Consider the following 115343-nt stretch of genomic DNA (forward strand, 5'->3'; position numbering starts at 1 on the left):
CCACATCTTCTGCGCCATCGAGCAATGGTAGCAGTCGTTGATGCTCGGCAGCGCATAAATGTTGCCGTCCGGCGCCGTGATCGCGGTGGCCAGCCCCTCATTGCTGTCCAGCACCTTCTTGAACTTGTCGCCGTACTGCTCGATCAGGTCATTGAGCGGCAGGAACACGCCTTGCTTGCCATAGATCATCTGCTGCGCCGGCGTGACGCCGAATCTCATGATGACGTCCGGATAGTCGCCTGAAGCGAGCATCAGATTCAACTTCTCGCTGGCGCTCTGCTGCGGCACGACGATCCATTCCACATGCACGTTCGTCTTCTCTTCATACCATTTCGTGAACTCGTTCGTCTCGAAATTTTCCACCAGCGCCTCCGATGGAACCATGACCTTCAGCGTCACCTTCTCTTCTACGATCGGGTACGTGCCCTTGGCCGTCACGATTGATTCGCCTGCCTGGCCGCCGTCATTCGTTCCGCTCGCATTATCGCCGCTCCCCGAGCAGGCGGTCAGCAGGAGCGATAGCGTCATCACCGCCGCCAGACATGCCGTACTCCAACGCTTCCATCTCATTACGAATTCCCCCTTTTGTCCTGTTCACAGCCATCTTGCCTTATATGCCTAATGAAGCGGTCGCTTCATGAAGCCGATGCCGAACCCTGCACCTTGGTTCATGCCTTATCCTTTGATCGAGCCAATCATCATGCCCTTCACGAAATATTTCTGCACGAACGGATAGATAGCCAACAGCGGCACGGAAGATACAACGATGAGAGAGTATTTGAGCAGCTCCCGCAACCCTTGGCGAGCGGCTGCCGTCTTCGCGTCCCCAAGCGTCTCCTGGCTGACTTGGTTCTGGACGAGAATATCCCGGAGAACGAGCTGCAGCGGGAACAATTTCTCAGATTTCAGGAAAATCAAGGCATTGAAATACTGATTCCACTGGTCCACCGCGTAGAACAAGGTTACTACGGCGATGATTGGCCCTGACAAAGGAAGCACAATGCGCAGCAGGAAGGTGAAGTCGTTGCAGCCGTCCATCTGCGCCGATTCCAGCAGCTCCAGCGGAATGCTGGTGCGGAAATACGTCATCATAATCATCACATTCCAGACGGACAAGGCCGCCGGGACAACCATGGCCCAGACCGTATCCAGCATGCCGAGCTCTTTCACGAGCAGATAGGTCGGAATCAGCCCGCCGTTGAACATCATCGTGAATACGAACAGCAGCGTGAAGCCTCGTCTCCCCTTGAAGTCGTTCCGGGACAGCGGGTAAGCCGCCAGCACGGTGACCAGCACGCTGATCAACGTGCCGGCGAATGTATAGAGGAGCGTGTTCTGCAGACCGGTCCATACCATCCGGTGCCGGAATACGGCTTCATAGCCGTCCAGCGAGAACTCGACCGGCCACAGCCATACTTTGCCGGAAATGACGGCGCTCGCCGAGCTGAAGGAAGCGCTTACGACATACAGCAGCGGATACAGCACGATAAGGAGAAATACGCCAAGCGCCGCATTGTTCACGAGATGAAAGATACGGTCGCTTTTATCATGAGCCAGTGAATCCATCTGTGTCCTCTCCTCCCGTCACCATAAGCTCTCCTGCCCGGTCTTGCGGGCGGTATAATTGACCATCACGATAAGCAAGAGCGATATTACCGACTTGAACAGGCCGATGGCCGTCGCGTAGGAGAAATTCATCGCTTGGGACAGCAATCCGATTTTGTACACGTAGGTGTCAATCACTTCCGATGTCTTCAGATTCAGCGGATTCTGCATCAAGTAAATCTTCTCGAATCCGGTCTCCAGCAGTTGCCCCGTGTTCAAGATGAGCAGAATCATCGCGATCGGGAGCACTGCCGGCATATCGATATGCCAGATTCGCTTCACCCGCCCGGCTCCATCCAGCACGGCGGCCTCATGCAGGGCCGGATCGACGGTGGACAGCGCAGCAAGATAGATAATGCAGGAGAATCCGATATGCTGCCAGATGCCGGACCAGACAAATATCGATTTGAAGAACTGCATTTCCCCCATAAAATGAATCGGATCTACCCCGAACAGCCCCAAAAACTGATTGATCATGCCTGAGCGGGGATCGAGGAACTGCAGCAGCAGGCCGACCATGACGACGGTAGAGATGAAATGGGGCGCGTAGCTGACCATTTGCACCGTATTTTTGAACCACCGTATCCGGACCGCATTCAGGCTCAGGGCGAGCAGCACAGGCAACGGCGTACTGACCGCAAGGGAATAAAGGCTGATAATCAGCGTGTTCTGCATAATGCGCCAGAAATCATAGGAGTTGAAGAAGCGCGCAAAATGCTTGAATCCGATCCAATCGCTTGCCCACATGCCCTTGACGACGTTGTAGTCCTTGAAGGCGATCTGGGCGCCGACCATCGGACCGTACTTGAAAAGAATGACATAGAGCAGCGGAAGGGCGAACAGCGCGTATAGCTGCCATGATCGCTTCAAATAGGATACGAACGCGGACTTGCGCACCGGTATCGCCGCCGCTGCCGGAATGGATGATCTTGCCTCTGGCTGCCATTGTTCCGACAAAAGCACACCTCCTGTTCCCGGTCGGGACCGTTATAATGGCGCAGCGATGATGACGCTTACATCCAACGCTGCGCTGATGGCTGGCGGGCTTGCCCTGGCCAGCCGTTCGCTGTGTGGTCACAGTGTATAACGGGACTCCGCAGCGGGAAAAGAAGCCGTTTTCAGCGATTGTGCGATTTTTACGAAGAGTCGTTATTCCTTTTTTGTTCACTTAACCATTTTCGATATTCGGTGGCGCTCATCCCGTGCGCGCGCTTGAATGCGCGGCTGAACGAGTTCAAGGAATTGTAGCCGACCCGCTCGGCAATCGAGGTCAAGGCGTCCCCTTCCCGCATTAATTGCTTGGCATGCTCCAGCCTCAGCTCCTCCACATAATCCGAGAAATTCCGGCCGGTCTGTTCCTTGAAAAACGCGGATACATACGCTTCCGACACCTGCAGCCGATCCGAGATGACGGTGAGAGACAGCGAGGAATCAACATAGCCTTCGCGAATGCAGGCCATCATATCCTCCAGCAGCGTCGCGTTGCGGCTGCGCTTCCGTTCATGCACAGTCCGGCTCAATTGAACGAATTCGTTCCGGACAAGCGGGAACAGCTTATGCAGCTCCGACCCTTTCTTTAATACTTTTTGCTGAAAGGTCGCGCTATCGGTCTGCAGCGGCAGATCGAGCGACTGCGCCAGCTTCATGGCCGCGGCATACATATCCATCAGCAGCCAGCGTTCCATCGGACAGGTAAGCGGCCGCTTCTCCCAGTTGTCCTGCCAGACGGTCTGGCATAACCTCGCCACCTCTTCCTCATCCCCGCCGCGGACGGCGTGCGTGAGCCGGTTCTCCATCTCGGCGTTGAACCGGTACATTCCCGCATCCGAGTGCTCCTCCTCGTTCCACCAGATCAGATCCTGGCTCCCGTCGGACATTCCGTACAGCTGCTGCGCCTGTTCCAGCGACCGCGGCACATCCATCCGATCGGTGACGATGCCGCCGATCGTATACATCGGCAATATATGGGCGCTCTTCAGGCGCTCGTTCAATTCCATCAAGGTCTGTGCCATCAAGGCCGCGAAGCGGGCAGGTCCATCACCGTCCGCTTCCGCCTCGGTGCCGTAGAACAGCAAGGCAACCTGATCCTGGCCTACCTCGTGAAGATCGAAGGGAATCCGATCCAAGCCGGACGCCGTCTCCTTCACGACAAGCATTTTCAGCCCCATCTCATCGAGGACCGGGGCGCTCCAATCGTCGCCATGCCAGCCGAGATGAAGCACCGCGACCGCATACATCGTAGCGCTGCGCTGCAATCCCGCATGCGCGAGCGAGGACTCCAGCTGCTGTTCGGTGGCGTATCCCCCGCGCAGCCAGCGATCGAAGACGGCCATGCGGGCATATTCCTGCCGCTCGCTCAGCTTCTGATCAAGCGTCTTCGTCGTCTCGAGCAGTTCTGTGAACGCATCGCGCAAATAGCCGAAGATGTCGGACTTGCGGCTTCGCTGCGCCATTCCCGGCTTCGCGTTCGTATGGACATAGGAGTACAGACCTTCCAAGGGCCGGCTGTTACGGCGGGACAGCCACAGCGCCAGCAGCACGATGACGACGAGCGACAACCCTACCAGCGTGAAGGTCGTCCTCTTCATCGCGTGGACGCTCTCCAGCACCTCGTCCGCCGGCTGCGCGGCGATATACGTCCAGCCCGTCTTCGGGGACGTCGTCTTCGAGACGAGCATGTCCCTCCCGTTCAGCTCGGTACGGTAATGGGGGTTCGACCGTTCCAGGATGGCGGCCAGATCAACCTCTCCTCCCGGCTGTCCGCTCCCGGCTTCGTCCATGGCCTGGCCGATGAGCTGTCCGCTTGTATCCATCACGCGCACCCAGCCCCCGGCCTGCACATTGATGCCGCTGAGCAGCTTTCCCACTTCCGCATGCGGGATGAGCGCCACGACCGCTCCCTGGTAATAACCGGGATACCCAAGCGAACGGATGTAAGTGATCATCTCCTCCTCGGTTGTTCCGTATTTAACGGTATGCAGGCCGATGAAATCTTTGGAATGATACGTCTCCAGCGTCTGCTCCCGCCATTCGGCCATATCCCAATCCCGATAGCGGAGCACATCCCCGTAGAATGAATCAAGCGACTCCACCCGGTGCGGAGAGATGACGAGCGAGCTGTTGCGGAATACGATAAAATAATCCTTCAAAAATCGGTTGCTGATGCTGTAATCATCAAGCGCCTTTTGCGTGCTCATCACTTTGTACGTGTTCGTGCCGGCAAAAGGCTTCTGTACGACTTGAAAGCCTCTCACCTTCGGGTGATCGGCTACCTGCTGAACGATGGATTCCACCTCCGCAATCCGGGTTTCCAGCAGTGTCTGGGCCTGGTGCAGCGCCTTGTCGTTCCTCTCCAGCACTTCCCGCTCCAGCACGTCGATCGTCTCCTGGTAAGCGATCCAGCCGGCGGTTAAGGTTAGGATCAGAAATAACAAATAAGGAAGGAGGAACCGGAACCAGAGCCTCCCCATCCATTTCCGGGTCCAAAAGGAAACCATCCGCTCTTTTATGAATTCGCTTACATAATGATTTGGCTTCGGCGACGGACTATTCATTCGAGCCCCCCCTTTTTTGTCTAATTTGTGATAATAAACATACCAGAAAATAAGGGCTTCGAACATCCTCTTGTCGGAATTTGTCGGTGGCATGATTTTCTCCTCAGCAACGCCAAAAAGCTCCTGTATTCAGAACGGACATGTTCCGGTTCAGGAGCTTTACATGCTTATTTTTATTTTCAATTGGACAGGATGGTGGCGACATCTTGAATCGACTGTCTGCCTGCCATACTGATGCCGGCAAGCTGAAAGAAGCCGTGGTTCACGCCAAGATACCTTTTACAGTGAGCCTCCACGCCTGCTTCCAACAAACGGCGGTATAACGCCTCGCCCTCGTCCACAAGCGGGTCAAATTCCGCAGTAATAATATGAGTTGGCGGGAGACCTTCCAAATCAGTGCGGGATAGCGGGCTCGCTTCCGGGTGATCAAGAGGCAGTTCGGATAAATAAGCCTCAAACCCGCTTAGCAAAGCGTCCCGCGTAACTACATAATCATCGCCGAACTTTTGGTAACTGTCGCTTGCGCCCGTGGCATCCAGCATCGGATAAATGAGAACTTGCCGCTGTGGCATCCAATGCCCTTGTTCTTTCAAGCGAAGACAGGTCACCAGCGCCAGATGCCCGCCTGCACTATCCCCGGCGATTGTGATGTTATCGGGGTTGCCGCCCCAGGATAAGGCATGTTGGCGAACAATAGTAGAGGCTGTCAACGCATCATCATGCGCAGCCGGATACAGATGCTCCGGCGCTAACCGGTAATCGACGGCAATGACCACAGCGCCTCCCAGATTAGATAACAAACGCATTTGACGATCATGGGTTTCGAAAACGCCGCTGACAAAACAGCCGCCATGATAAAAAATCAAAACCGGAAGATTGATTTGCTCCGATGGCTTGTAGATGCGAAGCCGTATGCCGTCAATCGTTTGTTCACAAATATGATGGACCGGGACTGCTTCTCCGGCTAAGTGGACTGTATCCAAGTATCCTTGCCTGCGCTCTTCCATGCTTTGCTTTCTTGCCGATGGACGCCCGCTCTCGATAAATTGGGCAACCAATTTTCGAATACCCGGCTCAAGACTGCTAAAATCTGTCATCGTTCACTCACTCTCCACAATTATCGCATTAGTATGATCCATCCCAACCGCAGCTTTCAGGTTTTCATAACTGCAAAATATTTTATCATATTTCGTCTCTCTCTGGCGGATTACCCGCAACGGAGATACGGATCATAAGGAGCGTGTAGGGGGAGAAGCTCAGGAGATCGCGGGCGAACAAAAAACGTGCAGTGCCCCCGTTCATTGGGTGACACTGCACGTTCCATGTCGCAATATGCGATTATTTTTGAGCTGCGGCTTCGGCCCGGCCCTGTTCAATGAGCCGCTGTGCCCGCTCCGCTTCTTCCGCCGTCGGCGACGGAATGCCTTCCAGCGGGTATTTCTCGCCGAGCTGCTCCCATTTATATACCCCCATCTGGTGGTATGGAAGCACATCCACCTTCTCGATGCCTTGCAGCGAGCCGATGAAGCGGCCGAGATTCAGCAGATCCTGCTCGTCGTCGTTAATCGTCGGCACGAGCACATGCCGGATCCACATCTTCTTGCCGTGGTCTGACAGCCAGCGCGCCGTCTCCAGGGTGCGCGTATTCGGCACGCCTGTCAAGGCCAAGTGCTTCTCATTGTCGATATGCTTGATATCGAGCAGCACCAGATCGGTCAGGTCGTACAGCCCGGTCAGCTTCGTCACGTCGTTGACGCCGTTCGTATCGAGCGCCGTCGGCAAGTTCCAACGCTCCTTCACCTGCTTGAACAGTTCCTTCACGAAGGGAGCCTGCAATGTTGGCTCCCCGCCCGATACGGTCAAGCCGCCGCCGGAGCTGCGATAATACGGAAGGTAGGACTCGATTTCCGAGAGCGCTTCTTCTACGGACATCTCGGTGCCGCCGTGCAGATCCCAGGTATCCCGGTTGTGGCAATATTTGCACTTCAGGGCGCAGCCCTGCATGAACAGAATGAATCGGATACCTGGCCCATCCACCGTGCCGAACGTTTCTACGGAGTGTATGCGTCCAATCATGTCGCTCACGGTCCCTTCTCTTCCGGCTCACATGTCTGATTACATGCTGCCGTGGAATGTGCGGTTGATGACATCGAGCTGCTGCTCACGCGTCAGCTTGATGAAGTTGACCGCATATCCGGATACGCGAATCGTCAATTGCGGATAATTTTCCGGATGTTCCATCGCGTCAAGCAGCTGCTCGCGGTCGAACACGTTGACGTTCAAGTGATGCCCCTTGCTGCTGAAATAGCCGTCCAGCATCGACGTCAAGTTCGATTTGCGCGAATCGAGCTCCTTGCCGAGCGCCTTCGGCACGATGGAGAACGTGTTCGAGATGCCGTCAAGGCTGTGCTCATATGGCAGCTTCGCGACGGAGCTCAGCGATGCCAAGGCTCCTTTGCGGTCGCGGCCGTGCATTGGGTTCGCCCCAGGAGCGAACGGTTCGCCCGCTTTGCGTCCATCCGGCGTCGTACCGGTCTTCTTACCATAGACGACGTTCGACGTAATCGTCAATACGGATTGGGTTGGGAGCGCATTGCGGTATGCATGATGCTTCCGAATCATATTCATGAACGATTCGACCAGGTCGATCGCGATGCTGTCTACGCGGTCGTCATTGTTGCCGTAGCAAGGATATTCGCCTTCTGTCTCGAAGTCCACCGCGATGCCTTGCTCGTTGCGAATTGGTCTGACTTTCGCGTACTTGATGGCGCTGAGCGAGTCGGCTGCGACCGACAGGCCCGCGATTCCGCATGCCATCGTCCGGAGAATTTCACGGTCATGCAATGCCATTTCAATCCGCTCGTAGCTGTATTTATCATGCATATAGTGGATGACATTCAGCGCGTTCATGTACAGCTTCGCCAGCCACTCCATCATCTGCTTGAATCGCTTGACGACTTCGTCGTAATCAAGCACTTCGCTTGTAATCGGAGGAAGCTCCGGTCCGACCTGCACGCCCAGCTTCTCGTCCTTGCCGCCGTTGATCGCGTACAGCAGACATTTCGCCAGGTTGGCGCGGGCGCCGAAGAACTGCATTTGCTTACCGATGCGCATCGCGGATACGCAGCAGGCGATACCGTAATCATCGCCATAAATCGGACGCATCAGATCATCATTCTCGTATTGAATCGAGCTCGTCTCGATCGATACTTTGGAGCAGTATTTTTTGAATGCTTCCGGAAGCTTCGTCGACCACAGGACAGTCAGGTTCGGTTCTGGAGCCGGTCCGAGATTGTACAGGGTATGCAGGAAGCGGAAGCTGTTCTTCGTGACGCGAGTCGTTCCGTCCACGGCCATGCCGCCGATCGATTCGGTTACCCATGTAGGGTCGCCGCTGAACAAATCATTGTAATCCGGCGTACGCAGGAATTTGACGATCCGGAGCTTCATGACGAAATGGTCAACCAGCTCTTGAGCTTCTTCTTCCGTCAGATTTCCTTCCTTCAGATCCCGTTCGATATAAATATCGAGGAAAGACGATACGCGTCCGAGCGACATTGCCGCACCGTTCTGTTCTTTGATCGCTGCCAAGTAACCGAAGTAGACCCATTGGAAAGCTTCCTTCGCATTCTGAGCCGGCTTGGAAATATCGAAGCCGTGCATCTCGGCCAACTGCTTCAACTCCGTCAGCGCCCGGATCTGCTCGGACAGCTCTTCGCGGTCGCGGATAACGTCATCCGTCATTACGTCAACTTCCAGGTCGTTCAGATCTTTCTGCTTCATCTTAATGAGGAAATCTACGCCGTACAATGCAACGCGGCGGTAGTCGCCGATAATGCGTCCGCGCCCGTACGCGTCCGGCAAGCCTGTAATGATGCCGGCTTTGCGGGCCATGCGCATTTCGGAAGTATATGCATCAAATACGCCTTGGTTATGCGTCTTGCGAATATCTGTGAACATCTTGATGATTTCATCCGGCATTTCGAAGCCATACGCTTTGCAAGCGTCAATCATCATCCGGATGCCGCCGAACGGCTGGATGGAACGGCGGAACGGAGCATCGGTCTGTACGCCGACTACTTTCTCCTTATCCTTGTCCAAATAGCCAGGCTTATGCGAAGTAATCGTCGATGGCGTATTGACATCGACATCCCACACGCCGCCGCGTTCGCGCTCTTCCTTCGACAATTGGCTTACGATATCCCATAGATCTTTTGTGTTCTGGGTCGGTCCGACCAAGAATGCTTCATCACCGTGATAAGGCTGGATGTTGCCTTCCAGGAAATTTGGGACATCCACATGATTTTGCCATTTTCCCGAATTGAATCCACGCCACGCTTGTTCTTTTACTTCTGTTTTACGTTCCATCACCGACATCGTAATCCCTCCATACCGTTTACTTTTCGTATGTGCTGACAACGAAGGCGCCACCCGACATGGTTCTCTCTATACCTTAACCTTACTTAGTTGTGATGAATTTCACGTTTAAGGGTATGCGGCCGTTATGTTCCGCCTTCTACTTCGATAACCGCCCGCTTTTTTCCTGCCTGAGTGGCTTACGCAGCGTCTATCCTTGCTGCATCTTAATTGTACCTCCTTTCACGTAGTTTCGGTGTGATGTACATCACAAAGAAGCATGTTTTTGTGAAAATAATCACATAAAATAGATAAAAGTCCGATTATTTCGGCCGGGCTTACCCGCAAACGCGAAAAGCAGCGAAGAGCCGCTGCTCTCCGCTGCCTGTTCATTATGATACTGATGCGCTGTTTATCTTATTCGAAGCGGCCATAGAAAGCGTCGCGGTATACTTCCGCCAGCTCGGTCACGAGCGGCAGCTTCGGATTGGCGGTCGTGCATTGGTCTTCGAAGGCGCGATCGGCCAGATAGTCGACGCGGGATTCGAAATCCTTCGGATCGAAGCCCAGCTCCTGGAACGACTCCGGAATGCCCAGCTCGCGGTTCAGGCCGCGGATGGCCTCGATAAGGCTCTTCACGCCTTCTTCCGTCGTGCGGGCCGGCAACCCGAGAATGCGGGCGATCTCGGCATAGCGCACATCTGCGACGAAATGGTCATATTTTGGGAAGGAAGCGAACTTCGTCGGCTTCTTCGCGTTGTAGCGGATGACATGCGGCATCAAAATTGCATTCGTGCGGCCGTGCGCCGTATGATACTGCGCCCCCCACTTATGCGCCAAGCTGTGGTTGATGCCAAGGAACGCATTCGCGAACGCCATTCCCGCCAAGGTCGAGGCGTTATGCATTTTTTCACGCGCTTTCGGGCATGCTTCCCGGTAAGACTTCACCAGGTTCTCGAAGACGAGCTGGATTGCTTTAATCGCCAGTCCGTCCGTATAATCGCTCGCCATGACGGAGACATAAGCTTCAATCGCATGCGTCAGCACGTCCATACCGGTGTCGGCTACGGCCGTTTTCGGCAAGCTGTAGACGAATTCAGGGTCGATGATAGCCACGTCCGGCGTCAGCTCATAGTCCGCCAGCGGATATTTCGTGTTGCCCTTCTCTTTGTCCGTGATGACCGCGAACGAGGTGACCTCGGAGCCGGTACCGGACGTTGTAGGAATGGCGACGAATTTGGCCTTTTGGCCAAGGCGCGGGTATTTGAACGTACGCTTGCGGATATCCAGGAACTTCTGCTTCAGATTGTCGAAGTCAGTATCCGGATATTCGTAGAACAGCCACATGCCCTTCGCCGCGTCCATCGGCGAGCCGCCGCCCAAGGCGATAATGCAGTCGGGCTCGAAGCTCCGCATCATTTCCGCCCCGCGCTCTACCGTCTTCGTGGACGGATCCGGCTCGACGTCGGAGAAGACTTCGATCGCAACCGGCGTCCGGCGCTGGCGCAGATAGTATTCCAGCTTCTCGACGTACCCGAGCTTCACCATCATAGCGTCGGTGACGATCATTACCCGGTGAATGTCCGGCATTTTGGCCAAATATTGCGTTGCGCCTTTTTCAAAATAAATCTTGTTCGGCACTTTAAACCATTGCATATTCACAGTTCGCTTCGCCACCCGTTTAATATTGAGCAGATTGACGGCCGTTACGTTGGAAGACGTCGAGTTGCGTCCATACGAGCCGCAGCCCAAGGTCAACGAAGGGAGATTCGTGTTGTAAATGTCCCCGATCGCGCCATGCGTCGACGGCGAGTTGACGAGAATCCGCCCGGTCTGCAGACGGTCCGCGAAGCGGCGAATGACGTCGTCGTCATGAGAATGAATGACGGAGGAGTGACCCATGCCGCCGAAGGCAACGATCTCGGCTGCCCGATCGATTCCTTCCTGCGCGTTCTTCACCTTGTAGCAGGCGAGAACGGGGCTCAGCTTCTCGGCAGACAGCGGGAACTTCGGTCCGACGCCGTCCAGCTCGGCCACCAGGATCTTCGTATCGTCCGGAACCGAGATGCCTGCCATCTCGGCAATCTGCTTCGCCGACTGGCCAACAATAGCCGGATTCACGGCGCAGGATTCGGCCTTCATCGCCATGCCCTGCAGCTTGCCGGTTTCTTCCTTCGTCAGGAAGCGGCAGCCTTTGGCCTGCATCAGCTTTTTCACTTCGGCGAAGACCGGTTCTTCGATAATAACCGCCTGCTCGGATGCGCAGATCATGCCGTTGTCGAACGTTTTGGACAGAATCAGGTCGGTAACCGCCTGCTCCAGCTCCGCCGTCTTGTCAATGAAGCAAGGCACGTTGCCCGGACCTACGCCGAGCGCCGGCTTCCCGCAGCTGTACGCCGCCCGGACCATGCCTGCCCCGCCTGTGGCGAGGATGAGCGCCACGTCCGGATGATTCATCAGCGCATTGGTCGCGTCCATGGACGGATATTCAATCCATTGGATACAATGCTCAGGAGCGCCGTATTTGACCGCTGCGTCGTGCAAAATGCGGGCAGCTTCCGCGCTGCATTTCTGTGCCGACGGATGGAATCCGAAAATGATCGGGTTGCGCGTCTTAATGGAAATGAGCGCCTTGAACATCGTCGTGGACGTCGGGTTCGTCACCGGGGTAATCCCCATTACGATGCCGACCGGCTCCGCAATTTTCATATACGCGCCATTCGGATTGTCCTCAATGACGCCGACGGTTTTCTCGTACTTAATCGAGTTGAAGATGTATTCCGTGGCAAAAATATTTTTCGTGATTTTGTCTTCATACACGCCGCGGCCTGTCTCTTCGACCGCCATTTTCGCCAAATGCATATGCTTGTCGAGACCGGCCAACGCCATTTGCTGCACAATCGTGTCAATCTGTTCCTGCGTCATGTCCATAAATGCGGCTTGAGCCTTCTTGGCGCGTGCCACCAATTGATCAATATGTTCTGCTGCATTCGGGACATTTTTCTTTTCCATTGCGGTTGCTTTCGGTTGTGCTGCCATCTTCTCCGCCTCCACTCCGTAGACCAAGTCAACCCGGGGTTCCGCTTTTCTGTCGGTCTTATTTCTATTTATCATGCTGCGGATTTGTCCGATGTTCCTCGGTTTTTATTTGTGAATCTTTTCACAATCTAAGTGTAGCTTATTGCGCCTGCTCTGTATGTGACCTACATCACATGATGATTCTTTTTTTCCGTCTATCTTTTACAGCCCGTCCAGACTTTGTGACACTCGTCACAATCTGTCGCTAATTTGTAAAAAATTTAAACATTTCTAAATTGACAATACTCGCAGGAACGTACATGATAGTAGTATCAAAGGATTTAGTGAAACATGTCACATGATATATCATAAAACCCAATAAATAACATTTGGAAATAGACAATTGGAGGCGAATGGAGTGGCCAACATGATGGAACAACTCGGCGAACACTGCAACTTATCGTGTTTTTCGGAGCAGAACCGACAGCGGCTGTTGGAGATTGCGAAGGATCGGACCTACCCCGAGAACTCGCATCTATTCTGGGAAGGCGACGTGTCCGATAAGCTCTTCATTCTCAAGAGCGGCCGCGTCAAAATAACGAAATCGACGGATGAAGGCAAGGAATTGATTCTCTATATGTATCAAGCCGGAGACATGATCGGGCAGGTGGACCCGTTCAACAGCACGAAGCACAGCTTCACGGCGGAAGTGATCGAGGAAGCCGAGCTCGGCCTGATCGATCAGAAGGATATTGAGATTTTAATCTGCCAATACTGCGATTTTTCGATCGACTTCATGAAATGGATGGGGATCCACCATCGTCTGACGCAGACAAAATTCCGCGATCTGATGATGTACGGCAAGCCGGGCGCGCTGTGCTCGACGCTGATCCGCCTGTCCAACACGTACGGAGAGGAGCTGGACGACGGCGGCGTGCTTATTAACAAGAAGATTACGCACACCGATTTGTCGAATATGATTGGGGCTACCCGCGAGAGCGTGAACCGGATGCTGAGCGATCTCCGCAAGAAGGGCGTGCTCGAATACGAGAGCGGCATGATTGTCATCCGCGAGCTGGATCATCTCCGGGACGTCTGCCGGTGTGAAATGTGTCCGAAGGAGATCTGCCGCATCTAGTCATTCGATTATGACGGCCCCTCCTTTCCCCCATCCAATATCGAAGCCAGCAGCTTGATGCCGCTGGCTTTTTTGCATGTTCTGTCTCGCCCCAGTTGTAATCCGCACTTGCCCAGTTGTAATCTGCATTTGCGCAGTTGGCACTTGCTCAGTTGCAATCCGTACTTGCCCAGTTGGCACTTGCTTAGTTGTAATCCGCATTTGCTAAGTCGCACCCAATTCCTGCAATTATACATCAATTTTCTCCACTTTAGCTTATTTTCGCAAAAATTCCTGCCCCAGTGCATCATTTTGTCCCAATTTATCTCTTACTCCTCGCGATATCATTAAATTGATGTACTTCTGCAGGAATTCCAGCCCGGGTTTGAAGCAACGATCCGAATACTGCATTTTTGCAGCATTTTAGAACAATTCCAGCGGAAAGAGGAGTCCGAAGGCAGAACAACACGTTCAAAGCAGGGGATAAAAGCTCGATGATATAGTAAAAAGCCCAAAGCTGGAGATTGCTCCCGCTTCAGGCTCTCTTGATTCATGTACTTTCATTATGTGCTCTTGATGTACTGCTGATGGACTGACACGATGCAGAGATGTGCCGCGCCGCACAGGGAATTATGACCGTTTCCGCACCGGGCTGATGAACCAATAAGCCATGCCTACGAAAATAGCGCCGCCGACGATATTGCCCAGCGTCACGGGAATCATGTTATGCAGCCATCCTGCCATCGTCACCGTCTCTGGATGCTGGGGCAGCAGCAATGCCGTCGTCAGCAGCGACATATTGGCCACGCTGTGCTCAAATCCGGTGGCGATGAAGGCATACAGCATCCACCAGATCAATACCAGCTTGGCGATCTCTTCCTTGGCGCGCATCGCCGTCCAGATCGCCAGACAGACGAGCCAGTTGCACAGAATGCCGCGGAAGAAGAGCTGATCGATCGGCAGCTTCATCTTCGTGGCCGCCGCCGTGAACAGCAGATGATCGGCCGGCGCGGCGCCGAACACGCCCGATCCTCGAATGAGCAGACTGAACAGAACCGCGCCGAGCAGATTGCCGAGGAAGACAATGCCCCAGTTCGCCCACGTCGTCCGCCAAGGCGTCCTTCCCGACAAGGAGCTTACGGTGAACAGCATATTGTTCCCCGTGAACAGCTCGGAGCCGGCGAATATGACCAGGGTGAGGGCAATGCCGAAAGACATGCCCATCACCAGCGGCACGGCAGGAGAGCCAGCCGCCTTGAAGCTCCCCCCGACCGTAAAAATAAGCATAATGCCGAAGCCGACATAGGCGCCTGCCAGCATCGCCGACACGATATAACGCAGCAGCCCTGATTGCATCAGCTTCTTCTTCGCCTCTACCGCTTCATTGACGGCTTCCAGGGATCCCTTGAACATCGCGTCTCCTCTCCTCTCTATCCTGCTAACGGATCTTTTGCCTATATGCTGCCGTCACGGCCTGCCCCGCCTGCCGCAATCATTACAATGCCGTTCTCCGCCTTGATCGGATAGGTCTTTACCTGCCCGGAGTCCGGGGCCTGCACGAGGCCGTCGCGAAGATCGATCTTCCAATCATACAGCGGATCGTACAAATAATGTCCCGATACGATTCCTTCGCTGAGCGGGCCTCCTTTCGGATGCGGGCTCCGATCCTCCAGCGCATACCATCCGTCTTCCGTCCGGAAGACTGCGACCGCGGCGCCGTTCATCCGCACGACGCGGCCCACTCGCGGCAAAAACTGCTCCATCTCCCCTACCGGCACAAACGCTCCATCCACTGATTTGGCCATGCTCGTCTCCTCCTCTCCGCTATTGCTCCAACGTAACGGCTTCGAACAGCTTGCTCCGCAAATCCGGCTGATCCAATACTTGCTTCCATGGATCTTCCGCCTGGGCGAGAGCGATGTCGATCCGTGCGACGAGCCGCTGGCGCTCTTCGCTGTCTTCCACCACGGTACGACGGATCGCATCCAGCCCGATTCGCTCTACCCATTCCGACGTCCGCTCCAAATAGTTGGCCGACTCGCGGTAATATTGAATGGCCGCCGCCGTCATCTCGACAAGCTCATCATCCGTCTTGACCTTGCACAGCAGATCCGCCAGCCGCGGCTTGATGCCGCCGTTGCCGCCGATATAGATCTCCCAGCCGCCGTCATTGCCGACGATGCCGATATCCTTCGTGCAGGATTCGGCGCAGTTGCGCGGACATCCGTTCACGGCCATTTTGAACTTGGCCGGGTAGTCGATCCGCTCGAACTTGCGCTCCAGCAGTGCGCCCATGGCCAGCGAATCCTGGGTGCCGAAGCGGCAGTATCTGGAGCCGACACAGGTTTTGACCGTGCGCAGCGATTTGGCGTAGGCATAGCCCGACGGCATATCGAGCGCCTCCCACACTTTCGGCACATCTTCTTTTTTGACGCCGATTAGATCGATCCGCTGTCCCCCCGTCATTTTGACGAGCTCCACATTATACTGAAGCGACACATCCGCAATTTTTTTCAATTCCTCCGGCGAGGTCATGCCGCCGTACATCCGCGGCACGACCGTGTAGGTGCCGTCCTTCTGAATATTGGCGTTCATCCGTTCGTTCACGAAGCGTGACGCTTTGTCGTCCCGGTAGCTCTCCGGCCAGATCATGCCGAGATAGTAGTTCAGCGCGGGACGGCATTTCGAACAGCCCTCCGGCTGCTTCCATTCCAGTGCCGCCATCACTTCGTGAACCGTATGGAGCCCCTGCTCCCGAATCGCGGCAACAATCTCGTCGCGCGAGTGCTCGGTGCAGCCGCAGATGCCTTGCTTGACGGCACCCGCTTCGAAGCCGTCGCCGAGAGCATGCTGGAGCAGCTGCTCCACCAGCGGCTTGCAGCCGCCGCAGGAGCGCGAAGCCCCGGTGCAGGCTTTGACTTCATCCAGCGTCGTGAGGCCGTTGTCCGCGATGGCGTCCAAAATCATCTTTTTGGTCACGCCATTGCAGCCGCAGACGATATCGTCATCCGCCAATTCGGCAGCCGCATTCGCCTTCGAGCCGCAGCAGCCTCCCGTACCCGTCAATTCCTGGTACAGCTCGTCGGTCATGGCCGCACCCTGCTTCACGAGGCGTTCCAGCTTGGCAGCATCATCCGTATCGCCGAACAGCACGGCGCCGACGATGATATTGTCCCGGAGCACGATTTTCCGGTACGTGCGCTTCCACCCGTCATGGAAGGTCAGGGTGGCGCATTCCGGCGTCTCCAGGAAGATGCCTGTCGAGAAGACGTCGACGCCGGACACTTTGAGCTTGGTCGAGCAGACCGAGCCTTCATACGGCTTCGTCTCCACGCCGGCGAGCGTCTTCGCCAGCACCGCGCCCTGCTCGAACAGCGGAGCGACGAGCCCGTAGCAGACGCGGCGATGCTCCGTGCACTCCCCGACGGCATAGACGTCTTCGGCGGAAGTCCGCAGCCAGTCGTCCACCACGATGCCCCGGTTCACGTCGAGGCCGCTCGCCTGACCGATCCCGACATTCGGGCGAATGCCGACCGCCATGACGACGAACTCCGCCTTCAATTCCGTCCCGTCGCTGAAGCGCAAGCCTTCCACGCGCTCGCCGCCCGTAATCTCCACCGTCTGCTTGCCGAGAGCGAACCGGATGCCCTGGCGCTCCAGCTCCTGCTCAAGCAGGCGCGCCGCGGTCAAATCCAGCTGGCGCTCCATCACATAGTCGGGCAGATGGACCACCGTCACGTCCATGCCCAGCTGAACCAGTCCCTTCGCCGCTTCCAGGCCGAGCAGGCCGCCGCCGATGACGGCTGCCGTCTTATACGTTCCCGCTGCGGCAATCATGCGATCGCAATCCTCGATGCTGCGGAAGCCGACGACGCCCTCCTTGTCCGCGCCGGGCACGGGCAGCCGGAACGGTGTCGATCCGGTCGCGATGATGACCCGATCATACGGCACCTCGCGGCCTTTATCGGTCAGGACGACGCGGCGTTCAGTGTCGATCCGCTCCCCCATCTCGCCCGCCAGCAGCGTAATGCCGGCCTCTTCATACCACGAATACGGATTCAATACGATGTCATCCAGCTTTTTGCTGCCCTCCAGCACGTAAGACAGCAGAATCCGGTTATAGTTGGGATGCGGTTCCTCCCCAATGACCGTAATGTCGTAACGGTCGGTCAGCTTCAACAGCTGCTCCACCGTATTGATGCCTGCCATGCCGTTGCCTACGACGACCAGCCGCCATTTTCGTTCCATGGTGGTCCCTCCTTCTCACAATCGAAAATCCTCACTCATCAATTGTTACTTTTTTCACATACATTTATATTTGTATTTTACCTCTAACTGGAAGCAAGGCGAGTGATTACGCGCACAGCAAATGTGTCGGTTTTTTGCGCGTTTGTTCACATTTGGCTTTGGCCGCTCCATACGCGTTCCGGGGCTTTTCCCGCTGCACTTGCCACAGTATTTCTGCCTTTATACTGTACTTGCCACTGCACTCACCACTACACTTCCTCTGAACCTGCCTCTCTCCCCCTCTCCCCGCCCGTTCACCATCTTTTGAACCTCCGCCCCAATCGTGAGACGGGAATTTCTTATAAAGACAGCCTTCCCGGCTTCCCCTATAATGAGAACAGCGTCAACTCAAGATGTTCAAGTGAAAAGATTGTTCAAAAAAATCAGCAGCGGCCTTTTGAACAGGCACTTAAAGGAGATACTGCAATGAAGACTTCTTATGTATGTCTATATGATCCAAGCTTCCCGTCCGCCAGCGATGCACTTCCTCCCGCCATGCGGGATCGCCTCGCCGCCGAATGGAAGATCGTACAAGCGGATCAGCTCGCCGAAGCGCTGGACGCGCAGCAGGGCGGCGTATTTATCAACCTGCACGCCCCATACTTTCCGAAGAACGCATGGGCGTCCATCGCCGCGTTCCTCGAACGGGGCGGACATCTGCTCAGCGCCGGCGGCTCCCCCTTCCGCATTCCCGTCTACCGCGACGGCAGCGGCTGGACGGCGGAGCCGGAACAGACGGCCTATCACCAGCGCCTTCGCATCCACGAGTGCATGCCGGTGCAGGCGGAACGGTTCGAACGCTTCGCCGCCAACGTGGAGCGCCCCTTGTTCGAGCAGGCGGCGCCGCTGTGGCCGGCCTCGCCGACCTGCAGCTTCGTGCTCTGGGTGACCCGGCACGACGACTGTCCCGGCGAGCACGGTTCCGCCGGCCCGATGGATGCCCACATCATTCCGCTCGTGACGGCGCTGGACCGCGATGGCCGGGAGGTCGGCGCGCCCGTCGTGCTGCTCGAGAACACGAAGGGCGAGTTCGCCGGCACCCGCTGGCTGTTCGTGAACCAGCCGCTGACAGCGGAGTTCCTGGAGCAGGCGGGAGCGGAGTCGCTCCTCGCCTGGGCCCGTTATTGCTCGTATGGCGTCAGCGATTGGTGGCTGAAGCCGGGCCTTGCCTGTTATGAGCCGGGCGAGCGCCCGAAGCTGACCCTGCAGACGCAGCTGCTGCCTGCGGCCCGGGCCAGCTACGGCGCTGGCGGACCGCTGGCCGCTTCGCGCCGAAGCGCGGCCGACGCCGCGGAAGTCGTCTGGCAGGCCAGCGTCGAGCTGACGGCGGACGACGGCGAAGTGCTGTGGCGCAGCGAGCTCGCCATCCGCTGCGGGCGGGAGCTGGAGCGGATGACCTTGAAGCCGGACACCGTGCTCGCTCCGGGCATGTACCGGGTGAATGCCCGGCTCGTGAGCGGCACGGGCGAGGTTCGCCTGCTGCGGCAGGGCTTCTGGTGCCGCGACGAAGAGCTGCTGCGGAGCGGCTCCTTCCTGAAGGCGGGCCGGGATTACTTCGAGCGCGACGGCGTTCCCGTTCCCATCGTCGGCATGACGTACATGTCGAGCGATGTGGCCCGCAAGTTCGTGTTCCTGCCAAATACGGCGGTATGGGATCGCGATATGGCCCAGATGAAGAAGGCCGGAATCAATCTGATCCGCACCGGCATCTGGACCGCCTACCGCCACATCATGTATGTGGACGGGCATCCGTCGGAGGATGTGCTGTGCGCCCTGGACGCCTTCTTCCTGACCGCGAAGAAGCACGGCATCGAAGTATGCTTCAACTTCTTCTCCTTCGCGCCGGAGCTGTGGGAAGGAACGAATCCGTACCTCGATCCGCGCAGCATCGAGGCGCAGAAGCGCTTTATCGGGGCAGTCGTCGAACGGCACCGCCACTCGTCGTTCGTCCACTGGGATCTGATCAACGAGCCGTCCCTCTTCGACCCGAAGCGGGTATTCGCCGGACCGCGCAGCGCGAAGGACAAGTATGAGATCGCGGCCTTCCGCGAATGGCTGCAGGAACGCTACGCCGGCGATATCCGCCTGCTGCAGGAGCGCTGGGGCATGACGCCGGAGCAGGTGCCGGGCTTCCACGCGATTGTGCCGCCGGAGCCGCAGGAGATTAACTTTGATGCCCAGGATATGATCAAGGAGAAAAAAGGAACGCGCTGGCTTGATTATTCACTGTTCACGATGGAGATGCTCAACCGGTGGGTGCAAGCGATGCGCGACACGATTTCGTTCCATCAGCCGGAGCAGCTCGTATGCGTCGGCCAGGATGAGGCGCTGGCGGCGCAGCGGCCAAGCCCGTTCTTCTATGAAGCGTCTGTGGACTATACGTCGAACCATTCGTGGTGGCTGTACGATCAGCTCATCTGGGACGGCGTGTTCACGAAAACGCCGTATAAGCCCAATCTCATTCAGGAGACGGGCATCATGTATGGCATGACGCCGGACGGCTTCGCCCTGCGGACGGAGGAGCAGCTGCGCAACATTTTGGAACGGAAATACGCCTATGCGTTTGCGACCGGCTGCGCCGGGGCGGTGCAATGGATCTGGAACACGAATTTCTATATGAACAATGTGAATGAATCCAATATCGGCGCGCTGCGCGCGGACGGCACGGAGAAGCCGGAGGCCGATGTCTCCTATGACTTCGGCGCATTCATGCAGGCGGCAGCCCCGCTCTTCCGGGATCGCGAGCTGGAGCCGATCGTCGTCATCTACCCGGAAGCGAACGATCTGTCTAACAGGCGAATGGCGGCCGAAGCGACGTCAACGGCGGCGCGCGTGCTGGCCTATGAGTTGAAGGTTCCGTTCCGGGCGATGGGAGAATACCAGCTGGAGGCGCTGGATGATATGCCGCCGCGTCTCATTATCGTGCCGTCTCCGCATCATATGACCGATGCGGCCCTCGATCGACTGCTCGCCTTCGTGGAGCGATCCGGCGCGACCCTGCTCATTACCGGCCCGATCGGCCGCAACGAATATTGGCAGGCGACCGCCCGGATGGACAGCCTGCTCGGTCCGCGGCGCCTCGGCAGCGTCGTGCGCGAGGAACGCTTCCTCCTCGCAGGACGGGAGATTCCGCTCTCGTTCGGCGGCCGCAAGATAAAGCAGGTGTTCAAAGAAACGAGTGCCGACGGCAGCCCGTCCGCGCTGGTGGAGCAGCCGATCGGACGCGGCAAGCTCCTCTGGGTCGGCCTCCCGGTCGAATGGAATGATCGGCATGCTGCCGTCGCGGAGGTGTACGCGCATGCCATGCAGATCGCATCCATTGAGCCTGATCTGCGCTGGGAGGAAGGCGGCAGCCGCCCGGGAGTGTACGGACGCTGCCTTACCTTCGCGCAGGGCCGTCTCTATCTGTTCGTATCCGAATCGGGGCAGGATGAGACTGTCCGCATCGTCCAGCCGGATAACGGAACAACATACGCTTTCAAGCTGGCCAGCGAACGCACCGTGATGTTCGCTGCCAATCGCCAGGGCGAGTTAATCGCCGTATACCGGCCTCGGGAAGTCGAGATCGAAGTCATCAAGTAACGGGAGCAGACAAGCTCCGGATTACGGCAACAAGCCCTTGCGGCGCAATCGTTGATTGCGTCGCAAGGGCTTGTCCCGTCTGTACCCCATTTATTTATGGTGTAATCTTGATTTCGATCTCATCATCAGGCTTCAGCTTGCGCTCGGTATCCTGATGATAATCCAGCTTCTTGTCGTTCAGCTTCAAGGTCAGAACCGCTTCAACCTCCGGTTCCTTCTCGCCGATGCGAAGGACATGTGTATGGTCCTCGTCCAGACTGATCTGCGCGAAGTTCTGAACCAGCTCCTGGAGCGTCAACTCCTCCGTCCAACGGACCAGATAGGAATTCGTAATATTCGGCGCGACCGTGCCTCCGTCGATGCGAAGCGTTACGCCGGGAGCCGCCACATGGTTCGTTCGGACCTCCAGCTTCTTGATGAAGACGCCGACGATATCGTCAGGCTTCAGCTTCTTATCCATCGCGAGCGGGAGCACGAATTCCTTCCCGTTCAGCAGCAGGCCCCATTCCATCTTCGGATCGAGGGCCACGTCGCCAACCGAGGCGATGGTGGAATTGTCCTCGGATACTTTGACGGTTCCGGATTGCTTCAGCGCGTCGACGAGCTTCATGGATGGCTGATAGCTGACAACGATGCGCTCCGACAAAGTTGGAACGAATGTGCCTCCGTCAATCGAGACGATGACTTCCTTCCCAGGAGGCTCCGCGTCTTCTTGCTCTCCCCTGTGGGAAACGCTTGATGCGCATGCTGAAGACACCAAAAAGAGAACGCCCAGCAGCAACAGTTCTAAGCCGAGCCAGCTGCCCCTCCTGAAGCTGAAATGATGTTTCCCCATTGCCGTCCACTCACTTTCCCGCCTTCAAGTTAAACGCATTCACTTGAGACACTCTGCCTCTATTATGCATGAAAGATGGCGAGAAAAAGTATCAATCCAGTAACAATAGCAACGAGGTTATCCATGATTCGACACGGATGGAAGATCGCGTCAAGCTAGACGACGGCCTCCTCCAAAATCTTGCCCATATAAGTGCGACGCGCCATCAAAAAATAGAGCGTCTGCATCAGAACGAACAAGCCAACCACCGTAACGCCGTATCCCATCACATTGATATTCATCAGATTGGTCAATGTCTTCATCGCGAACAGCGTATGGATGCTGCCAACGATGCATGGGGCGAAGAAGATGAGCCCCACCTGAAAGGTCACGACGCGGCGAATCTCCGCGACCGACAGACCGATGCGGGTCAGCGCCCGGAAATGAGCCTGGTCATCCTGCAGCTCCGTGAACAGCTTGAAGTAAATGACGCTGCCGCTCGCGATGAAGAACAGCAGACTGATGAACAAGCCGATGAACAGTCCGAGCGAGGAGGATTGCCGGGTATCGTTCCAATCCTCGGTCCGGCTGTAAATCTCGAATTCCGAAGCCGGATCCCGCATCTCCCGAATCCGTTCCATCAGGGGCATCGCATCCTCCCAATCGGTCCAGTTCATGACATACAACGTCTGCGCCTGATCCGCCGGCGCCTGCCGGTACACTCGTTCTAACAGGGCGTCAGGAACGACGAACAAACGGTAGCTGACGCTCCTCGTCAATACGATCTGGTTCGCATGCACCTCCTGAATCTCAAGCTGAAACGGCTTCGCTTGACCTTCGACTCGAACAGAAAGGCGCTCGCCTTCCCGCATATCCTCGGAGAAATTTGCATTAAGCAGCATATCGCGCTGATCGACCAGAATCCCTTTGCCTTGCTCAATCCGGACAGGGTCATACCCCAACTCTCCGGCAAGCCGATTATAGTCGGATTCCCCAACCAATGCCCCATAATACTCCAGCCTGCCCTCCTTCACCATCGCATCGACGACGCGGGCCTTGTCGGAGAAGGTGACGTGATGCTTCATTTGCTCCGCCAGCCGCTCGATGCGGTCCGGCGTGACCGGAGGTTGATCCGCCTTGCCCGCGGACATCGTCAATACGAACGGATTGTTGAGTCTGATTGAGATTCGCATCCCTTGATCGAAGGCGTATACGGTAGCGGTGGCGGTAAGGACGACGGCGCATAGAATCGACACGTTGAACAGCACACGGGCATTATCCTTCATTTTGAAGGCCGCTTGAGAGACATTCAGGAGATGAGTGCCCCGGTAATAGAACCGCTTATTTTTCTGCAGCCCCCGAATGATCGCCACGCTGAGCTGCGTGAATAAAAAATACGTGCCGAGCACAGTCAGCCCGATAATCGGCATCGCCGACAGAACGAACAGTCTAAAATCGGTCACATAAGCCAGACCGTACCCGCTCCCGAGCGTCAGCACCGACAGGAACACGAGGAACCAGGAAAACTTGGGGGGCGACTTCGGCTCCTTGTCCGCCCGGATCAAATGGATAATCTCGACCCGGCTCACATGGCGCAGCGAGAAGAGCGTAATGAAGGCGAACAGCAGCAGATAGCCGATGGATGTCAGCCCGATCGCAGACGGACTGATATAGAAGCTCAGCGGCTCGCTCACCCGCAACAGCCGGGACATCGCCATCAGGAACAGCTTCAGCAGCACCATGCCGCTTCCGATGCCTACGACGATCGCCATGATGGAGATCAGCATGTTTTCATAGAACACCAGCATGCGGAGCTGGCCTTTGGTCGAGCCGAACAAGGATAACAAGCCAAGCTCTTTTTGCCGGGATTTGAGAAAAGCGGAGCTCGAATACAGGATGAAAAAAAACGAGAACACCATGATGAGCACTTCGCATGCAATCATCAGCTGGCGCACATAGTCGCTTTCCTGTATTTTGCCGTTCGCCACCTCCGGATGGTAAATAATCGACGCGTACACGAAAAAGATCATGACGGCGAAGACGCAGCTGAGAAAATAAGCGCCGTACCGATGCCAACTGCCTTTAATATTATTGATAGCGAGCTGTCGGTACGTCATCGAATTGGCCCCCTAACAGACTGAGCGAGTCTAGTATGTGTTGGAAGAACGTCTGCCGGTTCGAGCCGCGGCGCAGCTCGGAAAAAATTTGTCCGTCCTTGATGAACAAAATCCGCTTGCAGTAGCTCGCTGCGAACGGATCATGCGTCACCATGAGAATGGTGCGGTTCTGGTTCTCATTCAGATCTTCGAGAGCGTTCATCACTTCCTTCGCCGCCTTCGAATCAAGATTCCCGGTCAGTTCGTCCGCCAGCAGCAGGGACGGCTGATGGATCACCGCGCGCGCAATGGCTGTCCGCTGCTTCTGCCCCCCCGAGACCTCGTACGTCCGCTTATCCAGAATCGGCTCGATGCCGAGCCAGCGAATCGTATCGGCGAGCCGCTGCTCAATATCGCGCGCCGAGATCTGATCCAGCGCCAGCGGCAAAATGATATTCTCCTTAATACTCAGCGTATCCAGCAAATTGAAATCCTGAAACACGAAGCCGAGCTCCCGGCGGCGGAAATGCGCCAGCTTCTTGTTGCTTAGCTTCGTCGGATCGGTTCCGTTAATCCAGAGCTTGCCGGAAGTCGGCTTATCTATCGTCGCGAGAATATTGAGCAGCGTCGTCTTCCCGCTCCCCGACGGGCCCATAATGCCCACGAATTCTCCCTCATCCACACGCAAATGAATGTCTTTGAGCGCCGTATACGTCATTCTTCCTTTGGTGCCATATACTTTGGACAGCTGCTCCGCTCTTAGAACCTCCATATTTCTATCCCCTTTCCAGTCATGCGGGCGAATACACTCATCCGTTCATTCGTTACTTTTCTTCAGTATAACCGTTTTCGGCCAGGCACGACATGGAATAGCCTTGCGCCAGCTTACAAACTTGTCACCTAAGGCAACCGGACGGCTGCCCGCGCCCGCAGCGCAACCAACATAAACAACACAAACAACGCATGTACGGCAGCCGGCTGCCATGCACGCGTTGCAAGCGGAGATTGGATGATGCGGGTGCATGTCCCGCCCCGGCTCATATGCGGTGGATGCCGTCGGAATGGAAGCCAAGGGTGAAGGTCGTGCCCGCATGCGGCTCCGATTCGACGCTTATCGTATGACCGAGCTTGCCGCACACCTGCTTGACCAGATACAGCCCCATCCCGGTGGCATCTCCTTCCCGGCGTCCATTCTCCCCGGTGAAGAAGGCATCGAAGATGCGCGGGATATCATGCGGCTCGATGCCGACCCCCTCATCCTGCACCCGGAGCTGCACGGCGCCGCCGGCCTGCTGAACCGTGAACTGGAGCGATTTGGCCCCTTCCTTATCCTTCATATATTTGATCGCGTTCGTGACCAGCTGGGTCAGAATGAACGCCAGCCATTTCTCATCGCTCTCGACCATCGTGTCGCCAGGCGTGACCTTCGGATAGATTTGGTAACGAATGAGTGCTTTTTTATTCTGATTGATGACCTGCCGGATGACATGCTGCAGCGACAGTCCCGTCACGTGCAGATCAAGGTCGAACTTCTCCATGCGGGCCGTATGCAGCATCATATCGAGGCCGCGCGCGAGCCGATCCGTCTCTTCCGCGATGCTGCGCAGCAGCTGCTCCGTCTCCTCCAGCGACAGCGGCTGTGGCGTCTGCTGCGAGATCAGATGCAGCACCGACACCGGCGTCTTCATATGATGAACCCATTGGTTCGTAAAATGAAGATGCTGCTCCCGGTTCTTCTGCATCGTCAGCAGATCGTCCATGTAGGCGCTGTACTGGCGGCTGATCAAGCCGTGAACCCGCTCCTGCTCCTGCGTCTCCGGATGCTGAAGACAGAGCGTGAAATCATTGCTGCTCGCATTCTCCTCCGCATTCTTCATCTCGCGGAACCAGCGCTTCTGCCGCGAATAGTCATAGATTAACCCAAGGAGGATGACGGCCCCGCCCAGCACGAATACGTAGGTCAGGCTCCCGCTGTACAGATAGCGCTGGCCGATTCCGAGATCCAGCCATACGACAAGCAGGGCGACGAATAAAGCGGCGAAGCAGGCGAGCACAAGGAGCAACCGATCCTTCACAAAGCGCCAAAAGGTCATGCCCAATCCCCGTCTTCCGTCCACGACGTCTGCAAGCGGTATCCCTGTCCGCGCATCGTCTCGATCGCCTTATGAATGCCAATCTCCTCCAGCTTCTTGCGCACGCGGGTCACATTCACGGTGAGCGTGTTATCGTCCACGAAGTCGACATCATCCCACAGCGTCTCCAGCAGCGTCTCCCGGGAGACGATATGACCGGCGCGCTCCATAAGCACAGCGAGCAGCAGCGCCTCATTCTTCGTCAGATCGACGCGGCTTCCCTTCCATTCCAGCGTATTCCGGGAGCGGTGCAGGCTCAAGCCATGCACGACCAGCTCCTCGCCGCCGTTGGTGGAAGCATACTCCCCGTATGTTCGGCGCAGGACGCCCTTGACCTTCGCCAGGAGCACATCAAGATGGAACGGCTTCGTGATGAAATCGTCGCCCCCGTTCTCAATCGCCATCACCTGGTCCATCTCTCCGGTACGCGCGGACACGAAAATAATCGGGGCATTGGTCACCATCCGGAACTGCCGGCACCAATAGAATCCGTCATAGGCCGGCAAATGAATATCGAGCAAAATCAAATCCGGGTTCACCGCAAGCAGCTCTTCCTTCAGCGCCTTGAAATCGGTGGCCCTCGTCACTTTGTAATCATATTTCTCCAGCGAAGATTGCAGAATGGAAGCAATCTTGTCATCATCTTCAACGATCATAATCCGATACATTCTCATCATCCCCCGACTCTATCTGCATACCGATGCATAGCATATTTTTCATCATATCACAAACCGTCCGCCGGACAAACCGCCGGATATTTTTACTGGATTCTGGAAAATGTTTGACGATTTGGTGAACGGCTTATATAATAGAAAAAAGTCATCACGGCCATACGAACGAACCGTTATTTCGAAAGGGGTGTAAGCGTTTACTTTTCCTGATATAGACTCGTTATCCTGACATGGCAATGAAATCTGAACCATTGTTCGGAGGTGTATCGCGTCCTATGAAGCATGAACGCGTGAATTACGGCCAGATGGCCAAGTCGTCCCGGTTTCATACGTTAATTCAGAGCAAGAAGCGCTTCATTATCCCGCTGACGATCTTCTTTTTCCTCTTCTATTTCGCCCTGCCGATCCTGACTTCCTACACCACGATATTGAACCGGCCCGCGGTTGGCGCGATTTCCTGGGCCTGGGTATTCGCCTTCGCCCAATTCATCATGACTTGGGTCCTATGTGTCCTCTACGCCCGCAGAGCGGCCAAATTCGATAAACTGGTGGCCGAAATCAATCAGGAATGGAGTGGGGAACGCGAATGAGCACAACGGCGTTCATTTTGTTTTTGGCCATCGTGATGCTGACCATGGTCATTACATACATAGCGGCGAAGAAGACGCGCAGCGCAGCGGATTTCTACACGGCTGGCGGCGGCCTGAAGGGCTGGCAGAACGGGCTGGCCATCGCGGGGGATTATATGTCCGCGGCTTCGTTCCTGGGCATCGCCGGATCGATCGCTCTCGTCGGCTTCGACGGCTTCTTCTATTCGATCGGCTTCCTCGTCGCCTATCTCGTCGTCCTGTATCTTGTCGCGGAGCCTTTGCGCAATCTGGGCAAGTTCACCTTGGCCGATATGATTGCCGCCCGCTTCAATAATATGAAAATCCGGGGCGTCGCCGCGCTGAATACGGTGACGATCTCGACCTTCTATATGATCGCCCAGCTCGTCGGGGCCGGGGCGCTCATCAAGCTGCTGCTCGGGATCGATTATGTATGGGCCGTCCTCATCGTCGGCTGCCTGATGACGCTGTATGTCGTCTTCGGCGGCATGCATGCCACCTCATGGGTGCAGATCATCAAGGCGATCCTGCTCATGGGCGGGACCTTCCTGCTCTCCATCTTCGTCTTCTCCAAATTCAACTTCAGTCTGACCGGCATGTTCGAGCAGATGAAGACGGCGACTCCGCTCGGGGAAGCCTTTTTGAATCCGGGCAACAAATACACCAATCCGCTGGATACGCTCTCGCTCAATCTCGGACTGGTGCTCGGAACCGCCGGCCTGCCGCATATTCTTATTCGCTTCTTCACGGTGAAGGACGCGCCGACAGCCCGTTCCTCGGTCGTCTATGCCACCTGGATTATCGGCCTGTTCTACATCCTGACCATCTTCCTCGGCTTCGGCGCCGCCGCCTTCGTCGGGACCGACGCGATACTCGCGGCGGACAAGGGCGGCAATATGGCCGCGCCGCTTCTGGCCCAGGCGCTCGGCGGCGATTTCTTCTTCGCCCTGATCTCGGCTGTCGCGTTCGCGACCATTCTCGCTGTCGTCACCGGCCTGGTCCTCTCGGCCGCCTCCGCCTTCGCGCATGATTTCTACAACCATATCGTGCGCAAGGGCAAAGCCAATGAACGCGAGCAGATGAAGGCCGCCCGCTTCGCCTCCATCGGCGTATCGGTGCTCTCGATTGCCTTGGCGCTGCTCGCTTCGAAGCTGAATGTCGCCTTCCTGGTCGGCCTTGCCTTCGCCGTCGCGGCCAGCGCGAACCTTCCGGTCATTCTGTTCACGATCTTCTGGCGCCGCTTCAATACGGCGGGGGCGATCAGCGGCATGCTGACCGGATTGCTGTCGGCGATTGCGCTCGTCGCTGTCTCCCCGAGCATCTGGGATCCGGCCGGCAAGGCGATCTTCATCGGAGAGCCGCTCATCACGCTTACGAACCCGGGCATTATCTCGATCCCGCTCGGCTTCATCGGCGCCTGGATCGGGACGATCGTGTCATCGCGCAGCAAAGATGCGGATGCGAAGTTCGATGAGGTGCTGGTCAAAGCCAACACCGGCATTCATATGTAACCGGCAGCGCGGCCGAATCCACGCGAAGCAGCCCCCGGCGTCATCGATTGACGCGGGGGCTGTCCTCTGTACTGTGTCCGATGTGCGTTAACCGGCAATACGCGGGAACAGCACATTATTTTCCAAATGCACATGCTCGAAGGTCATCGATTCCAGCTCTTCCAGCCGCGCATAGGCGACGCGGTAGGTCGTGCAGGCGCCTTCCGGCGGCGTGAAATCCGATGTTTCCTCTCGCAGCCGCTTCAGCAGCGCCCCGGCTCCATCATGCTCCTCCGCCAGCTCCGCTACCACGGCCCGGGCTTCCGCCGCCGTCGCTTCCGGATCGTCCTCATACCGGAGGATGAGCGGGAAGTGAGAATCTTCCTCCTTCTCGATATGCGCCTCCAGTTCGGCCTTCAGCTGCAAGAACGTCTCATGCACCTTGGCCAGATGGGGTTGATCCCCGCCATGCACATGATATACGCGCGCCACATTCGCCGTTATTGCCGGCAGCTGCTCGCGCAAGTACTGGTGATGCTTATTCACGATATATTCAATCAGCGAGCGGGAAGACATGAACTGCCAATCGACGCCCGTTCCCGCCGCAGGAGCCGCTTCACGCATCCGGTTCAACTCGGTGATAACCTCTTCTGCCGCAAGTCCCCGTTCGGCGGCGGCTTCGTGTATCGGACGGTTGCCCCCGCAGCAGAAATCAATTTTCAACCGCTTAAATAAATCGCTCGCCGCCGGATAACGCAGCACGGCATCGCGTACCGTCATCTCCTCCGTAAACATGTGACACCTCTCCCTTCCTCGTCCAGCGCTTCAGCTCGGCGGCATAGCCGCCAGGCTTGCGCTGTAACCTGATCATACCCCCGGGGAAGGGACAGGATAGTGATTGCGATCACCGAAAAATAGACAAATCTACGACAGAGCAGGCGCTTCCTGATAAGAAATCAGGACGCCGCCTTCCCCTGCATAGGTTCCGATCACCGGCCCCATATTGACGAACAGCACCTGATCGAACGGATACTTGTCCAGCAAATCGCGGAGAAAGACTTTGGCGCGCTCCTCGCAGTTGGAATGAGCGAGGGCAATCCAGTTCTTGTCGACCTGATGCCACGCATCGCCCACCTTGTCGATCAGGCGCCGCAGCGTCTTCTGGGTGCCGCGGATTTTTTCCATCACTTCAATCGAGCCTTCTTCGCTCGCTTCCATCAGAAGCTTAATATTCAGCATCGAGGCGACCGTCCCCTTAATCCGGCTCAACCGGCCGCCGCGGATGACATTTTCCAGTGTATCCAATGTAAAATAAGTCCGTGTATGCTTAATAAAATGAACCATCTTCGCCATCAGGTCATGCAGCTCTTCCCCTGCCCGGGCCAATTGGGCCGCCCGCACGGCCAGCAGTCCGAGCCCCATCGACGCCGTCTTCGTATCCAGCACCTCAATCCGGTTCGGATGTCCTTCTTCCTCATACATGGTCTTGGCCATCAGCGCGTGATTGTAAGTGCTGCTCAGCTGAGAGGTCAGCGATAAGACGAGAATGTCCTTGTCGGTTCCAAGAGATCGATACATATGATAGAAGTCGGCAGGCGAAGGACTCGCTGTATTCGGCAGCTCGTGCTCCTCCCGCATCCGTTCATAGAAGGAATCCGTATTCATATCGGATGTCAATACGTCTTGCCCGAATCGAACGTACAGCGGAACGACGTGGATGCCGTAATGCTCTACCAGCTCCGGCGTCAGGTCCGAGCTCCCGTCCGTGATGATGTGAATGGTCATGTCAGTCTCCTGTCTCATAGTGAAATGTGATTGTTAATCTCAATCTGCGTTCAAATCGTCGGGTTTTCAGCACCGAGAAGGTTGCGAGAACCTGAAGAAAGACGACGATTTGAACAACCTCTTAAATTTACCCCTGTCATTCCGCTTAATTATAAGGGCTGCAGGATAGGTTGACAACGATAAAAAGGGTCGCCGTCCCGCAGCACGCCCCTTCGACATAAAAATAGCGGGCGCATAACTCCTTCGGAGCTGCGCCCGCCGTGCCGCCCGGTGAGGGCGTTCGCCCGCAAGCCTATCGCTCACCCTGCTTCCCGCTCACGCGGTCTGCAAGCCACCATAAGTACGTTGACAACCGATTGATATATTGCAATACGACCTTCGAGGCGATCTCATCACGCATCAAGGTGACGATTCGCCGTTCCGCCCGCCGGCATACGCCGCGGCACACCATCAGCCTCGCAGACAGGGGATTGTCCGGGTAGCCGGCTTGAAGCGGCTCCGCCGGGGGATGCTCCTCCATGCGCCGTTCCAGCTGTTCAACCGCCTCCAGCGCAAGCCGGTAAGGCCGGAATTCCGGCGAGACGACGGCCAGATCATGGCTGCAATCGAACAGATATTGCTGGATTCCCGTCAATTCGGCCGCAAGCTCGGCCTCCCCGTCGATCTCCGCCTGGCGAATGGCCGAACTCAAGAACGTGTTCAATTCATCAACCGTTCCGTAAGCTTCCACCCGAGCATGATCCTTGTCGACCCGCCCGCGAATGACACTCGTCTTGCCGCCGTCTCCCGTCCTTGTGTAAATACCCAATCATCATTCTCCTTTGCGTGATAAACCGTTAGTCGTTGCTTCATTCATTGCGAAATACGATGCCTTGGGCATAATGTCGATAATGCGCCTCTGGCAGCGCCCGATCTTCCGAACGCGGCGACCAGCGCCGCTTCAACCTTGTCAGGAATCGTCCGAATCCGTTGCAGCGGATTCATCCGACTCTCCGCAGTCCGCCGACTCGCTCACCCATGTCTCCGCCCAATGTTGAATGGCTTCCATGACCGGCTGCAGCGCCAGCCCCTTGTCGGTCAGTTCGTACTCAATGCGCACCGGAGTCTCCGGATAGACGTTGCGCACGACAATGCCGGCTGCCTCCAAATCTTTCATTCGCTCACTTAGCATCTTGTCGCTCATCGCAGGAATGAGCGCGGAGATATCTTTGAACCGCTTCGGTCCGCTGAGCAGGACCTGAATGAGAAGCCCGTTCCAGCGCTTCCCTAATACACAGAACGCGGATTCAAAACGGGGACACATCCCCAAATGATGGGATTCCATATCATCATCCCTCCTTCATAGCTTACAAAATGTAAGCAAGTTTATTTTACCATAGCGTTTTCAAAAAGAAAATGGGGAAGACTCAAGTCAAGTAACAAAATTTATAGTATATTGCAAATATTTTGAAACTTATTTCCGGATGTTAACGAATATAATGAAAGCGGTGAAGTGACCTTTTATACATAGGAGGTGCCCATTGAGCACATTTCGGGAATCACGCCGCGGGCGTCACCGGCGGCTGAAGCAGCGCCGCAGGCGCAAATGGACAGCTGCGCTAGCGATTGCTGCTGCCGCCCTGCTGTTCTCCGCCGGCATCCTCCTCCATGCGATGGACGGACCGCAGCAAGACCAGGGAGAACAGGCAGCAGCCGCTCCCTACGGGGCCCCTCCCGCAGAGGGCAAGACTCCGAAGAACGGCGAGGTTGCGCCGCTTCCCCCGGTTAACGGGCCCGCAGACGGGGCCAACGACGCGGCAGACGGGCCGATTCGGCTCGTGTTTGCGGGCGACGCGCTCATGGACTGGTCGGTCAAAGAGACGATTCGCAAGGAAGGCCCGGACTATCCGTTCGTGCATGTGGCCGAGGAAATACAGGAAGCCGATTTCGCCGTCGTCAATCTGGAGACCGCCGTCACCTTCCATGACCAAAAAGATACGAACCAGCTGTTCAATTTCAAATCCGACCCAATCTCGCTGGAAGGATTGAAGAATGCCGGCTTCGATCTCGTATCGATCGCCAACAATCATACACTCGACTTCAAGCAAAAAGGCTTTCTCGATACGCTCGCGAATCTGGAGCATTACGAGTTGCCCTATATGGGAGGCGGCAAAAACCGCGAGGAGGCTTACCGCGCCCATGAAGTGACGATTAAGGGGAAGCGCATCAAATTCCTCGCCTTCTCCCGCTTCATTCCCCAGACATACTGGTTCGCCGCGGATGACCGGCCAGGCATCGCAGAGGCGTACAACAAGTCAAGCGTGCTGCCTGTCATTCGCAAAGAGAGCCAGGATTGCGATTATTTATTCGTCTATATGCACTGGGGCGTCGAGAAGAACAACAAGCCCGAGCCGTGGCAGCGAACCTATGCCCGCGAGATGATTGACGCCGGGGCCGACGGCATCGTCGGCAGCCATGTGCACGTGCTGCAAGGCTTCGAATGGTACAACGGCAAGCCGATTGCCTATTCGATAGGCAACTTTCTTTTTCCGGATTACGTGAAGGGGAAAAATGCGGATACAGGCCTGCTCACGCTGACGATGGAGGATGGCGAGATTCGCATGTCCTTCAGTCCGTATCAAATCTACCGGGATCAGATCATCAAGAAGGACGATGCCTACGTGAAGCGGCAATTGACGTATTTGGAGTCCATCTCCTATGACGTGGCCATTGGCGCCGACCGGGCGGTGGAGGCGATCCGGGCGAAGCCTCCGGCTTCCGGCAAGCAATAAGCAATCTTACGGGATTACGAAAAAAAGAGCGGATCAGGCGGCACGGGCGCCTGATCCGCTTTTTGCCGCCGCGGCCCGGGCCGGCCCAGCGAAGTCCGGCGGCCTATTAATCGCAGGCCGGCATGCCGTTCTCTTGTCATCGCCAGGTTCCTTAGGCATGCCCAACCGCCCAAAATCGCGCAGCTTCCAAGGCGATGCACGGCGGAGGGGAATTATGTCTTTTTTATGTCCAATTTGCCATCAAGTAGGTATCTTGCCTCCTTCATCGAAATAAAGTAAGAGCCAGAGGCAAAAAACGGATATATCCCGTCATGTGCAATTCCCGCCTCCGGAATTGAATTAACCCGCAACCCGATAAGGAGGAGTACCATGGAACAAATACGAATGCTGCAGCCGCTCGATTACGAGCAGGCGGTGCAACTGTCGGACAAGGTGTTCCGCAACAGCCGGCAAATCTCAATGGAACACGGCTTCCCATACTTGTTCTCGCCCGTCTTTGCCCATTCCTACGGCGTATTTCGGGACGATAAGCTTATCGCGCATATGGGGCTCCTGCCTGCCAAGCTGCGCATCGGCACAGCCCGCCTTCCCGTTTTCTCGCTCGGTTCCGTCTGCACCGAGCCGGAAGCCCGGGGCAGCGGAGTCGCGACCGAGCTGCTCCATCGCGTCATGCGCCATGTCGACGATATGGGAGCGGCGCTGCTCTTCATCTCGGGCGGCCGTACCCTTTACCGCCGGAACCGCTGTTATTCGTTCGGCCGCTTGACAGCGTATACATTGACGGCCGAGGCGAGCCGGGACGCCGCCATTCCGAAGGCGGAAGAGGGAGCGAACGATGCTCGCCTTCGTGAGCTCTCCAGCTTCGACTGCTTCGCCTTCCATGATCTGACGCTGCAGCATACGGCTGCCTTCGACATGAGCGTATGGGATCTGGCCGGCCTGAAGGATGCCGCCGCCTATGCGTCCTGCCGGGAGATGAAGCCGAAGCTGTACGGTCTGGAACGCGGCGGGGCGCTTACCGCGTATGCTTATGTGCTGAAGCCGAAGCCTTCCCAGACCGATCGGCTGCCGATCGTGCTTGAATATGGCGGAGCCGACGCTCCGCAGCTCGTGCGGCTGCTGCAGAGCATTCCGGCTTATGAGCGGCTGGAGGTGGTCGTCCCTTGGCAGGACAATGCCATGCACCGCGAGCTGTCCGCCTGCCCGGCCCATGTCCGCCACAATGACGGCACGGTATATGTTCCGTCCATGGCGCGGCTCATCCGTCTGCTTCGGGACTGGTGGCAGTCGACCGGGTCGCCTGCCGCGCGCATCGAAGCGGATGATCTCGGAGACGGCCAGGTCCGCCTTCGCTACCCGGACGCGGAAGCAGCCGTATTGTCCGAGGAAGAGACAATACGGCTGCTGTTCGAGCCGGGGGCGGACATTCCGCTGCCGGAATCATGGCCGCGCGATCTCCGCATGACGGTGCCGCTGCCGCCGCTGACCGGCTTATATTATATCTAAATCCGCACCGGCGCTGCTAAGTGCCTAAGTGCCGTCCGATGTCAAAATGACGACACCCACCACACCCGGGCCGTGAACGCCGATCGTGAGATCATTCTCGATATCGGCGCTGCGGCTCGGCCCCGTTATCAGATTCAGCGAGGCCGGCAGGCCGCCTTCCCGGTTCGCCGTCCCGTTCACCCGTTCGAATGCCTCGCCCATCCGGGCCACGATCCGCTCGGCCGGCAGTATGGCGAGCAGCATGCCCGGGAGCAGGCTGACCGAGCGGCCTTGACGCCCGGCGGACCATACCGCCAGCGTGCCGGTGTTGGCGATCGCGGCCTCGGGCGCGACGATGCCGAGATGGCACCGCTCGGCGGCGCGCAGCAAGGGGCTTCGCGCCTGCCACTTCGCTCCGGCAAGCGCTCCCGCTTCGCCGGGCTCGGAGAGGCCCAATGCCTCCAGCTCGGCTTCATTGTCCCGATCGTCCGCCCACGGAACCCCGCTCAAGCCCTGCTCCTGCAGCACCTGCGGGACGCCGTACCCTCGCAGCTCCTCCGTATCCGCATAGAGCACGCGCTCCAGCGGGCCGCGCTGCCGGAAGCGGACGAGGATCTCTTCAATGCCCGCCGCCGCTTCCTCCTTCGGCACGATGACCGCTTCGCCGGTGAGCGCCGTCCAATTACTTACGAACAGCTGAAGGCGCTCGTCCGCGTTCAGGCTCTCCATCCGGTCCCGATATTCCCCCGGCACGCCCCGGTATAAATGGGCCGGCGCTTCCGTCAACGGCCCGGAACGGCCGAGCCGGGACGCAATCGCGGCGAGAAACGCATGACGCTCCATTACGAATCCCTCCCCTTCTCGCGGTCCGCCCGCGCCAATTCCGCTTGCAGCTTATCCCACCGGTCTCGGAACGACTGCTTCGGTATCGCCGGGAACGTCCGCGATGCAGTCCAGCCGCCAAGCGGGCCCGGCCCTTTGCGGATCACGCCACCGCGCACGAGCGGCTTCTGGCCGTAATAAGCGGCTTTGCCCGCCATCCGGTACCATTTCACCTGGCTGAATACTTTGCCGAACAACTGGAACCCGAGCCGTTCGGCCTGCGGCGTATATCCTTCTTTCACTTTGCGGGCGCGCAGATGAACGAGCATGTCATGGAGCGGAATTTTGACCGGGCAGGCTTCATAACACGCCCCGCAGAGCGATGACGCGTAGGCGAGCGTCCCCGCCTCCTTCATATCCTGCTGCAGCAGCGGAGTCAGCACGGCCCCGATCGGACCGCTGTAGACCGAGCCGTACGTATGGCCGCCCACATGCCGGTAGACCGGACATACATTCAGGCAAGCCGCGCATCGGATGCAGTGCAGTACCTGCTGGAACTGCGGATCGCCGAGCTGCGCCGAGCGCCCGTTGTCGAGAATAATGATGTGCAGCTCCTCCGGGCCGTCCAGATCGCCCCGCTGCCTTGGACCGGTGATGAACGACGTATACGTCGTCAGCTTCTGTCCCGTCGCGCTGCGGGCCAGCAGGTTCAGCATCACCTCGACATCGTCGAAGGTCGGGACGAGCCGCTCCATCCCCATGACGACGACATGCGTCTTCGGCAAGGTCGTCACCATGCGCCCATTGCCCTCGTTCGAGACGATCGTCACCGTGCCGGACTCGGCGATGCCGAAGTTGCAGCCCGAGAGCCCGATGTCCGCTTCCAGGAAAAATTGGCGCAGCTTCCGCTTGGCGAACGCGGCCAGCTCCTTCGTCTCCGGCGGAAGCGGCTTGCCGGCCTCTTTCGTGAACAGCTCGGCAATCTGGGACTTGTTCTTATGGATGGCCGGAATAATCAGATGGGAGGGCGTCTCCTTCGCCAGCTGCAAAATATATTCGCCCAGGTCGGTCTCAATCGCGTCGATCCCCTGTTCGCGCAGCCGCTCGTTCAGATGCATTTCTTCCGACACCATCGACTTGCCCTTCGCCACCAGCTTCGCCTGCTTCTCCTTCGCGATCGCCAGGAAGACCTGCACTGCTTCGTCCCCCGTCGCGCAAAAATGAACCCGCGCGCCGCGCCGTTCCGCCTGCTCCGCGAATTGACCCAAATAATAGTCCAAATGCTCGATCGTATCCTGCCGAATCGCCTGGCCGCGGCTGCGCCACGTTTCCCAGTCGCCGAATTCTTCGGCAGCGCTCAAGCGGCCGGTTCGGAGCTTATTCGTCGTGAACGCCACGGCTTGACGCAGGAACGCGTCCTGAAGCACCGCCCTCGTCCGCTGCTTCAGGCCGCTGCCGATGCCGCCTTGAGCGGAGGATATCTCCGTACTCATGCCCGCTTCACTCCTTCCTCCAGCAGTTGGGCGAGATGCATGACGCGAATCGGCTTGCCGGCCTGGTTGAGCCGGCCGCCAATGTTCATCAGGCAGCCCATATCCGTCCCGATCAGAATATCCGCTTGCGTCGATACGACATGCTCCGCCTTCTCCGTGACCATCGCGCCGGACATCTCCGGCATCTTCACGGCGAACGTGCCGCCGAAGCCGCAGCAGTCCTCCTGATGAGGCAGATCGACGAGCTTCAGCCCCCTCACATGGCGCAGCAACGTCACCGGCTCGTCGCCGATGCCGAGCAGCCGCATGCCGTGGCAGGACGGATGATAAGTGGCCGTCCCTTCGTAGACGGCCCCGATATCGGTGCGCCCCAGCACCTTCACGATGAATTGGGACAACTCATAGGTGCGCTTCGCCGCACGCTCCGCCCGGGCCAGCCATTCCGGCTCCTCCCGGAACAAATCCCCGTAATAATGGCACGCCATGCCGGCACAGGAGCCGGATGGCGTCACAATGTAGTCGCTATGCTCGAACGCCCTCAGCCATTGCCGCGCGACCTCCCGCGCGTCATCATGATAGCCGCTGTTGAACGCAGGCTGCCCGCAGCACGTCTGGAGCTGCGGGAAATCAACGTCGCAGCCGAGACGGTGCAGCAGCCGGACCGCGCTCTCCGCCACGTCGGGAAAGCAAGTATCCGCCAGACAAGTGACAAATAAAGATACGCGCATCGAAGTCCCTTCTTTCTTCTCGGATCGAATTACCCAAATATCCGCTTCTCGCCTGCCTAAAAAGCGCTTGAAGGAGCTGTCCCCTTCAAGCGCCGTCCGATCTACCGTTCGGCCACCATCCGGTTCGTCAAAGCGCCGAGCTTTTCGATTTCAATCGTGACCATATCGCCGTCCTTCAAGTAGACGCGCTCGGCTTCCGGCAGACCGAACACGACCCCTTCCGGCGTGCCCGTCAAAATGAGATCGCCCGGAAGCAGGGTCATATGACGCGATATATAGCTGATGATCTGCTTGCAGTTGAAGATCATGTCCGCCGTATTCGAATGCTGGCGCGTCTCCCCATTGACGATGCATCGGATATCGAGCTGGTTCGGATCGCCCACCTCATCGGCCGTAACGAGATACGGCCCGAGCGGACTGAAGCCGTCGCAGGACTTGCCAAGCATCCATTGATGCGTGCGCATCTGCAGATCGCGAGCCGACAGGTCGTTCACGTTGCAGTAGCCGAACACATAGTCGAGCGCTTCCTCCTCCGCTACATCCTTGGCAGACTTGCCGATGACGATGACGAGTTCGGCCTCGTAATCTACCGCTTGGCTGACGCGCGGCAGCACGACATCATGGCCGTGGCCGGTCAGCGTATTATTGAATTTGTTGAACAGAATCGGAACTTCCGGAATCGGAGCATTCGTCTCCTCCGCATGCTTCCGGTAGTTCAGTCCGACACAGATGATCTTTTGCGGGTCCGTGACGCAAGGCCCGCAGGTCAGATCCTTCTCATCGAGAACATCGTCCGCGCCGGCGGCGTAAGCCTCGACCTCCCGCAGGACGTCCCGGCCTCCCGAGATAACCTCGCTGATCGTATATTTGCCGCTGATGTCGACGATGCCCCGATCCGTCTTGACGCCCGCGCGCAGCCGTTGATCGTGATCATAGAACGTGATAAATTTCACCGTAATTTCCTCCCTCACTGGATATAATGGGCACTAGACAGGCAGAGTCCGGCGGTGCCGGGTCCGCGTCTGCGCGGATTACGCATTTTTGCCGAAGACCACGCCGCCGTCCACGTACAACGGGGAGCCCATAATAAATTTGGCTTCGTCCGAAGCCAGGAACAGCGCCGCTTCCGCCACATCCTCAGGCATGCCGAGTTCGCCGCTCAGCTGCCGTGTCTTGATGGAAGCAATCGCTTGCTCCGGATCATCATAAGAATTGCGCAGATACTGCTCGACGAACGGGGTGTAGATCGTTCCCGGCAGAAGCGCATTCACCCGAATATTGTACGGGGCGTAATCCACCTGCATCGATTTGGTCAAGGACAATACCGCGCCCTTCGTTGCCGCGTAGGATGCGCGGTTCGCCAGCCCCATCTCGGCGATGCAGGAGGACATGTTGATAATCGCGCCGCTCTGCTGCTCGATCATATACGGAATGACATATTTGCTCGGCAGGAAGACGCCGCGGATATTAATCGCAATGACGCGATCCCATGCCTCGGGTTCGATCTCATGCAGCCTTCCTACGCCGCTGACCCCCGCATTGTTGAACAGAACATCAATGCGCCCATACTGCCGCATCACCGTATCGGCTATGGCCTGAGCTTCCTCCGGAACGGTGACGTCCACCTGCACGAACGAAGCGGCTCCGCCCTGTTCCGTGATCAGCTTCACGGTCTCCTGGCCTGCATCCGGCTGGATGTCGGCTACGACGACCACCGCTCCCTCGCTCGCGAAGCGCAGCGCCGAGCTGCGGCCAATGCCGGAGCCCGCGCCTGTAATGATGCATACTTTCCCTTGTAAACGCATGCCGATGACCCCTTCCCTCGATATCCATTTTTCATCATTCCATTTTCAGAAAAGAAAAGCGTTCATGATGGAAGCCTTTACAACGATAATCGGCCAAAGCTGTACATACAAGGGAACAGGCCTGTGACGGCCCGTTCCCACATCCTGCGATGCAGCTGTGGAGGCCGGCGCAAACCCGGCCTCTCCTGCCAATCATCCGGATACGATAATCAGATTCGCATACGGGGTCGTATCCCCTGTCCGGATGATCGCTCTCGATTCCGTGCACAGCTGCTTGAACTGGACGTGCGGCAGCACCTTCCAACGCACATCCGGCATCAACTGCTTCAACAGGGCGACCCGCTCCGGACTGAAGGCTTGCATTTCCTCGGTAATGATAATGCAATCGATCACGAATTCGCCGGCGATGGCCCGCAGCGCGTCCGTGACGGCCGGCAGATCATCGGTCAGGGCCAGATCGACCCGCTCTACTCCGAGCGGTACCGGGAATCCGCGATCGCAGATCGTCAGCATATCGGTATGTCCCGTCTCGGCCAGGATACGGTTCAGTTGGGGATGAAGCACTCCGCCTTTTTTCATGAGTCCTCCCCCTCCCGGCCGCGAGCTTCCGCCATCCGAGCCACTTCTTCGCGTTGGTCCAGCGTAATGAGTTCCCGGAACGTCGGGCCCGGCCGCTTGAGGTACATCTGCTCGATGCCGTCGACCACCGTAACGGCGACCAGTTCCCAGCCGGATTGGCCCAGCTCGTTCAATGCGGCCGCATTATACTCGATTCGATACTCCCACGTGACAAGACTCATGGACGAGCCTCCCACTGGATCGCCACGATCCGCGCAGGCGCTCCGCTCGAATCCCGTATTTTGAGCGGCATCGCCATCACATGCCAGTCGCCCTCCCGAAGCGCGGGATCATCGAGCTGCAGCCCTTCGGCGACCCACATATCCGCGCCGAGTACGATGCGGTGCGTCTCCTCGTTCTCTTCGCCCGTGCCGCCGATGCTGAAATGATCGATACCAACCGCCTTCACGCCGCACGCGGCCAAGTAACGGGCGCCCTCATTGGACAGATACGGAGATTCATAGATCCATTCCTTGGTCCAGCCCCGCTTCTCGCCCCAGCCGGTATACAGCAGCGCGACCGCGTCGCTGTTCAGTTGTTCGGCGTACGGCTCCAGATCCGATCGTCCAATCGGGTAACCCTTGCCCCGATCCTGCAGCGGGATGAAGACCATCCGCCCTTGAAAGGCGTCTACCGGGAATTGATCCAAAGTCTTGCTATACTCGCCCAAATGCGCCGGCGCATCCATATGCGTACCGGTGTGCAGGTTCATCGTCACCTGCTCAAGCTTCCAGCCGTCGCGCGGCCCGACGCAGATATAGTCCATTTTGGGCGGCTCGAAATCCGGCAGCACCGGGCACAAATGGTATAGCTCCTGAGAGAGATCCACCATCCGGGTGATGTTAAGCATTCGCCTCACCTACCGTTCCATATGATCGTCCGGCTGCGCCGCCTTTACCGTCAAGCCGCCGTCTACCATCAGCAAATGACCATTGACCTGCATCGCTTCCTCGGATGCGAGGAAGACGACCGCATCGCCAATCTGGCGCGCGGTGCCAAGCCGCTTCATCGGGTTGGCCTGCTCTTCCTTCTCCCGCATGCCTGGAGCAGCCAGGAACTCCGTGCACATATCGGTATCGACCGTGCTCGGGCCGACCGCATTTACGTTGATATTGAATTTGCCGAGCTCGATCGCCATCCCCTTCGTGAGCATATGCGCAGCCGCCTTGGACGACTGGTAATGCGGAATGACCGGACTGGTCACCATCAGGCTGGCCGTCGACAGCACGTTGACGATTTTGCCGAAGCGGTTGTCGATCATATGCTTCGCTGCCCGCTGCGAGCACATAAAGATAGACTTGACGTTTGTATTATAAGTGCGATCCCATGTCTCTTCCGTCACTTGCATGAACGGCTCGAACGGGGCGATGCCCGCATTGTTCACCAGTACGTCGACAGGGCCCAGCTTCGCCTCGACTTCGTCGAACATGCGGTTCACTTCCTCCTTGCTGCCGACATCCGCCTGCACGACAATCGCCTTGCGCCCAAGCTGCTCCACCTGCTGCTGCACCTTGACCGCCTTGTCGTAAGAAGCCTCCGACATATAGTTGATTGCGATATCCGCTCCTTCCTCCGCCAGGCGGATGACGATAGCTTCGCCGATGCCGCGGCTGCCTCCTGTCACCAGTGCGATTCGTCCTGTTAAACGACCCATGTTGACACGTCCTTTCTCTTGTTCCCCATGTAAAATAAGTTCCTGTCCCTTCAGGCGGCCCGCAGCCGTTCAGCTTGCCGGCCGGTTGCTGCCATTCCTTACAGGCTCGGACCGATGCGGTTGATGCTGAACTCCGCGTGGCCAAGCACTTCGGCTGTCGTCAGCTTGCCGCTGCTGACCGCCCGGATCTCGTCCCAGATGCGCTTGCCCGCTTCCTGGAGTGAATACTCCCCTTCAAGCAGGCCGCTCACATCAACATCCATATTGTCGGCCATCCGCTCCGCGCACAGGCGGTTGCCGGTAATCTTGATAACCGGAATGACGGCCGATCCGGTCGGCGTGCCGCGCCCCGTCGTGAAGCAGACAAGATGCACGCCGCCCGCGGCCATGCCGGACACGCATTCGATATCGTTGCCGGGAGAGTCCATAAAATAAAGCCCGCCCTTCGGCACCTGCTCTGCATATTCGACGATGCCTTCGATCGGGGCGGTGCCGCATTTGCTGATGCAGCCGAGCGATTTCTCCTCGATCGTGCTGAGGCCGCCCGCGATATTGCCCGGGCTCGGATTGCCGCCGCGCATATCCGCCCCCATCCGCTCGACCTCCTTCTCGAATCGATCGACGATGTGGTACAGATTGTCCGCAATCTCCGGCGTCCGGCACCGTCCGGCCAGCACATGCTCGGCCCCGATTATCTCCGTCGTCTCGCCGATGACAATGGTACCGCCTTCCCCGATAAGCGCATCCGCCGCCACGCCCAGCGCCGGGTTGGAAGCGAGGCCGCTCGTCGCATCCGAGCCGCCGCATTTGACGCCCACCTTCAGCTCGGACAACGGGATGTCCACCTTCTCCATCGCATCAAGCAGAGCCCGCATCTTGCCGGCCAGCTCGACGCCGTACTGGATCGCCTTGACAGAGCCGCCGACGCTCTGGATGTCGAACACCTCGACCGGCTTCCCGGTCTTGCGAATCTCCTCGCCGAGCTGTACCGGATCCACGACCTCGCAGCCAAGACTGACGATGAGCACTCCGCCGACGTTCGGATTTTTCCCCGTGCCGGCCAGCACGTCGAACGTGCGCTCCTTATCGGCGCCGATCTGGCTGCAGCCATGCTGATGCGGGATGGCGACCGTGTTCGGAACAAGCTGTTGAATGCGGTTGCATACCTGATTCGCGCAAATGACCGTTGGGATGATTAGCAGATGATTGCGAATGCCTACCTCGCCATTCGGACGCCGGTAGCCTTGGAATGTCATGCTCATTTATCCGATTCCCCTTCCCTAAGTTGACAAGCTGTCAGAATGAGACCCGCTTACTTGGCCGATGCCGCCTGATCCCCTCGACCGCGGATCCCTTCGATATTGTGCACATGCACATGGCTGCCGACGGGAATGCCGCAGGTCGCCCGGCCGATCACTTCTCCGTATTTGCGCACATGGTCGCCTTCCACGATCGGAACGATGGCCACCTTATGCCCGAAGGGAATCACCTGACTTACCGCAACGGCACGAGTCGCACCCGCAACCTCGCAAGTGACCGCTTCTCCCGGCTGCAATTCCCGCAGCGCCGTCGCCACATGATCGCGTTCATCCATGACGATAACGCTTACACCTTTTTGCATGACCTTCTCGCCCACGCCTGATCCCTCCTTATTTATCCCGATAAGATGACTTTAACTGGAAATGTTATCGTTAACTCAACAATATCATGCGCTCCCTCTTGATGTCAATGTTCTCTATAGCATAAAATATAATCGGTATAATCTATTTTTAAGTTCTGGCGAAAATGGTATAATTAGGACTTCACAAGGGAGCGCAAGACTCAACACCGGGTCAGCTCCTATTACGCTTCATAACCAAAAGCGGACTTAGTGAGCCGCCTCTTATTGGAAAAAGGACATGCTTCTTCAGCCTCGCTGCGCCGATCGGTTCCGTCGTAGCAGGCGCCTGGCCCGCGGATAGCTCGCTGTCCCGGCTTCAGCCCCGGATGCTGCCTTCCAGCGGCGCTTCGTTCGCTGAACGCCGACTGCAGCGTGTGCCGCCGGTGCCCATTAAATCATAGTAGGAGATTACGCCAATGGCTACCATTTATGATATTGCGAAGAAAGCCAATGTCTCGGCGATGACCGTATCCCGAGTCATCAATAATACCGGAAGAGTGAGCGAAAAGACCCGCGTCAAGGTCAAGCAGGTGATGGAGGAAATGCGGTACATCCCGAACTCGGTTGCCCGCTGCCTCGTCACGCAAGAGAGCATGATCGTGTCGCTTCTCATTACGGATATCACGAACCCGTTCTTCACGACGATGGCGCGTGGCGCCGAGGATGCCGCCATGCGGCATGGCTATCGGCTCATGTTCGGGAACAGTGACGAGAGCTTCTCAAAAGAAAAGGATTACGTCGAAATGATTCTGTCGATGCGCGTGGATGGGGTGCTGTTCGCGCCGAGCGGGGATCAATCCAGGGAGCATCTGGAGTGGCTGCAGCGCCAAAATGTGCCTTTCGTGCTGCTGGACCGCGAGGTTCCGGGCATCGACTGCGACGCCGTGCTCGGCGACAGCCGCGACGGGGCGAAGCGGATGGTGGCGGAGATGATCCGGTACGGACACCGCCGCATCGCCCTCGTGAACGGCGCTCAGGACGTATCGACCGCCCGCGAGCGGCAAGCCGGCTATATCGAGGCCTTGCAGGAAGCCGGCATCGAATTCGACGAGACGTTGGTCATGCAGACGAGCTATTCGCGCGAGCAGGACTTGTCCGTCGCGCACTGGATGGAGCTCGATCCGGAGACGCGGCCGACAGCCATCTTCGCAGCGAATAATATGCTGGCCCTGTCCGTGTTGAAATCGGTCCGCAGCTTAGGCCTGCGCGTGCCGGAGGATTTGTCGATTGCCTGCTTCGATGACTTCGGATGGGTGGAGGAAGCGAACCCGTTCTTCTCCGTCGCCTCCCAGCCAGCTTACGAATTCGGTGAGCAAGGCATGCAGCTGCTCCTGGACCGAATTAAAAACCGGGAAGACAAGCCGCGCCAGATTGTTCTCCCTTGCGACATATTGATGCGTCAGTCCGTAGGAAGAGTATAGATTAAAATGCAGGGCGCCAGGACATAACCATGTCCCCCAACACAACGTCCCGCAGCGCCCTTGAACCGCTATTGCCAGACCTGCACCCATTCCATTATACGCCGAGAAGGGACGGCCTCCGTCCCTTCTTTTCCTGCGTTTTGACGGAGACACTCATATAGTCACAGGCCCTGTTTGCCGCCGAAAAAACCACATTTATACGCCGCATATTCAGAATCCCCCTACCCTTAAGGCAGCCCCTCTCGCCTTATGCTCTGTCTCCCGTCCAGTCAGGGGTTCCGATCGCCTTATGCTCAGTCTCCCATCCAGTCAGGGGCTCTCGACTCGCCTTATGTTCGGTCTCCCATCCAGTCAGGGGCTCCGCTCGCCTTATGCTCGGTCTCCCATCCAGTCAGGGGCTCCGACTCGCCTTATGCTCGGTCTCCCGTCTAGTCAGGGGTTCTGATCGCCTTATGCTCAGTCTCCCATCCAGTCAGGGGCTCCGAATCGCCTTATGCTCGGTCTCCCATCCAGTCAGATGCTTCGCTCGCCTTATGCTCGGTCTCCCGTCCAGTCAGGGGTTCCGATCGCCTTATGCTCTGTCTCCCATCCAGTCAGGGGCTCCGAATCGCCTTATGCTCGGTCCCCCATCCAGTCAGGGGCTCTCGACTCGCCTTATGCTCGGTCTCCCATCCAGTCAGGGGCTCTCGACTCGCCTTATGCTCGGTCTCCCGTCCAGTCAGGGGTTCCGCTCGCCTTATGCTCAGTCTCCCATCCAGTCAGGGGCTCCGACTCGCCTTATGCTCGGTCTCCCATCCAGTCAGATGCTTCGCTCGCCTTATGCTCGGTCTCCCAACCGTTCAGGAAAAGCCCTACTAATTTTTCCGATTTAATAATATCTGGGCCTCTCTGCGAACTGTATTTAACCATCCGACAATCTCTTCAGTTATCCAGTTAATCTATTTATGCGTTTATGCGGACTTTCTTTTTGATAATCCCATTTTAGGAACATACTTCAGTTGCCTGCGCAAAGGGGATACTATTCATAAGCGTGGCAGATACCGGAGTGCTCACGGTTTCCTGTGCGACGGGGATATTGTTCATAAGAAAGGAAAACCCGGATAATCTCCGGTTACTGCGCTAAGGGGATACTATCCATAAAGCGTGGCAGATACCGGAGTGCTCTCGGTTTCCTGTGCGACGGGGATATTGTTCATAAGAAAGGAAAACCCGGATAGTCTCCGGTTCCTGCGCTAAGGGGATACTATTCATAAGCGTGGCAGATACCGGAGTGCTCTCGGTTTCCTGTGCGACGGGGATATTGTTCATAAGAAAGGAAAACCCCGGATACTCTCCGGTTCCTGCGCTAAGGGGATACTATCCATAAAGCGTGGCAGATACCGGAGTGCTCTCGGTTTCCTGTGCGACGGGGATATTGTTCATAAGAAAGGAAAACCCGGATAGTCTCCGGTTCCTGCGCTATGGGGATACTGCTCTTAAGCGCGGCAGGCATGGTTTCAACTCTATTTCCTGCGTGAGGGGGATATTGTTCATATGAAAGGAAAACCCGGATACTTTCCGGTTCCTGCGCTATGGGGATACTGCTCTTAAGCGCGGCAGGCATGGTTTCAACTCGATTTCCTGCGTGAGGGGGATATTGTTCATATGAAAGGAAAACCCGGATACTTTCCGGTTCCTGCGCTATGGGGATACTAGTCATAAGCGTGGCAGATACCGGATTCATTCGGTTTCCTGTGCGACGGGGATATTGTTCATAAGCGAGGAAAACGCAAGTTGTCATCGATTGATTCAAGCCGGCGACCTTTGGGGCTCATGCGAGCGAGCTGCTTTTATCGGTGCCGGCTTTCCTGTTTTATTCCAGCGGCGAAGGCCTTGTCTATCAATCACCGGCCTCTGAACGCTCCGGTTCACCAGTTTCTCACGGCTGTCCCGTTGTTAGTGGTTTATCCGGATGTCTCGCGTTAGGTGGTTTATCCGGATGTCTCGTCCTCACGCGCTCTATCCGGTTAGCCTTTGACTGCGCCCGCAGCCATCCCCTTCATGACCTGCTCCTGGAACAGAATGTAGATCGCGATCGTCGGCAGCGCGGCCATGCCAAGGGCGGCCATTGTCAGCTTGTAGTCCGTCGAGTAGCCTGTGGCGAAGACGGACAGGCTGAGCGGCAGCGTCTTCAGCCCCGGGCTGTTGATAAATACGAGCGCGAACGCGAAGTCGTTCCAGAAGCGAAGAAAGCCGAGTATGGCGACGGTGGAGAGCGCCGGGAGCGAGACGGGAAGCATGATCCGGGCGAAGATCCCCATGTACCCGCAGCCGTCCACGTGCGCCGCTTCTTCCATCTCTTTCGGCATATTGGCCAGATAGGCAGCCACGATGAAAATGGCAATCGGCAGCTCAAAGGCGGTATAAGGGAAAATGAGTGCCGCATGGGTGTTCAGAATGCCCAGCTTGTTCATCATGATGAAGAGCGGAACAAGCGTGCTGTGGACCGGTATCAGCATGCCGAGCACGAACAAGCCCTGCATCAGGCTGCGCCCCTTGAACCGGAACCGGGCCAAAATATAAGCAGCCAGCGCTCCGAGCAGCAAGGTGAGCGCCAGCGATATCGTCGTGACGAACAAGGAGTTCCACATGGAGCGCCCCATCCCCGATACTTCCCACGCCCGCACGAAATTGTCCCACTGCCATGAGCTCGGCAGCCCGAATGGATGGGCGAAAAACTCCTCGTTCGTCTTGAAGGCGCTGAGATAGAGCCAGATGAGCGGATACAGCGTGACGAGCGCATAGATGGCCAAGCCGGCGTTCACGAGGAGGCGGAGCGCCCGCGACCCTTCGCGCGAGCCTGCAGCGCGGACCGCGTCCCCTCTTCCAGATGCGGTTATCAATGATGCCATATCGATTCCTCCTTCCTGTCCAATCCCGGATGCTAATGCGCTTCCCGGCGCATCAGCCGTTGTGAACCCGCGACGAGCAGCAAACTGATGATGACGATGAGGGTTGAGACCGCGCTGCCATAACCGAAGCGGTAGACGGTGAAGGTGCTGTTATACATGTATGATGCGAGCAGCTCCGTAGCATGGGCCGGTCCTCCGTTCGTCATGACATAGATCAGGTCGAACGCCTTCAGGCTGCCGGAGATGCACAGTACGATCGCCACCTTGAGCGTGTCCCAAATCATGGGCAGCGTCAGGGATGCCAGCTTGCGCATTCCCCGCGCTCCGTCCAGCTCGGCCGCATCGTCCAGCTCGGACGGGATGCTGTGCAGGGCGGCAAGGAACATAATGAGATACGGTCCGATATAGTTCCAAATGACGGGAATCGCAATCATCCAGATGGCGATGTCCGGTTCCGACAGCCAGGCCCGTCTCCAATCGGATAAGCCTATCGCATCGAGCGCCGCATTCACCAGTCCCGTCTGGGGATGATATATATTCGTCCAAATAATCCCGATGACGACCGAGGACAGCACCATCGGCATGAATACCGCCGAGCGGACGAAGCGCTGGAACCAGGTTCCCCGCTTCAGCAGCAGAGCGAGCAGCAATGCAATCGGGACCTGGCCGAAGACGGAAGCCCCTACAATAACCATGTTGTTGCGGAACGAAAGCCAGAATACCGGATCTCGCAGCGCCTCGACGAAGTTGGCGAAGCCGGTGAAGCGCATTTCGCCGATTCCTTTCCAATCAAAAAAGCCGTAGTAAGCCGACCAGAATATCGGCACAATGACAAAGATGGCGTAAATAAGAAGCGATGGCGCCAGCCCCGCCGCAATAAAAATTCGCTTGCTTGACCCTGCATGCGCACGCATTCGACTCAGCCTCCTCTTGTTGATGTGTGAGCCGCCACCCGCCCTGCCTGGCCTGAATCGCCCGCGGCCTGGCCTGAATGGTCAAGGGCAGGGCGTTGCGGCAGCAGGCGGCATGTCAGCGGCCGAGCGACTTCGCCTGTGCTTCCTGAATCTTGCGGGCAATCTCCTCCGGCTTGCCGCCCATCAGCAATTCCTGCAACCCATTATTGACAGCGTCGGCACCTGCGCTCGTCATGACGGCGTCATAGACCGGCGTCCGCTTGACTTCATTGACAAGCCGGTATACTTTGGCGAACAGCGGCGATACGGTACCCTCATCGAGATCCAGCTTGTAGCTGACCAGTTGATTCGCTTCCAATGTACGCTTCTGCGCCTCCGGTCCGGACAAGGCGTAGATCAGCTCATAGGCGGCTTCTTTGCGCTTGCCGTCGACCTTGGCGCTTAGACCGAGCCCGACGCCGACGACGCCGGAGGTCGAATTCGGGTCGCCCTTGCCGTCCGGGACCGAAGGCAGCACCGTCGCGCCCATGCTTTTGAGCGCTTCCGGCGACGCATTGGCCGACAGATTCGTCAACGCCCAGCCGCCGTCGATCATCATCGCGGCCTGGCCTTGCGCGAACATCATTTCCATCTGAGTATTGTCGATGCTGTTGAAGCCAATCTGGAACGCCCCTGCCTGCTGCAGCTGTTGCAGCAGCTCCAGCGCCCGCACGAATTCCGGATCCGTGAATTTGGCTCCGTCCTGATTCGCGGCCTTCAGGAACCATTCCGTCCCGGTCACCCGGTCCGCGAGCGAGCTGATAATGCTCGACTGGGCGAGCCAGGCCGCCTTGTTGCCGAGGGCGATCGGCGTTACCTTATTCTCATTCAGCGTCTTCACAGCGGCGAGCAGCTCATCCCACGTCTTCGGCACCTGCAAGCCGTGGCGGCTCAATATTTCTTCGTTATAATAAAGTATCGAAGTCGGCGACAATCCCATCGGAGCGCTATAAATGCTACCGTCGATCGTAAAATCGTCGAACGAACCCGGCAGGAAGTTGCTCTTCCACTCCGCCTTGCTGTCCAGCAGATCGTCAATCGGCTGAATCAAGCCTCCGCCATAGAATTCCTTCGTCATCATGCCCGGCCACATCAGGAACACATCCGGCATCTCATTGGCAGCCGCCACCGTTTTCAAGCGCGTTTTGTAGCCGTCCGGCGGAATGGCTTGAATATCGAGCACGATATCCGGGTGCTCCTCCTGGTATGTCTCGATGATATCGCGCATCGCTTTGGCGCGAAGATCGTCTCCCGTGAAGTTATGCCATAGGGAGAGCTTCACCTTATCCGTGCTACCCGCTTCCTTCGCTTCGCCCCCGGGCCTTGTCTGCCCGGCATCCGTGCCTCCCCCTGAACCGCATGCGGAGAGCAGGGAAACAGCCAGGAGCATAACCAGCATCGTCATCCATCGTGTGCGCATAAGAACAACCCCTCCAATTGTCTATCGTTGTGAGTAACCGAATCGCAATAATATCTATCGTTTTGAGCAATCGAATCTCAAAAAGCCTGCAGAGAGAGTGCACTTCCGCCCGGACCGCTCTGCGTACGTCCAGTATACGAAAGCGCTTCCTTCTTCAGTGAGGGAAGAAATTAAGCGGCAGGGGGGAATGTTTTCGCCGATTGCCGCGAAGCCGGGCGCTCGGCTGTGTTCAGCCGGAAAAGGAATCCTGTCCCAGTGTGTCTGCCCGGGCGCCGATCACCGCGCCGGGACGCTGTCCGAGCCGCCTGCAGCTCCGCCGCTCCGGCTGCTCCGGTATTCGGAGGGGGTGCAGCCCATATGCTTTTTGAACAGTTGGGAAAAATATTTCAAATCCTCGTACCCCACCATCCGGGCGATATCCGATACCAGCGCCGCTCCATCCTGCAGCAGGCGGCATGCCCGCGCGATGCGGGCTTGGGTAACGTACTCGATATAGTTCATGCCCGTCTCCTGCTTGAACTTATCGCTCAGATGATTCGGGTGGACGTTCACCACGCTGGCGACATGCTGCAGCGTCAGGCTTCCATCGGCTTTCTCCCGGATATAGCGCATCGCCCGGGATACATAAGGGACCGCATCGTCCGCATAGCGGTCCCGATAGATTTGCATCGCCTCCTGCAGCGCGGCGAAGAGCGAGCCTTCCCATTGTTCCGGCTCGGCAGCCGCGGGGTCGGCGAGCGCATGGGGCTGCCAGCTCCAGCCGTCCCACGCCTCCGCTGCTGGCCGGTCCAGCGGCGCAGCGGCTTGCGCGCACCGCTCCAGCCAACGCTCCGCCGCGATCAAGGCGGATTGCCCATAGGAGCGGATAGAATCCGGCGTGGCGTGCGGATGCGCCATCAGCTCCTTCACCCGCTCCCCAATCCAGCGGCGCAATCGCTCTGGCCGGCCGGAGGACAGCGCCTGCAGCAGGCCGTCCTCCTCCTGCGCCGAGCAGATCGACGGACGGCCTTCGCGGGCTACCGTCTCCTCATAATGCAGCAGGCGGCGGCCGGCCGCGAACCAGCGGAAGCGCCCGGCGCTGGAAGCTTCCCGGCGGGAGCGGCCGATGTCCGCGGCATCCGCGGCGGCCCCGCCGATTCCGGCGAAGAGCCGGCACTTGAGGAGCTGCTCCGTCCGGCGGAGCGCCTCGTCCCAGCCGCAGGGCAGACGGCCGGGGGCCGGCTCCGTCCGGCGCAGCGCCAGCAGCCGCTGCTCGTGCCGGACGACCGGGCCGCCAAGCAGCTCGGCCAGCAGATTAGCGGCCGCGAACAGCAGCAGCCCGTGCCGGGCTTCGCCCCAGCCGTCCGCCGCGATGACGGCCGCCTCATACGAAGCCGCATTGCTTCCGCTTCCCTGCGGGGCGCCGTCGCGGCGGAACAATTCGGCGGCTAGCCGGCGGCAATCTTCCGCAGGCAGCGGCTCGGTCAGCAGCTTCAGCACCTGGCGCTCCCGGTGGGACGCCTCCTTCGCCGAATCATGCACCGCCGCGTCCTGCTTCTCCAGGATGCGCGCCTTCGCCCGCAGCGCCGCCTTCACGATATCGTCCGGGCGGCTCGTCTTCAGCAAATAATCGCATACCCCTTCCCGCAGCGCCCGCTGGGCGTAATGGAAATCATCGTAGCCGGTCAAAATCAGCGTCTCCGTATGCGGACTCACCTCGCGGATATGGGCCGCCAGGGCGATTCCGTCGGCGCCGGTCATCCGGATATCCGTCAGCACGAGATGCGGCTTCTCCGTTCCGATCATCTCCATCGCTTCCTCGGCGGAGGCGCAGGGCGGAAGCACCTCGAAGCCCAGCTCGTTCCACGGAATGACCTGGGCCAGTCCCGTCCGGATGATGACTTCATCGTCGACAATCAATATTTTCACGGATATCTCCCCTTCACGTGTAATTCATCTGGTGCTTCGGCCCACCGGGATGGAAAAGGAGACCGCTGTCCCTTCCCCTGGCTGGCTCTCAATATGCAGCTCCGCTCCGGTTCCGTAATGGAGAAGCAGGCGGCGCTGTACGTTGAACAGACCGTATCCGCTGCCTCCCGAACGGGATGCTTCGGCATTCGCCGCGGCTGGCTCCGGGGCGCTCAGCCGCTCCCTGACCCGCTCCAGCTCTTCCGGGCCGAGACCTCCGCCGTTATCCTGAACCGTGAATCGGACCCGGCCGCTGTCAACCATGACAATCTCAATAAGCAGGCGGCCTCCCGATGCCGGATAGGCCGGAAGCAGACCATGAGTGATAGCGTTTTCAACGAGAGGCTGCAGCAGCACCTTCAGCATCGTACATTCCTTCAGCTCCTCCGGCAAATGAATGCGGTAATCGAAACGCCCGGGATAACGAACCGATTGGATCTCCAAGTAATTCGCCACATGCTCGGTCTCCTGTTCGAGCGAACAGGTCTCCAGGCCCCGGTTCAGGCTGAAGCGCAGGAAATCTCCAAGCGCGCCGACGAGATTGGCAATGCGGCTGTTTCCTTCCATGTAGGCCATCCATTGAACCGATGACAAGGTGTTGTACAAAAAATGCGGATGGATTTGCGCCTGGAGGGCCAGCAGATCCGCTTCCTTTTTCCGGGCCTCGTTCTCCTTCACCTGCTCCGTCAGGCTGCGGATATTGTCGCTCAATTGGTTGTAGCTGTGCACAAGCATTCCGATCTCGTCGCTGGACGTCTGCGGCAGCGGCCGGAACGGCCGTTCCGGCTGCACGGCGCCGATCGATCGGGCGAGCCGTATGATTGGCTTCGTCACCCGCTTGACGACATAAGCGGCCACGGCGGCAATCACCGCGATGACGATCGCGACGGTGACAGCTGTGAATTGAAGCAGGTAACTGTTCTGGGCACTGAAAGTCTGATAGGGAATGAGCGCATATACGCTCCACGGGGCAATCGGCACGGACATCGACACAACAATGTGGCGGTCGCTGCCTTCCCCCATCTCCGAGAAGCGTGCGGCGCCGGCAGGCGCCTCTTGCCCGGCAAGGGATCTCAGCTTCACGGACCACTGCTCAGCCGCGTCCCGATCGGCGTTGGCTGCGACGATATTGCCGTCCGCATCCAGCAAGAACAGACTGCCGCCGCCATCTACCGCCGCCTCGCGCAGCCGCTCAGCCAATGCGTCTCCGTCAATGCCGATCGACAGCATGCCGAGCTTGTCGAAATTATTCATATTGCGAATCGGACGCACGAGCGAGACGATCCGCTTCTGGCCCAGCGTCGTGTCGCTGAGCGTCGGCGGCGACCACCAGACCGGGTGTTCCTCCCAATACGCTTCGTCGGACGGGGCCTGCCCGAACAGATGGGACGACAGCACCGTCGTATTGGACAGCTCCGGGTTGCCGTTCAGCGGGATGATGCGGATGTCTGCGATGTAGCTTTTGGAAAAGGCAAGGTTCGTCAAAAAACCGACCATGCGCAAATAATCGTTCGCGCTTGCCCGGTCCTTGGCCAAATATTGCTGGACATCATGCTGTCCGATTAAAAAGATCGACATGTTCTCCACGTCCTGGGCGATCGTCTCCAAAATGGCGCTAATCTGCCGCAGCGTATTGAGGCTCGCCTGCTTGCTCTTCTCTTCGCTAATCGACCATGCCGTCCGGTAGGAGACGTAGCCGAGCAGCAGCACAGGGATGATGATGCAGGCGATCAGCAGGATCGATAATTTGCGGTGCAGCGAACGGGTCATCCAGCGCATAACATTCCCCCTTTCTCGGGTAAGCTCAGCAATAGATGTGGTTCAAAGCTGCAATCAGAGCTTGTCGCATTCAAATGTGAGATATGGAAAAGCATCCGCCAATCCTGTATTGTTGTAAGTTCCATCACACAACACAAGGAGAGGCAGATGCCCGTTCAGTATATCAACGACTTGAACGATTTGCCAAGCTAAATATCTGTTACCGATCCCGGAATCATTGGGACGGGCGGCGGCCAGCTTGCGTGGCGCAATAGAAAGGAAGGCGTCACAAAGGGGCGGCTACATCGATTGCTCCAAAAAGCTTGTTGGAGAGTGCCCAATGTATTTCTTGAACACTTGACTAAAATATTTATATTCTTGGAAACCAACCCGTTCCGCGATTTCATAGATTAAGAGATCCCCTTGCTTCAGCAATTCAATGGCCTTGATCATCCGGTATCTGTTAAGAAAATCATTGAATGTATAGCTTGTTTCCTCTTTAAATTTGGAGTATAAATAGACCGTTGAAATCTGAAGGCTGGCGCTAAGATCATTGATAGAAATTTTTTGTGAATAATGGTGCTTAATATATTCAATCATGCTGTCTACATATTTCGTTTTATTATGTCGAACTTCAAGGTATTGAATATCCAATAACTCATTGTAGAAATGTCGCTCTTCAAAGGACTTTTTCTCGTTTTGGCGCTGTCGTTTTAATTGTATTTTGGCGATGAGCTTGACCATCGCCGCATGTAATTTGTCAAAGTCAATCGGCTTCAACAAATATTCGCTTACGGATAGCGATATCGCCTGCCGGGCATATTCAAACTCGCTATATCCGGAAATAATGATGGCTTCATAGTCATGCTCTGCTTTACTTTGCTTTAACATTTGGATTCCATCTTGAAAAGGCATTCTCACGTCGGTAATGACAATATCAGGCTGCAGCTCCTTGATTTTGGCCACGCCCTCGATTCCATCTTCAGCTCTTCCCACGACGATACAATTCAGCTTCGGCCAGTCCACCATATAGGTCAGACCATTTCGAATAATATCCTCATCTTCTACGATTAATACCTTATACATTGTTCACATCTCCTATATAAGGGATTCTCGCTATCACTGTTGTCCCGGCGCCGTGTCTGCTTTGTATGGAAAGCCCGTAAGCCGGTCCGTATAAAAGCTGCATCACTCGATGGGAGTTGTATAATCCGACATGCTCTGGCATGGCATCCTTATCGTCTAATAACTTTCGGATATAATCGAGCCTTTCCTCCTCCATCCCTTGTCCGTTATCCTCGACTGCGATTTCAATGTCATCCCCGGCTTGTCTAATCGTAATCCGGATCAATAAATGCTTCGTATGCTCAAGTCCATGCTTGATGCTGTTTTCAATGATGGGCTGCAATAATAATTTCGGTATTTTATAGTCCAAAAGGGCCGGATCGATATCCATCTCATAATCTAATCTTGTGTTAAATCTCATTTTTTGCAGCCGCAAATAGTCTTCCATGTAACCTATATCGGTGTGGAGCGCGACATCTCCATTGCCATAATGAATATAATATCTCATTAAATTAGCAAACATCACCACAATATTTGATGCGTTCCTGGCATCAAATAACATCTCATACCTCAGCATTTCCAACACATTAAACACAAAATGCGGATTAAACTGATTTTCTAAATGCTTAATCTCCATTTTTCTCTTTCTTTCCGCGATTTCATCATTATGCTTCATCAGCAGCTGTATCTTGGACATCATGTTATTAAATTCATCATAAATGGTTTGAAATTCATCAAAGGTTCTCGCTTCAAGCCTGTAATCCATGTTCCCCTGCTTATATTGATCCACGGCAGAGATGAAGGAGTCAAAGGATTGCAGATTGCGCTTCATGAGCTTCGGCACGACTAAATGGATCAAGGCCAGCAGAATCAGGCCTGAGCCCAATAAAATGACGATTCCTATCACCAGAAACTGCGTGAAATTGTTCATGGATGTCATCGTAAGAATATGGATGTTCCCATTCCCTGTTTCATTCGCTGTCATATAGTAATAGGAATCATGAATCGCGATTATTTTTTGATCGGTCCGGTACGGAATCGTGGATTTGCCCATGCCGTTTCTTAGCGAGTCATGTGAGGTATAGATAATGTTGTCAAACCGATCCGCCACCACAATCATATCGGCATCTCTAGTATGGATGTAGGCGCCCAGGTCCGTGAGAAAAAACAGGAGGTAACCGCGCACTTCATTGCCGCTGGTTATCGGCTTGGCCAACAAGTACGGTGATTTCCGAAATTGCTCGAAGGATATTTTATTTATGCCGCCATAAACTTCATTTCCCTGTTCCTGAAGCTTCAACAACAAATCCTTGAGCACGTAGCTATTGGATAAAATCTTTTGGTCGCTTTGATAAAAATTCGTGGAGACGATATGCTGCTTGTGATCCAAAAGAACAAAGTTTGCTTTTATTTTTCGCTCCTTAACACACCGGTAAAGTAATTGATTCGCTTCAATGAATCCGTTTTTATTTTCGAAAACAGATCGTATCGTTTTGTCCTCAGTCAGCCTGTCCAGTCCCTCTGCGTATTGCTGAACCTCTGTCTCTATGAGCTGGCTAAGCCCCGCATTATAGGATCGATTCGTCTGAACGATGGTTTCCCTGCACGTGAGAAGCAAGGAAAGTATAAACAATGCAAAAATCAATAACACAAGAACGGCCCCGGAACGAACAAACGTTTTCCTGATATAGTCTTTGAACTTATTGGATTTTTGCATCATTCACATCACCTGACGTTTCTTAGAATGATAGTTTCTCCCCACCCCATCTGCTGCATGGCTTGCTTGTGACCGTAACGTAAAGGCTGCCCCGCTTTACTCCATAGCTCATCTCATCCATCGGGACGCTGTGCCGCACATTCTGTGCAGGCGCCAGGAACCCGGGATACTTGCATTGTTCGCGCCAACCTATGGAGTAAAGCGAAGAGCTTCGGAACGGGCTTATCTTGCGCTGCTATACACTAATGTCTTTCTTCCCTGTCAGCTTGAAGAACAGGAACAGCGAGAGGATGGAGGTCAGCGTTAATAGGGTCGAATACGCTGATGCGTTTCCATAATTACCTCGAATCACCTCTGTATATACAGACACTGTTAACGTTTGGGTCTTGCTCGTGTACAGGATGATCGATGCGCTTAATTCACTAATGACGGTAATCCAGCTCATTATCGCGCCGGCGATAACGCCAGGCATCATCATCGGCACAATCACTCTTGTAAACGCTTTCGTCTCAGATGCGCCCAAGCTGATGGCCGCTTCTTCAATACTGGGACTGATCTGGCTGATAATCGCCGTACTTGAACGAATCGTATACGGCATTCTTCGAATCGCAAAAGCCATAATCATAATAAACATCGTACCGCTTAACAGGAGCGGTGATTGACTGAAAGCAAAGAGAAAGGCAATCCCCAGCACCGAGCCCGGAATGATAAACGGAAACATCGAGATCGTATCTAAGGTGGATGTGAGGGCATTTCTTTTTCTTACGGTCAAATAGGAAATCATGATGCCGCATACCACAATAATCAGGATCGCCGCGATACCAATCAGGTACGTATTGAAAATAACCGAAGTATCTTTGTTAAATAAGATGTCCCGGTAGCTGTTCAACGAAAATCCGGACGTAAATACCTGGCCTCCCCTCGTTGCCAGGAAGGATGTAAAGATAACCACGCACTGAGGCAGGATGGCCAACAGAACCGTAAAGTAGACTGCTCCGTGCGCGATTATATTTTTCATCCCTTTACTTTGCTCAGGAACCATCGGCTTTAATGCGCTCATCGAATAGGAGTAGTATCTTGCAAGGATACGCTGAACCATGAATAAGCAGATGGTTAACAAGATAATAAGGACACACAGCGCAGCGGCAAATCCATCATCTCCCCCCACCTCGCTCATAAATTGAGTATAGATGAGGACGGGCATCGTCCTGAATCCTTCACCGATCAGCATCGGCGTCCCGAAGTCCGCAATGACACGCATAAAGACCAATAACGCGCTCGCCAAGACCGTAGGCATAATTAACGGGACAATAATTTTGAACACGCGCTGTACCGCCGAATAACCGAGACTCTCCGCGGCCTCATTCAGTGAATTGTCCAGATTCTGCAAGGCCCCCGAAATATAAATATAAATCAAAGGAAAGGATTGCAACGTCATAACGAGCACGATACCCGGAAATCCGTAAATTCCATTCAGTTGAACATGGAACAAATCATTAATGAATTGCGTAATCACGCCATTCCTGCCGAGCAATTGAATCCAGGCGTAAGCCCCGATAAATGGCGGCGACAGATATGAAATAATAATTAGGATTTGGAGATATTTGCTTCCCCTAATCTTCACTTTCCTCATGACATAGGCGATGGGCAAGCCGATGGCTACCGACAGCGCCGTCGTTACCAGCGTGACTTTAAAGCTGTTCACTAAGGTAATCCAGTAAAATTTTCGCTCAAAAAATTTGCTAAAGTAACTGAGAGTCAGTTCTCCCGTGTAAGGGTCAAAGATACTTTTTTTCAGGACCAGGACCAGCGGAAACAGAATAAAGAGAAGGAAAACAGCTAGAATAAGGATGGAAGAAATGTTCCAGACGCTAAATATTCGCTTCTTATTTGCCGCCATATTCGCCACCCGCTTTGATCAAACTCTCCTGTTTTTCGATATCAAAAATATTGATTTTATTCGCTTTCACTCGCAGATAGATTTCGCTTCCATTCGCGATAATGTCCGAGATATCGGCATCCTGGATCACTTCTACCGTCTCTCCGTCTGCCAGCTCGGCAAAATAATGCGTATTTACGCCCAGAAACATGCTGCTTTGCACAACCGCTCTGAGACCCTGTTGATCTGAACCGATAACAAACTCCTGCGGTCTTACGGATACGAAAACCTGTGTCCCGTCTGCTAGATGATCGGACAGGTTATGCATGCTCTCTCTATAGCGATTTCCGAAGTTGATCCACTTTTGCCCATCCTCTATTTCTACCTTTGCTTTTATTAAATTGGAGGTCCCGATAAACTTCGATACGAACACATTGGCCGGACGTTCATAGATCTGCTTCGGAGTGCCGATTTGCTGAATCACGCCGCCGTTCATTACCGCAATTCGATCCGAGATCGCCAATGCTTCCTCCTGATCATGAGTGACGTATACCGTGGTAATGCCTACCCGCTGCTGGATGCTTTTGATCGCGTTTCTCATTTCAATTCTTAATTTGGCATCCAGATTGGACAGCGGCTCGTCCATAAGCAATACTTGAGGATGAATGACCAAAGCTCTGGCTAAGGCCACGCGCTGCTGCTGCCCGCCAGACAGCTTGTCCGGCATTCTATCTTTATATTCTTCGATTTTGACCACATTTAAAATATCCTGAATTCTATTTTCGATTTCAGCTTTGGGCAGCTTCCTGTTCTTCAAGCCAAAAGCGACATTGTCCTTCACAGACATATGCGGAAAGATGGCATAATTTTGAAAAACCATTCCCATGTTGCGCTTATTTACGGGAATATCGTTTATCACCTGGTTATCAATTGTAATGACTCCATCATCAATCGAGTGAAAGCCGATAATCATGCGGAGCAACGTTGTTTTCCCGCACCCGGAGGGTCCCAACAGTGTAAAGAGTTCACCTTGCTTTATATTAAGCGATAAGCCGTCTATGATGGTTCTATCCTCAAAGCGTTTGACTACGTTGTCAACCTGAATTCCAACGCTCAATCTGCTCCCCTCCTCAATCCCTAGCTGAAAGTTTGACTTTTTGAACTCACACTTTTAGCAGCGATAGCTATCCCCGTTGTACACAAGTTAATCGAGAGATCTTTCAAGCAATTCGTTGAACTTAGCCGTAATCTCATCCTTATGATCAGACACCCAGCTTTCATCAAAATTTTTGGCTAAGACAATCTGTTCTGTCGGCACCATGTAAGAAGCAAGCTTTGCTCCTTCTCTAAGCGGTCTGACCGTAAGCTCGCTGCCTACTAAATTTTGTATTTTTTCAGACAGCATATAATCTACAAATTTTTGGGCGTTTTCAAGATTCTTCGCCCCTTTGATAATCTGGACCGATTCACCCGGGAACACGGCCCCTTCCTTCGGGAAGACAATATCTACGGGCGCCCCATTCTTCATATAACTGGCCACAGGATCCTCCCATGTCAAGCCGATGGGATACTCGCCATCAGCCACACTTTTGTGCAGTTGTCCGGAGCTGGAGGACATTTTTCCGTCCAGATTGGCAATAAACTTTTCAACAAATTCCCAGGCTTGATAAGACATCGGATCGCCATCCCCCATGGCATACAGCATAGCGGTCAGCGACTGGAAAGCAGAGCTGGAAGCTGCCGGATCGCCGAATGCGATTTTCCCCTTCAGCTCGGGATTCAATAAATCTTCAAACCCTTCCACCTTGATATCTCCAATTAAATTGGTATTCACGATAAATACGGTTGGATCCGCAAATGCCGGGGAAAAATAACCGGTCTTGTTGCGAAACTCCTCAATCATATTCTTATCCTCAGGAGAAACGTATTGCTCGAACAAATCCGCTTTGCTTTTGAGCATCGTTTCATCTGCCGCCCACAGAATGTCGCCCACCGGATTGTTTTTCTCTGACTCGACACGCTTCACTAATTCTCCGGTACCTGCTACGATGACTTCGACTTTAATCCCGGTATCTTGTTCAAAATTAGGGATAACGGCATTGTTCAAGCTTTCACTGCGCGCCGTATAGACGGTCAACACATTTCCCTCTTTCTCTTTGACAGCGTCTTTACCAGAGCCATCCTGTGACGAGCATCCGGCAAAAAGACTTACTAATAGAGCCGCGGCAGCAACGATAGTAACCGCTTTCATTTTCTTCATTCGTTCTTTCCCCCTCTTGTAATGATGAGAATAGTTGTAATTCGTATCATCATTATAGGAGCTATCCGGTGCTTCGGGTATCCAATAATCCTAAATATATATCCTAAAATACTCAACCTCCGAAATAGAAAAGCATCTGCTAATCCTCTGTTTTTGCAAGCGCGAACAATATCAGAAGGAATAGACAGATGCAGCCTCAGTATAGCAATGAAATGATGAACCTGCCAGATGTAAGGCTATGCCAAATTTTGTTACAAACCCAAGTCCAAATTCTTTGTTTGGTCACCAAACTTTTTGTTTGAACATGGAATAAATTGTGCTACGATAGAGGCAGCCTCGTGAACGTTTCCTGCGGGGCGATGCTTGGAAGGAGGAGCGATGTGGAGTCGGTACAAGACGAATTTCCTTTTTTGCAAATGCTGGTCAAGGGCCTTGCCGCCCAATTCGGCGATCAATGCGAGGTCGTGCTGCACGATCTGACGCTGCCCTATGACCGGACCATCATCGCCATCGAGAACGGGCACATCACCGGACGGAAGGTCGGCGATCCCGGCACCAACCTCGGGCTGGAGCTGCTGCGCGGCAGCACCGAGGACGGCAATAAGATCAATTACATCACGCAGACCCGGGACGGCCGCCTGCTGCGTTCAACGTCACTATATATGCGCAACCGCGAAGGGCGCATCATCGGGTCGCTGTGCATCAATTATGATATTACGGATTTGACATTGGCGGAGAAAGTGCTTAAATCGCTTACGATGACCGGGCTGCAGGCGGAAGTGAAGGAATCGTTCGTCTCCAATGTGAATGATCTGCTCGATACGCTGATCCAGGAGGCGCAGGAACGAATCGACAAGCCGGTCGCCGTCATGACGAAGGAGGACAAAATGCGCATGATCGCTCTGCTGGAAGAGAAGGGCGCCTTCCTCATCAAAAAGTCGGGCGAGAAAATTTGCGCTTATTTGGGAATCTCGAAGTATACGCTGTATAACTATTTAGATGAAGTGAAGAAATCATCGAACTAACGTGCCGTAAGGAGGCTAGCACGCATGTCCAATGAGATTACACGCCGCGAACGGCGAATTCCCTCCGCCTGGAGCGCCCGTGCCGGAGAGCTTCGCGAGGCGGAAACTCCCTTTTTGCTCATCGACGCGGAACGGACGAAGCAGAACATCCGCCATATGGCAGACATCGCCGCCAAGAATGGCGTCCAGCTGCGTCCCCATGCCAAGACGCACAAAATGCCGCATATCGCCCGTCTGCAGCAGCGGCATGGCGCCGTCGGCATTACGGTGGCCAAGGTATCCGAGGCCGAAGTGATGGTGAAGAACGGCATTGGCGACATCTTCATCGCTTATCCTCTTGTCGTGCCGTCCAAGATTCGGCGCGCCCTCGCCTTGACGGCCGACGCCCGCATTATCGTGGGCGTGGACAGCGCGGCCGGCGCGCGCGCCCTGGAGGCGGAGGCCCGGCAATTCGGCGGCGTCCTGGAGGTGCGGCTGGAGATCGATACCGGACTGAAGCGGTCCGGGGTGCGCACGGCAGACGTCAAGGCGGTGGCGGAAGCGATCGCCGGGTGTCCGCATTTGCGCTTGACCGGCATCTATACGTTCCGCGGCGCGCTGATCCACGGGGAGGCGACGCTGGATGTCCGCAGCGCCGGTGTCGACGAAGGCATGCGTATGGTCAGCATCGCCGAAGGGCTGCGCGAAGCCGGCTGCGACATTCAGGATGTCAGTGTCGGGTCGACCCCGACGGGCGCGTATGCGGCTGCCGTGCCGGGCGTGACGGAGATTCGGCCGGGCACGTACGTGTTCCAGGATCGGATGCAGGCCGCCTTCGGCGGCTGCAGTCTCAAGGATTGCGCGGGAGCCGTCGTCGTCACGGTCGTGAGCTGCCCCGAGGAGGATACCGTCATCGTCGACGGCGGCAGCAAAGCGTTCGCGACCGACGTGCAGCCGAACACCGCGCCCCTCTATCTGCGCGGCTTCGGGCATGTGCTCGAAGCGCCCGAAGCGGTGCTGGAGCGGCTGACGGAAGAGCATGGCATGATACGCATTGCGCCGGGACACGGCCTGGAGGTCGGGGATCGGCTCCACATCGTGCCGAATCATATTTGCAGCACGTTGAACTTATACAATTCGGTCCAGTATATCACCCCGGACGGGGTAACGCCGATGTCTGTCGAGGCGCGGGGCTGCAGCTGGTAATGAGAGAAGGAGAAGTACTCATGGCTTAACGTCATCATACGGAAGGAGAAATGAACGATATGGGACAAATCGAACAACGTTTGCAGCAATTGGGGATTGAACTGCCGGAAGTCGGGGAACCGAAGTTCTCCTATATTCCATCCCGGCGCACGGGCAATCTCGTCTACACGTCCGGCATGGACTGCCGGATGAACGGCGTCTTGATGTATGAAGGCAAGCTCGGATCCGATCTGACGATCGAGCAGGGCCAGGAAGCGGCGCGCCAAGTCATTATCAATGCGCTTGCCGTCATCAAGCATGAGCTGGGCACGCTGGACAATGTATCGAAGGTGATCAAAATGCTCGCCTTCGTGAACAGCGCCCCGGGCTTCGCGGATCAGCCCTATGTCATTAACGGCGCATCCGATCTGCTGATCGAAGTATTCGGCGAGGCGGGCCGCCATGCCCGCTCCGCTATCGGAACGAGCGATTTGCCGTTCCATACGCCGGTGGAGATCGAGCTTATCGTCGAGGTGAAGGACGGAGCATAATCGGGATAGACACGAAGATAAGGCGCGTTCCTTCGGAACGCGATCAGATTGAAGACAAACTCCCGCGAAATACTGCAACCGCGGGAGTTCTTTACGTTTTTTTTATCTATTATCATCCGCTGCACCAAGCGATTGGCTGCGCTGCAAATACGGATTGATTATCCTCAGCGAGCTGGATTGATCGAACGCCAAACAGGTAGCCGATGGCTTTTTCATCTGCTTCACCAAAGAGGCTGAAGCTGCGTTAATCCCGCCGCCCTAGTCATCCCACCCCACTAAGGCTGCATTATCTCCCGCCGCTCTAGTCACCTGCTCCACCAAAGCTGCAAAAATGCAGCAATTTCATTGATACGAGGCTGCGAAAATAGGATTGCTGCAAAAATACAGCAATTACCCTACGGCAAGGCATAAATAGCGTTCAAAATGGCGAAATAATGTAATTTTGCAGGATTTTCTCGGAATTTAGCCTCTTGAGGTTAAAAATGCTGCGCCTGTGCAGCATTTTCATACGGGGATAGCTTACTTCATGCACGGACGCTCTAGCCTCATGCACGGAGCAGCTTGTCCTAACCTAACCTGTTCTGCCTTCCCCGGCCCCGCCCTTCCGAAGAAAAAAGACTGTCGACAGGACTTTGTCAACTCTGAGCGTGTTCCCCGGAACGCGCTATTTTTTTGCCAGGCCGCGTACACTCGTTCTTGCCTCCGGCAATCCGCAGTCGAGTGCGCTCGTTCTTGTCATTGGACTTGACCTCCGTCGATCTATCCCTCATTCCTGCCGCTGGCAGTAACTTCCCTTGACCATCCGGACAACCCCCGATAAAGTAGACTATGTACTATTATTTTGCTTTATCGCGGTCAAGCGGGTAAGCGACCATGCGAAAATGCGTTCTCGCGCGATAATACCATCGCCTTGCATGTCAATCTTGCGCCCGGCTTGTTCCGCCTATCAATTAAGGAGATGTAAATTATGAATTCATCAACGAGCACTGCCGAGCAGGAGACGCTTCGGTTCGGGCAGAGCGTTACGATCTTCATTGCGATTCTGCTTATTCTCATCGTCCCGATTCTCGGATGGCGGGTAGAGCCGCATATTCCGCTGATTGCCGCTTCGGTTGCGGCCGGCGGACTCCTGCTGCTGTTCGGCCGGTCCTGGGACGACGTGGAGCGAGCCTTCGTCCGCGGGTTGCAAGCATCGGTCCAGCCTGCGCTCCTGCTGACGCTGATCGGCATTCTCATCGGAGTCTGGATGATGAGCGGAACGGTGGCGACCTTGCTCTTCTACGGCACGTCCCTCTTCCAGCCGCAATGGTTCACCCTGAGCGCGCTGGTGCTTACCATGATTGTCTCGATGTTCGTCGGCAGTTCGCTTACGACGGTCGGCACGTTCGGGGTCGCCCTTGTCGGCATGGCCGCCTCCATGGGGGTCCATCCCGCGATCGCTGCGGGAGCGGTCGTATCGGGCGCCTGCTTCGGAGACAAAATGTCCCCGTTGTCCGACACAACCAACTTCGCCTCAGCCGTGGCCCGGGTATCGATCCCCGATCATATCCGCAACATGACGAAGACGACGGTACCGGCGTTCATTCTTACCTGTATCGCCTTCGCGTTAATCGGCTCCTCTTCCGCGCCCGATATGGAGGCGTTGGAAGCATTGCAGCGCGATATCGGGCAGAGCTTCCATATTACGCCGTGGGCGCTGCTCCCGCTGGCCGTCGTGCTCATCGCTGCGTTCAAGCGGGTGCCTGTCGCGCTGACGATGCTGCTTGGCATCGGCTCCGGCCTGGCTGTGGCGGCGCTGCTTCAGCATGCGTACGATATCCGGCAGTGGATCAGCGTGATGCACTATGGATTCTCGGGCAGCTTCGCCCTGGAGGATACCGCCCGCATTATGAACCGGGGCGGCTTGCAGTCGATGGCCGGCACGATCGCGCTTATCGCCATCGCATTCGGCATGGGCGGGCTGTTGCAGCATGGCGGAGTCATACCCGCCTTGTTCCATCGCCTCATCGCGCCGATCCGGAAGAAGGAATCGCTCGTCGTCGCAAGCGGCCTGAGCTCTATCGGCGTGAATGTCATTACCGGAGAGCAGTACATGTCCATCCTGCTACCGGGGCAGTTGTTCGCCGATGAGTATGACAAGCGGAATATTCCGCGGAAGACGCTGTCGCGGACGCTGGAGGATTGCGGCACGCTGGTCAACCCGTTAATCCCGTGGGGCGTCAGCGGCGCGATGATGACCGGCGCCCTCGGCTTGCCGGTGCTGGACTACGCGCCTTATGCGTTCTTTCTCTGGCTGTCGCCGCTCGTTACCTTCGCCTTCGTGCTGCTGCCAGGGCTGAAGCGTGGCGCGCTCGGCCTCGGGTCCGCCTCATCGGCGCGCGGAGATGCCAAGAATGCCGGACTGTAGGCCGCATGTTGTCCCTTCCCTGACAATATGGTAATCTCATAGCAGAGATCGGCCCGGGTCCATGCGAAGGTGGCAGGGCAAGGAGAGGAGGACGGCAGTGATTCACCATAAGTATCCATCGTGGATCCGCTACGCGGTTATCTTCATCTCGGTAATCGCCCTGCTCGCCTCTTCCCTGCTGCCCTCCGCGCCCGAGGAACCGTTGCAGCTGGGGGAAGGAAGCGCCTATTATCAGCATGACCGGCATTACGAGTCCGTTGTCGGCTCTCTTCATCAATATGTGGTGAAGATCCATACGTTCGTGACGTGGAAGATTCTGTTCATGCTCTACCTGCTTCTGCTTCTCGCCAGAAGCGCCGTTCCACGCTTCCGGTTCCGCGTGCCGTATCTGATTTTGCGCCGCAGGCTTCTCTTGCGGCCGTTGAAGTACACCTCGCGCTTCGTCTTCGCCGAATAGATTGCAAGTGTCCGAATCCGGACCTGCAGCCTAAGCGGCGAGGAGGTGTGGCAGATGAAGGCAACCGGTCCAGATCAAGCCAAGCCTGCGGCGAACAGCGGCAAGCAAGGCCAGCAATTGAAGACCGATATGAAGGTCATTAATCGGGATATCCGCAATATCCTGGTGTTCACGGCGGCATCGATCGTGATCATTGTCGCCCTATACTATTTGATGTAGTTGGCCGCATCGGCCCTAATACCTTTGCCCGCACGGGGTTCATCCCCTGCGGGCAAAGGTTTTTTTATGCCTGCCTGCTATTCAAGGTTCATTTTTTTCGAAACGAACATATAACTCGCCATAAAATAAACTTATATAAACATTTAATTGAACCTAAATGAACATTAAGCTATACTATGAACGATAGCATTCATCATTTACTTATCCTAAGGAGGAAATCATATCATGGAAATCCGTTACGCTTGTCATCCTGAAGGCGCGAAGGGCTATGACACTTCCCGTCTGCGCGAGGAATTTCTCATCGAGAAACTGTTTATCGACAATGAGATTCAAATGGTGTACAGTCATGTCGACCGGTACATTACCGGCGGCGTCCTGCCGACGACGAAGACGGTGAAGCTGGAAGCGGACGCGAAGGAAATGGGCGCCGATTATTTCCTGGAGCGGCGGGAGATCGGAATTATTAATGTCGGCGGAGAAGGCGTCATCACCGTGGACGGCGTTGCCTATGACATGGAGCCGCGCGACTGTCTCTATATCGGCATGGGAAGCAAGGATGTGACGTTCGCCAGCAAAGAGGCTGCCCGCCCGGCGCGCTTCTACTTCAACTCGACGCCGGCGCACAAGACGTATCCAACGGAGAAGGTGGCCATCAGCAAGGCAACGCCGCAGCATCTCGGCAGTCTGTCGAGCTCCAACGAGCGCACCATCTATAAATATATCCATAAAGGCGGCGTGCAAAGCTGCCAGCTCGTCATGGGCATGACGCTGCTGAAGCCGAACAATATGTGGAATACGATGCCTTGCCATACCCATAATCGCCGCTCTGAAGTCTATTTCTATTTCGATATGCCGGAGGACGGTGTCGTCTTCCATCTGATGGGCGAGCCGCAAGAGACGCGCCATGTCGTCGTTCGGAACGAGCAAGCGATCATTTCCCCTAGCTGGTCGATACATAGCGGCGTCGGCACAAGCAATTATACGTTCATCTGGGGCATGGCCGGAGAGAACCAGACATTCGAAGACATGGATATGGTCGATATGAAGGATTTAAAGTAAAGAACGTAAAGGATATGAAGCAAAGGATTTGAAGAAAATGTCCAATGTAAAACGCCATCAACAAATTATGGAGCTTCTCATTCAACAGGGGGAAGTCAAAGTGAACGAGCTGAGCGAGCAGCTGGAAGTGACCGGGAAGACAATCCGCGCCGATCTCGAAGCGCTTGAAGCGCAAGGCCTGCTTACCCGCGTTCACGGCGGCGCCGTGTTGAAAAATATGTCCGATCTCGGGCTGCTGCCCGTGCAGGCGCCGAACCGCCAGCACCTGAGCGAGAAAGCCGAGATCGCGGAGAAAGCCGTACGCCTCATCGAGCCCGACGACATCATTGCCCTTGATGGCGGAAGCACGACGCTGGAGATGGCGAAGCGTCTGGATCATGAATCGTTGACGGTCGTGACCAACGACTTGTTCATCATCGCCGAGCTGATACGGAAGCCGGACATCCGCCTCGTCGTTCCCGGCGGGTACCGCAACCGCAATCTGCTCGTCAGCAGCGAGGCGGTGCAGCTGGTCCGCAAGCTCAATATCCAGAAGGCGTTCGTCTCTTCCACCGGAATTCATACCGAGAACGGTCTAACGATCTACACGAGCGAGCTGGTTGATCTGAAGCGCGCCTGGATCGAGACGGCCAAGCATTCATACGGAGTCGTCGATCATACCAAGTTCGGCAAATCGGCGCTTCTGACCTTCGCTTCCTTGTCGGACATGACCGCCGTCATCACCGACAGGGGCCTGAGCGAGGAAGCGAGGGCGACCTATATAGCGGCAGGAGTCCCGGCGATCTTGTAAGCGCGCGGCCGGGACCTGTCCTCAACTCAACCATCCATCGAATATGTCAGTTACCAAGGAGGAAGGTGTATGCAATCCATCTTCGATTTACGGGGCCGCACCGCCGTCGTAACGGGCGGAGGCATCGGCCTCGGCTACGGCATCGCCGAGGGTCTGGCCCGGGCAGGCGCCGATCTGATTCTCGTCTCTCACAACGTTCGCGAGGAGCCGCTGCAGAAGCTGCAGGATCTCGGGATTAAGGCCACCTTCATTCAGGCCGATCTGAAAGATCTGGACAGAATTGAAAGCGTTGTCGAACAATGCCTGGAGTCCGCCGGTGGCAAGGTCGATATCTTGGTGAACAATTCCGGCATCATCCGCCGTACGCCCGCGGCGGACCATCCGTTATCGGACTGGCATGAGGTGCTGCAATTGAATCTGCATGCCGTCTTCTACTTGTGCCAGTCCTTCGGCAAGCTGATGATTCAGCGCAGATCCGGCAAAATCATCAACATCGCCTCGATGCTCTCCTTCCAGGGCGGCATCAATGTGCCCGGGTATACCGCAGCGAAGCATGGGGTCGCCGGCATCACGAAGGCGCTCGCGAATGAATGGGCGAAGCATGGCGTCAACGTCAACGCGATCGCTCCAGGTTATATGGCGACCGACAACACGCAGCAGCTCCGCGACGACGAGAAGCGCAGCGCGGAGATTCTGGGCCGGATTCCGGCGGGACGCTGGGGGACGCCGGAGGACTTGGCCGGACCTGCCGTGTTCCTCGCCTCCTCCGCCTCGGATTACGTGAATGGTCATATTTTGTGCGTGGACGGCGGCTGGATGAACCGCTAATAGGGGTTGTTCACAAAGCCCGCTTGTGATCACGTTCCAATACGAGAAAGGGGCAATGAACGGTGAAAACGCTATGGGCGCAAGCTATTGAAGACGCGGTGTCGAAGACGAGAGCCAATATTGAGCGCTTCGGGGAGCGGTTCCCCCATGTCGGCCGGGATGGCGGGGCATATCTTCTGAACGACAATACGGACTGGACCGACGGCTTCTGGAGCGGCATGTTATGGCTCTGCTATGAGTATACGAAGGATGAAGCCTTCGCCGAGGCGGCCCGCCGCACGGTGCGAAGCTTCGATGAGCGGCTCCGGAGAGATATCGCGCTTGATCATCACGACATCGGGTTTCTGTATTCGCTCTCTTCCAAGGCACAGTGGATTATCGAGCAGGATCCGGCGGCGCGCGACTTGACGATCCGTGCGGCGGATAAGCTCTTGAACCGCTGGCGAGAGAAGGGACGCTATATTCAGGCGTGGGGTCCGAAGGGCGATCCGAACAACGGCGGCCGCATCATCATCGACTGTCTGATGAATCTGCCGCTGCTATTCTGGGCAACGGAAATGACCGGGGACAACCGTTATGCCGAAGTGGCGCGCATTCATGCCGAGCTGAGCAGACGCTATCTCGTGCGCGGCGATGATTCCTCGTATCATACGTTTCATTTTGAGCCCGAGAGCGGCGAGCCGATCGGAGGGTCGACGCATCAAGGATATACGAACGGCTCCACGTGGACGCGCGGCCAGGCCTGGGGCATATACGGCTTCGCCCTCGCCTACCGTTATACGCGCGACCATCATTTCCTGGAGACGTCCCGGCGCATGGCCCGCTATTTCCTGGAACGGCTGCCGGAGGATCATGTCGTCTACTGGGATTTCGATGTGGCTGCTGAAGACTCGACGCCAAGGGACAGCTCCGCCTCCGCGATTACAGCCGCAGGGCTCCAGGAGCTGCTGGCGCATCTGCCGGCCGATCATCCGGAGTGCGCCTGGATCGAGAGCGGCCTGCAGAAGATGATGGAAGCGCTCGTCCGCCGCTACTCGACGATGCAGCTCCCGGAGGAAGACGGCTTGCTCCGGCGCGGCTCCTATGCCGTGCGGCTCGGCCACAGCCCGGACGACTATGTCATCTGGGGCGACTATTATTACTTGGAGGCCTTGATGCGCCTCGAACGAGGCGTGCCCGGTTACTGGTATAACCGCGCCTGACGATTATCATGATCACACTTGGAATCGCGTTGGCGGACACTCTTTCTTTTGAACAAGCGGAGGTGCAGTCAGGTGGAGGAACTTCACAGGAAGTTCATTGCGCGCCGGCTTCCATTTAAAAACACAATTCATGAAGTTGAGAAAATGCTAAAAGTGAAATACTTGGCCGAGGAAATTCCTAAATCATCATTGACTGACTTACAGTATGAGATGAAGGAGACTTACAACAAGATAATCAAGTGTTTCAAGATTGAGGACGAAAAGATTTTACAGCGTGTATGTAGTCATGCAGATAAAAAGTTGCATGAAGAATATACAGATGGCAGATCGCCAAACTCACTAGAGACCGAATGGAGTAAAATCAATTCCGGTAAATTACTCCGCATCATTCTGATAAGCGATGATGGCAAGACGATGAGCAATTACAAAGTGCAAGGCATTTGTACCGCTTTGGTTCAAGATCTTGCCATTATGCTGGGGATTTCCCTTGAAAATTGCTCACTCGACAACAGTTATTATGTGAAATATCTTCAATTGCTCCAGTTGCGCGGCTATTTGTAGAATGATGTGGCGGCAAGGATAGTGCTCAAGTGCAAGCACTATCCTTTTTGTCATTACGGCATCCGGCCATCGGCGGTTGAACCTTAAAGGGGTCCGCCCCATCGCCGCCATGGCACCGGTAACTCCGGTCAAGCTGCGCGGAGCCTGCTCTTTACCGGTAAGCGCATTCGGTGACCTGGTTCCTCTGCATTTCCGCACGGTGGGCGGTTGGGGAGCGCTTATACCATTTTTTATACAGCTTCGAAAAATACAACGCATCCTCATAGCCGACGGAAGCGGCAATCTGCTCCATCGTCAGCTTCGTCGTCAGCAACAGCGTCCGCGCCCGCTCCATCCGGATGCGCAGCAGAAATTGCATCGGAGATTCCCCCATCTGCTTGCGGAACATTTTCGATAAATAGGTCCGGTGATAACCGAGCTTCTGCGCCAACTCGTCGATAGATATCGATTTGTCATGCTGCAGCGTCAGCCATCTGGCCGCCTGTTCCACCTGCCGCTCGATATCGGTTCGGGTGTCTTCCTTCCCGGAGCGCAGCGCTGCGCCTGCGGCCCGCGCATATTCAGACAGGATCAGGCGAAAATATCCCTCCGCCTCCATATCTCCCGCATGTCCGCCACGGTTAAGCGCTTTCGTTACATTGCGAAGCAGCGCGTTCAATCGATGGTGACGGTAGCTCTGCAAGACAGGCACATGCGGCCCGACCCCGATCTCGGCCAGTATCCGGTCGGCCTCTTGTCCGCGGAACCCGACCCAGCGATATTGCCACGGCTCCTCGCCATCGGATTCATACCGCACCATTTCCCCCGGAAAAATAAAAAAGCTGTCGCCGCTGCGAAGCTGGTACTCCTGCCCGCGAATGACGAAGGTGCCCTTGCCGGACAAAATGCTGTGCACCAAATAATAATCATGCACTGTGGGTCCGATGCGGTGATGGGGTTCTGTCTTCGCCTGACCGCTGAAAAGAATCGTCAATTCCCCGCGGGACGGGTACTCGTTAATCGCGATATTCGCTGTCTCCGCCATCGGCATGTCCTCCTCATCAGGATACAATATTCCATACTGTCGACCAAAATAACCATACTCTTCTCTTGTCAAATCAGATACATTGATTGTAACGCATCTGCGTGCAAGTTGCATCAGACCATGAAAAATATTTATTGAGATTTTATTCCCTGTCCACCGAAAGGATGATCTTGCTATGGGTAAAATTACGTTTCTCGGTGCCGGAAGCACGGTATTCGCCAAAAATGTATTGGGCGACTGCATGCTGACGCCTGCGCTGCAATCATTCGAGCTGGCCTTGTTCGACATCGATCACGAACGCCTACGGGATTCGGAGCGGATGTTGAATAATCTGGTTGCATCGACCGGCAGCACATGCCGGGTCGTCGCTTACCATGACCGTAAGGAGGCGCTTCGCGGCGCCAAGTACATCGTCAACGCGATTCAAGTCGGCGGCTATGATCCGTGCACGATTACCGATTTCGAGATTCCGAAAAAATACGGCCTGCGGCAAACGATCGCCGATACGGTCGGCATCGGCGGAATATTCCGCAACCTGCGCACGATCCCGGTCATGCTCGACTTCGCCAGAGACATCCAGGAGGTCTGCCCGGATGCGTGGTTCCTCAATTATACGAATCCGATGGCGGTATTGACCAACGTCATGATTACGCATGGCGGCGTGAAGACGGTTGGCTTGTGTCACAGCGTGCAGGTGTGCATGCCTTGGCTGTTCGAGCATCTCGGCATGGATTCTACGGGCGTGCAGACGAAAATCGCCGGCATCAACCATATGGCCTGGCTGCTGGAAGTGACGAAGGACGGTCAAGATCTGTATCCGGAGATTAAGCGCCGGGCGGCGGAGAAGCAGAAGGAGAAGCACTATGATATGGTGCGCTACGAGCTGATGTTCAAGTTCGGCTATTATGTCACCGAGTCGTCCGAGCATAATGCCGAGTATCATCCTTATTTCATCAAGCGGGCCTATCCGGAATTGATCGACAAGCTGAACATTCCGCTGGATGAATATCCGCGCCGCTGCGTGAATCAGATCGCTTCCTGGAAGGAGATGCGCGAGAAGCTGGTGAACGATACCCGGCTGGAGCATTCCCGCTCGCATGAATATGCTTCCTATATTTTCGAAGCGATGGAGACGGGGGTGCCGTTCAAGCTTGGCGGCAACGTCATGAATACGGGGCTGATTCCGAATCTTCCGGCGGAAGCCTGCGTCGAGGTGCCATGTCTCGTCGATCGCAGCGGCGTGACGCCAACCTATGTCGGCAATCTGCCGCCGCAGCTGGCCGCGCTGAACCGGACCAATATCAACACGCAGCTCCTGACGATCGAAGCGGCCATCACCGGCAAAAAAGAGCATATCTACCATGCGGCGATGCTCGATCCGCATACATCCGCCGAGCTTAGCCTCGACGATATCGTATCGCTGTGCGACGATTTGATTGAAGCGCATGGCAGCTGGCTGCCGGCGTTCCGATAAGCTGCGGCCCATCTGCATCGGCGCAGACGCACAGACAGACCGTATCTCCTTCCGCGAGGATACGGTCTGTTTTGTCCGCTGTGCGTGCGCGCAAGCCACGAGTCCGATCGTAGCTTCGCGTGAACGCGTTCATATGGAAGGCCGAGCTAAGCTTGTCCGAACCCCTTCCGGACCGCTTCGGCCGAGTTCATCAAATCTTGCCGCTCCTGAGGCAGCAGATCCAATTCCACAATCTTTTCAACGCCGAATCGTCCCAGAATGACCGGCACGCCCACGAACAGATCCGCGATGCCATATTCGCCCTTCACATAAGCGGAGACGGGCATGACCGCCTTCTTGTCCTTCAGTACAGCCTCCATCATCGCGACGACCGACGAAGCCGGCGCATAATAGGCGCTGCCCGTTTTCAGCAGATGAACAATCTCGGCACCGCCGTGGCGGGTACGTTCGACGATGCTCTCCAGCGTCTCCGGATCGAGCAGCTTCTCAACCGGAACCCCGCCGGCCTGCGAGTAACGGATCAACGGCACCATCCCGTCGCCATGTCCTCCCAATACAAGCGCGCCTACATCTTCGCAGGAGATGCCGAGCTCCAGCGCGATAAAGCTGCGCATGCGCGTCGAGTCCAGCACGCCCCCCAATCCGATCACCTTCTCCGGCGCATATCCGGACTCTTGCAGCGCGACCTGCGCCATTACATCGGACGGATTCGTCACGACGATAAGCAGGGCATGTGGAGAATACGGTGTAATCTCCCGCACGACTTGCTTCACAATGTTCACGTTCGTATCCAGCAGATCGTCCCGGCTCATGCCCGGCTTGCGCGCCATCCCGGCCGTCACGATGATGATGTCGGAGTTCGCCGTATCGCTGGGCTGGCTCGTGCCGACCACCAGACAATCGAAGCCCTCCACCGGGCCGGATTCCTGCAAATCCAGCGCCTTGCCCTGAGCTGCCTCGGTCATGATGTCATACAATACGACATCGCCGAGACCCTTCAGCACCGTCAAATGCGCTATGGTGGCGCCGACATTGCCGCTACCGGCAATCGTAATCTTCGCTCTCTTCATCGCTTATCTTCCTCTCCACATGACATGGCCGGCGCATGAGGCCCGGTTGAATCATCGACTCATGCGCCGGCTTCGCTCCGCTGCGGCGAAGCCGCCTCTGGCATGCCGTCCGCTCCCCGCACAAGAGCATGGGGAATTAGGCAAGCCCAAGCAGATGGACCAAGGCGAAGCCGAGACCGGACAGCAGCACCGAACCGATAAGCCCCGCCGCGAATGAGGTCATGCCAAGCCGGCGGAATGCGACCAGATCGACGTTCAGGCCAAGACCGGCCATCGCCATCGCGATCAGCATATAAGCCAGTGTCACAATGCCGGAAGCGATGTCTGCAGAGATGATGCCCAATGAATTGATGCCGCTCACGATCAAGAAGCCGAGGATGAACCAAGGAATCGGTATCGTGCGCCAGGACAGCTTCGTACTGTTGCCCTTCTCCCGCTGCTCGGCCCGGCTTGCCCAGATGCCGATAAGAATCGCTACCGGAACGAGAAGCGCCACCCGGGTCAGCTTCACGATGACCGCCATATCGACCGCGCCGTCGCCTCCGGGCGCCGCAGCCGCAATGACGTGCGCAATCTCATGCAGCGTCGCGCCCGCGAAGATGCCGTATCCATTCTGCGTCAATCCGAGCAACGGATACAAAAAGGTATACAAAAGCGTAAAGATCGTGCCCAATATCGCGACCATGGCCGCTCCAATGGCCGTCTCCTCGTCCTTGGCCTTAATCTGCGGCGAGATCGCGACAACCGCAGCCGCCCCGCAAATGGCCGTGCCGCATGCCGTCAGAATGCCGAGCCGCTTCTCTACCTTGAACAGCCTTGCCAATCCATAAACGACACTAATGGCGAATATAATGACGATGACCGCAATCAGAAATACTTTCGGTCCCGCATGGACGATATCCATCAAATTCAGCCTCATCCCAAGGAGTATAATCCCGAGTCGAAGCAGCTTCTTGCTTGAAAAATTCGTGCCTGCCACAATCTGATCGGGCACGCCAATCGTGGCACGCCACAGAATGCCGATCAAGATAGCGATAACAAGCTGGCCCATAATGCTAAGGAACGGAAGCCCGGCTAAATACTTGGCAGCCAGCGCGATGACAAGCGTCAATCCGATTCCAAGCGCAAAGCCAAGACCATTCCGCTGCTTGCGGGCCTTGCTTGCGCCAAGTCCTTCTCCCTGACTCATGTTTTTCCCCCAATTCTGTCTGGTTGCATTCTCACATTGCAGCGTTGCGGTGGTAAAGCATCGAACGCGCAGCACATTCCGGCACATTCCGGCAGCTCCCTATGCCAGGCCGCTTGTTGATCCTTGTTTCCCGTGTCGATGCCGGCAGCTTCCCGACGCCTTCCCGCCCGCCTGCATGTGAACCCTGATTACATGATCAACTATAAGACGAATGGAACTCAATGTGAAATACGAATATGCTATCCGGACGATTAGGAAAACTTATGCTTGCCCGGACGGCATCCGGATTGTTCCATTCGGGATAAAGGGATACAATGGGAGAGGATGAAAGCAAGCGATTCCATCAGCGGGATTAACGGTACAGCTCGATGGACACCGGAGGATTCGAACATGATTGTCGACACGTTGAAAGTATATGTTACCGTCGTAGAGCAGTGCAATTTTTCCAGAGCCGCCAAATTACTAAATCTGTCCCAGCCGGGCGTAAGCATGCATATCCGGAACCTGGAGAACGAATTCGGCATCAAGCTGATTCACCGGTCTCCCCGGCATGTGAAGACGACGGACGCCGGCCATATCCTCTACCAGCGGGCCAAGCAAATGCTTGCTCTGTACGAGAACGCCAAGGAGGAAATCCATCTGCTGCGGGATGAAGTGACCGGTTCGCTGAAGGTGGGAGCGAGCTTCACGATCGGGGAATATATTTTGCCGCGGCTGATCGCGGATTTTGCCCGTCAATATCCGCAGGTAGATATCCAGGTGATGATTGCCAACACGGAAGAGATCGCGCAAGCCGTGCGAGCGGATCAGCTCGATGTGGGGCTCGTCGAAGGCAAGGTTGACTATGCCGATATTTTGGTGGACCACCCGTTCATGGAGGACGAAATGATTCTCGTAGCGCCCCCGGATCACGAGCTGACCGCGCTGCCGAAGCTGGAGCCATCCATGCTTCAGGATCAGATTTGGATTCTGCGCGAGAGCGGTTCGGGAACCCGCTCCTACAGCGAGCAATTTATTCGCGATCTCGGCGTGGAGCCGAAGCGCACCTATGTGTTCAACAGCAGCCAAGGGGTGAAGGAGGCCGTTCTCGCCGGTCTTGGCATCGCTCTGCTCTCCCGTTGGGTCATCCATAAGGAATTGGAAGCGGGCGAGCTGCGCCGCATTCATGTTAAGGGAGGCCGCGTCATTCGGCCGTTCTTCATCTTGCAGGATAGGAAGGCAGCGTCGACCATGGCTATGAAAATGCTGATACAGCAGGTCCGGCAGCTGTCCTGAACGATTCATACGGGAGGAATGGCACCAATCTGCCTCTCCCTTCATAGGATGATACCAATGGACACTCTGTATGGGGATATAGCATCACTCCCTATCGCGGATCTCCGTGTATGTTCCTCCATGGCAAAAGCCGAAGGCTCTGCCTTCGGCTGGAGTCATGCCCGGACGATTACTCGCCCTGTGCACGATGATGATGGAGTTCCGGATGATCGTCCGCTTCCTGTGCCCGCTGCGCCCGATTCCGCTTAATGATAAGTCCTGTGGCAACGACAGCCAGCACGACGAGCGCCTCGAATCCGTATTTGATGAACGGATTGGTGAAGTACGGGGCGACAAATTTTTCAGCCACGAGCATTTTCGAGGCGGTCCAGGCCAGCACGGCGGATCCCAGCACGATAATAACCGGATAACGCTCGATAAACTTGAGCACAATCGTGCTTCCCCAGACAACAATCGGAAGCGAGATCATCAATCCGAGAATGACCAGGAATGGATGTCCCTTGGCGGCGCCCGCCACAGCCAGCACGTTATCGAGCCCCATAGCCGCGTCAGCGACGATGATGGTGCCGACGGCCGCTCCGATGCTGGTGCCGGCCTTGATGTTATGCTCCTTCTCTTCAATCATCAGCTTCACTGCAATCCAGAGCAGAAGAAGACCGCCGAACAATTGAAGTCCGGGAACCATCAGCAGGTAGACGACGAGCAAGGTGGCGATCGCCCGTATCACAATCGCTCCGGCAGTCCCCAAAATAATCACCTTTTTCTGGTCCTGCTTCGGAACATTGCGTGCGGCAAGGCCAATTACGATTGCATTGTCTCCTGCCAGCACCAGGTCGATGACCACGATCGACAACAATGCCGTCCAGAATTCAATTGAGAATAGTTCCACAATGACTTCCTCCCATACTGTAGTATGCTTGATACTACGAAAAATAAAACAAGCCGTCACCACGAGGCGACGGCTCAAAACGATCAAAAAAGACCTTTACCATCGCAACCCGTGGCAAAGGTCTCGCAAACAACGTGTACGTTGCCAGTACCGCCGGGGACGAGGCGACTCGATCCCGTAATGACGACGAATACTGTGCTAGCTACTCCCCTTTGTGGAGTATCGTTTTCGATATATTCATACTAGCACGGATCGGCAGCACATACAACCCTCATCTTTCAGCGGGGCCGCCCATTTTTGCGTGCGGCCTTTGTTGTCTCACGGCCTCCATTTGGTTATGATATGGCTATGCAAAGGAGTTGATATCCAATGAGCGACCATACTCAACCTTCTCTGGAAAAAGCGACATTCGCCGGCGGCTGCTTCTGGTGCATGGTGACTCCGTTCGAGGAATTGCCCGGGATCCACTCGATCGTGTCCGGATATACCGGCGGGCATACGGAAAATCCGACCTATGAAGAAGTGTGCACCGACCGGACCGGCCATGCGGAGGCCGTGCAGATTACGTTCGATCCCGCCGTATTTCCTTATAAGAAGCTGCTGGAGCTGTTCTGGCAGCAGATCGATCCGACCGATCCGGGCGGACAATTCTACGATCGGGGCTCCTCCTACCGGACTGCGATCTTCTACCATAACGAGAAGCAGCGGGAGGAAGCGGAGCAATCCAAGCAGGAACTGGAGCGCAGCGGCCGCTTCGACAAGCCGATCGCGACCGAGATTGTCCCGGCGACCGCCTTCTACCCTGCGGAGGAGCATCACCAGGACTATCATCGCAAGCAGCCGGCCCATTACAAACGGTACCGCACCGGCTCCGGGCGCGATGCCTTCATCGCCAAGCATTGGAGCGTAACCGAACAGGATAAAGCCCGGCTGAAGGAACGGCTCACCCCAATGCAGTTCCATGTCACGCAAAAGAACGGGACAGAGCCTCCGTTCCAGAACGAATTCTGGAATCATACGGGAGACGGCATCTATGTCGACATCGTCTCGGGCGAACCTCTGTTCAGCTCGCGCGACAAATATGATGCCGGCTGCGGGTGGCCAAGCTTCACGAGACCGCTCCGTTCTTATCATGTCGAAGAGAAGCTTGATCTGTCCCATGGCATGGTGCGCACCGAAGTGCGCAGCCGCTACGGCGACTCTCATCTCGGGCATGTGTTCGACGATGGTCCTGGCCCGAACGGACTGCGCTATTGCATCAATTCCGCCGCTCTGCGCTTCATTCCGAAGGAGAAGCTGGAAGAGGAAGGCTACGGCGAATATGCCGTCTTATTTGCCGATTGATCGACTGGCCGGCCCTTGGTCAAGCGCCGCCGCGCGCTTCGGATTAAGGGCCGGCTGCCGTTTGGCTGAAGCAGTGGCCCCCGCTCTGGATCTGGCATCGCTTCACGATTCGATGCTATTCCGGACGTTGATCCTGACCATGATGCTGTATGCCCGCATAGTGCTCCGGGCCGGGGTTCAGATCAAGCACATGCCGCATCGGCGCCGCCAAAGCAAGCTGATGCTCGCACTGCCAGCGAAGCTCCTCCGAGCCGACCGTCTCGCCATCCTGGATAATATCCCCTTGCTCGTACAAATAGTACGCGATATCGCCAACCCACGAAGCCACTTCATTCGGCTCCATCCCGCGGAAATGACACTGCACATCCGGCAAGCCGAGCGCCGCCAGACCACAGGTATCCATAATCATCTCATCTCTGCCATGCACGTTATAGAAGCGGAGATTCATCGCCCCGTATAAGCGATGGCCGGCTTCGAGCGCGGCCGCATAGGCTTGGGGATGGACGAGCTTGTCGCTGGCCTGGAAATAGATCGCTTCGCAAGGCGCCGTCTCCAGCAGAGCCCGAAGCGCACCGCCGATGAGCTGCAGACGCTGCTTGTACTCCAGGCCGCGCGCGCAGAAATCGGTCAGCAGCAGGGAGTGGCGGCAGCCGGCAACGGCCGCTCTCGCTTCCGGCCAATGCCAGGCTTGCTGCAGCGCCGTCTCGAAGGCTGCCTCCTCCACAGGCTTATCCGAAGTCATGATGCATGTCTGTGCCGGCAGCGCTCCCTCCTGGTACTCAATCATATGATTCATATGGAAGAAGTGCATGATGCCGCCGGCTTCCCCTGCTTCGCGCTCATAGGACTCCCATACCGCCAGATCGTCGCCCGGCTCCTCAGCTTCCTCCTCGTCCTCCGGCACTTGAATCTCTCCGGTATACTGCCGTATTTTGCTGTACAATGTCTCCCGGTCAAGTTCCGGCTTATCCTTGTACAGCAATTGAATGACGTACACATGCGCGAATCCGGATTGATCCTGCTCCTCAAGCCCATCCATAGCTTCTTCGTTCACAATCTCTTCATTGTTTGTCATGTCCCACACTCCCTATGTATTTGAATCGAGCCGTGCCATGCTTTTCCAGCCTCTACCGGGATGTCCCGTGTCCGGGACATCCCCATTACGTCTCCCGATAGGAAGCGTATTCCTGCAGCAGCGGGGCCATCTGCACCGTCGCTTGCCGGCGGGAGCTCTCCATGGCGCCGAACACCATCGCCATGCTCTTCACGTTGTCGGCGGCGCAAGTCTCTGCCGGCCGGCCTTCCGCCATGGCGGCGAAGATATCATCGAGGCAGCCAGCATGCCCCTCCCGGCCGTCCCAATCCATCGAGGCCTCCGTCCGCTTCGCTTCCCCGGCCTCATTGAACGATTCGGCTTCGATCCGGTCATCGCCGTCCCATATCGCGGTGCCTCGGCTTCCCGACACGCGCCAAGCCGCCTCCCATGACGTCGGGAAGCCTTGGGCGCTCCAGGAGCCGCGGTAGTTGAACACGGACCCGTCACTCATCTCGAAGGTGCAGACGGCGCTGGCATGGCCTGTATACCACGATCCGGGAAGATTCCATTCGTGGCAGGTCACGGATACCGGATCCGCCCCGGTGATGAAGCGCGCCTGATCGAACGTATGGATGGCCATGTCCAGAATTAGGGGACTCGCCATCTGCTCGCGGAAGCCCCCGAACCGTGGCGCCAGGAAGAAATCCGCCCCGACAAAGCCAATCGGGCCGATTACGCCTGACTTAACGAGGTCGCGGAACGCCCGAACCCGGCGCAAGTAACGGCGGTTCTGCATAATGGACAGGGACAACCCTGTCTTCCGCGACAGCTCCGCCAACTCTATCGCCGCGGACAGACTGGATGCCATCGGCTTTTCCGCTATTACATGACAGCCCATCTCCAATGCCGTCCCCGAGGTTGGGCGATGCGCATTCGGCGTCGTCACGTCGAAGACGAGATTGGCCCCGCTGCGCCGGATCGCTTCCCGCAGATCCGAATACAGCCCGCACGACAGGCCGTGCCTGTCCGCCATCTGCAAGGCGGCTTCCGGCCGAATATCGACGAGCCCGACGATCTCCGTATCCTCGCGCTCCCGGGCATACTCGATCCACGTATTGGCCATTTGGCCGCATCCGGCCACAACGACCTTCCATGTTGTCATAATGCGCCACGCTCCTTATTCCATAGGATTTGATAAGATTATACCCCAATCCCCTTCCGCAGCGAATAGATTCATGGATCCTCTATCACTGGGATATCGTCGAAATGTGCAAACCACCCTCTTTTGCGGCCAGCGTTCAATGTTCCTTGAACGGATTGGTACTGTTTCTGCCGCGTTGTTTCGCAAAATGGAGCTTTTGACCCTGCGGAGCTTTTGGTACTGCGGAGCTTTTGGCCTTGCGGAGCTTTCGGTACTGCGGAGCTTTTGACTGCGGAGCTTTTGGTACTGCGGAGCTTTCGGTACTGCGGAGCCCTTGGCCTTGCGGAGCTTTCAGTACTGCGGAGCTTTTGGCCTTGCGGAGCCCTTGGACCATTGATGTTTCTTTGTCGTCGTAGCATTGCCGCAGGCTTCCGCCTGCCCCCTGCGCGCGCCTGTTCCATGTCCTGCGAAGGTTCCGATCCTCCCCGGCAGAGAGCGCATTGTTCCGCGCGGCGCCGAATTATCAACAGTCTGAAATACTGCAAATCTACAGTATTTCTCCTGAGTCGCTTTTTGTTAAAAGTCAATCCTGCAAGAATGCAGGAATTTCGCCCTTGATCGCCCAAAAGAAAGGAAAAATAGGAAAAATGCTGCACTTTTGCAGGAATTCTGCCATAACCCCCTGCTCGCATCGAAAATTACTGCACGCCTGCAGCATTTTTAAAATGAAGGTCGCACCGGTGTCCCCTGGAGCCGCCTCCTAACGTGAGCAGCCTAGTAGCCCGCCACACCGCCCCCCTCCTCAGGCCATCGGCCAGCTGATGCAACCCAATTGCCCCACCGAATGCTTGCCCATGCCAGCGACTCTTGTCTATTTCAGCGACTTTTGCCCATTTCAGCGACTCTTGCCCATGTTAGCGACTTTTACCCATGTCAGCAAGGCTTGCCCATGGAGCAAGGCTTGCCTCCCATTGACAGCAAAAGACAGGCGAACTCTTCGCCTGTCTTTGCCTTCGGCTCCCGTGCCAATTGAATTATTATGCCGGGCTTCCGTCCATCTCATCCGTTCGCTTCGCCGCCTGCCCGAACAAGCCCATCAGCATAATGACGACAATAATATAGAGCAGGAAGAACGGCACGGCCATTGCATCGAACAGCATCGGCGACGCCAGAGCAAAGCCGATCATGCTCAACGAGCATCCGAGCGCGACAATGAAATAGATCAGCCGCCGCCGGGCCATATGCGCGAGCGCAGGCTGTCCGTTCCGCAGCATGAACGAGCGGAGGCCGGCGCACAGCATGGCCATCAGCGCGATATTCAATCCGGTATCCAGCACGGATCGCCCTACTCCGTACCATGCCAATATCCCCCGCGGGATGGCTTGAATGAAGAACGGCTGCAAAATCTCAATGACTGCCAGCACCATCAGCGAGATAACCACGGCCTTCGCGCGCCGGAACGGGGGCTCGACCCCTTCCAGATCGCGAATCGCCGTGTAGATGAGGAACAAGCCGACGATATCCGGCAGCAGATCTACACCGCCCACCGAGTAATCAATAAAAAACAGTAGTCCCCATTGGATTCGTCTAAACGCTTTCTTCTCCGTCAACATCGTGGTGTATTCGAGTCCTTTCGTGCTCCGTCCCGGAAGGGACAAAGCCATTAGTTCATCGTGTTCAAGTATAGCGCGCCGCCTTCCGGCATGCAACTTAGGGGGAGGACGGGCATACAACAGCGGGGGACGTTACGCTTACTACCGCGAGCGCTCGAACACGCCCAAGCGCGCTCCATTGCGCTTACTGGCGTGCTCGACCGGACTCGCCCAAGCGCGCTTCATTGCGCTTACTGGCGTGCTCGACCGGACTCGCCCGAGCGCGCTTCATTGCGCTTACTGGCGTGCTCGACCGGACTCGCCCAAGCGCGCTCCATTGTGCTTACTGGCGTGCTCGACCGGACTCGCCCGAGCGCGCTCCATTGCGCTTACTGGCGTGCTCGACCGGACTCGCCCAAGCGCGCTTCATTGCGCTTACTGACGCGCTCGACCGGACTCGACCGAGCGCGCTCCATTGCGCTTACTGACGCGCTTGCGCGGACTCGACCGAGCGCGCTTCATTGCGCTTACTGGCGTGCTCGCGCAGGCATGAAGAAGCGGGGAACGATACCGCTCCCCGCTTCCTGCTTCCTATTACCACCAAGGCCAGACTTTGCATTCTACCTTGCCTTCCAGATATTCCAATGGAACAGGCCCGTATGTCCGGCTGTCTATGCTGACGGCCCGGTTGTCGCCCATGACGAACACATGCCCTTCCGGCACCACAATCGGCAGTTCAAGCTGCTTCGGCAGCGTGCTACCCTCTGCGAACGGCTCGTCGACGACCCGCCCGTTCACTTCCAGCTTCCCGTCGCGGACATCGATCGTATCGCCCGCCACGCCAACGATGCGCTTAATGTACCGTTCTCCTTGGAACGCCGGATCGATAATGACGACATCGCCATACGCGGGCTCGAACCAATGGTAGACCCATTTGTTCTCGATTAGCCGATCTCCGGGATTATACGTATGCTGCATGGAATGCTGCTGCACGACGACTTGCGCATAGGCGACCTGCTGAATCAACAGACTGATGCCGAACGCGATGATCATTGGAATAACATAACCTTTGATAATATGAGACATTCGCATCATTCAATTCCTCCTTCGAAGGCATTACATTTGCCATTGTCGGTGCTGTCCCCGTTCACGATGAGGACGAACGCGTGAAGTACCGGGTCAGTCCGCCGGCCCCAATCGCCAGACAGAGACCGAGCAGCATCTTCACGATAACTTGCACGAAGTTCGCACTTAATTCGCGCTGCATATGATCCGGATACATGTGCGTATCGACATAGGTGATCGTCATCAACATATGTATGAAGTCCGGGATGCCATTAATGAGCAGAATCAGGCCGGAAATGCCGAGTCCCGTCTGCAGCAGCGGCTTGGTCAGCGACGCCAACTCCTGTGATCTCGAGCGCCGCGGAAGCTCTTCCCTCCCCGACGCTTCGGCTGCCGCCGCTTCCTCTCGCGGCGGCACGGCCGGGGACAGCAGTCCGGAGATGCGGTAGGCCGCCGTCCATAATACGAAGGCGCTGATCAGCATAATGATCGACGGGAGCAGGACCACCACCAACAGAACAATCTGATCTGGCCTGCTGGCGGCTGCATCCTTGAGTGACATCAGATTCGGCAAGCTGACCTGCACCACGTTAGATACATGGACGATTGCAGTAATGAAGAAATACAGCGCCAGCAACCGCACCGCCACGTAGGCCAGCGATCGGGTATTCAATCCAGTTCCCCCCACTCCGATTCAGGAATACATATTCTATGAATGCGTATAACACAACCTCTATTATACAAGATTAGGGGGTTCGTGGGAATCAGCTATGCTTCGCCGGAATCCGGATGGACACCGATGTCCCGATCCCGAGCCGGCTATCGATGCTCACGCCGTATTCCGGTCCGTAATGCAGCTTGATGCGCTGATCGACATTGCGAATGCCATAGCCCGTATTGACATGATCCCGGCCATGGAAAATCTCGCTCACTCGTTCCGGAGTCATTCCGACCCCATCATCGATGACGCGGAACAACAGATTTTCACCTTCTATGGACGCCATGATGCGAATATGGATCCGATCTCCGCACCAGGCGTGCTCCAGCACGTTCTCAATAAACGGCTGCAAAATCAGCTTGACGGTGCTGTACGGCCAAATGCCGGGATCGATATCGAACATGACATCCAGCCGATCGCCATATTTGATCTTCTGGATATCGACATACGCCTGGGCCTGTTCCAGCTCTTGCGGGACCTGGATCATCAGTTTGCCGTTGTTCAAGGCCAACCGGTAAAATTTGGCCAGCCCCATCACCATTTGCTGCAGCTTGTCATTTTCGCCGAATTTGGCGAGGCGACTGATCGAAGACAGCGTATTATAGAGAAAATGCGGATTAATTTGCGACTGAAGCATTTCCAGCTCCGCTTCCTTCTTTTGCAGTTGAGTCAAGTACACTTCCTTGATTAAAGACTCGATATTCTCGCCCATATTGTTGAGCGCGGTCGCAATCTGCGAGAATTCGTCATTGCCCCGGTAAGAGATGCGCTTATGCAGATCTCCTTCGCGAAATGCATTCAGCACGGAGACAAACTTGTGTATCCGAATCGAGAAGAACCGGGATATAAAGCCCCCTGCGAAAGACAGGACGACAACGCATATCAGACAAGCGAAAATAATAAACAGTCTGACTTTCAGCGCATCCTGCTGGATCAACGCGACCGGCACGAGCGCGACCAGCTTCCACGATTGCCGGCCGACCGTCTCCTGGATCGTCAAAAAATCCTTGTCCAGTTGCTCCTGGCCTTCCGAGTAGGCGGCCGGAAGCTCGCCTGATTGATACATGATGCGCCCGGACTCATCCTGAATATAGAGGACGCTTCCACTTCCAATTTTGGAGTAATCCAGACTGTCGAACAACTCCTGAATGGCCACGTTGATCCGGAGGAATCCGACTTCCTGCAGCTGATTCGGATTGTAGGTGTCAATCAGTCTCCGCAGCAGGGAAATCCGCTGAAGCTCCCGGTCATTTTCGATCTGGCTCCACTGCATCGTGAAGCCATACTTTTCAGGCGGGAATTGCTTGTACCATTCCTTGTCCGTAATGCGGCTAAGATGATAAATATCATACGACCAGTTACTGTCCTCGATCCTATTCTTATATACTTCATAAATCGATTCATTGCGGAAGTAGACCGAGGTCCACAGCTTCATGCCGGTCGACTTGGTGGCGGCTTCTATTTTAGGCAGAACGTCCTTCGTCATGCGGTCATAGTTCTCCCACCCCTCCTCATAGCTTCGCAGATGCCGGTACAATTCATAATCGTCATAGAGAAGGGAGGAAATGCGGACGATATCCTGCATCTTATATTCGATATTATCGCGCATCTGCAGCAAGGTTCCCTGAACATTCATCCTGGTGTGCTTCCGGATCGATTCGTCGTACATGGAGTGGGACACATAGCCGATGACAGATACGGCACTCACGATGAACAGCATATAAGTAAGCATTAATTTATATCCAATCGGCAAGTACCTTCGCCTCGCCTGTTGTGCTTTCATATCCGCCATCCCCTGTCACGTTTCTCGCTTGCGGTACTCCATCGGCGTCATGCCGTAAGCTTCCTTGAATTGTCTGCTGAAATACGGCAGGTAACGGTAACCGACCTGATTCGCGATTTCATAGATCTTCATCGAAGGATCGTGCAGCAATTCGCGCGCCCGCTCCATCCGCAGTTGAATCAACACTTCGCTGAACGACTTGCCCGTTTCTTCCTTGAACATATAGCCGAGATAGTTGGGAGAAAAAGAAAATTGATGCGCCACATCCTTGAGGGTGATATTGTCATTCATTCGATCCTTCATCATTTGCATCATTTCCCGAATCAGCTTATTGTTCTTGGAACTTGATTTGCTTCGCAAGTGCTCGGATATTTCGAACGTCTTCCGCACGAGCCAGGAACGAATATCGCTAATCGTATCGAATTGCAGCAAGATATCGAGATTATGAAGCTCCATTCCTAACATGTCAAACAAGTTCTCGCCTCTTGCCTTCAACTGCTGATCCAGCTTCCATATAATAAACATGGCCAGATTATGCACCGTGAATTTGGATCTCAGCATGCTTACGGATTCGAACAATCGCTCGATTTCGTCATAGATACGGACGAGCTCGTATTCGGTCAGCGCATGAAATAAGGCTTCCACGCGCGCATCGAGCGTCCGGGCATCGACCATTTCCGGTTCCCGGCTCACTTCTTCATACATTATTAGCTTGCCTTTGCCCAGGAACATTTTGCCGTCCACAGCTTCCATGGCCTGCTTGCACGATACGTGAAGCTGTTCGAGCGTATGCACCGGCTCGCCGACACCAACCGTCATCGTAAACGGGAAGTTGGCTTGAATCGCCTCGTACAAGTCATGAATCAGCGCTTCCATCCGCTGGCCGTCAATCAACAGCGCGATCCGGTGCGAGGACAGCTTGCAGACATGGCACATGCCGTGCTTATGCCCGATCTCGCTCACCTCATAGAGGAAGTTCTTGGACATCATCTGCTGGGACAGGCTGACGGCCTCTTGCGTCCAATTCATGTCATCCAGTTCCATAACGGCGGCACGCACGGGCCATTCCAGTTGATCCAGCCCGTTGGATTGAATCAGCTTCCTCATTTCATGCAGATAGTCGCGATCGCATTCCCCTTCCAGCAGCCTGACCAACAGGTCGTTTTTGGCCATCGGAATCATGCGCTCGTACGCCTCTTCCACGTCACGGCGCTTCCGCTCATTCTCCAAGTCCTGCTTCACCTTCTGCAGCGCTGCGATCAGCTCATTATCATCCATTGGCTTCAGCACATAGCTATAAGCCTTCAATGACAATGCCTGCTTCACATAGCTGAAATCCTGGTAACCGCTTACAAAAATGACACGGATGTCCGCTTTCTTGTCGATCGCTCTCCGGGCCAGCTCCAGTCCCGACATATTCGGCATATTGATGTCGCTTACCATAATGTCTATCGGAAGCTGTTCGAGAATATCGCATGCGTCAAAGGCGTTGTTCACCGCCGCGGCCACTTTCATGCCCAAATCTCCCCATGGAATAAATTGCTTCATACCTTCGAGATCAAGCATCTCGTCATCCACCAATAACACGTTGTACATGAATGATCTCCCTTCAGAGTACGGTCCATCGTTACCTGCAGCCTAATCATTTCCATCCCAAGTATAGCAATGAATCGTCCCGTTTGAACAGTATGCGGCTGCCAGTTCCGCCCTTCCGGAAGCGAACAACAACAAAGGCCCGCCGGTATAGCGAGCCTTTGTTACGATTTCCTTATTTACCCATCGATTTCTTATTTTCCGTCCATACGTTGGTTACATGCTCAAGGAATTTATCATAACCCAGCTTCATCGAGTCGTCATGAGCTTTATCCAGAATCTGTAATGCTTCTTCGTCCGACTTGGCATACATCGATTTCGCTCTCGCGGTCAGCCAGATATCTCTGACGCTCTGTCTAATAATGCCGACTTCGCTCTCCGGAACCGGTTCCCAACCGAGGAACTCGGTGAAATCGCCTTGCGTGCCCCATGTAATCTCCATTTGCCAACGGTTGCTGAAGTCGATTTGATCCGCCGGCACGTTGGACAGTATCTCCTTCTTCGTATTATCCAGGAACATCGTGTTGCCTACCCATACCAGGTCGCCAGCTTTTCCGCTAATCTCGGCAAGCGTATCCGGATCATCCAAATATTTGTCCATATTGAATTTCGGCGTCACGCCGTCCTCCTCAAATCCGTTCCAATAACCGTCCGGTCCGGGAGGTCCCCAGTTCAGCACCATACTGCCTTCCGGTCCTGTCATCCAGTCGAGAAGCGCGAACACGGCTTCCGGATTTTTCGCGTTCTTCGTAATGACAGCCACGTTCCAGCCTAATTGATTGTACGTCCCCGGATAAATTTTGCTGCGGTCAAGACCTTCCTTCGCAATCGGCTGGATGAACATATAACCGTCTTCCGGATCCTTCTTCTTCAATTCCGCGTCTGCTTCCGCAAGCATCTTCATCGGGTCAAAAGTTGCAATAACGGCAAATTTGCCATTCATCGCTTTTTCCCTTACTTGATCCTCGGTCTGCGTATTCGCGTCCTGCGTCATCAGTTTCTCCCGCATCAGCTTCGCCGTAAAGACGACCGATTCGCGGAATCCCGGATCTTTATAGATGGATTCGATTTTGTCTCCAACCGGAACTCCCATGAACCTCGTAAAGGACTGGTTGCCTTCCTTGAAGGAAGAGAACAGTTGGTCAATGCCATGGCCGTCTTTGGCCAGTCCCGTCTCGAACGGAATGACATCCGGGAATTTTTCCTTGACCGATTTCAGATAAGCGTACAAGTCGTCGGTCGTTTCCAGCTTCGGAGAACCGAGCGCTTTATAGATCTTTTTATTGATTGCGTATCCGGCGTTGCCGTTCGGCTGCTGCGTATAATAGTTGGGAAGCTGATAAATTTTGCCGTCCGGAGACCGGAGCAGCGCCAGATGATTTTCAGACAGATGCTTTTTGAAATTAGGATACTTGTCGATGTACTCGTCCAGCGGCACGAGCATGTCGGCTTCTCTGAGACGCTCGACATCCGCTCCCCTTTCCGTCCACACAATATCAGGCAACTCATTGCCGGCGATCATCGTCTGCAGCTTCTGCGCATTGTTCCCGCCCGAGCTGACAGCCGTGACCGTCACCTTCAGATTGTCCTGAATCCATTTGGAAGCGGGATCCTTGCCCCATTTCGGCATTTGATACCAGCCATAGTTGCCGTAGAACGAGACTGCCAACTCTTCCTTGCCCAATTCATACAGATCGCTCTTCGATGAGTCACCAGAAGATTCTTGCCCGGTTTCGCCCCCTTCCTGCTTCGCCGGTTCATTGGCTGGAGGCGCGCTTGTGCCCCCGCCGCCGCTGCATCCGACCACCAAGGTGAACACCATAAAGACAGAGAGCACGCTAAGAAGGAGGTTTCTCTTGTTCTTCACTGGATATTTTCCCCTTTCAATTTGTAATCTATGTTTAAAGCAGAGATGCTCTAAACGCCAGCGAATCTTCCCGAAATGATGCAAGATAACTACTCTTTCAACGATCCGATCAATACGCCCTTGACGAAATATTTTTGCAGGAACGGGTACACGCATACAATAGGAATGGTTGCAACCATAATCGTTGCCATCGTCAATGCCTTGGACGTAATTTTTTTGGCGGCATTCATATGCGCAATCGCGCTCATATCGACATTGGCCATCTGTTCCGAGGCGATATTCGAGAACAGAATTTGCCGCAGCACCGTCTGGATAGGGAGCAGGTCTTCATTCGTGATATAAATACTGGCCACGAACCATTCGTTCCAATGCGCCACGGCCGTGAACAGCGACAGCGTTGCCACGACGGGACCGGATAAGGGCAGCACGATCCGGAAGAACGTTCCCCAGTTGCCGCATCCATCGATTTTGGCCGATTCCTCCAGGCCTGCCGGAAGCCCCTGGAAAAATGTACGGAATATAATCATATTCCATACGCTGATTAGGGCTGGAATAATGAAAACCCAGAACGAGTTGAACAAGCCAAGGCTGCGGATAAGCATATAGGTCGGAATGAGCCCGCCGCCGAAATACATCGTAATAATACACATAATCATGTAATATTTGCGGCCCATCAGCTCTCGCTTGGACATGCCATAGGCAAATATGGACGTTGCCAATATCGCGGATAAGGTGCCGATGACCGTCCGCAGAGCGGCAATGACGAAGCCGTTCATTAAGCGCGAGTCTTCGAACACGATGCGGTAGTTCTCCAACGTGAACTCCCGCGGCCAGAACGTAATCCCGCCCTTCGCGGTATCCAACCCTTCATTGAAGGAAATGACGAGCGAGTTCCAAAACGGATAAAAGGTGGAAAACGCCAGCACAGTTAAAAATACATAGATAAAGGCGACAAAGATGCGGTCTCCTATACTGTCTCGTATCATCGTTCAGTCCTCCTGTATTTGGAATGATTCATCACCACAAGCTATTGCCCGTTTTTCTGGCGATGAAGTTCGCTAATGTAAGCAACGTGACGCTGACCACGGCCTTGAACAGACCGATTGCCGTCGCATAGGAGTACCTGTAATTGTCGATACCGACCCGAACCACGTAGACATCCAGTGAATCCGACACGTCACGCAAGGCCGGGTTGGAGGCCAGGATCAAAATATCTTCGAAGCCGGCACTTGTCAGATTGCCGATAGCCAATATCATAAAAATGATGACGACCGGCATAATGCACGGAAGCGTAATCAGCCACATCTGCTTGAACCGGCTTGCGCCATCGATGGATGCCGCCTCGTATAAATGAGGATCAATCCCGGCAATCGCCGCCAAATAGACAATAGAAGCGAATCCAATTTCTTTCCACACATTGGTCGTGATGAGAATCGTCCAGAAATATTCCGACATGGACAGGAAATTGACGGGTTCATCGATAAGTTTCAATTTCTCGAGGAGCATATTGATACTGCCGTTGTCCACAGACAGCAATGATGTCACCATCGACCCGATGACGACCCAAGACAGGAAGTGCGGCAGATACGTCACGGTCTGCACCACCCGTTTGAAGAACATTTTGCGCACTTCATTCAGCATGAGCGCCAACAGAATCGGCGCCGGGAACCCAAAAATAAACTTCAAAAAGCTGATGATAATCGTGTTGCGCATGACGGGATAGAAATCCGGAGAATTGAAAAAAGCGATAAAGTGCTTCAGGCCAACCCAATTGTTATTCAATAAGTTAGAACCCATCTTGTAGTCCTGAAAGGCGATCAGAACGCCATACATGGGAATATAGGAAAAAATAAAGATAAACACGAGCGCAGGCAGCACCATCAGTTGAATATCTATTTGCATGAAAAAGCGTTTAAACGCGCTTTTGCGATGCTTATCGAGATTCATTCGTGATTCTGTCTCCAGCCCGGCGGATGCTTTCGCCATATGTGAATCCCTCCTCCTTACCTGATGCCGTAAAATGTAAAGCGGTTTAATTTATGGCGGCAGAGCGGATGCTCCACCTCGCATCAACTCTCTATATCTAGGTTGATGCCGTGTCCTTCTCCATGTTCTCCCTCCATATTTGTCTTTTCCTTCATTCTACATTCGAAACGCTTTCACGAATATATGACAAAACAACGATTATTGATACTTTAAGATGTTCTTATGAGAAAACTCCCTCAACGCCGCCCCATACCGCATTTAACGCCAAACCGTCGAATCCACAAAAAAACCTTGAATGGCGTAAGCCAATCAAGGTTCTTTGTTTATTTGGTGGTCAAGCCATCTTGTTCCTCCCTAACGTTTAACATCATCCCCAATCATATACACACAAGGATATAGATTTCCTTGTGAATCCTTCACATTTCCCTTGCCGATCGGAAGCCCGGTTAACATCGTCCTGTCGCCAACTTTCAAACCGTCCTTAGCTCTGTTCATGCCAAGAACACCAACAAGCGTGCCATCATCTGTTTGAAGAATAACTTCCGATCGCACATCACCAATCGGACGGAACGAGCTGACATACTCTACGTTCCCCTTCACGGTTATCGCTTGACCATAATACTTCCAAGGCTCTTTGAACAATTCCGCGGCTTTCACCTTCTTTCCGTTTTTCAATGTTTTGTATGTCTGCAATTCCCTAATGGCCAACGCCCCGTTCCCGTTGGTCTCGATATTCACATCTTCCGTATTCCACGCCGTCACAGGCATATGTTTGAAAACAATAGAATCCGAAACTTTGTAAATACTTTCTTTAAACAACTCAAAGGTATCCTTGTCACAGAAAAAGGATAGAATATATAGCTTGGAGTCCAACGGAACGAGATAGTTATAGACAGATAACGTCCCTTTATCCGAATCGGCATCCTCCTGATAATAAATCATCGCGCGAACACCCAAGTCGGTCGCCGTTTCATGCATATATCCGCTCACCCTGTTGTTCGCCGGTTGGCGCAATAGCTCGCTCATCTCGGAAATGCTATATCCTAGCAGATTCTTCACAAAAGGCGCGTCATCTTCGTATGTCTTTACCGTAATCTCAAACCGGATCGGACCGCGTTTTCCTATTTCGCCTTGAAAGGCAATGTGGTGTTCATTGGTTTTCGTTGGTTTAAACGTATTGGGGTAGAGGATAGTAAAATCACTATGCTCAAAACGAGAAAAATCGGTTACTTTTGTTTTCAACGCCGATATCAAGTGTTCGGGTTCACCTAGGCTGCAGGCTGTTAAATTCAGCAAACATATTATCACTATGAACAGCCATTTCTTATTCATGCGTACTGCCCCTTTCGTCCACTAGCCCCGTAACATCCCGTTCACTTTGTCTCGGCCCATTCATCGCGTGCCTGTGGCCCCCTTGGCTCTGAAGGATATTTCAAGGCAGCGAAATGAGGCGGCCACCTCTGCAAATGCACCGGGAAGATTCACATAAAGTGAACTATAGTTCAGGGATAATTCTCGTAAAAAATTGAATATGGAATCCCCCTTCATCATAAATAGATATTTCCTTGAACTTCAATACGTCTTACTTAGGACTTTGTAATCAATACTTTAGTCAGGTTATTGCGGGAAATGTCGAATAGCGGTAAAAGAAGAGGAAAAAAAGAAAGAAGAGAGAAAGAGAGAAGTCTGTCCGGGTGCTTCACTCGCCAAGCCCGTATCGTCCCGAGCGTGACATGAGCGGGCAAACTGCCGTTTACCCACTCAAGTTCACAACTGCACTCACTCCGAGCGCTGGTATCTATCAGGCCAATGGAAAAAGCGCCGCAGTTCGGCCAGAGGCCTGGAGCGCCTGTTCACTTACGTTGCCGAAGGCGTCAACCGCGTGAACTTCTATGGAATAGCTTCGCTCCGGCTCCAGTTCCGTTAATGTCAGTTGAAGCTTCTCCGGCATTGGATAGAGGTAAAATTCCGAATAAGCTAAGTGTCGCATTATCTCTGTCCCGGTCTCTGCATCCTTAAGCGCAACGCGGTAGGAATGAACCAGTTCATTATCTTGGGCCTGATCGAAAACGATCGCTATCGAATTCGACGACGTAAGCTCCTCATTGATATAAAGTTCCGCATGCGGCGGGAAATAGGGCGCTTCTCGGTCGCGCTCGTCCGTATATACGAAAGCTTCCGGAGTTACTGGTACCGGCACCACCCAAGCGTCTCCGATCTCCCGCTGATGCGCAAAGTCAAGCCGCGTAATCGCAACCTTGTCCTCGTACACTTCAACAAGACAACCTTGGCTGAACTTCTCATGTCCCGGCGGCAGATTGCCTTGAAGCTTGCCGCGTTCTACTTCCATATAGCTAATCGAAGCGGTGCCCACGGACGTGAAGCGCTTCTGATGGATGCTGCGCGGATCGTTCAACGGGTAATGAGAATGCCCGGAGAACGTAATGACCTGAGGATACGGATCCAGTACGGCCATCAGCTCGCCGATATTTTCCTGGATGCCCCATTCTTCGCTGCCGTACACTGTATCCTTCAGATGCTGATGAAGGAAGACGAAGATCGGCCGTTCAGGCGCATCGGCGGCCGCTTCCTCCAGCTGCCGCTTGAGCCATTCGATCTGTTCCAGGGAGAAGTAGCCATGGGTCGGCTTATCCTCTGTCGCCAACACAATAAAATGATAGCCCTGGATGACGCGGTGATAGTACATTGCCTCCATGCCCGTCATCTCCAAAAAGCGCGCTTGCGCTTCCTTCGCCGGCAGACCATTCCAGTAATCATGGTTCCCGATCGCAATGAGCAGTTCCGCACCGTCCTGCTTATGCTTGCGAAGCGTATCCATGTGGCGCTCATATTCCTCGATCGTGCCATTATTCGTCAGGTCGCCCACGATGACGAAGGCGTCCTGCCGCGGCGCGCGCGCATTCAAGTGCCGCAGCGCTTGCTCGTACTTATGGATAGACTCGTCGCCCGTCGGCGCGATATGCACGTCGCTTATAACCGGGAAGACGAGACGGGGGGTGGATTGCTCAGCTACCATTAGACGTTCAGCTCCTTTTTATTCAACGCTGGTTCAGCTTCAGTCTACTCCTTTCTTGTCCGGTTGAATATGGATTTTTTCTACCTGACGCATAGAAATATCGGAACTCCGGTTGCCGTAAGGCAGCAAAAAGGAGGCCGCCCCATAGGCAGAGCGCGCAACGACGAGAGACAACACGGATGACCGAGAATATAAAGACGGGAAAAAAGGCGGGATACGGACAAGCAGTGAAACGAGGCGCTGCGAAGGCTAGTGAAATAATATCCTGCGTGAATGCAGTAATTTACACTATTTGAACGATATTTTATTAAATTGCTGCAAAAGCCAGGCTGTTGGAAACCCCCTGTTTTTTCGGAGGGGTGATTACCTAATCGAAACTTGGCATTCAGAGCGTCATCGCCTTCTGGAGACATCATAATATCCTAGGGTTTTAACGTGTGGAGGGAACTGTGCTATTTTACAGGAATTTCGGCTCAATGAGTCCACATTTCGAGGAATTGCTGCACAGCTACATCATTTTAGGCCCTTTTGAGCTAAGTCGAAGAGAAACGGGTGAAATTGCTGCAGTTTTACAGGATTCCCTTTCTGGTGAAGTCGTCCCTATCGAATTGCTGTATTTTATACGAAAATAAAAACGTTGAAGTAAGCACGACAGTCCTTTCAAAATGTATGAATAGAACTTTTTCGGGCCATTATTACTCTAAGAAAGCAAAAAAAGACTCACCCCCCGAAAATGATCACATCATTTTCAAAATTTAGCTTGTTTCGTTTTCAGTTAGTTGAAGTGCAAAGCCCAGCTCTTGGAGTTTCTTTACGTAAAAATTAGCTGTTCTTTGTTTAGACATGCGTACCTGCATGTCTATTTCTTTGTATGGCGTTCCTTCTTTCATCATGGCATAAATGATCTTAATTAAGAGATGTCCGGTTGCTACGCTTGCTGTTTTTTCGCCTCGTCGTTTCCGTATCCGTCTAAAGTGCTCACCTATTCGATTCCTTGACCTGTAATTTGCCCATGCCGCTTGCGTTATGCTACGTTTCAGATACTTGTTCCCTTGCAGGCATTTCCGGCTTTTCTTGCGCCCCGCGCTCTCATTATTACCTGGAGATACCCCTGCCCATGAGGTGAATTGCTCGACCGTGGGAAAACGCGTGGCGATATCCGGCCCCATTTCTGCAAATATAGCGGAAGCGCAAGACTTGTCAATTCCGGGAATGCTGTCTAAACACTCAATCTCTTTTCGATAAGGCTCAAGCTGTTCGTCGATTAATGATTCAATTTCTTGCAGTTCTGCTTCCTCGAACAGCAGGTGCTTCCAGTGTGCACGCATCATAACACGATGATGTCGCCGTAGCTGACCATTCAGAGCTTCAACTAACTGAGGCACTTTTGTTTTTAGCTTGGTTTTGACAAGTTCGCGTACGTCATCTTCTACGAGCACTTCTCCGTCCATGAGCTTTTCCAGAAGCAGACGCCCGGATACGCCGAACAAATCGCTCATAAAACTCGTAAGCTTGATGTTTCCGTCTTGAAGAATTTTATGGATACGATTCTTCTCAGAAGCAATGGTCACCACGATTCTCAGACGATACCTCGTTAGATCTCGTAAATCCCGCAAATGCTGCGGCAACACCACGCTTGGTTGAATGAGACCACAACGATGAAGTTGTGCAATCCACTCCGCATCTTTCTTGTCTGTCTTACGCCCTGGTGTATTCTTGATTTGTTTAGCGTTTGCCAACACTAAATAGCAGCTAGACTCTAAAATATTCCATACCGGTTTCCACAGCACACCTGTGCTCTCCATGGCTACTTCTTTACACTCATGTGCGTTAAGCCAATCTTGAAGTCGGAGTAGTTCGGTAGTCGTTGTTCCAAAGCTTTCGATGACTTTCTTGGGCTTGGATTCTAAATCCCCGTAAAGGATACAGGCAACTACTGTTTTTTGATGGACATCTAATCCGCAACAGCATTCGCGTACGGCATCCATGCTTGCACCTGCTTTCATGTGTACTAACAAATCATGCGACCTGAATAAGGAAATTTTATACACGCACTTGGGTGTGCATTGGGCGGTTCTCGCGATCGCAATTGGACGGTTTGTGCAACAGGGTCGTACCCCAATAATACAGTCGTCCTTGGATTTGTTAGTCTCATGATTACCATCTACAGTAACTTTAAAAGTTTACATCTACCTATTTTCATTCTGGGGGGTGACGTCGTAGACGTCATGGGGGTTTGTGCAGGATTTCCTGCAACGAAATAAACGCCGTAAGGGAATACTGCAATTTTGCAATTTTTCGGCAAGTCTAGCTTGGAAAATAAGAGGGGCTGTCTCACAATAGCTAAAAAATGCTTCGGAGACGGCCCCTTGCGGATACAACTAGATCACTTTTTTGAGCTTGCGAACGTAATTCGCACGGATAAAGATGAAGTAGATAATCTGAATCGCCAGGAACGAGCCAAGGACAATCGCGGATTCCTTCACCAGACTCATGCTGAACGTGTTCTGCAGCGAGTTCAACGCGACCGCGCCGTGTACGATAGCGACGACAATCGGTACGAAGAACAACAGCCCGATCTGGGTGGACACAATCTTCGACAGTTCTCCTTCGGTCAGTCCCAGCTTGCTGATGGCCCGATACTGCACGGTATCCTGATCCAGATCGGAATACAAGCGCAAGTACAGGAAGCTGCCGGCGGCGACGAAGAAGACCGCGCCGATGAACAGTCCGGACAAATAAATCTGGCCGAAGCCCTGATTCACATCGTTCAGCATCAGCGCTCTGGAACTGAATAAATAATTGCCGTCCGAGTCGCCCAATTGCTTGTTCAACTGCTTCGCCACGGCCAGCGTCGATTGCCAGTCCTCAATCAGATACGTATAAATCATGTCGTCTCTCTCGGAGGCAGGCAAGCTCTGAAAAGCCGCATCGGACAAGACGATGACTTTGCGTCCGCCCACATTCTGGGTGACCGCTTCCGGCATCGCTTCATTGGCTGTCACCGCGAACGTCTTGTCCGCACCGAAAGCAACCGATGTTTCCTCGCTTTTCTCCTGCTCGATGTTCATCGGATTGACCTGATAGAACAGATGCGCTTCCTCGTCGCGCAGGGCCAGATTTGTCTTGATCAGTTGATTGTAATCAGACACGCTAATTACCTGATAGGATTTCTCCGTCTTCGCATCCTCGACGAACTTCACCGGGAAGACGACAGCCTCATAGCTGATTCCCGCCTTGTTCAGGGACTGCTCAATAAGCTCGGCATGCTTCGCCTCCAGCTTGTTGCCTGCGTGTGAGTCGTATTTCATGACCGCAGCGCCGGATGTCGCCATATTGGTGAATATCGCCTTCAGGCCGACGAGCGTCCCGATCGCCGTGAACGCGACCGTCGAGATAATGGCGACAAGGAAGAACATGCGGGCATTGTCCTTCATTCGGTAAGCCAGATCCGACAATGTAATCAGATTGGTGCCGCGGCGGTACAATTTCTTGGTCTTCAATCGGTTAATAATGTACACGCTAAGCTGCGTGAACAGGAAGTAAGTCCCGATACTGACGACCGTGGCGACAGGCAGAAGCGCGAAAATGACGAGTACGCCTTTGACCCACATGGCAACGCCGTAGCCTAACGCCAGGAGGAAGACCGCCAGGAAGGCAAGCCAGCGGGACGCCTTCGGCTCCGGCTTCGGCTTCATCGTTCCCTTCAGCAGGTCGATGAGCGAGCTGCTGCGCAGAATCGTCGCAGTGAACAGCGATATGATCAGGAACAGCAGCACGAACGCCCCGCCCGTCAGCGCGATCGCCTTCACCGGGAAGTAGAATTGCAGCGGCTGTTCCAGATTAAGAACCGAAGAGCTCATCAAGAGCAGCCACTTCGACAAGGCGAGACCCGCTCCGATGCCGGATACGGTCGCCGCCAGGCCGATAACGATATTTTCAGTAAAGACGAGTCTTCTCAGCTGCATATCGGACATCCCGTGCATAATGCAGATGCCGAATTCTTTTTTGCGTGTTTTCAGAAAAGAGCTCATCGAATATAAAATGAAGAAAAACGTAAACAGATAGATGATATATTGGGCCACATCCATCCCCGCTTGCGCGCCTCGCCCGTAATTCCCGTTGCCGCTGAAATCGAGCGCCGGATGCAGCGCCAGCATCGAATAGACGAAAAAGATCATGACGGAGAACGCGCAGCTGAAGAAATAGCCGGCGTACAGCCGTTTGTTGCGAAATACGTTTTTAAGCGCGAACTGGCGAATATTCATCCCGCGTGCCTCCTATTGACGACAAGATATCCATGATGCCCTGGAAAAAGATCTGGCGGCTTCCCGTCTTGTGCAGTTCCTGATACAGCGTGCCGTCCTTGATGAAGATGACCCGGTCGCAGTAGCTTGCCGCCTGCGCGTCATGCGTAACCATCATCATCGTCACGTTTTCTTCCTTGTTCAATCTTTCCAGCGTCTGCAGCACGTCCTGGGCGGATTTGGAGTCGAGGTTCCCTGTCGGCTCATCGGCCAGAATCAGCTTCGGCTGGTGGATGACCGCCCGCGCGATCGCTGTGCGCTGGCATTGTCCCCCGGAGATCTCGTAGGTCCGCTTGTTGAGGATGCTTGTAATCCCCAGCTTCTCGGCAATCGCATGTACCCGTGCATCCTGCTCCTTGATGCCGATGCCGTCCAGGGCAAGCGGGAAAATAATGTTCTCCTTGACCGTCAGCGTCTGCAGCAGATTGAAATCCTGGAATACGAAGCCGAGCTCGCGCCGGCGGAACAGCGCCAGCTTCCGCTTGCTCAGCTTGTTCATCTGCTCGTTGCCGACATAGACTTCGCCGGAGGTCGGCTTGTCTATCGTGGAGACGACATTCATCAGCGTCGTCTTGCCGCTGCCGGACGGCCCCATCACGCCGACGAATTCCCCCGTGTTCACCTTCAGATTCAAGTTGGACAGCGCCTGATAAGACTGCTTGCCTTCATATACTTTGGATACGTTCCGTACTTCCAGCATGTGTAACTTGCACGCCCCTTCGCAATCGTTTTGTTACTTTTACTCTAAGCCGAAATGGGGAATCGAGCCATTCTTCTTCCTTACGCCAAGCTTTCGTTATTGTAACAATTCGCGTTCATCCGTCTTCATGCAGCAAAAAGCGCTACTATCATTGCTTTTGCTCCCAGCGTGTGGTATGCTAGGTTTCCATTTTCCAGCAATACCATCATTCTTAGGAGGTAACTGAAAGTGACTGACACGTTTCAAAGTGCCTATCAAGAAGAGCAGCACCATCTTGATGCGACACTCCGGGATATCCGGAAGCAGTATGAAGCACTGCAGCAAATCCCCGTCTATACGGGAGATGATTTTACCGAGCAAGTATTGGAAGACACTCGCGAGCAGCGCCGGCAGCGTCTGCAGCGGGCAGCGAGAGAGCCTTATTTCGGCCGCCTCGACGTCCGGGAAGGAAGCCGCGAACAGGCGATCCCGCTCTACATCGGGAAGCAGGGGGTCGACGCCAGCGAGAGACGGGAGCAGGAAGCCTCCAAGCCGGGCGCGGATCTCTATCCGCTCGTCATCGATTGGCGGGCTCCCGTCGCCAGCCTGTTCTACTCCTTCACGGGCGGATTGGAGCCCGCCTCCTATGAGGCACCGGAGGGGACGCTGACGGCGGAGGTCCACTTGAAGCGGAACCTCGTGATCCGCAACGAGCAGCTGCTGCGGGTGGTCGATACATTCGACCGCGAGCAGGGAGAGGAGAGCGTGACCGACGAATTCCTCGTCTATCGCTTGGGGGAGAACAAGGACAACAAGCTGCGCGACATTGTCTCGACCATCCAATCGGAGCAGGACGCGATTATCCGCGCGCCGAAGAACAGGGCGCTGTTCATCCAAGGGGTCGCCGGCAGCGGCAAGACGACCGTCGCCCTGCATCGCCTCGCCTACTTGCTCTATCAATATCAAGATCAGATTCATGCCGAGCGCATGATTATTTTTGCGCCGAACCGCATGTTCCTCGACTATATCGGGGAAGTGCTGCCCGAGTTGGGCGTCGGCAATATCCAGCAGCGCACCTTCGCCGATTGGGCGCTGGAGCTGACCGGGCTGGAGGAGCGCGTGCAGCTCGCCTCGCCGATGGACGAAATCGAGCAATGGTACGGCTCCCTCGCGGAGCGGCCGCTCGACAGCAGCGGCAGCCCGGGACGCTTCAAGGGCTCGCTGGAATGGATGCGGCTGCTGGAGGAGTTCGTCCAACAATGGGTGGTGCGGGCGATACCGGAAGAAGATTTCGTCCCGTGGGATGGCGGCTTGCTTCCGCACGCGACGATCGCGCACTGGTTCCAGCAGGAGTACCGCTCCTATGAGCCGGCCAAGCGGCTGGAGCGCGTGGCCGCCCGCATGCAGCGCTGGTTGGAGATGGAACTGAAGCAGGAGCTGAGCAAGTCCCGCCTGCAGGAGAAGAAGCGCAAAGGCTCCGCCAAATTGAAATCATATCTGAAGCGCTGGTCCAAAGCGGAGGTCATGGAAGTCTACAAGCAGTTGCTGCAGGACGATGCCTATGCCGGGCACCTTCCATCATCCGTAAGGAAGCAGACATTGGCGAGCTTGAAGCGCGGCATCGTGCAGCAGGAAGATGTAGCTACGCTCGTCTATCTGCACCTGCTGCTTCATGGCGTGTCTTCCGCCCAGCGGTTCGATCACGTCGTCATCGACGAAGCGCAGGACTTCTCCCCGCTTCAAGTCGCCCTGCTCGACCGGATCGCGAAGAGCCACTCGTTCACGATCTTGGGCGACCTGTCCCAAGGCATTCATGCCTATGCCGGCATCGAAGACTGGCAGGAGATGCGCGACGCCTTCGCCGGCGAAGACACGGCATATCACGCCTTGACGCGAAGCTACCGTTCGACGATGGAGATTATCCACTTCGCCAACGCGATCCTGAAGCGCGGCGTGAAGACGACCATGCTCGCCGAGCCGGTATTCCGCAGCGGGAACAAGGTCCGCATACGGCATGCGGCCCCTGAGCAGGCCGCTTCCTGGGTCGCCAGCGAACTGCAGCGCCACCGGGAGCAGGGCTACCAGACGACGGCGATTCTGACCCGCACGACGGAGGAAGCGCGGGAATGGCATGAGCGGCTGCGGGCTCTGGGCGCCGAAGCGCATCTGATCGACGGCCGGCAGCAGCAATATTCGGGCGGCATCTCGGTCCTTCCGGTCTATCTGTCGAAAGGACTTGAGTTCGACGCCGTCATTCTGCTCCACGCCAATGACACGCATTACGGCATGAGCCCGCTGGAAGCGCGGCTGATGTATGTCGGCTGCACCCGTGCGCTCCATCAGCTGACCCTGTGCGTAGACGGCGCCATCAGCCCGCTGCTCCCGCAGTCGGATGATGAATGGACCGTGCACGAGCATTCGTAAAATAGTACAAAGGCCGTCCCGAAAGAAGGAAGATTCTCTCATCGGGACGGCCCTTTTTTGAAGCGGCATTTTTCAGTATAGTCAGAGGCAAGTCAGAATTACGGAGGCGTAAGTCATGAAGGTATGTGGAGCCGGGCATCAACTCGGCGGCTACCGGAACAGCCTCACCTGCTTGAACTGCAGCACGCAGGTCGTCCCTTCCTCCGGCCGGCTGTAGTAGGATACCTTGCCGTTCATCGCCTTCATCAATCCGATGACGACCATCAGGCCCAAGCCGGTCCCCTTCTCCTTCGTCGTGTAAAATGGCATGCCGATGCGCTTGATCTGACTCTCGCTCATGCCGACCCCGGTATCCTTGATATGGATATGTACGCCCTCGTTGTCGGACCATGTCGTCACGGTCAGCTCGCCGCCGCTTGGCATCGATTCGACGGCGTTCTTCATAATGTTCAGCAGACATTGCTGCAGCTTCTTCGATTCCCCCGATACGTAGCGCGGAGATTTGGTCAGATGCTGGGTGTTCACCTTCACCTCGGACAAGGCACACAGCGGCGCGATCATGGCGACGACATCATCCACCTCCTTCTGCACGTGAAGCGGCCGCGCCAGCTCGACGACAGGCTTGGCATAGTTCAAATAATCGGTGATGATCGCGTTCGCCTGCTCGATTCCCGCTACGGCATGGCGGTGATAGTTCTCGAATTGCTCGGGGGTGAGATTCTCCTTCGTCATCAGTTGGAGAAAGCCTTGGGATGTGGTGAGGGGGTTGCGAATCTCATGGGAGATGGAAGCGGCCAGCTGGCCCACGACCTGGTATTTCTCGGCGCGGAACAGCTCCTCCCGCATTTTTTCCTGGTTTTTGACATGATGATAAATATAGCTAACGTACATCGCCGACAAATACGTGCCAACGACCGCCACTCCCGCATCGACGCCGGTCAGATGCTGCCACTGCGTGAAGCATAGCAAATAGCCGAGCAAATAGGTCGTCGTCAACGTAATGGCAAGCAGGCAAATCTGCCAATAGGTGCTCTGTAGCACATGCCGGTAGTGGAAATAAAGGCCCATAACGAGCAGCAGCGTCGAGCCGACGATGGTCGCCAGCACATTCTCTCCAAACAGCAGCACGGTGATCACATTGAAGGCAAGCCAGGTGACAATCCCCGGCAGCAAACCTTCGAACAGCGCCGCCAGCGTCAGCGAGATCGGCGCGAGATGAACGCCGTACACGAACGGATGTATCTTTTCATAGCGAATATAGAAATACGTAAGCACCAGAAGGATACCGATGAACAGCATCTTTCTCCGGTAATTGGCGAACATGAACTGCGGCGTGATCAGCAAGAACATCAGACAGGCGGACATAATATACAGCAGTCCCTTGAATTCCTGGGATAGTATCGAATCGATCAAAGTTAACCGTTCCTTTCCGAACGTATTAGCCATTCGCCGTACACGCGAAAAGCGAGTTAACCGATTATTTTCCCGTTCCAGGGCAAGCCTTTGTGGAAGCGGGCCCGATCGTTGGAACGCCAAGCCGAGAGGATCGGGTAATCATACATGTCCCATATTTTGCATGGGGACGCATCGGAGCCGGCGCGCTCCAGAATGCAGTTGACGGCCCGGCGTGCGGCTTCGTTCGCGCTTTCCATCGTGGCCAGATCCGTATTCGTCCGGACATAGTCGGAGGCCAGGAACAAATTCGGAATCGCCGTGTAGGCGTTCGGCCGCAGATTCCAGGTATTCACGTGGTTCACGAGCAGCGGCTCCGAATTGGTCGCCCGCCCCTCTTCGAATTGAATGTCTTCATCCAGATTCCACTCCACGAGCATGTCGTCGGACAGCACGATCTTGTCCTGATTCAGACTGCGCTTGATCTGTTCCCACACCTCGGCTTTAATCTCTTCTCTAGTGCATTCCATCGCTGGCTTCCCGTACAAGATGCCCGGTACCTTCCAATCGGACACATCAATGGAGATAATCCCCCTCACCTGGCCGTTGCCATAGTCGCTTAACCGGAATTCGGGCCAGAACTGGGCCTGCGAGACCGAGGTCAACGCCCAAGGGCTGTCCATGTAAATGACATGTCCATGAATGATCGGCACATCCTCCTTCAGATAAAATTGGACACCGTTCATCCACTCGACATTCTTGGCCAGCTCAATTAACCCGCCCAGCAGCGGATCGCCGGCAAGCAGCCCGTCATTCAGCAATTCGGTCATCACTTCGACCGGCAGCGCCGCAAGGTAATAGTCCGCGGTCACCCGTCTGGACTGGCCGTTCTCGGTTACCGTGACTCCCTGGATCCTGCTGTCTTCGCAGTGAATATGCTCGACCTTGGCGCCGAAGCGGTAATCGACGCCCCCCTGGCGCAAGTAGTTCAGCCACGGGTTAATCCATACATCGTTCGTCGGCCCGTTCAAGAGCCGATCGGCGCTGCCTCCCGGCAGCACCATGTCCAGCATGATCGTCGCTCCGACCGTGCCGACCGTGCAAGCGTTTACTTCTCTGGCTCTGGCTGCGACAAGAATGCGCGTCAAGCCGGTAAAGATGTGCCGGAATTCCGGAGACTGCTTCTCCGCCTGCAGGAAATCCCACCAGGAGACGCGCTGATAATCGAGCAGTCTGCGCTCGTCACAGCTCGTCAACACCTTCCATAGCGCAGACACATAGTGGTCGATATCATGCTCGCTGAGATTGAGATTATTCCTGAAGAGAGATTTGAGCAAGGTTCTCCATCCACTGATGGATTGGGGGAATTCGGTCAGAAAAGGCTGCATCGGCCGGTCGAAAAACGCAAGTCCCAGATTCGTGCCTTCGATGAGGTTATCATAGACGCTGCGGCGCCCGCCCTGATAAGGGATGCGCTTCATCGTGTCCGTGACATGCTTGTAGAACTTCGGGAAAAAGCGAAATCCGTGTTCACCCGGCAAATCCCGCCGTCCCTCTGTTCCCGTCCCCGGCACAGGCATGCTGCGCGCCTTCCCTCCGGGAATGCGGCGCGACTCCAAAACCGTAACGTGAAATCCGCGCTCCATCAGTTCCTGCGCGGCACTCATGCCGGCGATTCCGCCGCCCAGCACGACAACTGAAGGATGAACTGATGCTACCATCTCAGCGCCTGCACTCCTGTTCTCTATGAAGTTTGGGAAAAACAACTAATATCATCTTACTATAGAAAGCTTATTTTTCAACATATTTCCACATTTTTGCTAGAGTTAAAGGCTTAAATAAATTCAGCACCTCCTATGAATCATCCATTTCGTACTACATGGCGTTGGGCGCCGCAGAAATAAGCGCCGCTCCTCTTCCATCAGCGGAAGCGGGCGGCGCCATAGCTTAATGATGTAGCGAACCGACAAACAATACACGAGTCCTCATATCGCTTACTGCTACTCGTTCTCCTGTTGCTCTGCTGATAAGTTTTTGTCACATGTTAGTCGGCGACGCGCCGAAGCTATGCACATACATCCGCCTAACAGCGAAGAGCACGACATAATAAATGGCTACAATGATAGCCAGCACTAAAACAAATGTATAAATATTGTAGATTAACGGAATAAAATCGTTCGTGTTAAGCGAAACCAAGTTGAGTATATATCTCACAACCAATAAAGAGATCGGCGTAAACACGCAATATGAAACGGTCACAATAGCAATATATATATTCAACAACATATTGGCTATCTCTCTATCGCTGTACCCGATCATGCGGAGTATGGCCATGTTATTTTTGTTCTCTTCTACCGTTATCAAAGCGACGAGCCACACCATGATGACCGCAATGACACCGCCGATGACCTGATTGAGGACGGCGCTCAGCTGCGAGGAGGACGCCTGATCTTGCATTTCCTTGCCCATGCTCTCGGTGGATATGACTTTGCTGCCCGCTCCCTGCCGCGCATCAGCCCCAAGCGAATTCGTGAACGAAGCGTTATAAATATCCGGTGAAATGGCGAGAGCCTGCGTCAACTGCAGCTTATCCATATAAACGGCCGCCGGATCTCCATTAGAACAGAAGGCCGCAATCGGAACGGCAACTTCCTTGCCGCCGATAAGGAGCTTGATGGTCGAGCCGATTTGCAAGCCGTATAATTGCGCCTTGGAAACGTGCACGATGGCTCCTTCCTTCAGCTTGGCATTCATCTCCCGTCCGCTTCCGTCCGACAATGTCAGCCACTGATCGTCGCCATCGAATGCCAGCAAATTGACCGTCGCTCCCGCCCGCTTGCCGCTGCCGTCGTCCCACGCCATGCGCTTGTTCTTCTGCAAATAGTAATCATTGCGGCTCCCATCATGCTGAGAAATCCTTGCTTCCGCATAATGAATATCGTATTGGTAGTGAACTCCGCGGAATCTCTGTTCCACCGCAATGGAGCTGGACTGATTCAATGACAAGCCCATAATAAACAGGATTGACGACAGCAGTACCGTAATGCCAAGCATAACGATCATTTTCAGACTTCTTACAGACATTTGCAATTTAACTCGCCAAATGAAAGGCAGACCAGCGGTTGCGCGGCTTACCCACCTGGTAAGGAAATTAACGTGTTCCTGCTTCTGCCTGGCGTGAAGCATCGCAGCCGCGTCGCCGTTCAAGATCCGAACCAGCATCCAATAGGAAGCCGCATTGAATCCGATCATGATGACAAGCACGCCCGTCAGCAAGGAAGAAGCATCAAGCTTCTTCGGAAAGGCGGGCATCACATATTGGGCCTGAAACTGCTGGAGAAGCAAATCGCTGGCAAAATACGCGAGAAGCAGACCCAGAATAACTCCAGCCGCACATAGCGCCGCATGAACGGCGAGGTAGGCCTTACGGAGCTGGGCGCGCGGATAACCTAGCGCAATCAGACATCCCAGTGATTTCTGTTGCTGCCGCAAGCGGCGATTCAAAAAGATGAGAAATACCCCTGTGCATAACAACGTCAAGATAATCAAAAATATGACCGCCATCCCGGAATTGGAAGCCGCGCCCTTCGCCAGTTCCGTCGTCTCGGGATTATCTTGAGCAGGCAGGAAGGAAGCAAAGCGTACGTCCTCTGCCATGTGACGGATTACGTCTTCTTTATATACTCCATCTCGGAAACGTCCGCTAAAATAGTGAAATTCCTTGCCGTTAATCCATTCATATTGCTTCGCGGACACGATAATATGGAAAGGACGTTCCGCGTCAGCCGCATATCGCCGCATTTGTTCGGGAAGTATGACAGTTCCAGTAACGGCGTATGTCTGATCCCCGATTGTCAGCCGATCGCCGACCTTCCACGGCTTCCCCGTATCGGCATGTGAGGCAACGGCAATTTCGGCGTTGTCTGCGGGCAACCGCCCTTCGACGACGTGAATCCGATTCAGTCTACGCTCACTGACATCATCGTACCAGCGATAGAGAATTCCTTGCTCGACGCTCTCTTTATATTTCATCTCGGCTGCATCGAATCGATATTCCTCGCTCAAGCGCGCGGCTGCCGCAGCTTCTTCATCCGGCAGGCGCAGCATGCCGGTATCGATGAGGTTCTCCAGTCCAAGCGAGTCTAGCTCTTGCTGGGATATGGATTCCCTCCGCGCAAGCTGCCTCAGCTTCTCTTCCTCCAGCAGCACGGCCAGATTCGGGCGGAAAGCAAAATGCTCCTGGCCGCTCGCTCCGGCAAAGCGCTCGTATTCCGTGCGGATTCCGTCCGAAGCATATTGAATAAAGAAATAAATAAAGGATGTAGCCACGATGAGGAGAACCATAAGCCATACCTGCAGCCGATGCTTCAACAAATCGCGCCACACAAACCTCATTACGTTTCTCATGAATACACATCCCCTGCAATCATGTTATCCCCAACTGATTTCCTCGGCCACAAGCGGATGGTCGTTCACTTCTTGGGCAATCAGTCGGCCGCTATTCAGCCTGATAATGTGCCGGGCCATTTTCGCGATTCCGAGATGATGCGTGACGAATACAATCGTAATGCCGTATTTTTGCTGCATATTTTGCAAGCAGTTCAGCACCTGCTTTCCGTTCGCTTCATCCAGAGCGCCCGTCGCTTCGTCGCAGAACAGCACCTCGGGCTTTTTGATCAATGCCCTGGCAATCGCTACCCGCTGCTGCTGGCCCCCGGATAGTTCATACGGGAACCGGCTTTTCAGATGATGGATATTCAATTCCTTCGTGAGTTCATCCAAGTTGAGACTATCCGCGTTCAGATATTGCCCGATCTCAATATTTTCTTGAACCGTCAAGTTCGGAATCAAATGATACTGTTGAAAAATATACCCTGTATGCTTCCGTCGAAATTCGACCAATTGCTTATCCCCGTACCGGGAAATAAGTTGGTCGGCAAAATAAATTTCTCCCGCATCCGCCTGCTCCAAACCGGACATCACGTTGAGCAAAGTAGACTTGCCGGAGCCGCTCGGACCAAGCAAAGCGACAAAATCGCCTTTTGTAATGCGGACGGTAATCCCGTCGAGCGCGCGAACCCGGCTTTCCTTTTCGCCATATGTCTTGCTTACATTGTTGACTGTTATTAAGTCCATGTGATCATCCTCCTTCGTAACCGTCGACCGCCGCGTGCTTCGTCTTGCTGTCTGTCAGGTACAGCGCCACAAGAGCCGCGCTCGTCAATACGAGCAGGCCGCTAACGACGAAGAAAATGGGGAACACGCCGTATAAGTCGATCAACACCCCGCCCATCAAAGGGCCGACGATCGTGGCAAATGTGCTGAGGCTGCCGATAACTCCGAACACGCGGCTCGTATAAGATTCCGGCGTAAGCTTCTGAGCCATCGACTGGAAAGGAACGAATACGAGTGCCGCAAAACAACCGCCAAACAGTCCTAACGCAGGATACCATATCCACTTCCCTGACAATTCCCATTGCGTAAACAAGGTAATCAACACGAAAGCGACGCCTGCCCCGAAGCACCCCAGGGACATATAGGCGATTGCGCCGTTAATTTTCGCTTTGGACAAGTAAGCGGCAACCGCCAGCGTTCCGAGGCCGATCGCTCCCATGACGATGCCGAACAAGGACGGCGGAACGGCGGACATTTCGCGCATCAGCACCACGAGTTGGGTATCCGTCAAGGTCAGCACAAGCATGGCGACGCTGAATGCAATGGAGCTATATAACAGGGCCGGCGTGTTCCGTATGAACGTTAATCCGTTTTTGAACAAGGAGACGAACGATTCCTCGCCCTTCCCGTCCTGTGCCTGATCCTCCGGGATCGACCGCTTTGATAATCCCAGCAGCAGCAAGGCCGAAATGAGGAAAGACGCGGCGTCAATATAAAAGGCAAGCTTCACGCCCGTCACCGCCACCAGCACTCCTCCGACCGCAGGCCCGACAATTTTGGATCCATAGTCGATAATCGTCGTGATGCCGACCACCTGATCCATCTGCTCGTTCGGGACATATTCCTTCACCTTTCCGTTCTTGGCCGGAGTAAACATCGATTCGAAGGTTCCTTTGAGGAAGAACAAGCTGTACAGCAGCCAGATTTGATCCGTGAAGGCAATCGCGAGCATGATGACGCAGCGAGCAATATCCGAGAATATCATGATTTTCTTGCGGTCGAATTTATCTGCCAACACGCCCGTGAGGGGACCGAAGAGAACAAATGGAAGCCCTAATGACAACGTGACATATGCCATTTCCATCGGGGAGGCTTCCATTTGAAAGCCGAACAAGGCCAGTATAGCGAGCAGGGATATCCCGTCTCCCAAAGCGGAAAAAAGCTGTGCGGATAATAAATACACTACATTTTTATTGCTGAACAAACTCTGTTTCGCTGCTCCCATGCAGACCGCTTCCTCCCTTTTCTCATTTCGCTTCCTTCAATGGATGGGATGAGCGCTGAGCCGATTTGCGCTGCTTTGCCAGAATCGCGGCATACCCTACACTGGCCGCAAGGCCGAAGACAAGTATGCACACTCCCGCCCACAAGAACGTCGCGCCGATTCCGAGCCAAGCCACGCCCATTCCTCCGAAGAGGGGCCCCAAAATATACGTAAGCGCCATGACCGTGCCGAATTCCGCCATTTTTGCGCGAGCGGCAGCCAGTTGACCGAGCTTTTTCAGATAAAGGGAGAAGCCGATTTGCCAGCATACGCCGCCGGCAAAAAACAGTCCCAATAACCAGGCCACGTCCAAGTGCCGGCTCATGGCCCACGTAACGGCAAGAAATACGAGCGCCAACCCTGTCGAGGACAGGCTTATCGCCTTGAAGGAGGGCTGGCCTCCGGATGATTCCACCCGCATCCGAACCAACAGCGTCCCGAGACCTGCGGCAGCCATCACATAAGCCACGATCGCGGCATTGTCCCACTGGTAAATGTCGCGGAACAACACGACCAATTGTGAATCGCCGATCGTGACGAAGAAGGACATCGCCGCAAGGATAATGAGCCCTGACATCAGGTATGCCCGAACGGATGCGTCCGGCGCCTCTCCTGGATGCTGCACGTTCCCGTTGTCCTGGACTGGCTCCTCCCTGCTCGCTTCCCCCGCTCGCGCATGTCTGGACAGAAAGGCTGCGGGAATGGCAATAACGGCATAAGTAACGGCGGCTATCCACACGGTCACCTGCGGTTGCCATACCATAACGCTCAATCCGGCAGCCAGCGGCCCGGCGCACTTGACGATCGCCACCAGCCATTCGAACCGATTGTCAAGCGCCGCATATAGCTGCGGAGAGGTCATCCTCCGCAGCAATACCTCCTGTCCGTTAACAAAGCATCCGATGAGCAAGCCTTTGATGAGAATCAGCGCGATTGCCGCGGCAAAAGACGCCACGTACAAATGAAGGACCATGATCATCCCGCTCCCCCAAGCAGCTCCCATCATAAACAGTACATTCCGCTTCTGAATCCGTCCGCTTCCCATTGCTGTCGCCAGGGCCATGGAACCCGAAAAGCTCATGATAAGAATCCCGAGCTGTATGGGCGTGGCGGCATGGTAAAAGCCCCAGTAATTCAGCATCGACACCAGATCGATCCACACGGCCACGTTAAAGACAACAGCCGACCAGAACAGGATGCGGGTAACGGCAGACGGCGTATCATTTGTTCCCATAAAGACACGCTCCCCTTCTATGAGTTAGGTCTGACACCGCAGACGGCCATCATGATGAGCATGGCGTATGGGTGCTCACTGGCGAGAAAGGAAGAGACGCCTTTCTGCACTGCCGCCACTTCTTCTTCCGTTGCAAATCCGCTGTCCACCATCGTTCGCATCTCCTCGGCATCTACTTGCGGCAGGAAGGCTTCGATGCCGAGCTCGTCGCTATGTGAAGCGAGCAGCTTCAGCTGCAAATCGGCATAGCCGGCCTGCTGCAGCATATGCCAGAGCTGGCGGCCAATGAACCGGTTTCCTCCTTGCGAAGCCTGCTCCTTGGCATGCTGATTCAACACATGCAGCAGCTCCGGAATAACCGGATCGACAATGCCCCAGATGGCGTCATCAACATCCAAAATAATCAGCTTTCCTCCCGGTTTCAGGAGATCGAATATGTTCCTTGCGGCTTGTGCCGGATCCGGCACATGCTGAAACACAAGTCTGGCGATGGCGACATCGAATTGACCGAGCGGAAGGCCATGTTCCAGAATGTCTCCATGCACGACGCTTACCCGTCCATCATCTCCGGGCGCAATGCGCTGCCGTGCATATTGGACGTAATAATCTTCGATTTCAATGGAAGTAATGCGGCTCGAAGGGAACATTCGCGAGAGCTGCTCCGTTACGAATCCGGGACCGCTGCCAACCTCCAGAATGGAATCGCCGTCCTTGACGCCGAACTGTCCGAGAACCTGTTCTTCCTTGGACCAACTGATGTTCATTTGCCCCTTCATCCGTTCTAACAACCGCTTCAGCTTTCCTTCATCCATCATCAGCTTGTTCATGTTCATCCTCCTCTTTACACGGAAATTGGTTCGAAATAACCGCTGGCAGCAAAATAATCGATATACATGGCCAATCTGTCTGCATCCATTTGCGGGCATTCTATCTTATGGTCTTTCAGGAAGGAGAACACTTTGTCCGCGTTAAAGACGGGTGTCTCGCCTTCACTGATGGACATTTCTTCAATGAACGGCACGATCGAGATGTCGAGCCCACCCGCATTGCCTGCATCATTGCCTGCTTCCAGGCTCTGCGACACTCTCGCCTTCCAATCCATCCAAGGCAGTTCCACAAATGAATATCCTCGCTTCGCGAGTATGCGGGTGATATCCTTGAACGAGCAATCGTGATCATTCATCACGTGAAATGTCTGATTCGAGAATTTAGAGGAGGCTAGCCGAACGATGACGTCTGCGGCAAAGTCGGCCGGAATCAAGTTGAAACGGAAATCTATATCCGGGAATGCGCCAAGCTGGAGACAGAAGCGGATGATTTTCCAGAAGAAGTCACTGTCTTGGCACGCCCCGGTTCGGCTGTCGCCCGAAATCCGGCCAAGACGGTACATGCTGACGGGGATTCCGCGTGTTCTGCCTTCCCGCATTACTCCTTCCGCCACCCATTTGCTTTGCGTGTACCCCAATTTTAAAACATCGCTACAAACAGGCACATCATCCTCTAGAATGATTTTCTTGATTTTGGCATCTTTTTCAGAGAATACATATAAAGTGGAGATATAATGGATCGGCTTCACGGCTCCGGCCGCGGCAAACCGCAATATCTCCTCGCACCCCTTGACATTGACTGCCTCCAAAGCCAAATAAGGTTGGGCAAAATTCACGATGGCTCCGTTGTGAAAAATGGACGTGATCTGCTTGGTCAAGAATTCGTATGCCTTCTCGTCCAGCCCTAGACGCGCTGCACCCAAATCTCCGGTTACCGCCGTAACCCGCGTCTCGTACTCGTCCTTCCATAGCCCATACTTTCTCATCCCCTCGGCGATCCTGCGCATGCCTGTCTCCCGGTCCGCAGCCCGTACCAGACAATAGACGTGCCGAGCGGAATCGGGCTGCAATAACTCATGCAGCAGGAACGCCCCGAAGAATCCCGTGCTTCCCGTCAGAAGCACGGCTTCATCCTGTGCCATGCTCACCGCCTGCGGGATGTCCGCAGCCTGAATGGCCGGATCGAGCACGATCCTGCTTGCCAAGTCCAGTCCGTCCCCAGTTTCTTCCTGCGCCAACACCCTGTCGATTTGCGAGGCAATGCTCTTGATCGTCGGCTCTTGCATCAACTGTACTAGCGGAATCTGCACCTGGAACTGCTTCCGAATCTGGAACATCATCCGACTGATTAGGAGCGAGTGGCCGCCCATATCGAAAAAGCTATCCTCTAATCCGACATGCTCCACATCAAGCAAGCCTAGCCACATCTCGCGCAGCGCCAGCTCCGTATCCGTGAAGTGCTGCGCACCGTCTGACGCCGTCTCCTTATCCGCCAAGTGCCTGCCGGGCTTCAGCTCGCGCAATTTTGCGCGCTCGATCTTGCCGTTGGCCGTAAGCGGGAATTGCTCCAGAACCACGAATTGGGACGGAATCATAAAGTCCGGCAGCCTTTGCTTCAGCTCTTCTCGAATGCTGGCGGCCAGCCTTCCTTCCACCTCCTGCTGCATCGGAATGCTTGCCAGCTCCAATGAAGCCTTGTGTGCACCCGTGTATCTGCAAGGCGTCAGCTTCTCCTCCCCGTAAGGCATGAAGATCGCGTCCAAGCCTTTCTCATCATCGGACAACAGAAGTTCCACACGATGGCTCTGCCCGCCCCATTGCAGAATGTCCGCCGGATCTGTCCATTGCCATGAGGGCGACTCCTGCATGAGATGCCTGCGGTAATCCGCGATCGTGTCCGCCGGATCGGCCTGGCGCCGCCAGCGCATGAATTCCCACTCCTCCGCAAGGCGTCCATTCGGGATTCCCGTCACGAGGAAGCAGGCGGACGAATGCGCGGCGCACAACTTGCCTTCACGCAGCTGCCGCTTGATATCGGGACTCCATTCATAGAGAGCATCGGTCTCCCATACCGGTTTATCGCCGACATGCAGCACCGCATCGTATCGGAATTTGTTCATCTCATTGCGATAGATGCCCTTTTTATAGAGCACTTCAACCGTTCGGATAGAGGTCAATTCCCGCTGTAATTTCGCGAAATAGCCGGTGTCCAGCATCAGTTCGCTGTGCTGCT

At 55.2% G+C, this 115343-nt stretch carries 92 protein-coding genes (2 of these 92 only partly in view); 24 read left to right on the top strand and 68 right to left on the bottom strand.

Going from position 1 to position 115343, the window contains the following annotated elements:
- From NNL35_RS21920 to adhE, 8 genes are all read right to left on the bottom strand, one after another.
- Positions 1-570, bottom strand: partial view of an ABC transporter substrate-binding protein gene (locus NNL35_RS21920; RefSeq protein ID WP_006675981.1) — the 5' end (the start) only. 1113 nt of this gene lie to the left of the window's left edge; 570 of the gene's 1683 nt are visible here — the first part of the coding sequence; its start codon is at positions 568-570; its stop codon lies off the left edge, out of view.
- 105 nt (positions 571-675) lie between these two features.
- Positions 676-1566, bottom strand: a complete 891-nt coding sequence (locus NNL35_RS21925) for a carbohydrate ABC transporter permease (protein ID WP_006675980.1) — start codon at positions 1564-1566, stop codon at positions 676-678.
- 18 nt (positions 1567-1584) lie between these two features.
- On the bottom strand, positions 1585-2562 hold the full coding sequence (locus tag NNL35_RS21930) for an ABC transporter permease (RefSeq protein ID WP_006675979.1): 978 nt from the start codon (positions 2560-2562) through the stop codon (positions 1585-1587).
- 179 nt (positions 2563-2741) lie between these two features.
- Positions 2742-5102, bottom strand: coding sequence for an AraC family transcriptional regulator (locus tag NNL35_RS21935; protein WP_254553726.1), 2361 nt, complete (start codon positions 5100-5102; stop codon positions 2742-2744).
- 236 nt (positions 5103-5338) lie between these two features.
- Positions 5339-6256, bottom strand: coding sequence for an alpha/beta hydrolase (locus tag NNL35_RS21940; protein WP_040730562.1), 918 nt, complete (start codon positions 6254-6256; stop codon positions 5339-5341).
- 241 nt (positions 6257-6497) lie between these two features.
- Positions 6498-7235, bottom strand: a complete 738-nt coding sequence (pflA, locus tag NNL35_RS21945; RefSeq protein ID WP_006675976.1) for a pyruvate formate-lyase-activating protein — start codon at positions 7233-7235, stop codon at positions 6498-6500.
- A 39-nt stretch (positions 7236-7274) separates the two neighbouring features.
- Positions 7275-9536: a formate C-acetyltransferase gene (gene pflB / locus NNL35_RS21950; protein WP_040730559.1), complete on the bottom strand. Its 2262-nt coding sequence runs from the start codon at positions 9534-9536 to the stop codon at positions 7275-7277.
- Between the two features lie 396 nt (positions 9537-9932).
- On the bottom strand, positions 9933-12527 hold the full coding sequence (adhE, locus tag NNL35_RS21955) for a bifunctional acetaldehyde-CoA/alcohol dehydrogenase (RefSeq protein ID WP_420798526.1): 2595 nt from the start codon (positions 12525-12527) through the stop codon (positions 9933-9935).
- 433 nt (positions 12528-12960) lie between these two features.
- Between adhE and NNL35_RS21960 the strand changes: the two genes are divergently transcribed.
- The gene (locus NNL35_RS21960) at positions 12961-13671 is read left to right on the top strand and encodes a Crp/Fnr family transcriptional regulator (protein ID WP_040730586.1); all 711 of its coding nucleotides are present in this window, start codon (positions 12961-12963) and stop codon (positions 13669-13671) included.
- Between the two features lie 609 nt (positions 13672-14280).
- Here NNL35_RS21960 and NNL35_RS21965 read toward each other — a convergent pair.
- From NNL35_RS21965 to nirB, 3 genes are read right to left on the bottom strand one after another with little or no spacing between them, the layout of a single operon-like run.
- Positions 14281-15063: a formate/nitrite transporter family protein gene (locus NNL35_RS21965; RefSeq protein WP_006675971.1), complete on the bottom strand. Its 783-nt coding sequence runs from the start codon at positions 15061-15063 to the stop codon at positions 14281-14283.
- A 41-nt stretch (positions 15064-15104) separates the two neighbouring features.
- The gene (gene nirD / locus NNL35_RS21970; protein WP_006675970.1) at positions 15105-15455 is read right to left on the bottom strand and encodes a nitrite reductase small subunit NirD; all 351 of its coding nucleotides are present in this window, start codon (positions 15453-15455) and stop codon (positions 15105-15107) included.
- A 19-nt stretch (positions 15456-15474) separates the two neighbouring features.
- Complete coding sequence (gene nirB / locus NNL35_RS21975) at positions 15475-17898, bottom strand: nitrite reductase large subunit NirB (protein WP_006675969.1); 2424 nt, start codon at positions 17896-17898, stop codon at positions 15475-15477.
- A 465-nt stretch (positions 17899-18363) separates the two neighbouring features.
- On the opposite strand from nirB, the gene NNL35_RS21980 reads away from it, so the two are divergent.
- Complete coding sequence (locus tag NNL35_RS21980) at positions 18364-21519, top strand: alpha-amylase family protein (RefSeq protein ID WP_006675968.1); 3156 nt, start codon at positions 18364-18366, stop codon at positions 21517-21519.
- A gap of 94 nt (positions 21520-21613) precedes the next feature.
- Here NNL35_RS21980 and NNL35_RS21985 read toward each other — a convergent pair whose 3' ends face one another.
- The 5 genes from NNL35_RS21985 to NNL35_RS22005 form a co-directional block, all read right to left on the bottom strand.
- Positions 21614-22354 carry a hypothetical protein gene (locus NNL35_RS21985; RefSeq protein ID WP_006675967.1) on the bottom strand — a complete coding sequence of 247 codons (741 nt, stop codon included), beginning with the start codon at positions 22352-22354 and terminating at the stop codon, positions 21614-21616.
- A 155-nt stretch (positions 22355-22509) separates the two neighbouring features.
- Entirely contained in the window at positions 22510-24450 is a 1941-nt protein-coding gene (locus NNL35_RS21990; protein WP_006675966.1) for an ABC transporter permease, read from the bottom strand.
- Positions 24422-25201, bottom strand: a complete 780-nt coding sequence (locus tag NNL35_RS21995; RefSeq protein ID WP_006675965.1) for an ABC transporter ATP-binding protein — start codon at positions 25199-25201, stop codon at positions 24422-24424. Before NNL35_RS21995 ends, NNL35_RS21990 begins: the two co-directional genes overlap by 29 nt.
- A gap of 265 nt (positions 25202-25466) precedes the next feature.
- Entirely contained in the window at positions 25467-26522 is a 1056-nt protein-coding gene (locus NNL35_RS22000) for a sensor histidine kinase (protein WP_006675964.1), read from the bottom strand.
- Entirely contained in the window at positions 26519-27229 is a 711-nt protein-coding gene (locus tag NNL35_RS22005) for a response regulator transcription factor (RefSeq protein ID WP_006675963.1), read from the bottom strand. The genes NNL35_RS22000 and NNL35_RS22005 overlap by 4 nt, the downstream gene beginning before the upstream one ends.
- Before the next feature lie 278 nt (positions 27230-27507).
- Between NNL35_RS22005 and NNL35_RS22010 the strand changes: the two genes are divergently transcribed.
- Positions 27508-27822 (top strand): DUF485 domain-containing protein, encoded by a 315-nt coding sequence (locus NNL35_RS22010; protein ID WP_006675962.1) that lies wholly within the window; start codon positions 27508-27510, stop codon positions 27820-27822.
- Positions 27819-29351: a solute symporter family protein gene (locus NNL35_RS22015; RefSeq protein WP_006675961.1), complete on the top strand. Its 1533-nt coding sequence runs from the start codon at positions 27819-27821 to the stop codon at positions 29349-29351. The genes NNL35_RS22010 and NNL35_RS22015 overlap by 4 nt, the downstream gene beginning before the upstream one ends.
- 87 nt (positions 29352-29438) lie before the next feature.
- On the opposite strand, the gene ric is transcribed toward NNL35_RS22015, so the two are convergent.
- The 4 genes from ric to NNL35_RS22035 form a co-directional block, all read right to left on the bottom strand.
- Positions 29439-30125, bottom strand: coding sequence for an iron-sulfur cluster repair di-iron protein (gene ric, locus NNL35_RS22020; protein ID WP_006675960.1), 687 nt, complete (start codon positions 30123-30125; stop codon positions 29439-29441).
- A gap of 129 nt (positions 30126-30254) precedes the next feature.
- The gene (locus tag NNL35_RS22025; RefSeq protein WP_006675959.1) at positions 30255-31115 is read right to left on the bottom strand and encodes a DegV family protein; all 861 of its coding nucleotides are present in this window, start codon (positions 31113-31115) and stop codon (positions 30255-30257) included.
- Positions 31116-31407: 292 nt separating this feature from the next.
- Positions 31408-31923, bottom strand: coding sequence for a cob(I)yrinic acid a,c-diamide adenosyltransferase (locus tag NNL35_RS22030; protein WP_006675958.1), 516 nt, complete (start codon positions 31921-31923; stop codon positions 31408-31410).
- A 141-nt stretch (positions 31924-32064) separates the two neighbouring features.
- The gene (locus tag NNL35_RS22035; protein ID WP_006675957.1) at positions 32065-32439 is read right to left on the bottom strand and encodes a winged helix-turn-helix transcriptional regulator; all 375 of its coding nucleotides are present in this window, start codon (positions 32437-32439) and stop codon (positions 32065-32067) included.
- A gap of 196 nt (positions 32440-32635) precedes the next feature.
- Between NNL35_RS22035 and NNL35_RS22040 the strand changes: the two genes are divergently transcribed.
- Positions 32636-33886, top strand: a complete 1251-nt coding sequence (locus tag NNL35_RS22040) for a CapA family protein (RefSeq protein WP_006675956.1) — start codon at positions 32636-32638, stop codon at positions 33884-33886.
- 369 nt (positions 33887-34255) lie between these two features.
- Positions 34256-35392 carry a GNAT family N-acetyltransferase gene (locus NNL35_RS22045; RefSeq protein WP_040730553.1) on the top strand — a complete coding sequence of 379 codons (1137 nt, stop codon included), beginning with the start codon at positions 34256-34258 and terminating at the stop codon, positions 35390-35392.
- 24 nt (positions 35393-35416) lie between these two features.
- Here the strand turns inward: NNL35_RS22045 and NNL35_RS22050 are convergent, their stop codons facing one another.
- The 11 genes from NNL35_RS22050 to NNL35_RS22100 all read right to left on the bottom strand — a co-directional run bounded on the left by NNL35_RS22050 (position 35417) and on the right by NNL35_RS22100 (position 44127).
- A complete protein-coding gene (locus tag NNL35_RS22050; protein ID WP_006675954.1) occupies positions 35417-36214 on the bottom strand; it encodes a LutC/YkgG family protein in 798 nt (265 codons plus the stop codon).
- The gene (locus tag NNL35_RS22055; RefSeq protein ID WP_006675953.1) at positions 36214-37686 is read right to left on the bottom strand and encodes a LutB/LldF family L-lactate oxidation iron-sulfur protein; all 1473 of its coding nucleotides are present in this window, start codon (positions 37684-37686) and stop codon (positions 36214-36216) included. The genes NNL35_RS22050 and NNL35_RS22055 overlap by 1 nt, the downstream gene beginning before the upstream one ends.
- Positions 37683-38414: a (Fe-S)-binding protein gene (locus NNL35_RS22060; protein WP_006675952.1), complete on the bottom strand. Its 732-nt coding sequence runs from the start codon at positions 38412-38414 to the stop codon at positions 37683-37685. Before NNL35_RS22060 ends, NNL35_RS22055 begins: the two co-directional genes overlap by 4 nt.
- A 101-nt stretch (positions 38415-38515) precedes the next feature.
- Positions 38516-39367: a fumarylacetoacetate hydrolase family protein gene (locus NNL35_RS22065; protein ID WP_006675951.1), complete on the bottom strand. Its 852-nt coding sequence runs from the start codon at positions 39365-39367 to the stop codon at positions 38516-38518.
- Positions 39368-39445: 78 nt separating this feature from the next.
- Entirely contained in the window at positions 39446-40219 is a 774-nt protein-coding gene (locus NNL35_RS22070) for an SDR family NAD(P)-dependent oxidoreductase (protein WP_006675950.1), read from the bottom strand.
- A 192-nt stretch (positions 40220-40411) separates the two neighbouring features.
- Positions 40412-40798 (bottom strand): D-ribose pyranase, encoded by a 387-nt coding sequence (rbsD, locus tag NNL35_RS22075; protein WP_006675949.1) that lies wholly within the window; start codon positions 40796-40798, stop codon positions 40412-40414.
- The gene (locus NNL35_RS22080; protein ID WP_006675948.1) at positions 40795-41019 is read right to left on the bottom strand and encodes a hypothetical protein; all 225 of its coding nucleotides are present in this window, start codon (positions 41017-41019) and stop codon (positions 40795-40797) included. Before NNL35_RS22080 ends, rbsD begins: the two co-directional genes overlap by 4 nt.
- Positions 41016-41687, bottom strand: a complete 672-nt coding sequence (locus NNL35_RS22085; RefSeq protein ID WP_040730549.1) for a cyclase family protein — start codon at positions 41685-41687, stop codon at positions 41016-41018. The genes NNL35_RS22080 and NNL35_RS22085 overlap by 4 nt, the downstream gene beginning before the upstream one ends.
- 9 nt (positions 41688-41696) lie before the next feature.
- Positions 41697-42491 (bottom strand): SDR family NAD(P)-dependent oxidoreductase, encoded by a 795-nt coding sequence (locus NNL35_RS22090; RefSeq protein WP_040730546.1) that lies wholly within the window; start codon positions 42489-42491, stop codon positions 41697-41699.
- A gap of 98 nt (positions 42492-42589) precedes the next feature.
- On the bottom strand, positions 42590-43753 hold the full coding sequence (locus NNL35_RS22095; protein WP_006675945.1) for a UxaA family hydrolase: 1164 nt from the start codon (positions 43751-43753) through the stop codon (positions 42590-42592).
- A gap of 50 nt (positions 43754-43803) precedes the next feature.
- Positions 43804-44127: a UxaA family hydrolase gene (locus NNL35_RS22100; protein ID WP_006675944.1), complete on the bottom strand. Its 324-nt coding sequence runs from the start codon at positions 44125-44127 to the stop codon at positions 43804-43806.
- A 440-nt stretch (positions 44128-44567) separates the two neighbouring features.
- Between NNL35_RS22100 and NNL35_RS22105 the strand changes: the two genes are divergently transcribed.
- Positions 44568-45572, top strand: a complete 1005-nt coding sequence (locus NNL35_RS22105) for a LacI family DNA-binding transcriptional regulator (protein ID WP_006675943.1) — start codon at positions 44568-44570, stop codon at positions 45570-45572.
- 2006 nt (positions 45573-47578) lie between these two features.
- On the opposite strand, the gene NNL35_RS22110 is transcribed toward NNL35_RS22105, so the two are convergent.
- The 10 genes from NNL35_RS22110 to NNL35_RS22155 form a co-directional block, all read right to left on the bottom strand.
- The gene (locus tag NNL35_RS22110; protein WP_006679784.1) at positions 47579-48463 is read right to left on the bottom strand and encodes a carbohydrate ABC transporter permease; all 885 of its coding nucleotides are present in this window, start codon (positions 48461-48463) and stop codon (positions 47579-47581) included.
- Positions 48464-48495: 32 nt separating this feature from the next.
- On the bottom strand, positions 48496-49377 hold the full coding sequence (locus NNL35_RS22115; RefSeq protein WP_006679783.1) for a carbohydrate ABC transporter permease: 882 nt from the start codon (positions 49375-49377) through the stop codon (positions 48496-48498).
- 115 nt (positions 49378-49492) lie between these two features.
- On the bottom strand, positions 49493-50836 hold the full coding sequence (locus NNL35_RS22120; RefSeq protein ID WP_006679782.1) for an extracellular solute-binding protein: 1344 nt from the start codon (positions 50834-50836) through the stop codon (positions 49493-49495).
- Between the two features lie 276 nt (positions 50837-51112).
- The gene (locus NNL35_RS22125) at positions 51113-52744 is read right to left on the bottom strand and encodes a helix-turn-helix domain-containing protein (RefSeq protein WP_006679781.1); all 1632 of its coding nucleotides are present in this window, start codon (positions 52742-52744) and stop codon (positions 51113-51115) included.
- Positions 52745-52768: 24 nt separating this feature from the next.
- The gene (locus NNL35_RS22130) at positions 52769-54562 is read right to left on the bottom strand and encodes a cache domain-containing sensor histidine kinase (RefSeq protein ID WP_006679780.1); all 1794 of its coding nucleotides are present in this window, start codon (positions 54560-54562) and stop codon (positions 52769-52771) included.
- Positions 54563-54841: 279 nt separating this feature from the next.
- The gene (locus NNL35_RS22135; RefSeq protein WP_006679779.1) at positions 54842-55627 is read right to left on the bottom strand and encodes a response regulator transcription factor; all 786 of its coding nucleotides are present in this window, start codon (positions 55625-55627) and stop codon (positions 54842-54844) included.
- On the bottom strand, positions 55620-57323 hold the full coding sequence (locus tag NNL35_RS22140; RefSeq protein WP_006679778.1) for a sensor histidine kinase: 1704 nt from the start codon (positions 57321-57323) through the stop codon (positions 55620-55622). Before NNL35_RS22140 ends, NNL35_RS22135 begins: the two co-directional genes overlap by 8 nt.
- Positions 57324-57558: 235 nt before the next feature.
- Positions 57559-59223 carry an ABC transporter permease gene (locus NNL35_RS22145; protein WP_040734386.1) on the bottom strand — a complete coding sequence of 555 codons (1665 nt, stop codon included), beginning with the start codon at positions 59221-59223 and terminating at the stop codon, positions 57559-57561.
- Entirely contained in the window at positions 59210-60319 is a 1110-nt protein-coding gene (locus tag NNL35_RS22150) for an ABC transporter ATP-binding protein (protein ID WP_006679776.1), read from the bottom strand. The genes NNL35_RS22145 and NNL35_RS22150 overlap by 14 nt, the downstream gene beginning before the upstream one ends.
- An 87-nt stretch (positions 60320-60406) precedes the next feature.
- Positions 60407-61462, bottom strand: a complete 1056-nt coding sequence (locus NNL35_RS22155; RefSeq protein ID WP_040734384.1) for an extracellular solute-binding protein — start codon at positions 61460-61462, stop codon at positions 60407-60409.
- A gap of 380 nt (positions 61463-61842) precedes the next feature.
- Here NNL35_RS22155 and NNL35_RS22160 point away from each other — a divergent pair, with 380 nt between their 5' ends.
- The 11 genes from NNL35_RS22160 (at position 61843) to NNL35_RS22210 (ending at position 71725) form a co-directional block, all read left to right on the top strand.
- The gene (locus NNL35_RS22160; protein ID WP_006679774.1) at positions 61843-62487 is read left to right on the top strand and encodes a helix-turn-helix transcriptional regulator; all 645 of its coding nucleotides are present in this window, start codon (positions 61843-61845) and stop codon (positions 62485-62487) included.
- 24 nt (positions 62488-62511) lie between these two features.
- Positions 62512-63672, top strand: a complete 1161-nt coding sequence (locus NNL35_RS22165) for an alanine racemase (protein ID WP_006679773.1) — start codon at positions 62512-62514, stop codon at positions 63670-63672.
- 59 nt (positions 63673-63731) lie between these two features.
- A complete protein-coding gene (locus NNL35_RS22170; protein ID WP_006679772.1) occupies positions 63732-64202 on the top strand; it encodes a RidA family protein in 471 nt (156 codons plus the stop codon).
- Positions 64203-65169: 967 nt separating this feature from the next.
- A complete protein-coding gene (nhaC, locus tag NNL35_RS22175) occupies positions 65170-66609 on the top strand; it encodes a Na+/H+ antiporter NhaC (RefSeq protein WP_006678737.1) in 1440 nt (479 codons plus the stop codon).
- A gap of 97 nt (positions 66610-66706) precedes the next feature.
- Positions 66707-67066, top strand: a complete 360-nt coding sequence (locus NNL35_RS22180) for a hypothetical protein (protein WP_006678738.1) — start codon at positions 66707-66709, stop codon at positions 67064-67066.
- A gap of 54 nt (positions 67067-67120) precedes the next feature.
- Entirely contained in the window at positions 67121-67285 is a 165-nt protein-coding gene (locus NNL35_RS22185) for a hypothetical protein (RefSeq protein WP_158000470.1), read from the top strand.
- 225 nt (positions 67286-67510) lie between these two features.
- Complete coding sequence (gene kduI, locus NNL35_RS22190) at positions 67511-68344, top strand: 5-dehydro-4-deoxy-D-glucuronate isomerase (RefSeq protein ID WP_006678739.1); 834 nt, start codon at positions 67511-67513, stop codon at positions 68342-68344.
- A 37-nt stretch (positions 68345-68381) separates the two neighbouring features.
- The gene (locus NNL35_RS22195) at positions 68382-69134 is read left to right on the top strand and encodes a DeoR/GlpR family DNA-binding transcription regulator (protein WP_006678740.1); all 753 of its coding nucleotides are present in this window, start codon (positions 68382-68384) and stop codon (positions 69132-69134) included.
- Between the two features lie 69 nt (positions 69135-69203).
- On the top strand, positions 69204-69962 hold the full coding sequence (gene kduD / locus NNL35_RS22200; protein ID WP_006678741.1) for a 2-dehydro-3-deoxy-D-gluconate 5-dehydrogenase KduD: 759 nt from the start codon (positions 69204-69206) through the stop codon (positions 69960-69962).
- Between the two features lie 62 nt (positions 69963-70024).
- Complete coding sequence (locus NNL35_RS22205; protein WP_006678742.1) at positions 70025-71164, top strand: glycoside hydrolase family 88 protein; 1140 nt, start codon at positions 70025-70027, stop codon at positions 71162-71164.
- A 72-nt stretch (positions 71165-71236) separates the two neighbouring features.
- Positions 71237-71725: a hypothetical protein gene (locus tag NNL35_RS22210; protein ID WP_006678743.1), complete on the top strand. Its 489-nt coding sequence runs from the start codon at positions 71237-71239 to the stop codon at positions 71723-71725.
- Between the two features lie 151 nt (positions 71726-71876).
- On the opposite strand, the gene NNL35_RS22215 is transcribed toward NNL35_RS22210, so the two are convergent.
- The gene (locus NNL35_RS22215; protein ID WP_006678744.1) at positions 71877-72749 is read right to left on the bottom strand and encodes an AraC family transcriptional regulator; all 873 of its coding nucleotides are present in this window, start codon (positions 72747-72749) and stop codon (positions 71877-71879) included.
- Positions 72750-72924: 175 nt separating this feature from the next.
- Here NNL35_RS22215 and melA point away from each other — a divergent pair, with 175 nt between their 5' ends.
- Positions 72925-74223, top strand: a complete 1299-nt coding sequence (gene melA / locus NNL35_RS22220) for an alpha-glucosidase/alpha-galactosidase (protein ID WP_006678745.1) — start codon at positions 72925-72927, stop codon at positions 74221-74223.
- Between the two features lie 146 nt (positions 74224-74369).
- Here melA and mdh read toward each other — a convergent pair whose 3' ends face one another.
- Positions 74370-75293 (bottom strand): malate dehydrogenase, encoded by a 924-nt coding sequence (mdh, locus tag NNL35_RS22225; protein WP_006678746.1) that lies wholly within the window; start codon positions 75291-75293, stop codon positions 74370-74372.
- Positions 75294-75429: 136 nt separating this feature from the next.
- Positions 75430-76482, bottom strand: a complete 1053-nt coding sequence (locus tag NNL35_RS22230; protein ID WP_040733382.1) for a YeiH family protein — start codon at positions 76480-76482, stop codon at positions 75430-75432.
- A 390-nt stretch (positions 76483-76872) separates the two neighbouring features.
- On the opposite strand from NNL35_RS22230, the gene NNL35_RS22235 reads away from it, so the two are divergent.
- A complete protein-coding gene (locus NNL35_RS22235; protein WP_006678748.1) occupies positions 76873-77757 on the top strand; it encodes a LysR family transcriptional regulator in 885 nt (294 codons plus the stop codon).
- Positions 77758-77926: 169 nt separating this feature from the next.
- Here NNL35_RS22235 and NNL35_RS22240 read toward each other — a convergent pair whose 3' ends face one another.
- Entirely contained in the window at positions 77927-78646 is a 720-nt protein-coding gene (locus NNL35_RS22240) for a TerC family protein (RefSeq protein WP_006678749.1), read from the bottom strand.
- Positions 78647-79015: 369 nt separating this feature from the next.
- Between NNL35_RS22240 and msrA the strand changes: the two genes are divergently transcribed.
- Positions 79016-79990, top strand: a complete 975-nt coding sequence (gene msrA, locus NNL35_RS22245) for a peptide-methionine (S)-S-oxide reductase MsrA (RefSeq protein WP_006678750.1) — start codon at positions 79016-79018, stop codon at positions 79988-79990.
- Between the two features lie 115 nt (positions 79991-80105).
- Here the strand turns inward: msrA and NNL35_RS22250 are convergent, their stop codons facing one another.
- The 3 genes from NNL35_RS22250 to NNL35_RS22260 all read right to left on the bottom strand — a co-directional run bounded on the left by NNL35_RS22250 (position 80106) and on the right by NNL35_RS22260 (position 83780).
- Positions 80106-81065 carry a DUF4261 domain-containing protein gene (locus NNL35_RS22250; protein WP_006678751.1) on the bottom strand — a complete coding sequence of 320 codons (960 nt, stop codon included), beginning with the start codon at positions 81063-81065 and terminating at the stop codon, positions 80106-80108.
- An 85-nt stretch (positions 81066-81150) separates the two neighbouring features.
- Positions 81151-82188: a Gfo/Idh/MocA family protein gene (locus tag NNL35_RS22255; RefSeq protein ID WP_006678752.1), complete on the bottom strand. Its 1038-nt coding sequence runs from the start codon at positions 82186-82188 to the stop codon at positions 81151-81153.
- Between the two features lie 1016 nt (positions 82189-83204).
- Complete coding sequence (locus tag NNL35_RS22260; RefSeq protein ID WP_100226422.1) at positions 83205-83780, bottom strand: hypothetical protein; 576 nt, start codon at positions 83778-83780, stop codon at positions 83205-83207.
- A gap of 178 nt (positions 83781-83958) precedes the next feature.
- Here NNL35_RS22260 and NNL35_RS22265 point away from each other — a divergent pair, with 178 nt between their 5' ends.
- Entirely contained in the window at positions 83959-84201 is a 243-nt protein-coding gene (locus NNL35_RS22265) for a hypothetical protein (protein ID WP_254553727.1), read from the top strand.
- A gap of 152 nt (positions 84202-84353) precedes the next feature.
- Here the strand turns inward: NNL35_RS22265 and lepB are convergent, their stop codons facing one another.
- The 9 genes from lepB to NNL35_RS22310 form a co-directional block, all read right to left on the bottom strand.
- On the bottom strand, positions 84354-84854 hold the full coding sequence (gene lepB, locus NNL35_RS22270; protein WP_100226464.1) for a signal peptidase I: 501 nt from the start codon (positions 84852-84854) through the stop codon (positions 84354-84356).
- Positions 84855-84906: 52 nt separating this feature from the next.
- Positions 84907-85497: a hypothetical protein gene (locus NNL35_RS22275; protein ID WP_006679406.1), complete on the bottom strand. Its 591-nt coding sequence runs from the start codon at positions 85495-85497 to the stop codon at positions 84907-84909.
- Positions 85498-85588: 91 nt separating this feature from the next.
- The gene (locus NNL35_RS22280; protein ID WP_040734118.1) at positions 85589-87325 is read right to left on the bottom strand and encodes a sensor histidine kinase; all 1737 of its coding nucleotides are present in this window, start codon (positions 87323-87325) and stop codon (positions 85589-85591) included.
- 15 nt (positions 87326-87340) lie between these two features.
- Positions 87341-88921 (bottom strand): response regulator, encoded by a 1581-nt coding sequence (locus NNL35_RS22285; protein ID WP_006679408.1) that lies wholly within the window; start codon positions 88919-88921, stop codon positions 87341-87343.
- A gap of 172 nt (positions 88922-89093) precedes the next feature.
- A complete protein-coding gene (locus tag NNL35_RS22290; RefSeq protein WP_006679409.1) occupies positions 89094-90785 on the bottom strand; it encodes an extracellular solute-binding protein in 1692 nt (563 codons plus the stop codon).
- An 89-nt stretch (positions 90786-90874) separates the two neighbouring features.
- Entirely contained in the window at positions 90875-91771 is an 897-nt protein-coding gene (locus tag NNL35_RS22295) for a carbohydrate ABC transporter permease (protein WP_006679410.1), read from the bottom strand.
- Between the two features lie 31 nt (positions 91772-91802).
- Entirely contained in the window at positions 91803-92732 is a 930-nt protein-coding gene (locus NNL35_RS22300; RefSeq protein WP_050979492.1) for an ABC transporter permease, read from the bottom strand.
- A 393-nt stretch (positions 92733-93125) separates the two neighbouring features.
- Complete coding sequence (locus NNL35_RS22305; protein ID WP_006679412.1) at positions 93126-94103, bottom strand: hypothetical protein; 978 nt, start codon at positions 94101-94103, stop codon at positions 93126-93128.
- Between the two features lie 469 nt (positions 94104-94572).
- The gene (locus tag NNL35_RS22310) at positions 94573-95808 is read right to left on the bottom strand and encodes a metallophosphoesterase family protein (protein ID WP_006679413.1); all 1236 of its coding nucleotides are present in this window, start codon (positions 95806-95808) and stop codon (positions 94573-94575) included.
- A 476-nt stretch (positions 95809-96284) separates the two neighbouring features.
- Between NNL35_RS22310 and NNL35_RS22315 the strand changes: the two genes are divergently transcribed.
- Positions 96285-96440, top strand: a complete 156-nt coding sequence (locus tag NNL35_RS22315) for a hypothetical protein (RefSeq protein WP_254553728.1) — start codon at positions 96285-96287, stop codon at positions 96438-96440.
- A 123-nt stretch (positions 96441-96563) separates the two neighbouring features.
- Here NNL35_RS22315 and NNL35_RS22320 read toward each other — a convergent pair whose 3' ends face one another.
- The 3 genes from NNL35_RS22320 to NNL35_RS22330 all read right to left on the bottom strand — a co-directional run bounded on the left by NNL35_RS22320 (position 96564) and on the right by NNL35_RS22330 (position 100815).
- Positions 96564-97796 (bottom strand): IS110 family RNA-guided transposase, encoded by a 1233-nt coding sequence (locus tag NNL35_RS22320; protein ID WP_254552890.1) that lies wholly within the window; start codon positions 97794-97796, stop codon positions 96564-96566.
- Positions 97797-98189: 393 nt separating this feature from the next.
- Entirely contained in the window at positions 98190-100076 is a 1887-nt protein-coding gene (locus NNL35_RS22325; protein WP_254553729.1) for an ABC transporter permease, read from the bottom strand.
- On the bottom strand, positions 100051-100815 hold the full coding sequence (locus tag NNL35_RS22330) for an ABC transporter ATP-binding protein (RefSeq protein ID WP_111153272.1): 765 nt from the start codon (positions 100813-100815) through the stop codon (positions 100051-100053). Before NNL35_RS22330 ends, NNL35_RS22325 begins: the two co-directional genes overlap by 26 nt.
- Positions 100816-101043: 228 nt before the next feature.
- Between NNL35_RS22330 and NNL35_RS22335 the strand changes: the two genes are divergently transcribed.
- Positions 101044-103218, top strand: coding sequence for a HelD family protein (locus tag NNL35_RS22335; protein ID WP_254553730.1), 2175 nt, complete (start codon positions 101044-101046; stop codon positions 103216-103218).
- Positions 103219-103368: 150 nt separating this feature from the next.
- On the opposite strand, the gene NNL35_RS22340 is transcribed toward NNL35_RS22335, so the two are convergent.
- The 8 genes from NNL35_RS22340 to NNL35_RS22375 form a co-directional block, all read right to left on the bottom strand.
- A complete protein-coding gene (locus NNL35_RS22340) occupies positions 103369-104664 on the bottom strand; it encodes a sensor histidine kinase (protein WP_254553731.1) in 1296 nt (431 codons plus the stop codon).
- Between the two features lie 23 nt (positions 104665-104687).
- Positions 104688-106331: a hydroxysqualene dehydroxylase gene (locus NNL35_RS22345; protein WP_254553732.1), complete on the bottom strand. Its 1644-nt coding sequence runs from the start codon at positions 106329-106331 to the stop codon at positions 104688-104690.
- A gap of 316 nt (positions 106332-106647) precedes the next feature.
- Positions 106648-109017 carry an ABC transporter permease gene (locus NNL35_RS22350; RefSeq protein ID WP_254553733.1) on the bottom strand — a complete coding sequence of 790 codons (2370 nt, stop codon included), beginning with the start codon at positions 109015-109017 and terminating at the stop codon, positions 106648-106650.
- Between the two features lie 24 nt (positions 109018-109041).
- On the bottom strand, positions 109042-109746 hold the full coding sequence (locus NNL35_RS22355) for an ABC transporter ATP-binding protein (RefSeq protein ID WP_006674830.1): 705 nt from the start codon (positions 109744-109746) through the stop codon (positions 109042-109044).
- 4 nt (positions 109747-109750) lie between these two features.
- Complete coding sequence (locus NNL35_RS22360) at positions 109751-111010, bottom strand: MFS transporter (RefSeq protein ID WP_254553734.1); 1260 nt, start codon at positions 111008-111010, stop codon at positions 109751-109753.
- A gap of 22 nt (positions 111011-111032) precedes the next feature.
- Complete coding sequence (locus NNL35_RS22365; protein WP_254553735.1) at positions 111033-112283, bottom strand: MFS transporter; 1251 nt, start codon at positions 112281-112283, stop codon at positions 111033-111035.
- Between the two features lie 17 nt (positions 112284-112300).
- Positions 112301-113110: a methyltransferase domain-containing protein gene (locus NNL35_RS22370; RefSeq protein ID WP_254553736.1), complete on the bottom strand. Its 810-nt coding sequence runs from the start codon at positions 113108-113110 to the stop codon at positions 112301-112303.
- Between the two features lie 14 nt (positions 113111-113124).
- On the bottom strand, positions 113125-115343 hold the final stretch of the coding sequence (locus NNL35_RS22375) for a non-ribosomal peptide synthetase (RefSeq protein WP_254553737.1). 3544 nt of this gene lie beyond the right edge of the window; only the last 2219 of its 5763 coding nucleotides appear in the window; its start codon lies off the right edge, out of view — the gene reads right to left on this strand; its stop codon occupies positions 113125-113127.

Origin of the sequence: Paenibacillus dendritiformis (assembly GCF_945605565.1) — a bacterium.
GTDB classification, from domain to species: domain Bacteria; phylum Bacillota; class Bacilli; order Paenibacillales; family Paenibacillaceae; genus Paenibacillus_B; species Paenibacillus_B dendritiformis_A.

Bases quoted from the DNA above. Each gene is read 5' to 3' on its own strand.
- NNL35_RS22345 (WP_254553732.1), bottom strand. From the start codon at position 106,331: ATGGTAGCATCAGTTCATCCTTCAGTTGTCGTGCTGGGCGGCGGAATC.
- NNL35_RS22360 (WP_254553734.1), bottom strand. From the start codon at position 111,010: ATGGGAGCAGCGAAACAGAGTTTGTTCAGCAATAAAAATGTAGTGTAT.
- NNL35_RS22095 (WP_006675945.1), bottom strand. From the start codon at position 43,753: ATGAGCATGACATTCCAAGGCTACCGGCGTCCGAATGGCGAGGTAGGC.
- NNL35_RS22215 (WP_006678744.1), bottom strand. From the start codon at position 72,749: ATGGCGGAGACAGCGAATATCGCGATTAACGAGTACCCGTCCCGCGGG.
- NNL35_RS22010 (WP_006675962.1), top strand. From the start codon at position 27,508: ATGAAGCATGAACGCGTGAATTACGGCCAGATGGCCAAGTCGTCCCGG.
- NNL35_RS22155 (WP_040734384.1), bottom strand. From the start codon at position 61,462: ATGAAGAAAATGAAAGCGGTTACTATCGTTGCTGCCGCGGCTCTATTA.
- NNL35_RS22005 (WP_006675963.1), bottom strand. From the start codon at position 27,229: ATGTATCGGATTATGATCGTTGAAGATGATGACAAGATTGCTTCCATT.
- NNL35_RS21995 (WP_006675965.1), bottom strand. From the start codon at position 25,201: ATGGAGGTTCTAAGAGCGGAGCAGCTGTCCAAAGTATATGGCACCAAA.
- NNL35_RS22355 (WP_006674830.1), bottom strand. From the start codon at position 109,746: ATGGACTTAATAACAGTCAACAATGTAAGCAAGACATATGGCGAAAAG.
- NNL35_RS22195 (WP_006678740.1), top strand. From the start codon at position 68,382: ATGTCCAATGTAAAACGCCATCAACAAATTATGGAGCTTCTCATTCAA.
- NNL35_RS22235 (WP_006678748.1), top strand. From the start codon at position 76,873: ATGATTGTCGACACGTTGAAAGTATATGTTACCGTCGTAGAGCAGTGC.
- melA (WP_006678745.1), top strand. From the start codon at position 72,925: ATGGGTAAAATTACGTTTCTCGGTGCCGGAAGCACGGTATTCGCCAAA.
- NNL35_RS22135 (WP_006679779.1), bottom strand. From the start codon at position 55,627: ATGTATAAGGTATTAATCGTAGAAGATGAGGATATTATTCGAAATGGT.
- mdh (WP_006678746.1), bottom strand. From the start codon at position 75,293: ATGAAGAGAGCGAAGATTACGATTGCCGGTAGCGGCAATGTCGGCGCC.
- NNL35_RS21960 (WP_040730586.1), top strand. From the start codon at position 12,961: ATGATGGAACAACTCGGCGAACACTGCAACTTATCGTGTTTTTCGGAG.
- NNL35_RS22310 (WP_006679413.1), bottom strand. From the start codon at position 95,808: ATGGTAGCTGAGCAATCCACCCCCCGTCTCGTCTTCCCGGTTATAAGC.
- NNL35_RS22170 (WP_006679772.1), top strand. From the start codon at position 63,732: ATGGGACAAATCGAACAACGTTTGCAGCAATTGGGGATTGAACTGCCG.
- NNL35_RS22320 (WP_254552890.1), bottom strand. From the start codon at position 97,796: ATGGATGCCGTACGCGAATGCTGTTGCGGATTAGATGTCCATCAAAAA.
- NNL35_RS22315 (WP_254553728.1), top strand. From the start codon at position 96,285: ATGAGTCCACATTTCGAGGAATTGCTGCACAGCTACATCATTTTAGGC.
- nirD (WP_006675970.1), bottom strand. From the start codon at position 15,455: ATGGCCAAATCAGTGGATGGAGCGTTTGTGCCGGTAGGGGAGATGGAG.
- nhaC (WP_006678737.1), top strand. From the start codon at position 65,170: ATGAATTCATCAACGAGCACTGCCGAGCAGGAGACGCTTCGGTTCGGG.
- NNL35_RS22000 (WP_006675964.1), bottom strand. From the start codon at position 26,522: ATGACCTTTTGGCGCTTTGTGAAGGATCGGTTGCTCCTTGTGCTCGCC.
- NNL35_RS22140 (WP_006679778.1), bottom strand. From the start codon at position 57,323: ATGCAAAAATCCAATAAGTTCAAAGACTATATCAGGAAAACGTTTGTT.
- NNL35_RS22350 (WP_254553733.1), bottom strand. From the start codon at position 109,017: ATGAGAAACGTAATGAGGTTTGTGTGGCGCGATTTGTTGAAGCATCGG.
- NNL35_RS21980 (WP_006675968.1), top strand. From the start codon at position 18,364: ATGAAGACTTCTTATGTATGTCTATATGATCCAAGCTTCCCGTCCGCC.
- NNL35_RS22045 (WP_040730553.1), top strand. From the start codon at position 34,256: ATGGAACAAATACGAATGCTGCAGCCGCTCGATTACGAGCAGGCGGTG.
- NNL35_RS21965 (WP_006675971.1), bottom strand. From the start codon at position 15,063: ATGTTCAAGGGATCCCTGGAAGCCGTCAATGAAGCGGTAGAGGCGAAG.
- NNL35_RS22120 (WP_006679782.1), bottom strand. From the start codon at position 50,836: ATGCGCACACGATGGATGACGATGCTGGTTATGCTCCTGGCTGTTTCC.
- NNL35_RS22130 (WP_006679780.1), bottom strand. From the start codon at position 54,562: ATGCGCTGGATGACCCGTTCGCTGCACCGCAAATTATCGATCCTGCTG.
- NNL35_RS22285 (WP_006679408.1), bottom strand. From the start codon at position 88,921: ATGTACAACGTGTTATTGGTGGATGACGAGATGCTTGATCTCGAAGGT.
- NNL35_RS22025 (WP_006675959.1), bottom strand. From the start codon at position 31,115: ATGACCATTCACATCATCACGGACGGGAGCTCGGACCTGACGCCGGAG.
- NNL35_RS22070 (WP_006675950.1), bottom strand. From the start codon at position 40,219: ATGCGTTTACAAGGGAAAGTATGCATCATTACAGGCGCGGGCTCCGGC.
- NNL35_RS22325 (WP_254553729.1), bottom strand. From the start codon at position 100,076: ATGAATATTCGCCAGTTCGCGCTTAAAAACGTATTTCGCAACAAACGG.
- kduI (WP_006678739.1), top strand. From the start codon at position 67,511: ATGGAAATCCGTTACGCTTGTCATCCTGAAGGCGCGAAGGGCTATGAC.
- lepB (WP_100226464.1), bottom strand. From the start codon at position 84,854: ATGATGCGAATGTCTCATATTATCAAAGGTTATGTTATTCCAATGATC.
- NNL35_RS22165 (WP_006679773.1), top strand. From the start codon at position 62,512: ATGTCCAATGAGATTACACGCCGCGAACGGCGAATTCCCTCCGCCTGG.
- NNL35_RS22340 (WP_254553731.1), bottom strand. From the start codon at position 104,664: ATGGCTAATACGTTCGGAAAGGAACGGTTAACTTTGATCGATTCGATA.
- NNL35_RS22280 (WP_040734118.1), bottom strand. From the start codon at position 87,325: ATGAAAGCACAACAGGCGAGGCGAAGGTACTTGCCGATTGGATATAAA.
- NNL35_RS22305 (WP_006679412.1), bottom strand. From the start codon at position 94,103: ATGAATAAGAAATGGCTGTTCATAGTGATAATATGTTTGCTGAATTTA.
- rbsD (WP_006675949.1), bottom strand. From the start codon at position 40,798: ATGAAAAAAGGCGGAGTGCTTCATCCCCAACTGAACCGTATCCTGGCC.
- ric (WP_006675960.1), bottom strand. From the start codon at position 30,125: ATGTTTACGGAGGAGATGACGGTACGCGATGCCGTGCTGCGTTATCCG.
- NNL35_RS22080 (WP_006675948.1), bottom strand. From the start codon at position 41,019: ATGAGTCTTGTCACGTGGGAGTATCGAATCGAGTATAATGCGGCCGCA.
- NNL35_RS22330 (WP_111153272.1), bottom strand. From the start codon at position 100,815: ATGCTGGAAGTACGGAACGTATCCAAAGTATATGAAGGCAAGCAGTCT.
- NNL35_RS22060 (WP_006675952.1), bottom strand. From the start codon at position 38,414: ATGCGCGTATCTTTATTTGTCACTTGTCTGGCGGATACTTGCTTTCCC.
- adhE (WP_420798526.1), bottom strand. From the start codon at position 12,527: ATGGAAAAGAAAAATGTCCCGAATGCAGCAGAACATATTGATCAATTG.
- NNL35_RS22300 (WP_050979492.1), bottom strand. From the start codon at position 92,732: ATGAATCTCGATAAGCATCGCAAAAGCGCGTTTAAACGCTTTTTCATG.
- NNL35_RS22115 (WP_006679783.1), bottom strand. From the start codon at position 49,377: ATGCGTGCGCATGCAGGGTCAAGCAAGCGAATTTTTATTGCGGCGGGG.
- NNL35_RS22015 (WP_006675961.1), top strand. From the start codon at position 27,819: ATGAGCACAACGGCGTTCATTTTGTTTTTGGCCATCGTGATGCTGACC.
- NNL35_RS22090 (WP_040730546.1), bottom strand. From the start codon at position 42,491: ATGGGTCGTTTAACAGGACGAATCGCACTGGTGACAGGAGGCAGCCGC.
- kduD (WP_006678741.1), top strand. From the start codon at position 69,204: ATGCAATCCATCTTCGATTTACGGGGCCGCACCGCCGTCGTAACGGGC.
- NNL35_RS22185 (WP_158000470.1), top strand. From the start codon at position 67,121: ATGAAGGCAACCGGTCCAGATCAAGCCAAGCCTGCGGCGAACAGCGGC.
- pflB (WP_040730559.1), bottom strand. From the start codon at position 9,536: ATGTCGGTGATGGAACGTAAAACAGAAGTAAAAGAACAAGCGTGGCGT.
- NNL35_RS22105 (WP_006675943.1), top strand. From the start codon at position 44,568: ATGGCTACCATTTATGATATTGCGAAGAAAGCCAATGTCTCGGCGATG.
- nirB (WP_006675969.1), bottom strand. From the start codon at position 17,898: ATGGAACGAAAATGGCGGCTGGTCGTCGTAGGCAACGGCATGGCAGGC.
- NNL35_RS22230 (WP_040733382.1), bottom strand. From the start codon at position 76,482: ATGAGTCAGGGAGAAGGACTTGGCGCAAGCAAGGCCCGCAAGCAGCGG.
- NNL35_RS22255 (WP_006678752.1), bottom strand. From the start codon at position 82,188: ATGACAACATGGAAGGTCGTTGTGGCCGGATGCGGCCAAATGGCCAAT.
- NNL35_RS22250 (WP_006678751.1), bottom strand. From the start codon at position 81,065: ATGACAAACAATGAAGAGATTGTGAACGAAGAAGCTATGGATGGGCTT.
- NNL35_RS21940 (WP_040730562.1), bottom strand. From the start codon at position 6,256: ATGACAGATTTTAGCAGTCTTGAGCCGGGTATTCGAAAATTGGTTGCC.
- NNL35_RS21925 (WP_006675980.1), bottom strand. From the start codon at position 1,566: ATGGATTCACTGGCTCATGATAAAAGCGACCGTATCTTTCATCTCGTG.
- NNL35_RS22295 (WP_006679410.1), bottom strand. From the start codon at position 91,771: ATGATACGAGACAGTATAGGAGACCGCATCTTTGTCGCCTTTATCTAT.
- NNL35_RS21985 (WP_006675967.1), bottom strand. From the start codon at position 22,354: ATGGGGAAACATCATTTCAGCTTCAGGAGGGGCAGCTGGCTCGGCTTA.
- NNL35_RS22050 (WP_006675954.1), bottom strand. From the start codon at position 36,214: ATGGAGCGTCATGCGTTTCTCGCCGCGATTGCGTCCCGGCTCGGCCGT.
- msrA (WP_006678750.1), top strand. From the start codon at position 79,016: ATGAGCGACCATACTCAACCTTCTCTGGAAAAAGCGACATTCGCCGGC.
- NNL35_RS22110 (WP_006679784.1), bottom strand. From the start codon at position 48,463: ATGGCATCATTGATAACCGCATCTGGAAGAGGGGACGCGGTCCGCGCT.
- NNL35_RS21990 (WP_006675966.1), bottom strand. From the start codon at position 24,450: ATGACGTACCGACAGCTCGCTATCAATAATATTAAAGGCAGTTGGCAT.
- NNL35_RS22370 (WP_254553736.1), bottom strand. From the start codon at position 113,110: ATGAACAAGCTGATGATGGATGAAGGAAAGCTGAAGCGGTTGTTAGAA.
- NNL35_RS22365 (WP_254553735.1), bottom strand. From the start codon at position 112,283: ATGGGAACAAATGATACGCCGTCTGCCGTTACCCGCATCCTGTTCTGG.
- NNL35_RS22035 (WP_006675957.1), bottom strand. From the start codon at position 32,439: ATGGAATCCCATCATTTGGGGATGTGTCCCCGTTTTGAATCCGCGTTC.
- NNL35_RS22085 (WP_040730549.1), bottom strand. From the start codon at position 41,687: ATGCTTAACATCACCCGGATGGTGGATCTCTCTCAGGAGCTATACCAT.
- NNL35_RS22055 (WP_006675953.1), bottom strand. From the start codon at position 37,686: ATGAGTACGGAGATATCCTCCGCTCAAGGCGGCATCGGCAGCGGCCTG.
- pflA (WP_006675976.1), bottom strand. From the start codon at position 7,235: ATGATTGGACGCATACACTCCGTAGAAACGTTCGGCACGGTGGATGGG.
- NNL35_RS22260 (WP_100226422.1), bottom strand. From the start codon at position 83,780: ATGTTGACGGAGAAGAAAGCGTTTAGACGAATCCAATGGGGACTACTG.
- NNL35_RS22145 (WP_040734386.1), bottom strand. From the start codon at position 59,223: ATGGCGGCAAATAAGAAGCGAATATTTAGCGTCTGGAACATTTCTTCC.
- NNL35_RS21935 (WP_254553726.1), bottom strand. From the start codon at position 5,102: ATGGTTTCCTTTTGGACCCGGAAATGGATGGGGAGGCTCTGGTTCCGG.